This is a genomic window from Leifsonia sp. 22587, assembly GCF_052044215.1.
GTDB lineage: Bacteria > Actinomycetota > Actinomycetes > Actinomycetales > Microbacteriaceae > Leifsonia > Leifsonia shinshuensis_C.
The window spans coordinates 163,476-268,704 of record NZ_JBQENB010000002.1; the positions used below are offsets into that span (position 1 = coordinate 163,476).

Annotated in this window: 87 protein-coding genes and 1 pseudogene; 40 read left to right on the forward strand and 48 right to left on the reverse strand. The window is 70.9% G+C overall.

The window, feature by feature from the left end:
* Positions 1-35 precede the first annotated feature (35 nt).
* On the reverse strand, positions 36-1,475 hold the full coding sequence (locus ACTJI1_RS08800) for a GuaB1 family IMP dehydrogenase-related protein (RefSeq protein WP_440742330.1): 1,440 nt from the start codon (positions 1,473-1,475) through the stop codon (positions 36-38).
* A gap of 135 nt (positions 1,476-1,610) precedes the next feature.
* Between ACTJI1_RS08800 and ACTJI1_RS08805 the strand changes: the two genes are divergently transcribed.
* Positions 1,611-5,477: a multifunctional oxoglutarate decarboxylase/oxoglutarate dehydrogenase thiamine pyrophosphate-binding subunit/dihydrolipoyllysine-residue succinyltransferase subunit gene (locus ACTJI1_RS08805; RefSeq protein WP_440742331.1), complete on the forward strand. Its 3,867-nt coding sequence runs from the start codon at positions 1,611-1,613 to the stop codon at positions 5,475-5,477.
* Positions 5,478-5,566: 89 nt separating this feature from the next.
* Positions 5,567-6,349, forward strand: a complete 783-nt coding sequence (locus ACTJI1_RS08810) for a VOC family protein (RefSeq protein WP_440742332.1) — start codon at positions 5,567-5,569, stop codon at positions 6,347-6,349.
* Between the two features lie 25 nt (positions 6,350-6,374).
* Here the strand turns inward: ACTJI1_RS08810 and ACTJI1_RS08815 are convergent, their stop codons facing one another.
* Together ACTJI1_RS08815 and ACTJI1_RS08820 are read right to left on the reverse strand one after the other, a co-directional pair.
* The gene (locus tag ACTJI1_RS08815) at positions 6,375-6,620 is read right to left on the reverse strand and encodes a zf-HC2 domain-containing protein (protein WP_175336723.1); all 246 of its coding nucleotides are present in this window, start codon (positions 6,618-6,620) and stop codon (positions 6,375-6,377) included.
* Positions 6,617-7,336, reverse strand: a complete 720-nt coding sequence (locus ACTJI1_RS08820; RefSeq protein WP_396427100.1) for a sigma-70 family RNA polymerase sigma factor — start codon at positions 7,334-7,336, stop codon at positions 6,617-6,619. Before ACTJI1_RS08820 ends, ACTJI1_RS08815 begins: the two co-directional genes overlap by 4 nt.
* A gap of 47 nt (positions 7,337-7,383) precedes the next feature.
* Here ACTJI1_RS08820 and aroA point away from each other — a divergent pair, with 47 nt between their 5' ends.
* The 3 genes from aroA to bcp are packed head-to-tail and all read left to right on the forward strand — an operon-like array spanning position 7,384 to position 10,316.
* Positions 7,384-8,754 (forward strand): 3-phosphoshikimate 1-carboxyvinyltransferase, encoded by a 1,371-nt coding sequence (gene aroA, locus ACTJI1_RS08825; RefSeq protein WP_440742333.1) that lies wholly within the window; start codon positions 7,384-7,386, stop codon positions 8,752-8,754.
* Positions 8,747-9,811 (forward strand): ribosome small subunit-dependent GTPase A, encoded by a 1,065-nt coding sequence (gene rsgA / locus ACTJI1_RS08830; RefSeq protein WP_440742334.1) that lies wholly within the window; start codon positions 8,747-8,749, stop codon positions 9,809-9,811. The genes aroA and rsgA overlap by 8 nt, the downstream gene beginning before the upstream one ends.
* 28 nt (positions 9,812-9,839) lie before the next feature.
* The gene (gene bcp / locus ACTJI1_RS08835) at positions 9,840-10,316 is read left to right on the forward strand and encodes a thioredoxin-dependent thiol peroxidase (protein ID WP_440742335.1); all 477 of its coding nucleotides are present in this window, start codon (positions 9,840-9,842) and stop codon (positions 10,314-10,316) included.
* Positions 10,317-10,369: 53 nt separating this feature from the next.
* On the opposite strand, the gene ACTJI1_RS08840 is transcribed toward bcp, so the two are convergent.
* The 7 genes from ACTJI1_RS08840 to ACTJI1_RS08870 all read right to left on the reverse strand — a co-directional run bounded on the left by ACTJI1_RS08840 (position 10,370) and on the right by ACTJI1_RS08870 (position 16,708).
* Positions 10,370-11,134: an ABC transporter ATP-binding protein gene (locus tag ACTJI1_RS08840; protein ID WP_440742336.1), complete on the reverse strand. Its 765-nt coding sequence runs from the start codon at positions 11,132-11,134 to the stop codon at positions 10,370-10,372.
* Positions 11,131-11,967, reverse strand: coding sequence for an ATP-binding cassette domain-containing protein (locus ACTJI1_RS08845; protein WP_440742337.1), 837 nt, complete (start codon positions 11,965-11,967; stop codon positions 11,131-11,133). The genes ACTJI1_RS08840 and ACTJI1_RS08845 overlap by 4 nt, the downstream gene beginning before the upstream one ends.
* Positions 11,964-12,845 (reverse strand): ABC transporter permease, encoded by an 882-nt coding sequence (locus ACTJI1_RS08850; protein ID WP_310134772.1) that lies wholly within the window; start codon positions 12,843-12,845, stop codon positions 11,964-11,966. Before ACTJI1_RS08850 ends, ACTJI1_RS08845 begins: the two co-directional genes overlap by 4 nt.
* Positions 12,842-13,804 (reverse strand): ABC transporter permease, encoded by a 963-nt coding sequence (locus tag ACTJI1_RS08855; protein WP_440742338.1) that lies wholly within the window; start codon positions 13,802-13,804, stop codon positions 12,842-12,844. The genes ACTJI1_RS08850 and ACTJI1_RS08855 overlap by 4 nt, the downstream gene beginning before the upstream one ends.
* Before the next feature lie 86 nt (positions 13,805-13,890).
* A complete protein-coding gene (locus ACTJI1_RS08860; RefSeq protein ID WP_440742339.1) occupies positions 13,891-15,390 on the reverse strand; it encodes an ABC transporter substrate-binding protein in 1,500 nt (499 codons plus the stop codon).
* A 68-nt stretch (positions 15,391-15,458) separates the two neighbouring features.
* Positions 15,459-16,229, reverse strand: a complete 771-nt coding sequence (locus tag ACTJI1_RS08865; protein ID WP_440742340.1) for a DUF1684 domain-containing protein — start codon at positions 16,227-16,229, stop codon at positions 15,459-15,461.
* Between the two features lie 35 nt (positions 16,230-16,264).
* Entirely contained in the window at positions 16,265-16,708 is a 444-nt protein-coding gene (locus ACTJI1_RS08870) for a hypothetical protein (protein WP_440742341.1), read from the reverse strand.
* Positions 16,709-16,933: 225 nt separating this feature from the next.
* Between ACTJI1_RS08870 and ACTJI1_RS08875 the strand changes: the two genes are divergently transcribed.
* Entirely contained in the window at positions 16,934-17,182 is a 249-nt protein-coding gene (locus ACTJI1_RS08875) for a WhiB family transcriptional regulator (protein ID WP_018190103.1), read from the forward strand.
* Between the two features lie 113 nt (positions 17,183-17,295).
* Here the strand turns inward: ACTJI1_RS08875 and ACTJI1_RS08880 are convergent.
* Positions 17,296-18,794, reverse strand: a pseudogene (locus ACTJI1_RS08880) (sensor histidine kinase).
* A gap of 157 nt (positions 18,795-18,951) precedes the next feature.
* Here ACTJI1_RS08880 and ACTJI1_RS08885 point away from each other — a divergent pair.
* Entirely contained in the window at positions 18,952-19,503 is a 552-nt protein-coding gene (locus tag ACTJI1_RS08885; RefSeq protein ID WP_440742342.1) for an Rv3235 family protein, read from the forward strand.
* 123 nt (positions 19,504-19,626) lie between these two features.
* Here ACTJI1_RS08885 and secA read toward each other — a convergent pair whose 3' ends face one another.
* Positions 19,627-22,434 (reverse strand): preprotein translocase subunit SecA, encoded by a 2,808-nt coding sequence (gene secA, locus ACTJI1_RS08890; RefSeq protein ID WP_310134759.1) that lies wholly within the window; start codon positions 22,432-22,434, stop codon positions 19,627-19,629.
* Positions 22,435-22,670: 236 nt separating this feature from the next.
* Here secA and bla point away from each other — a divergent pair, with 236 nt between their 5' ends.
* The gene (bla, locus tag ACTJI1_RS08895; protein WP_440742343.1) at positions 22,671-23,600 is read left to right on the forward strand and encodes a class A beta-lactamase; all 930 of its coding nucleotides are present in this window, start codon (positions 22,671-22,673) and stop codon (positions 23,598-23,600) included.
* A gap of 112 nt (positions 23,601-23,712) precedes the next feature.
* Here bla and hpf read toward each other — a convergent pair whose 3' ends face one another.
* The 5 genes from hpf to mtrA form a co-directional block, all read right to left on the reverse strand.
* Positions 23,713-24,414 carry a ribosome hibernation-promoting factor, HPF/YfiA family gene (gene hpf, locus ACTJI1_RS08900; protein WP_440742344.1) on the reverse strand — a complete coding sequence of 234 codons (702 nt, stop codon included), beginning with the start codon at positions 24,412-24,414 and terminating at the stop codon, positions 23,713-23,715.
* 40 nt (positions 24,415-24,454) lie between these two features.
* Positions 24,455-25,237, reverse strand: coding sequence for a ComF family protein (locus ACTJI1_RS08905; RefSeq protein WP_440742345.1), 783 nt, complete (start codon positions 25,235-25,237; stop codon positions 24,455-24,457).
* A gap of 87 nt (positions 25,238-25,324) precedes the next feature.
* Positions 25,325-27,031 carry an LpqB family beta-propeller domain-containing protein gene (locus ACTJI1_RS08910; protein ID WP_440742346.1) on the reverse strand — a complete coding sequence of 569 codons (1,707 nt, stop codon included), beginning with the start codon at positions 27,029-27,031 and terminating at the stop codon, positions 25,325-25,327.
* Complete coding sequence (mtrB, locus tag ACTJI1_RS08915) at positions 27,028-28,659, reverse strand: MtrAB system histidine kinase MtrB (RefSeq protein WP_440742347.1); 1,632 nt, start codon at positions 28,657-28,659, stop codon at positions 27,028-27,030. The genes ACTJI1_RS08910 and mtrB overlap by 4 nt, the downstream gene beginning before the upstream one ends.
* A 14-nt stretch (positions 28,660-28,673) precedes the next feature.
* A complete protein-coding gene (mtrA, locus tag ACTJI1_RS08920) occupies positions 28,674-29,357 on the reverse strand; it encodes an MtrAB system response regulator MtrA (RefSeq protein WP_310134744.1) in 684 nt (227 codons plus the stop codon).
* A gap of 184 nt (positions 29,358-29,541) precedes the next feature.
* Here mtrA and ACTJI1_RS08925 point away from each other — a divergent pair, with 184 nt between their 5' ends.
* The 5 genes from ACTJI1_RS08925 to ACTJI1_RS08945 are packed head-to-tail and all read left to right on the forward strand — an operon-like array spanning position 29,542 to position 35,176.
* Positions 29,542-30,885: a hypothetical protein gene (locus ACTJI1_RS08925; RefSeq protein WP_440742348.1), complete on the forward strand. Its 1,344-nt coding sequence runs from the start codon at positions 29,542-29,544 to the stop codon at positions 30,883-30,885.
* A 2-nt stretch (positions 30,886-30,887) separates the two neighbouring features.
* Positions 30,888-31,529, forward strand: coding sequence for a DUF4129 domain-containing protein (locus ACTJI1_RS08930; protein WP_310134735.1), 642 nt, complete (start codon positions 30,888-30,890; stop codon positions 31,527-31,529).
* The gene (locus ACTJI1_RS08935) at positions 31,526-32,827 is read left to right on the forward strand and encodes a DUF4350 domain-containing protein (RefSeq protein WP_440742349.1); all 1,302 of its coding nucleotides are present in this window, start codon (positions 31,526-31,528) and stop codon (positions 32,825-32,827) included. The genes ACTJI1_RS08930 and ACTJI1_RS08935 overlap by 4 nt, the downstream gene beginning before the upstream one ends.
* A complete protein-coding gene (locus ACTJI1_RS08940; RefSeq protein WP_440742350.1) occupies positions 32,828-33,835 on the forward strand; it encodes an AAA family ATPase in 1,008 nt (335 codons plus the stop codon).
* Positions 33,836-33,844: 9 nt separating this feature from the next.
* Positions 33,845-35,176 carry a DUF58 domain-containing protein gene (locus tag ACTJI1_RS08945; RefSeq protein WP_440742351.1) on the forward strand — a complete coding sequence of 444 codons (1,332 nt, stop codon included), beginning with the start codon at positions 33,845-33,847 and terminating at the stop codon, positions 35,174-35,176.
* 35 nt (positions 35,177-35,211) lie between these two features.
* Here ACTJI1_RS08945 and ACTJI1_RS08950 read toward each other — a convergent pair whose 3' ends face one another.
* On the reverse strand, positions 35,212-36,207 hold the full coding sequence (locus ACTJI1_RS08950) for a stage II sporulation protein M (RefSeq protein ID WP_310134723.1): 996 nt from the start codon (positions 36,205-36,207) through the stop codon (positions 35,212-35,214).
* Between the two features lie 17 nt (positions 36,208-36,224).
* On the opposite strand from ACTJI1_RS08950, the gene ACTJI1_RS08955 reads away from it, so the two are divergent.
* Entirely contained in the window at positions 36,225-37,064 is an 840-nt protein-coding gene (locus ACTJI1_RS08955; RefSeq protein ID WP_440742352.1) for an RDD family protein, read from the forward strand.
* Between the two features lie 13 nt (positions 37,065-37,077).
* The gene (locus ACTJI1_RS08960; protein WP_440742353.1) at positions 37,078-37,740 is read left to right on the forward strand and encodes a cyclase family protein; all 663 of its coding nucleotides are present in this window, start codon (positions 37,078-37,080) and stop codon (positions 37,738-37,740) included.
* 28 nt (positions 37,741-37,768) lie between these two features.
* Here ACTJI1_RS08960 and ACTJI1_RS08965 read toward each other — a convergent pair whose 3' ends face one another.
* Genes ACTJI1_RS08965 through ACTJI1_RS08980 form a run of 4 tightly spaced genes read right to left on the reverse strand, consistent with a single transcriptional unit; the run spans position 37,769 to position 41,493 of the window.
* On the reverse strand, positions 37,769-38,320 hold the full coding sequence (locus tag ACTJI1_RS08965; protein ID WP_310134716.1) for a GNAT family N-acetyltransferase: 552 nt from the start codon (positions 38,318-38,320) through the stop codon (positions 37,769-37,771).
* Positions 38,320-39,798, reverse strand: a complete 1,479-nt coding sequence (gene ahcY / locus ACTJI1_RS08970; RefSeq protein WP_310134712.1) for an adenosylhomocysteinase — start codon at positions 39,796-39,798, stop codon at positions 38,320-38,322. Before ahcY ends, ACTJI1_RS08965 begins: the two co-directional genes overlap by 1 nt.
* Positions 39,799-39,832: 34 nt before the next feature.
* Positions 39,833-41,257, reverse strand: a complete 1,425-nt coding sequence (locus ACTJI1_RS08975) for a phosphomannomutase/phosphoglucomutase (RefSeq protein WP_310134711.1) — start codon at positions 41,255-41,257, stop codon at positions 39,833-39,835.
* Positions 41,258-41,283: 26 nt separating this feature from the next.
* Positions 41,284-41,493, reverse strand: a complete 210-nt coding sequence (locus ACTJI1_RS08980) for a DUF3499 family protein (protein ID WP_310134710.1) — start codon at positions 41,491-41,493, stop codon at positions 41,284-41,286.
* Positions 41,494-41,535: 42 nt separating this feature from the next.
* On the opposite strand from ACTJI1_RS08980, the gene ACTJI1_RS08985 reads away from it, so the two are divergent.
* Complete coding sequence (locus ACTJI1_RS08985) at positions 41,536-41,979, forward strand: metallopeptidase family protein (protein ID WP_310134708.1); 444 nt, start codon at positions 41,536-41,538, stop codon at positions 41,977-41,979.
* 55 nt (positions 41,980-42,034) lie between these two features.
* Here ACTJI1_RS08985 and ACTJI1_RS08990 read toward each other — a convergent pair whose 3' ends face one another.
* The 5 genes from ACTJI1_RS08990 to ACTJI1_RS09010 all read right to left on the reverse strand — a co-directional run bounded on the left by ACTJI1_RS08990 (position 42,035) and on the right by ACTJI1_RS09010 (position 49,600).
* On the reverse strand, positions 42,035-43,471 hold the full coding sequence (locus tag ACTJI1_RS08990) for a DUF5719 family protein (RefSeq protein ID WP_440742354.1): 1,437 nt from the start codon (positions 43,469-43,471) through the stop codon (positions 42,035-42,037).
* Positions 43,464-46,775, reverse strand: a complete 3,312-nt coding sequence (locus ACTJI1_RS08995; protein ID WP_440742355.1) for a glycosyltransferase — start codon at positions 46,773-46,775, stop codon at positions 43,464-43,466. The genes ACTJI1_RS08990 and ACTJI1_RS08995 overlap by 8 nt, the downstream gene beginning before the upstream one ends.
* A gap of 82 nt (positions 46,776-46,857) precedes the next feature.
* The gene (locus tag ACTJI1_RS09000; RefSeq protein ID WP_310134702.1) at positions 46,858-47,181 is read right to left on the reverse strand and encodes a WhiB family transcriptional regulator; all 324 of its coding nucleotides are present in this window, start codon (positions 47,179-47,181) and stop codon (positions 46,858-46,860) included.
* Positions 47,182-47,368: 187 nt separating this feature from the next.
* Positions 47,369-48,331 (reverse strand): UDP-glucose 4-epimerase GalE, encoded by a 963-nt coding sequence (galE, locus tag ACTJI1_RS09005; RefSeq protein ID WP_440742356.1) that lies wholly within the window; start codon positions 48,329-48,331, stop codon positions 47,369-47,371.
* A 90-nt stretch (positions 48,332-48,421) separates the two neighbouring features.
* Positions 48,422-49,600, reverse strand: coding sequence for an acyl-CoA dehydrogenase family protein (locus tag ACTJI1_RS09010; RefSeq protein WP_440742357.1), 1,179 nt, complete (start codon positions 49,598-49,600; stop codon positions 48,422-48,424).
* Between the two features lie 114 nt (positions 49,601-49,714).
* Here ACTJI1_RS09010 and manA point away from each other — a divergent pair, with 114 nt between their 5' ends.
* The 4 genes from manA (at position 49,715) to ACTJI1_RS09030 (ending at position 54,849) form a co-directional block, all read left to right on the forward strand.
* Complete coding sequence (gene manA / locus ACTJI1_RS09015) at positions 49,715-50,881, forward strand: mannose-6-phosphate isomerase, class I (protein ID WP_440742358.1); 1,167 nt, start codon at positions 49,715-49,717, stop codon at positions 50,879-50,881.
* Positions 50,882-50,895: 14 nt separating this feature from the next.
* The gene (locus ACTJI1_RS09020; RefSeq protein ID WP_440742359.1) at positions 50,896-52,221 is read left to right on the forward strand and encodes an O-antigen ligase family protein; all 1,326 of its coding nucleotides are present in this window, start codon (positions 50,896-50,898) and stop codon (positions 52,219-52,221) included.
* A gap of 84 nt (positions 52,222-52,305) precedes the next feature.
* Entirely contained in the window at positions 52,306-53,514 is a 1,209-nt protein-coding gene (locus tag ACTJI1_RS09025; RefSeq protein WP_440742360.1) for an SGNH/GDSL hydrolase family protein, read from the forward strand.
* A 33-nt stretch (positions 53,515-53,547) separates the two neighbouring features.
* Positions 53,548-54,849, forward strand: coding sequence for an O-antigen ligase family protein (locus tag ACTJI1_RS09030; RefSeq protein WP_440742361.1), 1,302 nt, complete (start codon positions 53,548-53,550; stop codon positions 54,847-54,849).
* Here ACTJI1_RS09030 and ACTJI1_RS09035 read toward each other — a convergent pair.
* Positions 54,846-55,499 (reverse strand): acyl-ACP--UDP-N- acetylglucosamine O-acyltransferase, encoded by a 654-nt coding sequence (locus tag ACTJI1_RS09035; protein ID WP_440742362.1) that lies wholly within the window; start codon positions 55,497-55,499, stop codon positions 54,846-54,848. The two genes, ACTJI1_RS09030 and ACTJI1_RS09035, sit on opposite strands and share 4 nt — an antisense overlap.
* Before the next feature lie 159 nt (positions 55,500-55,658).
* Here ACTJI1_RS09035 and ACTJI1_RS09040 point away from each other — a divergent pair, with 159 nt between their 5' ends.
* The 4 genes from ACTJI1_RS09040 to ACTJI1_RS09055 are packed head-to-tail and all read left to right on the forward strand — an operon-like array spanning position 55,659 to position 59,142.
* The gene (locus ACTJI1_RS09040) at positions 55,659-56,747 is read left to right on the forward strand and encodes a DegT/DnrJ/EryC1/StrS family aminotransferase (protein WP_440742363.1); all 1,089 of its coding nucleotides are present in this window, start codon (positions 55,659-55,661) and stop codon (positions 56,745-56,747) included.
* Positions 56,744-57,712, forward strand: a complete 969-nt coding sequence (locus ACTJI1_RS09045) for a Gfo/Idh/MocA family protein (protein ID WP_440742364.1) — start codon at positions 56,744-56,746, stop codon at positions 57,710-57,712. The genes ACTJI1_RS09040 and ACTJI1_RS09045 overlap by 4 nt, the downstream gene beginning before the upstream one ends.
* Positions 57,709-58,164 (forward strand): GtrA family protein, encoded by a 456-nt coding sequence (locus ACTJI1_RS09050; RefSeq protein ID WP_440742365.1) that lies wholly within the window; start codon positions 57,709-57,711, stop codon positions 58,162-58,164. Before ACTJI1_RS09045 ends, ACTJI1_RS09050 begins: the two co-directional genes overlap by 4 nt.
* Positions 58,165-58,167: 3 nt before the next feature.
* The gene (locus tag ACTJI1_RS09055) at positions 58,168-59,142 is read left to right on the forward strand and encodes a glycosyltransferase family 2 protein (protein ID WP_440742366.1); all 975 of its coding nucleotides are present in this window, start codon (positions 58,168-58,170) and stop codon (positions 59,140-59,142) included.
* Positions 59,143-59,172: 30 nt separating this feature from the next.
* On the opposite strand, the gene ACTJI1_RS09060 is transcribed toward ACTJI1_RS09055, so the two are convergent.
* The 6 genes from ACTJI1_RS09060 to ACTJI1_RS09085 all read right to left on the reverse strand — a co-directional run bounded on the left by ACTJI1_RS09060 (position 59,173) and on the right by ACTJI1_RS09085 (position 67,420).
* Positions 59,173-61,287 carry a DUF7657 domain-containing protein gene (locus ACTJI1_RS09060; protein WP_440742367.1) on the reverse strand — a complete coding sequence of 705 codons (2,115 nt, stop codon included), beginning with the start codon at positions 61,285-61,287 and terminating at the stop codon, positions 59,173-59,175.
* A gap of 79 nt (positions 61,288-61,366) precedes the next feature.
* The gene (locus ACTJI1_RS09065) at positions 61,367-62,338 is read right to left on the reverse strand and encodes a glycosyltransferase family 2 protein (protein ID WP_440742368.1); all 972 of its coding nucleotides are present in this window, start codon (positions 62,336-62,338) and stop codon (positions 61,367-61,369) included.
* On the reverse strand, positions 62,335-64,011 hold the full coding sequence (locus tag ACTJI1_RS09070) for a hypothetical protein (protein ID WP_440742369.1): 1,677 nt from the start codon (positions 64,009-64,011) through the stop codon (positions 62,335-62,337). The genes ACTJI1_RS09065 and ACTJI1_RS09070 overlap by 4 nt, the downstream gene beginning before the upstream one ends.
* A gap of 26 nt (positions 64,012-64,037) precedes the next feature.
* Positions 64,038-65,279 carry an ABC transporter ATP-binding protein gene (locus ACTJI1_RS09075; protein ID WP_440742370.1) on the reverse strand — a complete coding sequence of 414 codons (1,242 nt, stop codon included), beginning with the start codon at positions 65,277-65,279 and terminating at the stop codon, positions 64,038-64,040.
* A 22-nt stretch (positions 65,280-65,301) separates the two neighbouring features.
* Complete coding sequence (locus tag ACTJI1_RS09080; RefSeq protein ID WP_440742371.1) at positions 65,302-66,228, reverse strand: ABC transporter permease; 927 nt, start codon at positions 66,226-66,228, stop codon at positions 65,302-65,304.
* A gap of 64 nt (positions 66,229-66,292) precedes the next feature.
* Positions 66,293-67,420 (reverse strand): glycosyltransferase family 2 protein, encoded by a 1,128-nt coding sequence (locus ACTJI1_RS09085; protein ID WP_440742372.1) that lies wholly within the window; start codon positions 67,418-67,420, stop codon positions 66,293-66,295.
* Between the two features lie 133 nt (positions 67,421-67,553).
* Here ACTJI1_RS09085 and ACTJI1_RS09090 point away from each other — a divergent pair, with 133 nt between their 5' ends.
* Entirely contained in the window at positions 67,554-70,043 is a 2,490-nt protein-coding gene (locus tag ACTJI1_RS09090) for a glycosyltransferase (protein ID WP_440742373.1), read from the forward strand.
* 10 nt (positions 70,044-70,053) lie between these two features.
* Complete coding sequence (locus ACTJI1_RS09095; protein ID WP_440742374.1) at positions 70,054-70,902, forward strand: glycosyltransferase family 2 protein; 849 nt, start codon at positions 70,054-70,056, stop codon at positions 70,900-70,902.
* Between the two features lie 12 nt (positions 70,903-70,914).
* On the opposite strand, the gene ACTJI1_RS09100 is transcribed toward ACTJI1_RS09095, so the two are convergent.
* From ACTJI1_RS09100 to ACTJI1_RS09115, 4 genes are all read right to left on the reverse strand, one after another.
* Positions 70,915-72,969: a cell wall-binding repeat-containing protein gene (locus ACTJI1_RS09100; protein WP_440742375.1), complete on the reverse strand. Its 2,055-nt coding sequence runs from the start codon at positions 72,967-72,969 to the stop codon at positions 70,915-70,917.
* 147 nt (positions 72,970-73,116) lie between these two features.
* A complete protein-coding gene (gene rfbA / locus ACTJI1_RS09105) occupies positions 73,117-73,980 on the reverse strand; it encodes a glucose-1-phosphate thymidylyltransferase RfbA (protein ID WP_440742376.1) in 864 nt (287 codons plus the stop codon).
* 1 nt (position 73,981) lies between these two features.
* Entirely contained in the window at positions 73,982-74,620 is a 639-nt protein-coding gene (locus tag ACTJI1_RS09110) for a dTDP-4-dehydrorhamnose 3,5-epimerase family protein (protein ID WP_440742377.1), read from the reverse strand.
* A 9-nt stretch (positions 74,621-74,629) separates the two neighbouring features.
* Positions 74,630-76,519, reverse strand: a complete 1,890-nt coding sequence (locus ACTJI1_RS09115) for a cell wall-binding repeat-containing protein (protein WP_440742378.1) — start codon at positions 76,517-76,519, stop codon at positions 74,630-74,632.
* A 109-nt stretch (positions 76,520-76,628) separates the two neighbouring features.
* On the opposite strand from ACTJI1_RS09115, the gene rfbB reads away from it, so the two are divergent.
* The 5 genes from rfbB to ACTJI1_RS09140 all read left to right on the forward strand — a co-directional run bounded on the left by rfbB (position 76,629) and on the right by ACTJI1_RS09140 (position 82,864).
* Positions 76,629-77,618 (forward strand): dTDP-glucose 4,6-dehydratase, encoded by a 990-nt coding sequence (rfbB, locus tag ACTJI1_RS09120; protein ID WP_115696033.1) that lies wholly within the window; start codon positions 76,629-76,631, stop codon positions 77,616-77,618.
* The gene (rfbD, locus tag ACTJI1_RS09125; RefSeq protein WP_310134628.1) at positions 77,618-78,466 is read left to right on the forward strand and encodes a dTDP-4-dehydrorhamnose reductase; all 849 of its coding nucleotides are present in this window, start codon (positions 77,618-77,620) and stop codon (positions 78,464-78,466) included. The genes rfbB and rfbD overlap by 1 nt, the downstream gene beginning before the upstream one ends.
* Positions 78,467-78,603: 137 nt before the next feature.
* Positions 78,604-81,012, forward strand: a complete 2,409-nt coding sequence (locus ACTJI1_RS09130; protein ID WP_440742379.1) for a cell wall-binding repeat-containing protein — start codon at positions 78,604-78,606, stop codon at positions 81,010-81,012.
* 87 nt (positions 81,013-81,099) lie between these two features.
* A complete protein-coding gene (locus ACTJI1_RS09135; RefSeq protein ID WP_440742380.1) occupies positions 81,100-82,245 on the forward strand; it encodes a glycosyltransferase family 4 protein in 1,146 nt (381 codons plus the stop codon).
* 355 nt (positions 82,246-82,600) lie between these two features.
* A complete protein-coding gene (locus tag ACTJI1_RS09140) occupies positions 82,601-82,864 on the forward strand; it encodes a hypothetical protein (RefSeq protein ID WP_440742381.1) in 264 nt (87 codons plus the stop codon).
* Here ACTJI1_RS09140 and ACTJI1_RS09145 read toward each other — a convergent pair.
* Positions 82,841-84,121: an acyltransferase family protein gene (locus ACTJI1_RS09145; protein ID WP_440742382.1), complete on the reverse strand. Its 1,281-nt coding sequence runs from the start codon at positions 84,119-84,121 to the stop codon at positions 82,841-82,843. The genes ACTJI1_RS09140 and ACTJI1_RS09145 overlap by 24 nt on opposite strands.
* Before the next feature lie 117 nt (positions 84,122-84,238).
* Here ACTJI1_RS09145 and purE point away from each other — a divergent pair, with 117 nt between their 5' ends.
* Positions 84,239-84,742 carry a 5-(carboxyamino)imidazole ribonucleotide mutase gene (purE, locus tag ACTJI1_RS09150; RefSeq protein WP_310134615.1) on the forward strand — a complete coding sequence of 168 codons (504 nt, stop codon included), beginning with the start codon at positions 84,239-84,241 and terminating at the stop codon, positions 84,740-84,742.
* Between the two features lie 10 nt (positions 84,743-84,752).
* Positions 84,753-86,111, forward strand: a complete 1,359-nt coding sequence (locus tag ACTJI1_RS09155; RefSeq protein ID WP_440742383.1) for an LCP family protein — start codon at positions 84,753-84,755, stop codon at positions 86,109-86,111.
* 27 nt (positions 86,112-86,138) lie between these two features.
* Here ACTJI1_RS09155 and ACTJI1_RS09160 read toward each other — a convergent pair whose 3' ends face one another.
* Positions 86,139-87,278: a 5-(carboxyamino)imidazole ribonucleotide synthase gene (locus ACTJI1_RS09160; RefSeq protein ID WP_440742384.1), complete on the reverse strand. Its 1,140-nt coding sequence runs from the start codon at positions 87,276-87,278 to the stop codon at positions 86,139-86,141.
* A 119-nt stretch (positions 87,279-87,397) separates the two neighbouring features.
* Between ACTJI1_RS09160 and ACTJI1_RS09165 the strand changes: the two genes are divergently transcribed.
* Positions 87,398-87,937: a GtrA family protein gene (locus ACTJI1_RS09165; protein WP_310134611.1), complete on the forward strand. Its 540-nt coding sequence runs from the start codon at positions 87,398-87,400 to the stop codon at positions 87,935-87,937.
* Here ACTJI1_RS09165 and ACTJI1_RS09170 read toward each other — a convergent pair.
* Entirely contained in the window at positions 87,899-88,456 is a 558-nt protein-coding gene (locus ACTJI1_RS09170; RefSeq protein WP_310134610.1) for a PH domain-containing protein, read from the reverse strand. The two genes, ACTJI1_RS09165 and ACTJI1_RS09170, sit on opposite strands and share 39 nt — an antisense overlap.
* Positions 88,457-88,462: 6 nt before the next feature.
* Positions 88,463-89,224, reverse strand: coding sequence for a biotin--[acetyl-CoA-carboxylase] ligase (locus tag ACTJI1_RS09175; RefSeq protein ID WP_440742385.1), 762 nt, complete (start codon positions 89,222-89,224; stop codon positions 88,463-88,465).
* A gap of 70 nt (positions 89,225-89,294) precedes the next feature.
* Between ACTJI1_RS09175 and ACTJI1_RS09180 the strand changes: the two genes are divergently transcribed.
* Together ACTJI1_RS09180 and ACTJI1_RS09185 are read left to right on the forward strand one after the other, a co-directional pair.
* A complete protein-coding gene (locus ACTJI1_RS09180) occupies positions 89,295-90,941 on the forward strand; it encodes an acyl-CoA carboxylase subunit beta (RefSeq protein ID WP_440742386.1) in 1,647 nt (548 codons plus the stop codon).
* A complete protein-coding gene (locus ACTJI1_RS09185) occupies positions 90,938-91,192 on the forward strand; it encodes an acyl-CoA carboxylase epsilon subunit (protein ID WP_440742387.1) in 255 nt (84 codons plus the stop codon). Before ACTJI1_RS09180 ends, ACTJI1_RS09185 begins: the two co-directional genes overlap by 4 nt.
* Positions 91,193-91,765: 573 nt before the next feature.
* On the opposite strand, the gene ACTJI1_RS09190 is transcribed toward ACTJI1_RS09185, so the two are convergent.
* Genes ACTJI1_RS09190 through ACTJI1_RS09205 form a run of 4 tightly spaced genes read right to left on the reverse strand, consistent with a single transcriptional unit; the run spans position 91,766 to position 96,137 of the window.
* Positions 91,766-92,788, reverse strand: coding sequence for a hypothetical protein (locus ACTJI1_RS09190; protein WP_310134601.1), 1,023 nt, complete (start codon positions 92,786-92,788; stop codon positions 91,766-91,768).
* Positions 92,785-94,092 carry a sensor histidine kinase gene (locus ACTJI1_RS09195; protein ID WP_440742388.1) on the reverse strand — a complete coding sequence of 436 codons (1,308 nt, stop codon included), beginning with the start codon at positions 94,090-94,092 and terminating at the stop codon, positions 92,785-92,787. Before ACTJI1_RS09195 ends, ACTJI1_RS09190 begins: the two co-directional genes overlap by 4 nt.
* Positions 94,079-94,738 carry a response regulator transcription factor gene (locus tag ACTJI1_RS09200; protein ID WP_310134597.1) on the reverse strand — a complete coding sequence of 220 codons (660 nt, stop codon included), beginning with the start codon at positions 94,736-94,738 and terminating at the stop codon, positions 94,079-94,081. Before ACTJI1_RS09200 ends, ACTJI1_RS09195 begins: the two co-directional genes overlap by 14 nt.
* 43 nt (positions 94,739-94,781) lie before the next feature.
* Positions 94,782-96,137 carry a class I SAM-dependent RNA methyltransferase gene (locus ACTJI1_RS09205; RefSeq protein WP_440742389.1) on the reverse strand — a complete coding sequence of 452 codons (1,356 nt, stop codon included), beginning with the start codon at positions 96,135-96,137 and terminating at the stop codon, positions 94,782-94,784.
* Between the two features lie 24 nt (positions 96,138-96,161).
* Between ACTJI1_RS09205 and ACTJI1_RS09210 the strand changes: the two genes are divergently transcribed.
* Both ACTJI1_RS09210 and ACTJI1_RS09215 read left to right on the forward strand, forming a co-directional pair.
* Positions 96,162-96,800, forward strand: coding sequence for a Maf family protein (locus ACTJI1_RS09210; protein WP_440742837.1), 639 nt, complete (start codon positions 96,162-96,164; stop codon positions 96,798-96,800).
* Positions 96,801-96,904: 104 nt separating this feature from the next.
* Positions 96,905-98,671 carry an acetyl/propionyl/methylcrotonyl-CoA carboxylase subunit alpha gene (locus ACTJI1_RS09215; RefSeq protein WP_440742390.1) on the forward strand — a complete coding sequence of 589 codons (1,767 nt, stop codon included), beginning with the start codon at positions 96,905-96,907 and terminating at the stop codon, positions 98,669-98,671.
* A gap of 502 nt (positions 98,672-99,173) precedes the next feature.
* On the opposite strand, the gene ACTJI1_RS09220 is transcribed toward ACTJI1_RS09215, so the two are convergent.
* Positions 99,174-101,111: a cation:proton antiporter gene (locus ACTJI1_RS09220; RefSeq protein ID WP_440742391.1), complete on the reverse strand. Its 1,938-nt coding sequence runs from the start codon at positions 101,109-101,111 to the stop codon at positions 99,174-99,176.
* A 16-nt stretch (positions 101,112-101,127) separates the two neighbouring features.
* Positions 101,128-102,564: an NAD(P)H-quinone dehydrogenase gene (locus tag ACTJI1_RS09225; protein WP_440742392.1), complete on the reverse strand. Its 1,437-nt coding sequence runs from the start codon at positions 102,562-102,564 to the stop codon at positions 101,128-101,130.
* An 85-nt stretch (positions 102,565-102,649) separates the two neighbouring features.
* Here ACTJI1_RS09225 and ACTJI1_RS09230 point away from each other — a divergent pair, with 85 nt between their 5' ends.
* Positions 102,650-103,483, forward strand: a complete 834-nt coding sequence (locus tag ACTJI1_RS09230; RefSeq protein WP_440742393.1) for a purine-nucleoside phosphorylase — start codon at positions 102,650-102,652, stop codon at positions 103,481-103,483.
* Positions 103,480-105,201 (forward strand): phospho-sugar mutase, encoded by a 1,722-nt coding sequence (locus ACTJI1_RS09235; RefSeq protein ID WP_440742394.1) that lies wholly within the window; start codon positions 103,480-103,482, stop codon positions 105,199-105,201. The genes ACTJI1_RS09230 and ACTJI1_RS09235 overlap by 4 nt, the downstream gene beginning before the upstream one ends.
* Positions 105,202-105,229 lie beyond the last annotated feature (28 nt).

Here is a 105,229-nt window from a genome sequence, read left to right on the forward strand (position 1 = left end):
CCGCAGTCGCGCGCATGGGGACGGGGCGGGCGGGGCTACCAGCTGACGGGGAGCGCCTTGCCCTCCTCGTACCCGGCCGCCGACTGGATGCCGACGAGCGCGCGCTCGTGGAACTCGGCCAGCAACCGTGCGCCCGCGTAGGTGAAGGAGCTGCGGACGCCCGTGGTGATCATGTCGAGCAGGTCCTCGACCGACGGACGCAGCGGGTCCAGGTAGATGCGCGAGCTGGAGATGCCCTCGGCGAAGAGCTCCTTGCGGGCGAGCTCGTAGGCGTCGAGCCGCTCGAACCGGCCCTTGACCGCCTTGGTGGACGCCATGCCCCAGCTCTCCTTGTACAGCGCCCCCTTCGCATCCCGGTCGAGCTGCCCGGGGGCCTCGATCGTGCCGGCGAACCAGGACCCGATCATCACGGAGGCGCCGCCCGCGGCGAGCGCCAGCGCGACGTCGCGCGGGTAGCGCACCCCGCCGTCGGCCCAGACGTGGGCGCCGAGCTCGCGTGCCGCGGCGCTGGTCTCGAGCACCGCGGAGAACTGCGGACGCCCGACCGCGGTCATCATGCGCGTGGTGCACATGGCGCCGGGACCGACACCGACCTTGAGGATGTCCGCGCCCGCCGCGACGAGGTCGCGCACCGCCTGCTCGGTCACGACGTTGCCCGCGACGATCGGCAGGCCGAGGCCGAGCTCCTTGACGATGCGGATGGCGCGGATCATGCCGTCCTGGTCGCCATGCGCCGTGTCGATGACGAGCACGTCGACGCCCGCGGCCGCGAGCGCCTTCGCCTTGCCCGCGACATCGCCGTTGATGCCGACCGCGGCGGCGACGCGCAGGCGGCCGTGGGAGTCGAGGGCGGGCGTGTAGATGGTGGAGCGCAGCGCACTGCGCTTCGACAGCGTCCCGACCACGCGGCCGTGGTCGAGCACCGGGGCGAACTCGAGCCCCGCCGCATCCATCACCTGGAAGGCAGCCCGGCCGTCGGTGAGGTCCTCCGCGTCGAGGGAGGTGAGCGCCCCGTGCAGCAGGTCTCCGATGCGGGCGTCCGGCAGGGCCGAGCCGAGCTGCACGGCCGCGAGGCAGCCGAGGTACGCGCCCGTCGAGTCGCTCACCACGATGCCGTGGCCCTCCACCGGCGGGATGCGGCGCAGCACGTCGGCCACGGACTCCTCCGGGCGGGCGTCGTACGGGGTGTCGAACGCGACCGGCTGGGCCTTCACCCAGCGGATCGCCTCGTCGAGGTCCTGCAGGTGCATGTCCTGCGGCAGCACTCCGAGACCGCCGCGGCGCGCGAGGGTGGCGGCGAGCCGCTTGCCGGTCACCGAGTTCATGTTCGCGGAGACGATCGGGATGGTCGCACCGGTGCCGTCGTTGGGGGCGAGGGACACGTCGAGACGGCTCGTGACGTCGGAGCGCGACGGCACGAGGAACACGTCGGAGTAGGTGAGGTCGTGGCGCGGCGATGTTCCATAGAACTGCATGGGAATAACGCTATCCCGCTCGGCTGAGCGCCTGCACCGGAGTATCGATGGGATTAGGCTTGAGGATCGGATGGAAGCGGGTGGTCGAACGCCGCCCGGACAGGACGAATCAACGAAGAGAGTGGGCGATCGGCTGTGTCGAGCCAGTTGACCGGAGTAGGGACCGAAGACGGCTCCTCGGGCGAATTCGGAGCCAACGAGTGGCTGGTGGACGAGCTGTACGAGCAGTTCGTCCAGGACAAGAACTCGGTCGACAAATCCTGGTGGCCGATCCTCGAGAACTACCACCCGGCCGTGCCGGACGACTCCACCCCGTCGCCGGATGAGACCCCCGCTCCGACGCCGTCGGAGCCCAGCGCCCCGACCCCCTCCGAGCCCACGGCTCCGAGCCCGGCCGAGCCGACCGTCCCGAGTCCGTCCGAGCCGACCACGCCGGCGTCGCCGACGACTCCGGTGTCGCCCGCGGGCGGCGCCCCCGAGCCCCACCCGAACGAGCCGAAGCCCGTCACCACGCCCATCCCGGTGATCGGCCAGCAGCCCGTCGCGCGCACCACGTCCGTCGCTCCGAAGCCCCAGCCCGTTCCGGCCGACGCCCCGGTCACCGCGCCCAACGCGACCCTCGAGGCGGCGGAAGAGGACAAGATCACGCCGCTGCGCGGCATGTCCAAGACGCTCGCCACCAACATGGATGCGTCGCTCACCGTCCCGACGGCGACCAGCGTCCGCACCATCCCGGCGAAGCTGATGATCGACAACCGCATCGTCATCAACAACCACCTGAAGCGCGCCCGCGGCGGCAAGGTCTCCTTCACCCACCTCATCGGCTGGGCGCTCATCCAGGCGCTCAAGGAGTTCCCGAGCCAGAACGTCTACTACGAGGAGGTCGACGGCAAGCCGTCCGTCGTCGCCCCGGCGCACATCAACCTCGGCATCGCGATCGACCTGCCGAAGCCCGACGGGACGCGCGCCCTCCTCGTGCCGAGCATCAAGCGCGCCGACACCATGCGCTTCGGCGACTACCTCGCCGCGTACGAGGAGCTGGTGAGCAAGGCCCGCAACAACAAGCTGGCCGCGGGCGACTTCGCCGGCACCACGATCTCGCTCACCAACCCGGGCGGTATCGGCACCGTGCACTCGGTCCCGCGTCTCATGAAGGGCCAGGGCTGCATCATCGGCGCCGGCGCCCTCGAGTACCCGGCCGAGTTCCAGGGCTCCAGCGAGAAGACGCTCGCCGGCCTCGCGATCGGCAAGACGATCACGCTGACGAGCACCTACGACCACCGCGTCATCCAGGGCGCCGGTTCGGGCGAGTTCCTCAAGATCGTGCACGAGATGCTGATCGGCAAGCGCAACTTCTACGAGGACATCTTCGCCGAGCTGCGCATCCCGTACATGCCGATCCACTGGAACCCGGACATCAGCGTCGACCTGGCCAGCGCCGTCGACAAGACCGCCCGCGTCCAGGAGCTCATCAACTCGTTCCGCGTGCGCGGCCACCTGATGGCCGACATCGACCCGCTCGAGTACAAGCAGCGCTCGCACCCCGACCTCGAGATCGAGAACCACGGCCTCACGTTCTGGGACCTCGACCGCGAGTTCGTCACCGGCCAGTTCGGCGGCGACAAGCGCAAGATGAAGCTGCGCGACATCCTCGGCGTGCTCCGCGACTCCTACTGCCGCACGGTCGGCATCGAGTACATGCACATCCAGGACCCGGCCCAGCGCAAGTGGTTCCAGGACAAGCTGGAGCGCCCGTACGAGAAGCCAACCCACGACGAGCAGCTGCGCATCCTCGGCAAGCTGAACGAGGCGGAGGCATTCGAGACCTTCCTGCAGACCAAGTACGTCGGCCAGAAGCGGTTCAGCCTGGAGGGCGGCGAGTCCACCATCGCCCTGCTCGACGCGATCCTGCAGGGCGCGGCCGAGGCCGGCATGGACGAGGTCGCCATCGGCATGGCGCACCGCGGCCGCCTCAACGTGCTGACGAACATCGCCGGCAAGACGTACGGCCAGATCTTCCGCGAGTTCGAGGGGACGCAGGACCCGCGCACCGTGCAGGGCTCCGGCGACGTCAAGTACCACCTGGGCACCGAGGGCACCTTCAAGGGCGCCGGCGGCGAGGAGATCCCCGTCTACCTCGCGGCGAACCCGTCGCACCTGGAGGCCGTCGACGGCGTCCTGGAGGGCATCGTCCGCGCCAAGCAGGACCGCCGCCCGGCGGGCACCTTCCTGACGCTGCCGATCCTCATCCACGGCGACGCGGCGATGGCCGGCCAGGGCATCGTGGTCGAGCAGATGCAGATGTCGCAGCTGCGCGCCTACAAGACCGGCGGCACCATCCACGTCAACATCAACAACCAGGTCGGCTTCACCACGCCCCCCGGCGAGGGCCGCAGCTCGGTCTACTCGACCGACGTGGCGAAGACCATCCAGGCGCCGATCTTCCACGTGAACGGCGACGACCCCGAGGCCGTCGTGCGGGTCGCGGAGATCGCCTTCGCGTACCGCCAGGAGTTCAAGCGCGACGTGGTCATCGACCTCGTCTGCTACCGCCGTCGCGGGCACAACGAGGGCGACGACCCGTCGATGACCCAGCCGCTGATGTACAGCCTCATCGAGGCCAAGCGCTCGGTCCGCCGCCTCTACACCGAGGCCCTGGTCGGCCGCGGCGACATCACCGAGGAGGAGTACGAGCAGGCGCACCGCGACTTCCAGGACCGCCTGGAGCGCGCCTTCATGGAGACGCACGCGGCGCAGACCAACTCGACGCCCGTGATCGACGCCGACAGCTCCGCCGACCTCGAGAAGCCGGTGCAGTCGGACGTCAACGACAACGTCGGCGAGCCGGAGACGACCGCGGTCAGCGAGCAGGTCATCCACATGATCGGCGACGCGTTCAACAACCCGCCCGCCGGCTTCACGGTGCACCCGAAGCTGCAGCAGCTGCTCAACAAGCGCAGCGAGATGAGCCGCAACGGTGGCGTCGACTGGGGCTTCGGCGAGCTGCTCGCCCTCGGTTCGCTGCTGGTCGAGGGCACCCCGGTGCGCCTCGCCGGCCAGGACGCTCGCCGTGGCACGTTCGTGCAGCGCCACGCCGTGCTGCACGACCGGGTCAACGGCCAGGAGTGGCTGCCGCTCGCGAACCTCAGCGACAACCAGGCCAAGTTCTGGATCTACGACTCGCTGCTGAGCGAGTACGCGGCGATGGGCTTCGAGTACGGCTACTCGGTGGAGCGGGCCGATGCGCTGGTGCTGTGGGAGGCCCAGTTCGGCGACTTCGCCAACGGCGCCCAGATCATCATCGACGAGTTCATCTCCTCGGCCGAGCAGAAGTGGGGCCAGCGCTCGTCGCTGGTGCTGCTCCTCCCCCACGGCTACGAGGGCCAGGGGCCGGACCACTCGAGCGCCCGCATCGAGCGGTACCTGCAGCTGTGCGCCGAGAACAACATGACCGTCGCCCGTCCGTCGACCCCCGCGTCGTACTTCCACCTGCTGCGCCGCCAGGCGTACGCGCGTCCGCGCCGGCCGCTGGTCGTCTTCACCCCTAAGGCGATGCTGCGTCTGCGCGGAGCGTCCAGCAACGTCGAGGACTTCACGAGCGGCCGCTTCGAGCCGGTGATCGACGACCAGCGGATCAGCGACAAGGGCGCCGTGAAGCGCGTCCTGCTGCTCGCCGGGAAGCTCTACTACGACCTCCTCAACGAGCTGGAGAAGAATCCGAACCCGGAGATCGCCCTGGTGCGGGTCGAGCAGTACTACCCGCTGCCCGGCGCCGAGCTGAAGGCGGTCGTCGACTCCTACCCCAACGCCGAACTGGTGTGGGTGCAGGACGAGCCCGAGAACCAGGGCGCCTGGCCGTTCATGATCCTGGAGACCTCCAAGCTCGGCCCGCGCCCGCTCGGCGTCGTCTCGCGTCCGCCGTCGGCGTCGCCGGCCGCCGGCTCGGCGAAGCGCCACGCGCAGGAGCAGTCGGTGCTCATCCAGCGCGCGCTGACGCTGTAGGCGGCGCTCCCGCAACGACGAGAGCCCCCGGTCCGATCGGACCGGGGGCTCTCTCGCGTGTCACGTGCCGTACGGCGTAGTTTGAGCCCATGACCGTCGTGACGAACCACCGCCTCGGAGAGCCCTGCTGGGTCGACTACTCGAGCACCGATGTGCCCCGCGCGCGCGACTTCTACAGCGCGCTCTTCGGCTGGACGGCCGACACCGCGGGCGAGGAGTACGGCGGCTACGTCACGTTCCGGCGCGACGGCCGCGCGGTGGCCGGGCTCGGCCCCGTGATGGGCGACGGAGCGGGCGACAACTGGCTGACGTACCTCCTGGTGGAGGACGCCGCGCAGACGGAGCACGCTGCGCTGCGCGCGGGCGCGCAGGTGATCGCTCCGACCATGCTCGTCGGCGAGCAGGGGCGGATGGCCGTCATCGCCGATCCCGGAGGCGCGGTGGTCGGCCTGTGGGATCCCGAGCAGCACCGGGGCTTCGACCTCGTCGCCGAGGTGGGAGCGCCGGCCTGGCACGAGCTGTATGCGCGCGACTTCCGGGCGCAGGTCGACTTCTACACGAAGGTCTTCGGCTGGACGACGCAGGTGCTCGGCGACACCGCCGACTTCCGCTATTCGACCTTCGGCGACCCGGACTCCCCGAGCGGCGGCGTCTTCGACGCGAACGGGATGCTGCCGGAGGGCGTCCCCTCCCACTGGGTCGTCTACTTCGGCGTGACCGACGCGGCAGCGGCCGCGCGGCGGGTCGTCGAACTCGGCGGGACCGTCATCCGCGATCCGTGGGACAGCGAGTTCGGCCGCTTCGCGCAGGCCACCGACCCGCTCGGAGGGCTCTTCTTCCTCCACGAAGTCGGGTCGGGCTCCGCGGCTTAGCGTGCCCCGCGCCAGGCGAACGGGCCTAGTGGACGGTCGCCTGGAAGGAGCGGATGCGCAGCAGCACCTCGGTGCGCAGCGTCTCGGGCGCCGTCTCCTTGCACGCCCGCTGCACCACCTCGGTCAGCACCACGTTGAGGTGCGCCTCGTCGGAGCATCCGGCGCAGTTCGCCAGGTGCTCGCGCACGTCGGCAGCATCCTCGCTGCACAGTTCGTTGCGCAGGTACTCCTCGAGTTCGGCCTTCGCCTTCTCGCAGCCGCAGTCCGTCATTTTTTGCTCCTGGTGGTCTGCACGGCCCGGTCTCCCTGAACGGCGGAGAGCCCGCGCTCGTGCGCGTAGTCGGTCAGAAGCTCCCGCAGCATGCGACGGCCGCGGTGCAGGCGGCTCATCACGGTGCCGATCGGGGTCTTCATGATGTCGGCGATCTCCTGGTAGGAGAACCCTTCGACATCGGCGAGGTACACGGCCAGCCGGAAGTCCTCCGGGATGGCCTGCAGCGCGTCCTTGACGGCGCTGTCCGGCAGGTGGTCGATCGCCTCGGCCTCGGCCGAGCGGCTCGACGACGACGACATCGACTCGGCTCCGCCGAGCTGCCAGTCCTCGAGCTCGTCGATCGTCCCCTGGTAGGGCTCGCGCTGCTTCTTGCGGTACGTGTTGATGAACGTGTTGGTGAGGATGCGGTACAGCCAGGCCTTCAGGTTGGTGCCCTGCTGGAACTGGTTGAAGGCCGCGTACGCCTTCACGAACGTCTCCTGTACGAGGTCCTGCGCGTCGGACGGGTTCCGCGTCATCCGCAGGGCAGCCGCGTACAGCTGATCCATGAAGGGCAGGGCCTGCTCCTCGAAGAGGCTGCCCGTATCCTCGGTCTCGGTGCTCATCACCGGCCAGTCTAGTTCGGACGCCCGCAGAGCGCCCCAGCGGTCGTCCAGGTCGCGCTCGTCGTCTGCGAGGACGCTCGGAGCGTCGAGCAGAGCGGTGGCGGCCATGGATGATTCCCTTCCGGCTGGTGCGATCACGGATAATCTTGACAACAATGCTGATCTCGAAATATTCCGCTCCGGACTTCGACCCGTACGGCGACAACCGCGCCGACGAGCCGAACACGCTGTGGCCCGCTCCGGTTGCGGCCGGTCCCGTGACGGCGACGGTCTCGCTCCCCGGCTCCAAGTCGCTGACGGCGAGGGAGCTGGTGCTGTCGGCCCTCGCCGACGGTCCCTCCCTGCTGCGGGCGCCCCTGCACTCCCGGGACAGCGCCAACATGATCGACGCGCTCCGCGCGCTGGGCGTCGGCGTGGAGGAGCGGCCGGGGTCCGGCGCGTTCGGCGCCGACCTGCTGGTCACCCCGGCCGAGGAGCTGCTCGGCAGCACCACGATCGAGTGCGGCCAGGCGGGCACGGTGATGCGCTTCGTCCCGCCGATCGCCGGGCTGGCCCTCGGCCCGACGATGTTCGACGCCGACGACTCCGCCCGCGGCCGCCCGATGGGCGCCATCATCGCCGCCCTCCGCGCCCTCGGCGTCGACGTGAACGACGACGGCCGCGGATCCCTCCCCTTCACCGTCCATGGCACCGGGACGGTCGCCGGCGGAGCGATCGAGGTGGATGCGTCCAGCTCCAGCCAGTTCGTGAGCGCTCTGCTGTTGTCGGCCAGCCGCTTCGAGAACGGCCTCGACCTCACACATTCGGGCGAGCGGCTGCCCAGCCTCCCGCACATCGAGATGACCGTCGAGACGCTGGCGGCCCGCGGGGTCGCCGTCGAATCGCCGTCGACCGGACGCTGGGTCGTCGCGCCGGGCACGATCGCCGCGCGCGACGTGGACATCGAGCCCGACCTATCGAACGCCGCCCCGTTCCTCGCGGCCGCGGTCGTCACGGGCGGAACGGTGACGTTCGCCGGCTGGCCGGCCGCGACCACGCAGGTGGGAGCCGACCTCGCCGACCTCCTCCCGCTGTTCGGGGCGACGGTCACCCGCGACGGCGACCGCCTCACGGTCACCGGCCCGGAGCGCCCGAACGGCGTGACGCTCGACCTCACCACCGGCGGCGAACTCGCGCCCGCTCTTGTGGCGATCGCCGCCCTCGCCGACGGGCCGAGCGAGATCACCGGGATCGGGCACATCCGTCACCACGAGACGGACCGTCTCGCGGCGCTGGCCGCGGAGATCAACGGTCTCGGCGGCGCGGTGACCGAGCTCGAGGACGGTCTGCGCATCGAGCCGCGCCCGCTGCACGGCGGCGTCTGGCGCAGCTACGAGGACCACCGGATGGCGACCGCGGGTGCGATCGTCGGCCTTCGCGTGCCCGGCGTCGAGATCGAGAACGTCGCCACCACCGCCAAGACCCTCCCCCAGTTCACCGAGCTGTGGACCCGGATGCTGAACCCGGGCACGGAGCCGCGTGACTGACGGCACCGGGCCCTGGTGGTCGGACGGCGAGGACGAGGACGACGAGTTCGACCTCTACGACGAGTCGAGCATCCGCTCGCGTCCGAACCCGAAGGGGAACCGTCCGCGCACGAAGACGCGCCCCGACCACGCGGATGCGCAGATCGCGCGCGTGCTGGGCGTCGACCGCGGCCGCTACACCGTGATGCTCGACGAGGACACGCCCGATGAGCGGCAGATCACCGCGGCCCGGGCGAGCGAGCTGCGCCGCAACCCGATCGTGAACGGCGACCGGGTCGCCGTCGTGGGTGACACCTCCGGCGAGGAGGGGTCGCTCGCGCGGATCGTCCGCATCGAGCCGCGCACCACCTTGCTGCGCCGCAGCGCCGACGACACCGACGAGGTCGAGCGCGTGATCGTCGCCAACGCCGACCAGATGCTCATCGTGGTCGCGGCGGCGAATCCGGAGCCGCGCACGCGCCTCGTCGACCGCTACCTCGTGGCGGCGTACGACGCGGGCATCGCGCCGATGCTGTGCGTCACCAAGACCGACCTCGCGGACCCGGAGCCGTTCCTCGAGAACTTCGCCGGGCTGGACCTGCCCGTCTTCACGAGCCGCGAGGACAGCATCCCGGTGCACGACATCCGTGCGGCGCTGGTCGGGCACGACACGGTCGTGGTGGGGCACTCCGGCGTCGGCAAGTCGACGCTCGTGAACGCGCTGGTGCCCGGCGCGCACCGGGCCACCGGTCACGTCAACGTGGTGACGGGTCGCGGCCGGCACACGTCGTCGTCCACGGTGTCCCTCCGGGTGGAGGACGAGGCGGGCCGCCACGGCTGGGTGATCGACACCCCGGGCGTCCGCTCGTTCGGGCTCGGGCACGTCAACACGGACAGCATCCTCAAGGCGTTCACCGACCTCGCGGAGCTGGCCGAGGACTGCCCGCGCGGCTGCACCCACCTGCCGGACGCGCCCGACTGCGCCATCATCGAGGCGGTCGAGGCCGGCAAGCTCGGCGAGGCGGGGCGTGCGAGGCTGGACTCGCTCCAGCGGCTGCTGCTGACCTTCGCCCGCTGACGCCTCCGTTCGCTGACAGAATGGAGCCATGACGGATGTGCGACTCGAAGCGGGCGAGCAGGCCCCCGCGTTCAGCCTGACCGACCAGGACGGCTCCACGGTGTCGCTCGGCGACTTCGCCGGCGAGAACGTGATCGTGTACTTCTATCCCGCGGCGATGACCCCGGGCTGCACCACGGAGGCGTGCGACTTCCGCGACAACCTCAACTCGCTGAAGTCGGCGGGTTACCAGGTGATCGGCATCTCCAAGGATGCGCCGGCGCGCAACAAGGAGTTCCAGGAGCAGGAGGGCCTCAACTTCCCGCTGCTCTCCGACGAGGACCTCGCGGTGCACAAGACGTACGGCGCCTACGGGGAGAAGAAGCTCTACGGCAAGACCGTCGAGGGCGTCATCCGCTCGACGTTCGTGGTGGATCCGGACGGCTCGCTGCGCCTGCCGCTGTACAACGTGAAGGCGACCGGCCACGTCGCGTCGCTGCGCAAGAAGCTGGGTATCGACGCGTAGCGGCGGCGGCGGCGGGCACGACGCGTAGCGGCGGCGGCGGGCACGACGCGTAATCAGGCCGGCAGCCGCGGCACCGACGCGAGCAGCCGGCGCGTGTACGGGTCGCGCGGTGCACCGAGCACCTCCGCCGTGCGCCCCTGCTCGACCACCCGGCCGCCCTGCAGCACGACGGTCTCCGCGCACAGCGACGCCACGACGCCGAGGTCGTGCGAGACCATGACGACGGTCATCCCCTCGGCGGTGGCGAGCTCCGCGAGCAGGTCGATGATCTGGATGCGCGTCGTGACATCGAGCGCGCTGACCGGCTCGTCCGCCAGCAGCACCCGCGGGCGCGAAACGATCGCGCGGGCGATCGCGATGCGCTGGCGCTGACCGCCGGAGAACTCGTGCGGGTACCGTCCCGCGGCGTCGGCGGGCAGGGCGACCGCTTCGAGTGCCCGGGCGACCCGGTCGCGGGCGTCCGTGCCGGACGCGACCCGCAGCGAGGCCAGCGGCTCCCCGACGATGCGGCCGACGCTCTGGCGCGGGTCGAGCGACGAGTACGGGTCCTGGAAGACCGGCTGGACGCTGCGGCGGAAGCGGCGCAGCTGTTCGCGGTCGCGCAGGTCGAGCGGCCGGCCGTCGAACAGCACCGCGCCGGACGTGGGCGCGGCGAGCCCGAGGAGAAGCGAGAGGGCGGTCGTCTTGCCCGCTCCCGACTCGCCGACCAGGCCGACGCTCCGTCCGGGTTCGACCGAGAACGAGACGGCGTCGAGCGCGGGCGTGGCGGCGCGACGGTAGCGGAAGCCTGCGTCGCGGAGCTCCAGGACGGCGGTCATCGCACCTCCAGTGCCGCGTCGAGTTCGCGGGCGCTCCGGACGAGCTCCGCCGTGTACGGCTCCCGAGGCTCGCTCAGCAGCCGGGCGATCGGGCCCTCCTCGACCACACGGCCCGCGCGCAGCACCAGCGCGCGCTGCGCCATCCGCGACACCACCGCGAGGTCGTGGCTGACGAAGAGCAGCGACATGCCGCGGTCCGCCACCAGCCGTTCGAGCAGGGACAGCACGTCGGCCTGCACGGTCACATCCAGCGCCGTGGTCGGCTCGTCGGCGATCAGCAGCCGCGGACGGCACGCGAGCGCCGCAGCGATGGCGACGCGCTGGCGCTGCCCGCCGGAGATCTCCCACGAGTACGCGCGCGCGATGCGCTCGGGCTCCGGCAGCCCGACCTCGGCCAGGGCGTCGAGCACGGCGCGGCGGAGGGCGTCGCCGCGGAGCCCGAGGTGGCGGCGCAACGGCTCCGCGACCTGACGTCCCAGGCGCATGAGCGGGTCGAGAGCGGTCAGCGGCTCCTGGAAGACGGTCGACGCCACGCGCCCGCGCAGCGGCACCAGGTCGCGCTCGCGCGCCCCGATCACCTGCACGCCGTCGAGCAGGATGCTGCCCGATGCCACCAGCCCCTCCGGCAGCAGACCGGTCAGCGCGAACGAAGTCAGCGACTTGCCCGAGCCGGACTCCCCGATCAGGCTCAACCGCTCCCCCGGCGCGAGTTCGAACGACACGTCGTGCACGAGCGGCACGCCGTCGCGCGTCGCCACGGACAGACCGCGGACCTCGAGCACGGGCGCCTGGGCCGACGCCACGGCGGCATCCTGCGAACGATCGCCGCTCATCGCGACCTCCTCCGGGTCGGGTCCGCCACGTCGCGCAGGCCGTCGGCCACCAGGTTGACGCCGATGACCAGCACCACCAGCGCGACGCCCGGTGCGATGGCGCCGGCCGGGGCCGTCGACACCGTGCCCTGCGCCTCCTGCAGCAGCCGCCCCCACGAGGCGTTCGGCGGCGGGGCGCCGAGGCCCAGGTACGACAGGCTGGCCTCCGCCAGCACGGCGACGCCGAACTGCAGGGCGAGGTTGACGCTGAGCGTCGGCCAGATGTTCGGCAGGATGTGGCGCGCCACGATCCCCGCCCAGGAGGTCCCGGACGTTCGTGCCGCCGTGACGTACTGCTGGGCGAGCACCCGTTTCGCGAGCACGCGGGTCAGCCGGGCGACGACCGCGGACATCGCGAGTCCGATCGCGACGATGGCCGTGCCCAGCGACGCCCCCTGCGCGGCGACGATCAGCATCGCGAGCAGCAGGGTCGGGAACGCGATCAGGATGTCGAGCACGGCCGAGAGGGTGTCGTCCAGCCACTTCGTGGCGAAGGCGGCGAGCAGGCCGAGCGTGATGCCGACGACGGCGCCGATGGCGACGGATCCGAGGCCGACGGCGAGCGCGATGCGCGCTCCGATCATCAGCTGCGTCAGGAGGTCGCGTCCGAATCGGTCGGTGCCGAGCCAGTGCGACGCGCTCGGCTGCTCCAGCCGGGTGCCCGACGTGTCGGACTGGGCGTAGGGAAGCCAGAAGAACGAGACGACCGCCACCACGACGACGATGCCGACGAGCGTGAGTCCGATGCCGAGCGACACCGAGCGCCGCGCACGGGTGCGGGTGCCCTTCGCCGGCTCGGGCGCGACCGTGTCGGCCGCCTGCTCCACGATCGCGCTCATGCGTTGCCCGAGATGCTGCGGCGCAGCCGCGGGTCGACGAGGCGCTGCGCGATGTCGGCGAGGAACCCGACGATGAGCACGAGCAGCGTGGAGACGAAGAGGATGCCCTGGATGTTCGGGTAATCGTGCTGCTCGATCGCCTTGAGCAGCATGCTGCCGAGGCCCGGCAGGGTGAACACGCTCTCGACCACGACCGCTCCGAGGAACGTCGTCGCCAGCTCGATGCCGAGCACCGAGATGACCGGGACGGCGCCGTTGCGCAGGCCGTGGCGCCACATCGACCGCGCGAAGCCGGAACCCAGCGCACGGGCGTTGCGCAGGTAGTCGCTGCCGATCACATCCAGCGTCGCGCTCCGCACGTATCGCGAGATGGATGCGCTCATCACGATCGCGATGGTCACGACCGGCAGGGCGAGCGACGTGAGCGCGGCCGTGGGATCGGACCAGTCGTCCCGCGGGAAGCCCCCGGAGGGGAACCACCCGAGCGTGATGGCGAACACGTCGACCAGCAGGATGCCGACCCAGAACACCGGCACCGCGATGCCGAGCTGCGAGAACGCGGACAGGGCCACTCCGTACCAGCGGTCGGCCTTCCAGGCAGCGACGAAGCCGATGGGCAGCGCCAGCACGAGCGCGAGCCCGAACGAGAGCAGCGTCAACGGCACCGTCACCGAGAGCCGGGCCGCGATCTCGGGACCGACGGGCAGGGAACTGATGAACGACTGGCCGAGGTCGAGCGTCAGCAGGCTGCCGAACCACGTGACGAACTGCTGCAGCAGCGGCTGGTCGCTGCCCACCTGCCGCTGCGCCGCCGCGATCTGCTCCTTGGTCGCGCCGACCGAGAGGAGGGCGTTGGACGGGTCTCCCGGGAGCACCCGCAGCAGGAAGAACAGCACCACCATGGCGAGCAGCAGCGACACCACGAGGAACGCGGTGCGGCGGAGCAGGTAGGAAGCCATGGTCGTTTCAGCGTAGATGCTCGGGGAGCCGGTCGGCTCCCCGAGCATCAGGGTGTGGAATACGGAGCGGGGTGTGGAGGAATCGGCTACTTCTTGACGATGTCGTAGGCGTAGAACTGCGAGTTCAGCCCGTTGACCGGGTAGCCGGTGACGTTGCTGTCGGCCACGACGATCTGCGGGTAGAGGTACAGCCAGGCGCTGGCCGCATCCTTCGCGATCTGCTCGTTGACCTGCTTCAGCTTCGCGGTCTGCTCGGCCGTCGTGGTCGACTGCTCGGCCTCGTCGACCCACTTGGTGACCTGCGGGTTGTCGTAGCCCCAGTAGAAGTCGGGGTTTCCGTACCAGACGACGTCACGGTCGTTGACGTGCTCCTGCAGCGTCGCGGTGAAGTCGTGGTTCTTGAACACCTTGGTGTACCACTCGTCCGCCGAGATCGAGTTGATCGTCACGGTGATGCCCACCTTGGCCAGCTCGCTCTTCAGGAACTCGGCCACCGCCGGGTGCGGGTCGTAGGTCGGGGTGTCCAGCGTGAAGCTGAAGCCGTTCGCGAAACCGGCCTCGGCCAGCTCCTTCTTGGCGAGGTTGACGTCGTACGGGTTGACCTTCGTGAGGTCCTCGTACCAGGGGTCGCTCGGCGGGACCATCGAGCCGATCAGCGTGCCGTAGTCGCCCCAGATGGAGTTGAGGAGCTTCTTGGTGTCGATGGCGGAGTAGACCGCCTTGCGCACCTCGACGTTGTCGAACGGCGCGACCTTGTCGTTGAAGGCCAGCAGCTCCTTCGTCGTGGACTTGCCGTCCGAGATCGTGTAGTCCTTGTTGCCCTTGAACGTGCTCAGCGCATCCGGGCTCTGGATGCTCGTGACGATATCGACCTGCTTGGTCTGCAGCGCGTTGGAGAGGGCGGACGCGTCGGTGAAGTAGTCGAACTCCACCTCCTTGTTCGTCGCCTGGTCGCCCCAGTAGCCGCTCCAGCGCTCCAGGCTCAGCGAGCTGCCGCGCTTCCAGGTGCCCAGCTTGTAGGGGCCGGTGCCGTCCTCGGCGGTCTTGTAGTTCGACGTGCCCGGGCCGTAGATCCAGACGTAGCTGAGGTTGTACGGCAGGGAGATCGAGCGGGAGGACAGCGTGATGGTCACGGTCTTGTCGTCGGGCGTCTCGATGCCCTTGATGACGGCGAGCTGCGACTTGCGCGCGGACTGCGAGTCGTCGGAGGTCACGCGCTCGATGCTGCGCTTCACGTCGGCGCTGGTCAGAGCCTTGCCGGAGTGGAACTTCACGCCGTCGCGCAGGGTGAACGTGTACGTCAGGCCGTCGGCGCTGGTCGTGTACTTCGTGGCGAGCAGCGGCTCCACCTTGCCGTCGTCGGTGAGCTTGAACAGGCCCTCGTAGACGTTGCCGTTGAGCGCCTCGGTGACGCCCTGGCCGCCGCCCGCGGTGTTGTCGAGGTTGACGGGCTCGTAGAGCGAGCCGATGGCGATCGAGGCGTCGCTGCCGCCTGCGGAGGACGACGACGCGCCCGCGCAGCCCGCCAGGGCGAGGGCCGAGGCCAGGCCGACGGCGAGCGTCGCGAACAGGGAAGACTTTCTCACGGGTTCTCCAGTGCTGTGGGGGGTGCTGTGGGGTGCTGTGGTGACGGGGGATGCGCTCTCGCGCGGGTTCAGTGGCCGGCGGCTGCGCGGTCTGCCGAGTCGCGGAAGACGACGCGCTTCTCGCCCGCAGTGACCGGTACGGGGAACCGGTTGTTGCGCGGCGGCAGCGGACAGTTGTACTGGTCCGAGAATCCGCAGGGCGGGACGAAGGCGCGGTTGAAGTCGAGGACGACGTGATCGTCGGCGTGCTCGACGAACAGGAACCGGCCGGAGGCGTACGTGCCGTCCTCGCCGTCGGCCCCGTTGCTCGGGTCGCCGAAGACCAGCAGCAGGGTGCCGTCGTCGTCGAAGGCGCTCAGCGTGTAGGAGACGCCGTCGCGCTCGAAGGTGATGTCGCCCGGGACGACGAGGTCGCGGGTGAGGCCGTTGTCACGGATGTGCTCGAACGGGATGGTGCGGTCGTCGGAGACCGGGGTGAACGTGGCCTCGATCACCCAGCTCTCGTCGAACGGGAAGACGTCGATCGTCTCGAAGTCGCGGATGGCGGGCGACGCGGCGTCCCAGAGGCGGATCCCGCGCTCGACCTCGCCGGTCTCCAGGCTCCGCCGGGAGAGCTCGGTCGCCGTGACCGATTCCGGACGGCCCGCGAGCGCGTCCTCGGGGGTCGTGGTGTCGCCAGCGGCGAGCCAGCGGGTCTCGATGAGCGCCAGGTTGCCCGTCGGCGCGGCCACGGACCGCAGGCGGTCGGCGCGCCAGGCGTCCCAGCGCTCGCGGGCGCGCTCGATGGTGGACGGGGAGGCTGAGAGCTGTGTGGAGAGATCAGTCACGATGTCGGACATAACCATCCGAGTCTCGCGCTTGTTCCCGTGTTCGCCTATTCGTGTTGCTCCGTGTTGCGTGCGGTCGCCCGCACGACGGACGGCGTCAGGGCGAGCACGCCGGCGACCACCGCGGGGACGAGGAGCGCCCAGCCGAGGTCAGGACGGGCGTAGAGGCCCTGGAAGCAGCCGACGGCGACCGCCAGCTGCAGGATCTGGATGGTGACGGTGGAGGCACGCGCCCAGCTCTGGCGCCGGAGCAGGCCGACGGTGGTCGCGACGGCCCAGGCGGCCGCCAGGAACGCGAGCACCGTGATCGCGACAGCGGTCGGGTAGGACGTGGGTCGCACGGTGAGCAGGTCCACGAGCAGCCAGACGGCCAGGACCAGGACCAGGACCGCCTCCAGCGCGACGATGACGGTGAGCAGGACCAGCAACCCCGGACGGGCGGGGCGTGCCGCCTGGGGCACGCCGGTGGGGGCGTTCTGAGGGTCGGGCACTATAGCATCCTGACGTTTCCGGCTCGTGTTCCCAGCGTTATCCCATACAAAACTATTGATTCGGGATAAGCGCTATGGGACCATATTCAACGGTCGAGTTAACGCTCACAGGGTCGTGGGCAGGTCTGATTCCCCACGGATCTAAGCACCCTGCAACCCGACTGCTTACCTGCATTCTATGGCCCCCTCGGCCTGGAACCCCCAGTAAACAAGGAGCACATCTACATGGATTGGCGCGACAAAGCCGCCTGCCTCACCGCGGACCCTGAGCTGTTCTTCCCGGTGGGCAACACCGGACCCGCGGTCGACCAGATCGACAAGGCCAAGGCGGTCTGCGCGCGCTGCACCGTGACGGAGATCTGCCTGCAGTACGCCCTCGAGACCGGCCAGGACTCGGGCGTCTGGGGCGGCCTCTCCGAAGACGAGCGTCGCGCGCTCAAGCGCCGCGCCGCTCGCGCCCGCCGCGCCTCCTGAGGCCGGCCCGCTCCATCCGCACCACCGGTCGCCCGGCTTCCGCCGCGCGTCCGAACCCGCCGAGGCGGCGCTCACACACCTAGCACCGAGCGCCTCCTCGGCTTTTTCGTTGCTCAGATCTTGGTGAGGTAGCGCAGCGGCACCTCGATGGTGACCTCGGTTCCCTGCCCCATCATGGTGTGCCAGTCGATCGCCCCGCCGAGCTCGCCCTGGATGAGTGTGCGCACGATCTGCGTACCCAGCCCGCTGCCGACCTTGCCCTCGGGGAGGCCGGACCCGTTGTCCACGACCTTGACGGTCAGGGACTCCTCCGACCGGTCCGCCACGATCTCGACCTGACCCTCGCGGCCGGCGAGCCCGTGCTCCACCGCGTTCGTGACGAGCTCCGTCAGCGCGAGCGCGAGCGGAGTCGCGTACTCGGAGGGCAGCGAGCCGAACCGGCCCGTCTTCTTCGGATGCACGGTGGTCGTGTGGCTCGCGGCGACCTCCGCGACGAGCAGCAGCACGCGGTCGAAGACGTCGTCGAAGTCGACGATCTGAGCGAGGCCCGTGGACAGCGTGTCATGGACCACCGCGATGGCCGCAACGCGCCGCATCGCCTGGCTCAGGGCCTCACGCGCCTCCTCCGAGTGCGTGCGCCGTGCCTGGATGCGCAGCAGCGAGGCGACCGTCTGGAGGTTGTTCTTGACGCGGTGGTGGATCTCGCGGATGGTCGCATCCTTCGTGATCAGCTCGCGTTCCTGGTGCCGCTGCTCGGAGACGTCGCGGCAGAGCACGATCGCGCCCACCCGCTCGCCGCGGTTGCGGATCGGAATGGCGCGGAGGGACACGGTGACGCCGCGCGCCTCGATGTCGGTGCGCCAGGGAGCACGGCCGGTGACGACCAGCGGCAGCGACTCGTCCACCGTGATCGTCCCGGCGAGGAGGCCGGTGGTCACGGTGGCGAGGGACTCCCCCTCGAGCTCGCCCGTGAAGCCCATCCGGTTGAAGGCGCTCAGCGCGTTCGGGCTGGCGAAGGTCGTGGTGCCGTCCACATCCAGCCGGATCAGTCCGTCGGCCGCGCGCGGGGCACCCCGGCGCGGCGCCNCGCCGCGGGGGCGCCCAGGTCCGGGAAGTCGCCGGTGGCGATCATGGCGAAGAGGTCGTTGGCGCACTCGTTGAACGTCAGCTCCTGACGGCTCGGCGTGCGCGCCTCGCTGAGGTTGGTGTGGCGCGTGATCACCGCGACCGGCTCGTCCGCGGTGTCGGGCGAGTGGATGGACAGCCGGCGGATGACCGGGACGGCACGGACCCGCGTGGGCGTCTCCTCGTACCAGTCGGGCGCGGACGTGTCGATGATCTGCTTCGAGCTGAAGGCGTCGATCACCTGCTGACGCCACTCGGGCTTGATCCGCTGACCGACGAAGTCGCGGTAGAACAGCGTCGCCGCCGAGGACGGCCGGGCGTGCGCGACCGCGACGAAGTCGTCGTCCGTCGTCGGCACCCAGAGCACGATGTCCGCGAAGGCGAGATCGGCCAGCAGCTGCCAGTCGCCGACGAGCCCGTGCAGCCATTCCACGTCTTCTTCCGAGGAGCGGCCGTGGGCATGGACGAGATCACTGAGCGTCGACACCACCCCATCCTAAACGGCGCGGTTCGAGCGGGCGTCGAGTTATCCACAGGGCACCAATGCCCTGGCCCGACTCGATACCCCCTGCTTGAGTAAGGCATCGTAAATATCACGGGTCCATCTCATCACGGACCACCGACACACCTCACCAGGAGAACCATTGCACCACCCGGCACTCGCCCCCGCACCCGTCCGCCCGCTCGTTCCGGCGACCCGGCCGACGACGCGGTTGCGCCCCTCCCCCGTCCGCGACCTCCGCGAGGTGCGGGAGCTCCGCGAGGCACGCGAGCTCCGCGGCCCTACTGCGCCGCGCACGGCCCGCACAGCCGATGCGCCCGCACTCGATGCGCTCGCCCCGATCGCGGACGCCGCCAACCCGGAGCCCGCGACGCTGTGCGCGAATCTGGCGCGCTGCGCGGTCGAGATCCTCGCCGGCGCCCGGCCGCTCGACCAGATCGGCCGGTGGGTCAGCGACGCCGTCTACGTCCACCTGCTGCGGCGGACGATGATCGCGGCCCGCGCTCGCGCCGTCGCGCCGGAGGGCGCGCTCCGGCCGCGCATGCGGATCGGCGAGCCGCGGCTCGCACGCCCATCGGAGGGGGTGGTGGAGGCGGTCGTGCTGGTGCACCAGCCGGGTCGCTCACGCGCCGTCGCCATCCGGCTGGAGCGCCATCGGGAACGGTGGCGGGCGAGCGCGATCAACGTGCTCTGAGGCTTCTCAGGCACCTGCTCTGACCGCATTGCGACCGTGAGCAGACGACGGAACGGCGGCCCCGAGGGGCCGCCGTTCGTCATCTCGTGCGCGCGTCCGGTGCTTGTGCCGGGACTCTGCGGATCAGCGCTTCTTGGCCTGCGCCCGGCGCTCGGCCCGGTTGACCGGCGCCTGGTCGTCGCCCTCCTGGACGCGCTGGCCGAAGGCGCCGCGCTGCGTTGCACCCTGCGCGGGCGGGGCCGCGGGGGCCGCATCCTGCTGCTGGGCGCGCTGCGCGCGGGCCGTGGCGGCCTTCTCGAGCTGCCCGCGCTGGTCGCGGACCTCGACGCCGCCCTGCTCGGCCGGAGCCGAGTAGCTGAGCTTCGTGTCGCCCTCGCCGCGGGCCAGGCCCTTCGCCGCGACGGCGGGCGACTCGACCTCTCCGGGCGCCTGGTTGACCTCGACCTCCAGGTTGAACAGGAAGCCGATGGTCTCCTCGCGGATCGCGCCCATCATCTGCTGGAACATGGCGAAGCCCTCGCGCTGGTACTCGACCAGCGGGTCGCGCTGGGCCATCGCGCGGAGGCCGATGCCGTCCTTCAGATAGTCCATCTCGTAGAGGTGGTCGCGCCAGCGGCGGTCGATCACCGAGAGCACGACACGGCGCTCGAGCTCGCGCATCGCCGGCGCTCCGAGCGACTCCTCGCGGCGCTGGTAGGCGATGCGGGCGTCGGAGAGGATCTCGCGGCGCATGAAGTCGCGGTTGATCCGGCCCTTGTTGCCCGCCTCCGAGATCACCTCGTCGATGCTCACGCCGACCGGGTACAGGGTCTTCAGCTCGGCCCAGAGGGCGTCGAAGTCCCAGTCGTCGCCGCTGCCCTCGCCCGTGTGCTGGTCGAGGATGTCGTCGATCACGTCCGTCAGGAACTGCTGCACGCGCTCGTGCAGGTCGTCGCCCTCGAGGATGTGACGGCGGTCGCTGTAGATCGCCTCGCGCTGCCGGTTCAGGACGTCGTCGTACTTGAGGACGTTCTTGCGGATCTCGGCGTTGCGGGCCTCGACCTGCGACTGAGCGCTGCGGATCGCCCGGCTGACGACCTTGGACTCGATCGCCATGTCGTCCGGGACGCTGCTGCGGCCCATCAGGCTCTCGGCGGCTCCGGAGTTGAACAGCCGCATGAGGTCGTCGGTCAGCGAGAGGTAGAACCGGCTCTCGCCGGGGTCGCCCTGGCGGCCGGACCGTCCGCGCAGCTGGTTGTCGATGCGGCGGGACTCGTGGCGCTCCGTGCCGAGCACGTACAGGCCGCCGGCCGCGATGACCTTCTCGGCCTCTTCCGCGACCTGCGCCTTGACGTTGCCGAAGACCTCTTCCCAGGCCTCCTCGTACTCGTCGGGCGTCTCGACCGGCGACAGCCCGCGGGCGTTCATCTCGGCGACCGCGATGAACTCGGAGTTGCCGCCGAGCATGATGTCGGTTCCACGGCCGGCCATGTTGGTGGCGACGGTCACAGCGCCGAGGCGTCCGGCCTGGGCGACGATCGCGGCCTCGCGCGCGTGGTTCTTCGCGTTCAGCACCTCGTGGCGCACGCCCTTCTTGGCGAGCAGGCGCGAGAGGTACTCGCTCTTCTCGACCGAGGTGGTGCCGACGAGGACGGGCTGGCCCTTCTCGTGCCGCTTGACGATGTCCTCCACGACCTGGTCGAACTTCGCCTTCTCGTTCTTGTAGACGAGGTCGGGCTGGTCGATGCGCTGCATCGGCTTGTTCGTGGGGATGGGGACGACGCCGAGCTTGTAGGTGCTCATGAACTCGGCGGCCTCGGTCTCGGCGGTACCGGTCATGCCGGAGAGCTTCTTGTAGAGGCGGAAGTAGTTCTGCAGGGTCACAGTGGCGAGGGTCTGGTTCTCGGCCTTGACCTCGACACCCTCCTTCGCCTCGATCGCCTGGTGGATGCCCTCGTTGTAGCGGCGGCCGACCAGGATGCGGCCGGTGTGCTCGTCGACGATCAGCACCTCGCCGTTCATGACGACGTAGTCCTTGTCGCGCTTGAACAGGGCGTTGGCCTTGATCGCGTTGTTGAGGAACGAGATGAGCGGGGTGTTCGCCGACTCGTACAGGTTGTCGATGCCGAGGTAGTCCTCGACCTTCTCGATGCCGGGCTCGAGGACGCCGACCGTGCGCTTCTTCTCGTCGACCTCGTAGTCGACGTCGGGCGTGAGCCGCTTCGCGAGGTTCGCGAACTCGTTGAACCAGCGGTTCGCCTCGCCGGACGACGGGCCCGAGATGATGAGCGGCGTGCGCGCCTCGTCGATGAGGATCGAGTCGACCTCGTCGACGATGGCGAAGAAGTGGCCGCGCTGGACCATGTCGCTCGCCTGCCACGCCATGTTGTCGCGCAGGTAGTCGAAGCCGAACTCGTTGTTCGTGCCGTAGGTGATGTCGGCCGCGTACTGCTCGCGGCGCTCCTCGGGCGTCTGGCCGGCGAGGATCACGCCGGTCGTCATCCCGAGCGCGCGGTACACGCGGCCCATCAGCTCGGACTGGTAGCTGGCCAGGTAGTCGTTGACCGTGATGACGTGCACGCCGCGGCTGGCGATCGCGTTGAGGTAGGCGGCGGTCGTCGCGACGAGGGTCTTGCCCTCACCGGTCTTCATCTCGGCGATGTTGCCGAGGTGGAGGGCCGCGCCTCCCATGATCTGCACGTCGAAGTGACGCATGCCCAGCGTGCGCTTCGACGCCTCGCGGACCGCGGCGAACGCCTCGGGCAGCAGGTCGTCGAGCGACTCGCCGTTGCCGTACCGCTCGCGCAGCTCGACGGTCTCGTGCGCGAGTTCCTCATCGGTGAGTTCGCTGAAGTCGTCTTCGAGGGCGTTGACCGCCCGCGCGTACGCCTCCAGCCGACGGAGGGTCCGGCCCTCGCCAACACGGAGGACCTTTTCAAGAACTGAGGCCACTGATGCACTCCACTTACGCTCGGTTCGGGCCGATGGCCCGGCGCCCCGACGGACGCGCGCGGACGGCAGACTCCGCCGACGCTAGACACATGCTACTTGTTCAGCCCTGACGTTCGGCCTGCCGAGCCTGAAAGGACTCTGGGCGAAAGCGGTCAGTCCCGGAAGGCGGGCGGATGCGGGCGGCGACAATGGCTCTGCGCCCCGTGGGGACCGCCTCCCTCCGAAAGGACCTCGTCATGCTCCGTGGCCGGATCCGCTCCGTCGCCGTCCTCAGCATCGCGGCCGCCGCCGTGCTCACCGGCTGCTCGGCGCAGGATGCGGCACCGGCGTCGCCGTCGGCCGCGCCCCACCCGGCGCGGACGACCGAAGAGCTGCGCTCACGGGCGGCCCAACGGGCGCTGGCCGACCTCGAGTCGCAGTACCGGGCGACGCTCGGCGCCTACGCACTGGACACCGGGACCGGACGTTCCATCAGGTACCGGGCCGATGAGCGCTTCGCCTACGCGTCCACGTCCAAAGCGCTGCTCGCCGGCGCTGTGCTCGCACGGACCAGCGATGAGCAGCTGGATGCGACGGTGCGCTTCTCGAGCGACGATCTCGTCCCGCACTCCCCGGTGACGGAGACGGCGGTGGCGAGCGGGATGGCCGTGCGGGCGGTCGTCGAGGCCGCGCTCCGGCAGAGCGACAACACCGCCGCCAACCTGCTGTTCCGGCAGCTGGGCGGACCCGCCGAGCTCGAGAAGGCGCTGCGGGAGCTGGGCGATGAGACGACCGCGGTCGACCGCACCGAGCCCGACCTCAACGAGGCGGCGCCGGGCGACGTGCGGGACACCAGCACGCCGCGCGCCCTGGCGGCGGACCTGCGGGCGTACGCCCTGGGAGACGCGCTGCCTCCGGGGAAGCGGGAGCTCCTGGTCGACGACCTGACCGGGAACGCGACCGGCGATCCGCTCATCCGTGCCGGAGCGCCGACCGGATGGACCGTCTCCGACAAGTCGGGCGCCGCCTCCTTCGGGACGCGCAACGACGTCGCCGTACTCACCGCACCGGGCCGCTCCCCAGTGGTGATGGTGGTGCTCTCCCGGAAGGCGTCGAAGGACGCCGCCTATGACGACGCCCTCATCGCCGACGCCGCGAGAGTGCTCTCGGCAGCGCTCGGACTCTGAGGGCGCGCGGACTCTGAGGGCGCGCCTCCCCGGACGGCCCGATGGCGACCGCCGCCCGGGCGGTCGCCATCGGCGTCCGTGCGCCGGCCGCGTGGCGGCCGGGTGGGACCGGTCAGCCGAGCTTGCGCGCGGCGGTCGCCACCTCCTGCAGCTCGTCGGCGGAGTCGTCGAGGGAGATCACGCCGTAGTCCCAGCCTTTGCGGCGGTACACGACGCTGGGACGCTGGGTCTCCTGGTCGACGAACAGGTAGAAGTCGTGACCGACGAGCTCCATGTAGTAGAGCGCGTCATCCACGGTCATCGGAATTGAGGCGAAGACCTTCTTCCGGATCACGACGGGGCTGTACGCCTCCTCCGCCTCCGGAGTCTCCTCCGTCTCATCGGACACCACCGGCGTCGAGCCGGTGCGGACCTGGTCGAGCACGGCGACCGGGGCGGCCGAGAGGCCGACCGCGCTGAAGCCGTCGGTACTCGCCTCGCGCAACGAGGTCGGTCTGTGCTGGCCGCGATGCACCTTGCGGCGGTCCTTCGCCCTGCGCACCCGCTCCAGGAGCTTGCCGAGGGCGATATCGAAGGCGGCGTACTTGTCCTGCCCCGTCGCCTCGGATCTCACCGTGGCCTTCGGCCCCACGAGGGTCAGCTCGACACGGTCGTCGCCGTTCGAGCTTCCCAGCTTCTCGTTGTGGCGGCTGACCTTAATCTCGAACGAGATGGCCCGTTCGGCCAGGTGTGCGACCTTCTCCGATTTCTCGGTGGCGTACTCCCGGAAGCGATCAGTGATGCCCAGGTTGCGTCCGATGATGTTGATGTCCATGGAGACCTCCCTGATCCGGCGCGATGACCGCCCGGCGGAGTCAGGGCGGATCGCTCGCACCTTTTGGACCACCGTAGTGCGCATCCCCCCGATGCGAAACCGGAAAACATGCGGCATTCCCGGTGCGTCCGCTGAGTGCTCCCTGAGCCTGTCCCGGATTGCGGAGCGGCGTGCGGGCGATCGCCACAGCGGCCGACACACGACCGCCCGCGGCGCGGATCGCGCGGGCGGCCTCGGCGATGGTCGCGCCGGAGGTGACGATGTCGTCCACGATCAGGCAGTCCCGGCCCGAGAGCCGCGGCGACGCGACGAAGCTGCCCGCGCGGTTCGCCGCGCGCTCCCCCGCCGTGAGCTCGGCCTGGTCGGCCGTCTGCCGGGAAAGCCGCAGGGCTCCCCACAGCGGAGGGACGAGGACGTGCGCCCGGGCGAGCACGGCACGGGTCGGGTGATACCCGCGTCGTCGCCAGGCCGCACGTGTCGAGGGGATGAGGACGGGGAGCAGCGCGGCGTCGCCATTGCCCGGCTCGGCGTCGCGCTGAGCGGCGGCGATCGCGCAGCGCAGCGCCCCCGCCAGTGCGCGGGCGGCGTCCGTCCGGCCGCCGTCCTTGTAGGCGAGGAGGATGCGGCGCGCGACGCCGTCGTAGCGCAGGGCCGACCAGACGCGGATGCCGTCCACGAGCTGGACGTGCGCCGCCGGGCGAAGCGCCTCCTCGCACTCGTCGCAGAGCGTGCGGTCGGGTCTGCCGCACCCCGCGCAGCGCACCGGCAGCAGGATCGCTGCGGCGTCGAGGAGGGACTCACGGACCAGGGTGTGTGCTGTCATGCTTCGAGCTTCGCGGCGCAGGCCCGCCGCCGGGGCGCGTCGAGCGGATCTGTGCAGAACTGCTCGCGGCCGCGGGGTGTGGAGGGCTCAGGGCTGCCCCTGTTGCACCGCCAGTGCGCCGACCTTGTCGAGCTGCGCCTGCCATCCGTTCCCGGTCGGCGCCAGCAGGGTGCCGTCGGCGCTCAGCACGACGTAGGGCGCGAGGCCGGCGGCGCCGACGATGGTGCGCCCGCTCGCGGGACCGGAGGTCGTCGTCTGCTCGCCGCCGACCGTCTGCTGCGCGATACTCGTCGCCTGCCCCGTCGTGGTGCTGAGGACGGCGATCGTCAGATCGCTCGTCCACGCCGCGGACTGCACGCCGTCCACGAACGCCGCCAGCTCCACCGGCACGGTCAGCGAGGCCGGCGACCCGCCGTTCCCCCGGAGGATGCCGGCCGCCATCAGCGAGTACCCGGTGGGCGTGCGGACCAGTGCGGCGATCCGCGTCCCGTCGCGGGAGACCGCGAGCGACAGGATGGACGAGGCATTGGGCCAGCTCGCGGCCACGGCGTGGGCGTCCCCGCCGTTGGGGGCCGCCGCCTGGATGGCGTTGGGCGACGACCCGGGAACGGACCAGACCCAGCCGTCCGTGTCGAGCGACGGGCCGATCAGGCCGGGCCGCGCATCCACCCGGACCGGGTCGCCGGTCTTGCGCACCGAGAACACGCCGGTCGCCGAGAGCACCGCCGCCTGGTCGTGTGACGCGCTGAGGGTGACCGCGGTGGGACGAAGGGCCGCGACCTTCTCGCTCAGGCCGCTGAGGCCCGTCACCGTGTCGCCGTTGAGCGGACCGAACGCGTCGCCGTGCACCACGTAGGCGTGCGCGTCGACCGAGGGGTTCCGGACCGGCGCGGCCGCCGCGCTCAGCGAGGGGACCTGCTGCACGTTGCCCTCGATCGAGAGCTGGACGCTCTGCGCGAGGGTGCCGAGCGACTGCTCGAGCTGGTACTGCATCCGCTGCAGCTGGGCCGGGTCCGCCTGTCCCGCCTCGGAGCTGAGGTCGACCCGCGCCACACCGCCGACCGTGGTCACCGACGGCACCGCGAGCTGCGTCCCCTTGGGGAACGAGGTCGAGACCGCGCCGCTCAGCCAGGGTGCGGGCCCGGCGAGCAGCGAGCTGGCGACACGCGTCGCCGCGGAGGCCACGCGCGCCGGGAACCAGCGCGCATCCGGCACGAGATAGGTGTAACCCGAACTGTAGAAGTAGAGCGTCTGCTGCGCGTACACGGCACGGAAGGTCGGCTCGTCGATCACCACGCCGTCCGGGGCGACGGAGATGCGCCACTCCCCGTTCTCCTTGAGCAGCTGATAGTTGAGGCCGACGGGCGCGCTGCTGGCGACCGGGTGGTAGGTGCCGATGGCGTCCACGTTGGCGACCGGCGTGACCTCCACCCGCCACAGCGACCCCTGATCCTCGTAGCTGCGGTTCCGGCCGTCGTCGACGGTGACGGACTCGTCCGGATTCCAGCTGGCCGCCATCGAGTGGGTGAGGTACTCCCGCGCGATCTGGAAGTTGTTCTTCGGGCTGGAGGCGGCGTCGATGAAGCCCTGCACGATCCGCTGCGGGCTCGCCCCCGTCTCCGGTGGCGACGGGTTGAAGTCGAGGTCGAGCGGGTCGTTGACCTGGGCGACCGGGCCGCCCTGCCGCACGGGCCCGGAGTCCGGGATGCTCGCGCACGCGGCGAGCGCGACCAGCACCAGCGCCCCGAGCGCTGCGACGAGCGAGCGGCCGCCGCGCATCCCTCTCCTGCTCATGCGTGCGCCTCGCTTCCGGTCCCGGCCGCCTGCGGCATCGTCGCGCCGGCGTCGATCGGCGGCAGGGGAAGCGGGGAGCCGGTGATCTCCCGTCCCGGGACCCGCGGAAGGGTCAGGCGGAAGCAGGACCCGGCGCCGGGCGCCGACCACACCTGCAGCCAGCCGGAGTGCAGGGTTGCATCCTCGAGCGAGATGGCGAGACCGAGGCCCGTGCCGCCGAGGGTGCGCTTGCGGGACGGGTCCGCGCGCCAGAAGCGGTCGAAGACGTGCGCCATGTCCTCCGCGCTCATGCCGATCCCGTAGTCGCGCACGGTCAGCGCCACAGCGCTCTCGTTGCTGTCGACCGTCACGACGACCGGACGTCCCTCACCGTGCTCGATCGCGTTCCCGATCAGGTTGCGGACGACCCGGCGGATGCGCCTCGGGTCCATGGGCACGTCGAAGTAGCCGCCGGGCGCATCCAGAGTCAGCTCGGAGCCGTTCTGCTCCGAGAGGGTGCGCAGCTCGTCGACGCAGTCCTCGGCCAGGCGCACGAGGTTCGTGGGCTCGGCGTCGAGCACGACGGACCCGGCGTCGTACCGGCTGATCTCGAGGAGGTCGGAGAGGAGGCGGTCGAACCGCTCGATCTGGGTGTGGAGCAGCTCCGCGGTGCGCGCCGTCGCGGGGGCGAAGCCCTCCCGCTGGTCGTAGATGACGTCGCCGGCGAGCCGGATCGTGGTGAGCGGAGTGCGGAGCTCGTGCGACACATCCGACACGAACCGCTGCTGCAACTGCGACAGCGTGCCGAGCTGGTTGATCTGGCTCTGCAGGCTGTCGGCCATCCCGTTGAACGAGCGCGCCAGCGTCGCGAACACGTCCTCGCCGCGTTCCGGGATGCGCACCGCGAGATCGCCGGCGGCCAGCCGCTCGCTGGTGCGCGCGGCGACCCGGATGGGCTCGACCACGAACCGCACGATGACCCAGGTGATGGCCCCGATCAGCAGGATGAGCGCGAGCCCGGCGAGCAGGAGCGTGTTCTGAACGAAGAGCAGCGTGTTCTCGGAGTCGCGCAGGTTGTAGCCGATGTAGAGCTCGTACTTCCCGTACGACGGGAGGGTCAGCTGCGAGCCGACCACGATCCCCGGATCGGTGTCGCCGGTCCCGGCCGGGAGGGCGACCGACTGGTAGTACTGCTTGGTCCCCCCGTTCTGCACCTTCGCGCGGAGCTCCGGCGAGATCACCGAGTTCATGGCCGGGCTCCCCCGGTCGGGCGGAGCGAGCACGCCGGTGTCCTGCCCGGGCACCCGGTAGGCGGCCACCAGCCGGCTCGACGTCGACGCCTGCACGCTCTGCAGCACGGTGTTGAGCAGGTTCTTGCCGCCGTCGCCGGAGGACACGTCGGACGCGTTCAGGGTCGACTGCGCCGTGGTCGTCGCACGGCTGGAGTCGCGGAGCGCCTGGTCGAGCCGCGACTGGTAGAGGTCGTTGCTGATGCTGAGGGCCATGTAGATGCCCGTGACGAGGATGGCCGCGCCGGTGAGCAGCAGCGTGATCGTCACGGTGCGCAGCTGCAGGGAACCGCGCCACAGGCGCACGAGACGGGACGGCGCCTGCCGCCACACGTCTCGCGTGGGCCACCGGAAGCGCATCCGACCCTCCGCAGCTAGGCGGCCGCGCCGGCGCGGTAGCCGACCCCGCGCACGGTCATGACGATCTTCGGGTTGTCCGGGTCCTGCTCCACCTTGGCGCGCAGCCGCTGGACGTGGACGTTCACCAGCCGGGTGTCCGCCTTGTAGTGGTAGCCCCAGACCTGCTCGAGCAGCATCTCGCGGGTGAACACCTGCTGCGGCTTGGATGCGAGGGCGAGCAGGAGGTCGAACTCCAGCGGGGTGAGCGCGATCCGCTCGTCGCCGCGGCGCACTTCGTGACCCGAGACGTCGACGACCAGGTCGCCGACGGTCAGCTCGTCCGCGGGCGGTGCGGCGGGCGCGGGGCGCAGCCGGGTGCGGATGCGGGCGACGAGCTCCTTGGGGTTGAACGGCTTGACCATGTAGTCGTCGGCGCCCGACTCGAGACCCTTCACCACGTCCGCCGTGTCGGACTTGGCGGTGAGCATGATGATCGGGGTGCCCGACTCGGCGCGGATGCGGCCGCACACCTCGATTCCGTCGAGGCCGGGGAGCATGAGGTCGAGCAGCACGAGGTCCGGCTTCGCGGTGCGGAACGTGTCGAGGGCCAGCGCGCCGTCTTCGCAGAAGACGGGGTCGAAACCCTCCGTGCGCAGCACGATGCCGATCATCTCCGCAAGCGCGGTGTCGTCGTCGACAACCAGGATGCGACTAGTCATGTCGGATGTTCCCCGAACCCTCCTCGAGCGGCCACGGCCGCGGACAACATGACCAGCGTAATGGAGCAGGCTGCTACCGGCTTGTATGAAAGCATCACGTGCCCTGTGGACGGGACATCGCGCGGCGGGCCGATGTGCCAGCATGGGACCACAGCTTCGACGCGGGGGAACGGAAGGGCACGGCGTGACCGACGAACAGGACTGGCAGGCGCCGGGGTCGCAGGGCGGCGGGACGCCGGGGGCGGACGGCGCGCAGGGCGCACAGCCCCCGCAGTACGGTCAGCAGCCGCCCCAGTACGGTCAGCAGCCGCCCCGGTACGGTCAGCAGCCTCCGCAGTACGGGCAGCAGGCTCCCCAGTACGGGCAGCAGCCCCCGCAGTACGGCTGGCAGCAGCCGCCGTACGGCCAGCAGTACGCACCGGCAGGGGGCCAGCCCGGCTGGACGCCTCCGCCCAAGCCCGGTCTCATCCCGCTGCGTCCGCTGACGCTCGGACCGCTGCTGGCCGCCCCGTTCCAGGCGTTGCGGCGCAACCCGCGCATCACGGTCGGCGCCGCGCTGATCCTCCAGGGCATCCCCGCCATCCTGGTCAGCGTCCTCATCGCCGGCGGCATCGCGCTGCTCGTCAGCCGCGCCCTCTCCGCCGACGCGCAGGACAAGCCGGCGCTCCAGGCCGGCCTGATCGGCGGGACCATCGTGCTGGGCGTGCTGTCGCTGGTCATCACCACCGTCTTCGGCGCACTCCTCCAGGGCGTGATCGTGGCCGAGGTCGCCCGCGAGACGCTCGGCGAGAAGCTCACGTTCGGAGCCCTCTGGCGTCTGGTGCGCGGCCGGTTCGGCGCCCTCATCGGCTTCACGCTGCTGTTCGCGCTCGCCTGGATCGTGGTGATCGCCCTCGTCATCGCGATCGTGGTCGCGCTGGCGAGCATCGGCGGCGTGGCCGGGACGATCGGCGCCGTCGCGGTCGGTCTCATCGGCGGGCTCGGCCTCATCCCGCTGGCCGTCTGGATCAACACGAAGCTCGCCATGGTGCCGAGCGCGATCGTGCTGGAGCGGCTGCCGATGCGTTCCGCGGTCGCCCGCTCGTGGGGGCTGACGAACGGCTACTTCTGGCGCACGTTCGGCATCATCGCGCTGGTCTGGCTGATCGTCTACGCCATCACGCAGACGATCAGCATCCCGTTCGGCCTGCTCGGCGGCCTGATCGGCGGCGTCTTCGCCCCCACCGCCGCCTCGGCGGGCGACTCGGCGAGCTCGATGACCCAACTGATCGTCACGCAGCTCGGCGTCAACGTCCTCGCGAGCATCGTGACCGCCGTCGTCGGCGCGATCGGCAGCGTCATCCAGACCGCGGCGGTCTCGCTCTTGTACCTCGATCTCCGCATGCGGAAGGAAGGGCTCGATCTCGAGCTCGTCCGCTTCGTGGAGGGCCGGCAGACCGGCCAGGACCTCCCCGATCCGTATCTTCCGCCGGCGGAGCGGGCCCAGCCGCCGCAGCCGCCGGCCGCGGCCGGGTGGCCTGCCGGCTGACCGTGATCCACGTCGACGTCCCGGTTGACCCGAGCTCGCCGGAAGCGCAGGAATGGCTGCGCGACGAACTGGCGCGCCCGGAGTACCAGGCTGCGAAGCCGACGTGGTTCGACCTGGCGTCCAAAGCGGTCCAGGATTGGCTGGCCTCCCTCTTCCAGGGCCCCGGCGGCGACGCCGGTCCGGTGCTGCTGCTGGTCGTCGTGCTCATCGTGGCCGGCCTCATCGTGACCGCATTCCTGGTGTTCGGGCGTCCGCGCATCAACCGGCGGTCGTCCCTCGAGCGACGCGCGCTGTTCGGTTCGGACGCGATCCGCAGCGCGGCCGAGCTGCGCGCCTCCGCGGAGCGTGCCGCCCGCTCCGGGGACTGGGTGACCGCTGTCGAGGAGCAGTTCCGAGCGATCGCGGCGGGGCTCGACGAGCGGACGCTCGTCCTCGTGTCGCCGGGGACGACGGCCACCGAGTTCTCGCAGCGCGCCGCCGACGCCGTGCCCGCGGAGCGCGACGCGCTGCGCCAGGCGGCGCGTTCGTTCGACGAGGTACGGTACCTCGATCGACCGGGGACGGAGTCCGCGTACCAGCAGCTCGTCGCCCTCGATCAGCGCCTGCAGGGGGCGCGCGTCGCGCTTCCGGCGGTGACCGCATGAGCGCCCCGGCTCCCGAGCGCGAACGGGCCGCGGCCCCGGGCGCGCCGGACGCGTCCGCGACCCCGGGCGCGGTCCCGGCCGAGGCGCGCGCCGTCTCCCCCACGGTGCGGACGACGGCACGCCGCGCCGTCCCGTGGATCGTGCTCGCGGTCATCGCGGTGCTCATCGCCGTGTTCGGGCTGCTGCTCAGCGGTGGACGCGCGGGTGCGGGCACGCCCCTCGACGCGTCGAACCCTGCTCCGGCAGGGGCGAAGGCGGTGGCCCAGGTGCTGCGCGGCCAGGGGGTGACCGTCCGGGCGGTGAGTTCTCTGAGCGAGGCGCGCGAGGCCGCCGGCGACGACGCGACGGTGCTCGTGTCCGATCCCAACGGCTACCTCGCGGCCGCCGGGTACCGCGGGCTGGCCGGCGACGGGCGGACGCTCGTGGTGGTCGAACCCGGCTTCCAGGCCCTGCAGACGCTCGCGCCCGGTGTGAGCGCCGGCGGCGAGCCGCGGGCTCCGGTGTCGGCGGGCTGCGGGGTCCGCGCCGCGGAGCGCGCCGGGCGGATCGACCCGCGCCCGACCCCGAACACCGAGGACGCCGGATTCCCGGGCACCTTCCGGGTGACGGGCGACGGGGTCGCCTGCTTCACCGACGGGAACGGCCGGGCCTCGCTCGTCCGCACCACGTTCGACGACTCCACGGTGTACCTGCTGGGCTCGTCCGCGGTGCTGACGAACGAAGGCGTCGACCGGCTGGGCAACGCCGCCCTCGCCCTCAACCTGCTGGGCTCCCACCGCACGCTGGTCTGGTACCTGCCGACGATCGACGACCGGCCGGTCACCGGGCCGCCCGACATCGCGGCGCTCACCCCGGGCTGGGTGACCCCGGTGGTCCTCCTGCTGGTCGCCGTCTTCCTCGCGGCCGCCGTCTGGCGCGGCCGCCGGTTCGGGCCGCTGGTGGTCGAGAACCTCCCGGTCGTCGTGCGGGCCGGCGAGACGCGCGAGGGCCGCGCCCGGCTCTACCAGCGCTCCTCGGCACGCCTGCGTGCCGCCGACGCGCTGCGCATCGGCACACTGGGCCGACTATCGGCGCTAGTCGGCCTGCCGTCGACCGCGACGACGCAGGAGGTGGTGGATGCGGTGGCCGCCGTCCTCCGCTCCGACCGCGGGCGCGTGTCCGAGGTGCTGCTCGACCGCATCCCCGCCACCGACCGCGACCTGCTCTCCCTCTCCGACGACCTGGCCGAACTCGAACGCGCCACCGCCGCCGCCGTCACGCCGCAGCCCTCAGCGGGGCCCGACCGGAAGAATGGATGAATGACCGACGTCACGACCGGAACCACCACCCCGCCCACGCCCGGCGCAGCCGCCGACGCGTCGCGCCTCCGTGCCGCCCTCGCGGGCGTCCGCACCGAGGTGGGCAAAGCCGTCGTGGGCCAGGAGGGCGCCGTGACGGGGCTGATCATCGCGCTGCTCGCCCGTGGCCACGTGCTGCTGGAGGGCGTGCCCGGCGTCGCCAAGACGCTTCTGGTCCGCTCGCTGAGCCAGGCGCTGAGCCTCGACACCAAGCGCGTCCAGTTCACCCCGGACCTCATGCCCGGCGACGTGACCGGCTCCCTCGTCTACGACGCCCAGACGGGCGGGTTCGTGTTCCGCGAGGGCCCGGTGTTCACCAACATCCTGCTGGCGGACGAGATCAACCGCACGCCCCCGAAGACGCAGTCCGCCCTGCTGGAGGCGATGGAGGAGCGTCAGGTCAGCGTCGACGGCGTCAGCCGCAAGCTGCCGGACCCGTTCATCGTGGCCGCGACGCAGAACCCCATCGAGTACGAGGGGACCTACGCGCTGCCGGAGGCGCAGCTGGACCGGTTCCTGCTCAAGCTCACGCTGGACGTGCCCGAGCGCGACACCGAGGTGGAGGTGCTGCGCCGCCATGCAGCGGGCTTCAACCCGCGCGATCTGACGGCGGCCGGCGTGACGCCGGTCCTCGGCGCCGCGGAGCTCGCCGCGGCCCGGGAGTCGGCAGCGGCGGTGGGGGCGAACGCCGACGTGCTCGCCTACATCGTCGACCTTGCGCGGGCGACCCGGCGGAGCCCGTCGGTGCGCCTGGGGGTCAGCCCCCGCGGAACGACGGCGCTGCTGGCGGCCGCGAAGGCGTGGGCCTGGCTCTCGGGGTACGACTCGATCACGCCCGACCACGTGCAGGCGATGCTCGTCCCGGTGTGGCGCCACCGCCTGCAGCTGCGCCCGGAGGCGGAGCTGGAGGGCGTGGGCGCCGACGCGATCCTGCGGTCGATCGTGCAGCAGGTCCAGGTCCCGATCTAGGCGCCCCTCGTGACCGTATCCGGACGTTTCGTCGCCCTGCTCGCGCTCGGCGTCATCCCCGTCGTGCTGCTCGGCGGGCGTGACGGCGTCGCGTACGCGGTGCTCGGCGGCTGGCTCGTCCTGTGCCTCGTGCTGGGCGTTCTCGACCTGATTCTGGCCGCATCCCCCCGCCGGGTGGTCCTCGAACGCAGCCTCCCGGCGCGGGTCCGGCTCGGCGCCGAGGCGACGTCCGAGCTCTACGTGACGAACACCGGCCGGCGCACGTTGCGGGGTGTGGTCCGCGACGCCTGGGAGCCCTCCGCGGGGGCCCAGACCACCCGGACGCGGGTGTCCCTCCCCGCCGGGGAGCGCCGCCGCCTGACCGCCACCCTGCGCCCGTGGCGCCGCGGCGAGCGCCGCGTGCGCACGGCGACCATCCGCTCGTGGGGACCGCTGCGGCTGTGGGCCCGCCAGGCGACGCTGGAGGCGCCGGGACGCATCCGCGTGCTGCCGCCCTTCACCGCACGGAAGCACCTGCCCTCGCGCCTGGCACGGCTGCGGGAGCTCGAGGGCAGCACCACGGTCCTCCTCCGCGGTCAGGGCACCGAGTTCGACTCGCTGCGCGAGTACGTGCGCGGGGACGACGTCCGCTCGATCGACTGGCGTGCCACCGCTCGCCGGCACGATCCGGCGGGCGGACGCGGCGCGCGGGTGATGGTCCGGACGTGGCGGCCGGAGCGCGACCGCCGGGTCGTGATCGTGATCGACACCGCTCGCACGTCCGCCGCGCGCGTCGCCGACGAGCCCCGCATCGACACGGCCTTCGAGTCGGCCCTGCTGCTCGCGGCGCTCGCGACCCGGGCGGGCGACCGCGTCGACCTCGTCGCCTTCGACCGCATCGTTCGCGGACGCGTGCAGGGCGCGAGCGGACCTGAGCTGCTGTCCCGCATGGTGGATGTCATGGCCGGCATCGACCCGGCCCTCATCGAGATGGACTGGTCGGCCGTCCCCGCCCAGGTCTCCGCCATGACCACGCAGCGATCGCTGGTGGTCCTGCTCACGTCGATCGAGTCGCCGGGCGGGTCGCGGGGGCTGCTGTCGGTGCTCCCCCAACTCACGGCCAAGCACATCGTCGTCGTCGCGAGCGTGACCGACCCGGACACGGTGGAGGCCACGCGCTCCCGGGGCGACCGCGAGGCCGTCTACCGCGCCGCGGCGGCCGAGCGGTCCCTGCTCGACCTCAGCCGCGTGTCCGCCGCGGTCCGCCGCCAGGGCGGTGACGTGGTGACGGGCTCACCCGCCGACCTGCCCCCGGCGCTCGCTGACCGCTATCTGGCCCTGAAGGCCGCCGGGCGGCTCTGAGCGAAGCGGCGAGGCGCTGCCGGGACGGCAGGGTTTCAGGCGCCCACGATGCGCCGGGCCCCGGCCTCGTACTCGGTGAGGTCTCCCGTCTCACCGGCGCGGACCGCGCGGCGGCCGAGCACCAGCATGTAGGCGAGGAAGGCGGCGAGCGCGAGCGCGCCGATCCCGATCTTCGCCCAGACCGGCAGCGCGGAGGGGGTCACGAAGCCCTCGATCAGCCCGGAGACGAAGAGCGAGATGGCGCAGCCGACCGCGACGGTGAACAGGGCGCGCCCGTCCTCGGCGAGCGCCTGGCCGCGGGTGCGCGCGCCGGGCGCGATCCAGGCCCAGAAGATCCGCAGGCCCGCTGCCGCGGCGACGAAGACGCTGGTGAGCTCGAGGAGGCCGTGCGGCACGATGTACGAGAAGAGGACATCGCCGCGGCCATACGCGAACATGACGCCCGCCGCCGTTCCGACGCCGATGGCGTTCTGCAGGAGCACGTAGGGCACGTAGACGCCGGTGATCCCGAAGGCGATGCACTGCGCGGCGATCCAGGCGTTGTTGGTCCACACCTGGCCGGCGAACGACGACGCCGGGTTGCTGGAGTAGTAGTCGATGAAGTCGTGCTCGACGTACCGGCGGAGGTCCGCGTCGTCGCCCAGGTTGCGGAGCACGTCCGGATTGCCCGTGATCCACACCGCGTACAGCGTCGCGACGACCACCGTGGCGACGGCGACCGCCAGCACGATCCAGCGCAGGCGGTAGAGGGCTGCGGGGAGCTGCAGCACGAAGAACCGAGGCAGCTGCGAGAAGAGGTTGGCGCCCGCACCGGTGAAGCGCAGGCGGGCCGACGACAGGGCGAGCGAGAGACGGTCGCCGACCGCGGTGGAGCCGGCACTGGTCTGGATTGCGGACAGATCGGCGGCGCCGGACTGGTAGAGGTCGATCATCCGGTCGGCTTCCGGCCCGTCGAGGCGTCGCTTCGCGGCCAGCCGGGAGAGCTCCTCCCAGTCGGCACTGTGCGCTGCGGCGTAGGCGTCGAGGTCCATCTGCTTAGATGCTATCTATGACGCAGGCCCTGGCGGGGAGCGAGTCGCAGGACGACCGCGAACTGGTCACCGGCGAGGCCGTGACCCTCGACGTGAGACCGGCCAGCTACATCCTGCGCGCCGCCGGCACCATCATCGACTGGCTGTTCTCTCTGCTGGTCATGTTCGGGTGCATCATGCTGCTGGTCGCCACCGGAGCCGGCCTGGACGAGGCGCTCGCCCGGGCGCTGATCGTCCTGATCCTGGTGTTCGGGATGGTCATCCTGCCGACCACGGTCGAACTCGCGTCGCGCGGGCGGTCGCTGGGCAAGCTCGCCGTGGGCGCGCGGATCGTCCGCGACGACGGCGGCGCCATCGGATTCCGGCACGCGTTCATCCGTGCCCTCGTCGGCGTGCTCGAGATCTTCATGACCGTCGGCGCCATCGCGGCCCTCACCGGACTCCTGAACACCCGGTCGAAGCGTCTCGGCGACCTGCTGGCGGGCACCTACAGCCAGCTCGTGCGGGTGCCGAAACCGCAGCCGCTCCCCCTCTACCTGGCTCCGCACCTGGCCGGCTGGGCGACCACGGCCGACGTGGCCCGGCTGCCCGACCGGCTCTCCCGCCGGATCGCGCAGTTCGTGCGCCAGGCGCCCGACCTGACCCTCGCCGCCCGGTACGGCCTCAGCACCGAACTCGCCCGCGAGGCCGCACCCTACGTCTCCCCGCTCCCGCCGGTCGACGCGGAGACCTTCCTGGTCGCCGTCGCCGCGCTGCGCCGCGAGCGCGACGCCCGGGGGCTGGCGCTCGAGCGGCAGCGGCTGGAGCGCCTCGACCCCGTGCTGAGCGCCCTGCCGCACGGCTTCCCCGACCGCTGACCCGAGGAGTCCCGTGAGCCAGATCGTCGACCTCAGCCACCGCATCCGCGCGGGCCTGGTCACCTACCCCGGCCTCCCCGCTCCGGTCATCACCCCTCACCTGACGCGTGAGGACTCCCGGGCGGTCTACGCGCCGGGGACCGAGTTCGCCATGGACGTCATCACGATGATCGGCAACACCGGCACGTACCTCGACAGCCCGTACCACCGCTATCCCGACGGTCCTGACCTGGCCGGCCTCGACCTGACGACACTGGTCGGCCTGCCGGCCGAGGTGGTGCACGTGCCCGCGGGCGGTCCGCGCGGCATCACGGCGGCGGGCCTGCGCGACGTGGGCACCGCGGGTGCCGCGGTGCTGCTGCACACCGGATGGGATGCGCACTTCGGGACGCCCGCCTATGCCGGCGGCGCGCCGTTCCTCACCGAGGACGGGGCGCGCCACCTGGCCGACGCGGGTGTCGCCCTGGTGGGCATCGACTCGCTCAACATCGACGACACCGAGTCGGGCGGCACCCGGCCGGCGCACAGCATCCTGCTCGCCGCGGGCGTCCACGTGGTGGAGCACCTGACGGGCCTCGAGAAGCTGCCGGAGCGCGGCGCGCGCTTCACCGCAGCACCGCCGGCGATCGAAGGGTTCGGGACGTTCCCGGTGCGGGCGTTCGCCGAACTGCCCTGAGCCTGCCCGCGCGCCCGCGCTCCTGCGCTCAGTCGTGCAGGATGCGCTGGAACAGCACGTGGTCCTGCCAGCGCCCCGCGATCTGCAGGTACTTCGGCGCGACGCCGATGCGCTCGAAGCCCGCGCGTGTCAGCACGGACTGCGAGGCGTGGTTCGCCAGCAGTGTCGCCGCCTGGATGCGGTGCAGCCCGTACTGGTCGCGCGACGCCTCGATGACGGCGGCCAGTGCCGCGGAGGCGAGCCCGCGTCCCGTGTGGTTGCGGTCGAGCCAGTAGCCGACCGTCGCCGACTGGAACGCCCCGCGCACGATGCCGCTCAGCGTCATCCCGCCGGCGATCTCCTCACCGTCGACCAGCACCAGCGGCAGACCCGCGTCCATCGAACGCAGGGCGAGCAGCTCGCGGGTCTGCTGCAGCTGGCCGTCCTCGGTGAAGAAGTCCTCGGTGCGCGTCGGGTCCCACGGTGCCAGGTGACCGCGGTTGCGCTGGTAGGCGGCCGCGAGGGCCGGGGCGTCGCGTTCGCTGCGCACCCGCAGGATCAGGCCGCCGGGGAGCTCCCGGTCGGCGAACTCGAGCGCCATCAGTAGCGGTAGTGGTCGACTTTGTACGGCCCGTCGACCGGCACGCCGATGTAGGCGGCCTGTTCGTCCGTCAGCGTGGTGAGCTCGACGCCCAGGGCGTCGAGGTGCAGGCGCGCGACCTTCTCGTCCAGGTGCTTGGGCAGCACGTAGACGCCGACCGGGTACTGCTCGGTGGAGACGTACAGCTCCAGCTGGGCGAGCACCTGGTTGGTGAACGAGTTGCTCATGACGAAGCTCGGGTGGCCGGTGGCGTTGCCGAGGTTCATCAGCCGGCCCTCCGACAGCACCAGGATGCTGCGGCCGGTGGGGAGGCGCCACTCGTGCACCTGCGGCTTGATCTCGACCTTCTCCGCGCCCGGCAGCGCCTCGAGCGACGCCATGTCGATCTCGTTGTCGAAGTGGCCGACGTTGGCGACGATCGCGAGGTGCTTGAGACCCAGCAGGTGGTCGAGGGTGACCACGTTGAGGTTGCCGGTGCCGGTGATCAGGATGTCGACCTGGTCGATCACGGACTCGAGCCGGGCCACCTGGTAGCCGTCCATCGCGGCCTGCAGCGCGTTGATCGGGTCGACCTCGCTGACGATGACGCGCGCGCCCTGACCGCGCAGCGCCTCCGCCGCGCCCTTCCCGACGTCGCCGTACCCGGCGACGAATGCGACCTTGCCGCCGATCAGCACGTCGGTGGCGCGGTTGAGGCCGTCCGGGAGGGAGTGGCGGATGCCGTACTTGTTGTCGAACTTGCTCTTGGTGACCGAGTCGTTGACGTTGATGGCCGGGAACAGGAGCTCGCCCGCCTTCGCCAGCTCGTACAGGCGGTGGACGCCGGTCGTGGTCTCCTCCGTCACGCCGAGGATGTCGGCGGCGATCCGGGTCCAGCGGTCCTTCGAGCCCGCGAGGGATGCGCGCAGCGCGGCGAGGATGACGCGGTACTCGTGGCTGTCGCCCTCCGCGTCGTCCGGGACGGCGCCGGCCAGCTCGAACTCGCGGCCCTTGTGCACCAGCAGCGTGGCGTCGCCGCCGTCGTCGAGGATGAGGTTCGGGCCCAGGTAGTCGGCGCCGTCGGCGGCCGCCTCGGCGGACCAGTCGAAGATCTGCTGGGTGCACCACCAGTACTCTTCGAGCGTCTCGCCCTTCCAGGCGAACACCGGGACGCCGGCCGGGGCCTCCGGGGTGCCGTGCGGGCCGACGGCGATCGCCGCGGCGGCCTCGTCCTGGGTGGAGAAGATGTTGCAGCTGGCCCAGCGCACGCGTGCGCCGAGCGCGACCAGCGTCTCGATCAGCACGGCGGTCTGCACGGTCATGTGCAGCGAGCCGGCGATGCGGGCGCCCGCGAGGGGCTGGGCGTCGCCGAACTCGGCGCGCAGGGCCATCAGCCCGGGCATCTCGTTCTCGGCGAGGCGGATCTGGTGGCGTCCCGCTTCGGCGAGGGACAGGTCGGCGACCTTGAAGGGAAGGGCGGTCGAGGTGCTAGCTGGCATGCGCCTATTCTCGCATCCATGTCGCCCGGCCGGGTCACCCCCGGATCAGCGCGAGCACTTCGTCGCGGATGCGCGCCATGGTCGCCTGGTCCCCCGCCTCCACGTTGAGCCGCAGCAGCGGCTCCGTGTTCGAGGGGCGGACGGAGAACCACCAGAACGTCTCGTCCTGTCCGACGCGCCCGGTGACGGTGAGCCCGTCGAGCTCGTCGAAGTCGGCGCGGCTGCGGAACGCCTCCACGACCCGGGTGAAGGCGGCGGGCACGTCGTCCACGGTCGAGTTGATCTCGCCGGACATGGCGTAGGGCGTGTACTCGGCCGCGAGGGCGGAGAGCGGGCGGTCCTGCGCGCCGAACTCGGCGAGGAGGTGCATCGCCGCGAGCATGCCGTTGTCGGCGCTCCAGAAGTCGCGGAAGTAGTAGTGCGCCGAGTGCTCGCCACCGAACACCGCGCCCGAGCGCCGCATCGCGTCCTTGATCAGCGTGTGGCCGACCCGCGTGCGCAGCGGCACCGCCCCCGCGGCCTCGATGGTCTCGGGGACGATGTTGGAGGTGATCAGGTTGTGGATGACCGTGATCTCCGCGTCCGGGTCCTCCCTCCGGGCGCGCGCGATCTCGCGGACCGCGACGATGGCGGCCACCGCCGACGGCGTGACCGCCGAGCCGCGCTCGTCGACCACGAAGCAGCGGTCGGCGTCGCCGTCGAAGGCGAGCCCGAGGTCGGCGCCGTGCTCGACGACGGCGCGCTGCAGGTCGACCAGGTTCTTCGGCTCCAGCGGGTTGGCCTCGTGGTTGGGGAACGTGCCGTCGAGCTCGAAGTAGAGCGGGATGATCGTGATGGGCAGTGCGGGCAGCCCCGCGGCCTCGCCGAGCACCGCGGGGACGGTGAGCCCGCCCATCCCGTTGCCGGCGTCCACGACGACCGTGATCGGGCGGATGCCGCTGAGGTCCACGAGTGACCGCAGGTAGGCCGCATAGCGGTCGAGCACGTCCTCTTCACGGAACGAACCGGGCTGGTCGACGCTCGGGATGCCGTCGCGCAGGTAGACGTCGGCGCGGTCGCGGACCGCCCCGAGCCCGGTGTCCATGCTGAGGCCCTGGGCGCCCGCGCGGGAGAGCTTGATGCCGTTGTACGTCGGCGGGTTGTGGCTCGCGGTGAACATCGCGGCAGGCGCCTGGAGCGAGCCGGACGCGAAGTACGACTCGTCGGTCGAGCACAGGCCGATCGACACCACGTTCCCGCCGCGGGCCTGCGCGCCGCGCGCGAAGGCGGCGGCGAACGCGGGCGAGGAGTCGCGCATGTCGTGGCCGACGATCACATCGGTCCCGGCAGCCTCGACCTCGTCGACGAAGGCGGCGGCGATGGCCTCCACCAGGTCCTCGGTGAGGTCCTTGCCGACCAGTCCCCGGATGTCGTAGGTCTTGACGACGGACTGGAGACGGGGATCCCGGGGCGCGCTCATGGCCCTAACCTACCGCGAGCGCCCCGTCAGGCGTCGGTCACGCCGACGTGGCGGACGATCTGCCAGCCCTGCGGCGCGGACAGCCGCTCGGCGTGGATCGCGCACAGGTCGTAGGAGTGCGGTTCGTGCGACAGGCTCAGCGGCCCGATGACGGCCATCGAGTCGGCGTACACGTACGTGAGCGTCTGCACGGCGTCGCGCGGGCAGGCGATACGGGAACACGGACGGCTCAACATCGGGCTCAGACTACCCGAGCGCCGCGGACGTAGGATGGCGACATGCCCCGCAATCGCCGCACCAGCAGCCAGCCGCCGGCGACGAGCCGGTGGCGCAGCCGCCACGGACGGGGCGCGCGCGGGCCGGTGACCGGTCCGCACCTGCCCATGCTGCAGAACCGCATCGACTTCTTCGACATGACGGTCGCATCCACCGCCGACTACCTCAAGGGCATCTGGCCGGAAGAGCTCTCCAACGTGCACTTCGAGGTCGCGGCGACGCCGATCGGCAACTCCGGCGCCGACGGCGTGGACCGCTGGCGCGTCGACGCCGGCCGGCGGCGGATCGTGCTCTACCGCATCCCGATCCAGCGGCTGACGAAGCTGCACCGCGACGACGAGCTCCACCGCCGCATGTACATCGAGGGATGCGTCTTCCGCGCCGTGGCCGAGCTGCTCGGCAAGGACCCGTGGGACCTCGCGCCCGATCGGTACCGCCACTTCTGACGCGGGACCGCCGGGGCAGCCGGGGCAGCCCGCAGCGGCTCAGCCGGAGCGGCGGCTAGTTCGGGTAGACCGTGATGGGTGCGGCGAGCGGGCCGGGCGGGGCGAGCGCGAAGCTCGAGGTTCGGCCGTCGGCCGCGTAGCTGATGCTCGCCGTCAGGCCGTCCGCACCCGTGACGACGTACGTCCCGGGCTTCAGGTTCGCGCCCGCGCCGCCCTCGGCGGGCACGGTCAGGGTGAACGCCTTGCTCCCTGCCGCGACGCTCTGCACCGTGACGGTGCGGTCGGCCTCGCCCGGGTTCGCGACGTGGAGGGTCGGCGTGTACCCGCCCGGGACACTGGTCAGGGCCTGCTTCAGCAGGGGCTGGGCCGACGAGAACCAGGCGAAGTCGCGCGTCTTGGAGCCGATCACGGACGTCCGGGCCGAGGCGACCACGGGCACGCTGGAGTTCACCGTGACGGTGTAGCTGCCGTCCTTCAGGTCGTTGAGCGGCACCTCGGCCACCGTTCCGGCCTTCACCGTGGTGGCGTAGGAGTTGCCCGCCGCGGTGCCGGTCTCCCCGACCGCGCCGACGGTCACCTGGGCGTCCTTGTCGCCGGGCACGAGGATGCGGACGACCGGGAAGTCGACGCCGACGCCCTCCGCGGACTGCGCGCCCTGCACGGCGCTCATGGATGCGATGGTCACGCCGGGGATGATCTGCTGACGCCCGGGAGCGCCGGTGGCGCCGGCCATCTCGGCGCCGCGGGGCTGGATGCCCTGCTCGTAGCTCTGCTGGAGCGACGCGACCACTTCGCCGCCCGAGGTCGTCACGTGCACGACGGGCGCGGCGGCGGACGGCGCGAGGCCGGCCAGGGGGACCACCTTCTGCGCTCCGGCGGGGACGACGATCCCCGTCGCTCCGGGAGCGCTCACGGGGCCGGACTCGCTGAAGATCGCGAGATCGACCGTCGCGTCGACCGCGCTGGGGTTCGCGAGCAGCACCAGGCTGGTCTGCCCGAGGGCGGTGGAGCCGGCGGCGAGCCAGGTGTCGGCGCTCGGTTCGGCGCACGACGCGGCGGCGAGGCCGGCGAGGTCCTGCGCGGCGGCGTTCTGCAGCTGAGCGCCCGCGATCAGCGGTGCGGCGCTCGCGCCCGGCGGGGTCGAGACGGTGGCCAGGAGCGGCGCCTCGTCGGCGGACTCGGAGTCGGTGTCGGCCTTCAGCGTGTGCGTGCGCACCTCGGCGCCGGTGGAGCCCGTCGTGGTGGTGGGCGCGCCGACCGAGCTCGGCCGGGTGGCCGCGCCGGCGTCGGCCGCGAGCTGGAGGAGCGGGCCGGGGCAGACGCGCTGCTGGTCGGCCGGCACCGGGGTGACCGTCTGCGAGGGCGCGCCGATCGCGAAGTCCGGCAGCGGCAGCAGCGTGGCGCCGCCGATGGCGACGACCGCGACCGCGACTCCGACCAGGCCGCCGGCGGCGCGGATGCCGATGCGGGCGAGTCCCTTGCGGTCAGGCACGGTCGCCTCCTTCGAAGCTGCGTCGGGGTCGGATGATGGTCTCCTCGAGGCCGTCCTCGAGCGTCGTGGGACCGGGCGGTGTCGTCACGCGCTCGTGCTCGCGGTCGTCGAAGCGGTCGCCGTCGGTCTCCTCGGCGGGGAGCTCGGGCTCGCGCGTGAGCTCGGGCTCGGGCTCGGGGGCCGGCTCAGGCTCCGGCTCGCGCGCTGCCTCCGGCTCGCGCACCGCCTCCTGCTCGCGCGGCGCCTCCGGTTCGGTCGTCGGCTCCGGCTCGGCCTCGTCCGTCTCCTCCGCCTCCGGGACGGGCTCCTCCGCGGTCTCCCGCAGCTCGTCCTCCTCGGCGGACTCCACGACCGCCTCGTCGGCGGGTTCGGCCTCGTACTCGTCCAGGCTCTCGTCGGCGACGCCGTCGCCCGCGCCCTCGGGCGTCTCGGGCGCATCGTCCGGCTCGACGGCGCGCTCGTCGCCGCGCCCGCGGGGGCGCCGCGCCGACAGCTCGGAGACGCGATCTGCCGAGCGCGTCGTGGGGATGGCCATGAGCAGCGTCACGCCGATCACCAGGCCCTGCAGCACCAGCACGAGCACGCGCCACGGGTCGCCCGCGTCGGCGGGGACGCGCGCGGCAGGCGGGACGTCGGCCGTCGCGCGGTCGAACGCCCACAGCCGTCCGGTGCCCGTCGCACCGACCGGTGCCAGCAGCGGGTTCGCATCCATCGCGACCTCCGCCCGCGAGCGTGTGGCGTCGGCCGCCGACGTGTCGGTCGACCCGAGAGCGGTCGCGGACGGCGTGAGGAGGACGAAGTCGATGCCGAGCTGCTTGAGCTGCGCGGACGCATCGTAGCCGCTCCGCGACGACAGGTTGCCGGCGAGCTCGGCGAGGTCGCGCTGGCCCGGGGTGAGCGCCCGGGAGGTGTCCGCGAGCGTCGACTGCTGGTCGAGCGTCTCTCCGCTGCCGCGCAGGACGTCGGCGCGGATGCCGCCGCCGGGCTCCGGGATGATGCGCAGCGTGCCGGTGCGCGGCTGCGTCGCCGCCTTGGCGGTCACCACGGCCGGCAGGGTGCGTCCGTCGCTCTCCGCGACCGCGGCGTGCCCGTTCAGCGTGGCGATCCCCACCGGGACGGCCGCGATGGCCAGCGTCACGATGGCCGCCCAGGCCGGGTACACGGCGGCGCGCCCGATCGCCGAGAGCGCCAGCACGGCGGCGCCGATCAGCCCCAGCCAGTACAGGCTCACCGCGCTCCCCGGCCAGATCGGAACGACCGTGCCGCCGGAGACGGCGAGCTGGAGGTGCAGCGCGAGCACGGCGGTGGTGAAGCCGGCGAGTGCGACGAGCAGAGCGACGATGGCGCGGACCGTGCCGCGCAGGAACAGCGCGAGGATGGCCAGAACGCCCAGCGGCGCGAGCAGGATGGGGACGAGGATGTTCGCCGAGGCCGTCGGCAGCGAGAGCGCCGTGGCGAGCTGATGCCAGCCGCCGAGGGTGCCGTCGGGGAAGCCCAGCGCGAGCTGCCAGGCCGGGGTCTGCCGCGCATCCAGCGGCACCCCGGGGTCCGCCAGGATGGACAGCCACGCGCCGCGCGCCGCCTGCTGCCACACCAGAGGCGCGAACAGTACGACCGCGGGCAGCGGCAGGAACACGATGCGCGCGGCACGGCGGCCGGCGAACGCGATCGCCGCGATCCAGACGACGACGAGCGCGGGGATCAGGATGGGCGCGCAGGCGACGGTCGCCGCCGCGAGCAGGGCCGTGGTGGCGCTGGCCGCCCACGACCGGCGCGCCGCGAGGCCGGCGAAGAACAGCCACGGCAGCAGGATGTGCGCCAGCACGGCGGCCGGACGCCCGCCCTGCAGCGCGACCAGGATGGTCGGCGCGAGCGCGTACGCCAGGGCGCCGAAGGCGCGCAGCGTCCCGCGTGCCGTCAGCCGCGCGGCCGCCAGCCAGGCGCCGAGTGCGGCGAGCGGGAGCGCCAGCACCCAGAGCAGCACCAGGGACAGCGACGGCTGCCAGAAGGTCAGCGTGCCGAGCACGGCCAGCACGGCCGAGAACGGGTCGGCGGCTCCGGTGAAGCCGAGGTTCACATCCCGCCAGCCGTAGCCGAGGTTCGCCCACAGCTGGCCGACCGACGAGTCGAGCGGAAGCAGACCGCCGCCGCTAAGAGCGCCGGAACCGATCAGCGGGAAGAACAGCGCCAGCCCGACCAGCAGGGCGGCGAGAACCGCCCACCCGCCCCCGGTGCCGAAGAAGTCGAGGTCCTGGCGCTCGCCCTGCTGGCGCACCACGGCCGCCTCGCGTTTCAGCGCGCGGGCGCGCCGCACCTCGGCGAAGGGGATGCGCAGCGGCGCGACCGCCGCCCAGCCGACCTCGCGGGCCGATGCCAGCCGGCGCCGGGCGTTGCCCACCGCCATGCCGGAGAACGCGACGCGGAAGGCCGCGCCCAGCTCTCCCCCGATCGATCCGGGCTCCTTGCGCAGCAGCCGCACGAGCCCGCGCAGGATGGCGAGCGGCACCAGAGTCAGCCAGTGCAGCGGCACCGCCCAGCCCGGCGCGTAGACCATGCGGCGATGCAGCTGCGCGCGGCGACGCTCCCCCGACAGACGCCGGCGGACCGTCCACTTCGGGGACAGGTTGGGCCCGGCGAGGCCGTCGCCGCCGAGGGCGACGCGCGCCTGCGCCACGAGCGTGACGCGGAAGCCCGCGAGACGGGCCCGGGTGCAGAAGTCGAGGCCGTCGTCGATGGTCGGGAGGGCCGGGTCGAAGCCGTCGAGCCGCTCCCACAGCGCCTGGCGCACGAGCATGCCGGCGCTGGACACCGCGAGCACGTCGCTGAGGCCGTCGTGCTGCGCCTGGTCGAGCTCGTTCTCGACCAGTGGGAGGGAGGCGCCGAACGGCGTCATCGCCTCGCCGAACTCGCGGATGAACGCGGGGTCGTCCCAGTCGACGAGCTTCGGACCGACGACCGCGACGGACGGCGACACCTCGAGGGCGGCCAGCAGCGCCTCCAGGGCCTGAGGCTCGGGAGCGGTGTCCTGGGCGAGCAGCCACAGCAGCTCGTCGGGACCGGAGGTGGGGGGAAGGACGCGGACGGCCGCGGCGACGGAGGCACCGAAGGCCAGCTTCTCGGGGAGGGAGAGCAGCTGGGTGGGGTGGGACTCGGACAGCAGCCGGGCGGCGTCGTCGGAGGACGCACAGTCGACGGCGATCACGGCGTCCGGTCGACGGGTCTGCTCCGCGAGGGCGTCGAGAGTGCGCTGCAGGCGGGGGCCGCCGCTCTGGGCGACGACGATGGCGGTGACTCTCGGATACATCGCCAGTCAGCCTAGGTCGGGGTCGCGCCGATCCCTTCTTTGGGCCGGGCGCGGCGCGGATTCGCCGAGGGCGTGGCGGCGGTCAGCCGGCGCGCTTGCGGAGCTTGCGGCGCTCGCGCTCGGAGAGGCCGCCCCAGATCCCGAACCGCTCGTCATTGGCGAGCGCGTACTCGAGGCACTGGGACCGCACCTCGCACGAGGTGCAGATGCGCTTCGCGTCGCGGGTCGATCCGCCCTTCTCCGGGAAGAAGGCCTCCGGGTCGGTCTGGGCGCAGAGGGCGTCGGTCTGCCAGGCGAGCGGGTTGTCGTCCTCGACCTCCGCCGACCGGACACCCGGGACGCCGAGCCGGACCGGATCGATGAACCAGTCGTCGGGTACCCCGGAACGATATTCGGGAACTGGCATATCGGTCTCCCCACCCATGGACTGCTGAAACACGAGATTCCCGTGTGCCACTAATTACACCGTTGTCATTCGCTTCCGTCAAGTCGCGAATCGTAAAGCCTTGACCGCTGGTCGAGAGTTCGCGACGCGCCGGTGAACGACAACAATCGCGACACGCCCGGTGGGGCCGACCCGACGGACCGGTGTCTCAGGACGCCGCCTGGCGTGCTTCCCAGGCGCTGCGCACCATCTCGTCGAGCGTGTGCCGCATCTTCCAGTCGAGATCGCGCGCTGCGAGCTCTCCCGAAGCCACGATCCTCGCCGGATCGCCCGGGCGTCGAGGCCCCACTTCTGGGGTGAAGGGGATTCCGGTCACCTCGGCGACCGTCGACATGATCTGGCCGACGGAGACGCCGTCGCCGCTGCCGAGGTTGTAGACGGGCTCGATCGGCTCCCCGGCGTCCAGGCGCTTGGCCGCGGCGACGTGCGAGACGGCGAGGTCGGCGACGTGGATGTAGTCGCGGACGCACGTGCCGTCCGGGGTCGGGTAGTCGTCCCCGTTGATCCGGGGCGTGCGCCCTTCGGCGAGCGCGTCGAAGACGAGCGGGAAGAGGTTGTGCGGGCTGGTGTCGCGCAGGCTCGGGTCGCCGGAGCCCACCACGTTGAAGTACCGGAGCGACGTGTGACGGAGTCCTGCCGCGACGCCCTGGTCGCGCAGCAGCCACTCGCCGATCAGCTTGGACTCGCCGTACGGCGACTCGGGGTTCTTCGGGGTCGACTCGGTGACGATGTCGACGTCGGGCGTGCCGTAGACCGCGGCCGAGGAGCTGAAGACCACCGCATCCACACCGGCCTCCTGCATCGCCGCCAGCAGCACGGCGGTCGCCGTGACGTTCTGCTCGTAGGTGTGCAGCGGCCGCTGAACGGACACTCCGGCGTACTTGAAGCCGGCGACGTGGACGACCCCGGTGACCCGGTTCTCGGCGAAGATGCGCTCCAGCAGCTCGCCGTCGAGGATGGTGCCGCGGTAGAACGGCACGTCGGCCGGCACGAACTCCTCGTGACCGCTCGACAGGTCGTCGACGACGACCACGTCGATGCCCTCCTGGCGGAACGCCCGCACGACGTGCGCTCCGATGTAGCCTGCGCCTCCGGTCACCAACCACGCCACGGGCGGTCCTCCTGCTCGTTCGACATCACGGTCAGGGCAACCCTACCGGGACCGCGCGAACCGCCTCCGATCGTCGTCAGGCATGAGGCCTCAGACGAACGCCGCCTGGCCGGTGATCGCGCGGCCGACGATGAGGGTGTTCATCTCGCGCGTGCCCTCGTAGGAGTACAGGGCCTCGGCGTCGGCGAAGAACCGGGCGACGTCGTAGTCGAGCACGATGCCGTTGCCACCCAGGGCCTCGCGGCACCACGCGACCGTCTCGCGCATCCGCGCCGTCGCGAACGCCTTCGCGAGGGCCGAGTGCTCGTCGCGCTGCTCGCCGTCGTCCAGCATCTGCGAGACGCGGGTGCAGAGCCCGATGGAGGCCGTGATGTTGCCGATCGACTTGACCAGGAGGTCCTGGATCAGCTGGTGCGCCGCGATCGGCTTGCCGAACTGCACGCGCTCCTTCGTGTAGCGCAGAGCCGCCTCGTACGCACCCACCGCGACGCCGACCGCCGCCCAGGCGACCTCCGCGCGGGTGAGCCGGAGGACGCGCGCCGTGTCCTTGAAGCTGTTCGCGTTCTGGAGGCGCAGCGACTCGGGCACCACGACGTCCTCGAGGGTGATGTCGGCGTTCTGCACGATCCGGAGCGACTGCTTGCCCTCGATCTTGGTCGCCGTGTAGCCCGGGGTGGAGGTCGGGACGATGAAGCCCTTCACCTGGCCGTCCTCGGCGCTCTTGGCCCAGATGACGGTGATGTCGCTGAAGGTGGCGTTGCCGATCCAGCGCTTCGAGCCGTTCAGGACCCAGTTGTCGCCGTCGCGCGTCGCCACCGTCTTGAGGCCCTGCGCGGAGTCGGAGCCGGAGGTGGGCTCGGTGAGGCCGAAGGCGCCGAGCACCTCGCCGCTCGCCAGCTTCGGCAGCCACTCGGCACGCTGCTCGTCGGAGCCGCACACCCCGATCGCGCCGAGCGCGAGGCCGTTCTGCACGCCGACGTAGGTGCTGACGGATGCGTCCACGCGCGCCAGCTCCAGCGCCACCCAGCCGCGGAACACGGCCGAGTTCTCGAACGGGGCGGTCTCCGGGAAGCCCAGCCCGATCGCGCCGTTGCGGTGCAGCACGTCGATGATCTGGTGCGGGAACTCCGCCTTCTCCCAGTACTCGTTGACGATCGGCTTGACCTCCGACTCGAGCTGCGCGCGGAGGTTCGCGATGAACTCCTTCTCGCGGTCGGTCAGCAGGTTCTCGAAGCCGTAGAAGTCTCCGGCGATGGTCTCGAAGGGCATGTTCGCTCCAGTGCGTCCGCGGGATGGTCGGGCCGCCGTCAGCCTAGAGACCCGGACGGGGGCGGACAAAGCGATTGGTAGTTTGGTCCAACGCGACGAAAGGGATGAGGACGCATGTTTGTGCGCATCGGCAACACTCCGCGGGACTACGCCTGGGGCTCCGAGACGGCGATCGCCGGCCTGCTCGGCACCGAGCCGAGCGGCGGTCCGGAGGCGGAGCTGTGGCTGGGCGCGCATCCCGGCTCCCCCGCCCGCGTGCTCGACCCGGCGCTGACCGGCGGCGCGGAGGACCTGGCCGCGTGGGAGCGCACCGCGGAACTCCCCTACCTGCTGAAGGTGCTCGCAGCGGACGGGCCGCTGTCGTTGCAGGCGCATCCCTCGCCCGAGCAGGCGCGCGCGGGGTTCGAGCGCGAGAACGCCCTCGGGCTGGCGCCGGACTCGCCCGACCGCAACTACAAGGACCCGTTCCACAAGCCCGAACTGATCTACGCGCTGAGCGACCCGTTCGAGGCGCTGTGCGGCTTCCGCGACCCGGCCGAGAGCCGGGCGGCGTTCGAGCGGCTCGCCTCCGCGAGCCGCGGCGGCGCGGTGCTGGCCGGCTTCGCCCGCACCCTGGACGGCGAGCCGGGGGCCGTGCTCCGCCGTGCGACCGAGTGGCTGCTCGGCGGCGACACCGACGTCGACCTCCTGGTGGCCGAAGTGGTCGCCGCGGCGCGCGAGCTGCCCGACGACCGGGACGCCGACACCGTGCGGATGCTCGACGAGGCCTTCCCGGGCGACCCCGGCATCGTGCTGGCCCTGCTGCTCAACCGCGCGACCCTGCGCCCCGGCGAGGTGCTGTACCTGCCCGCCGGCAACATCCACGCCTACCTGCGGGGTCTCGGCATCGAACTGATGGCCGCCTCCGACAACGTGCTGCGCGGCGGCCTCACGCGCAAGCGGATCGACGTACCGGAGCTGGTCTCGGTGCTGGACTTCTCCCCGATCCGCGCGACGCCGCTGGCGGCGGGTCACCCGGCCGCCGGGGTCGCGGAGTTCCGCCCGGACGTGCCGGACTTCCGCCTCGACGTGGTGCGCCTCGACGCCGCCGTCACCTCTGCCGAGGTAGCCCTCACCGGCACCGCCATCGCCCTGTGCACCGAGGGCGACCTCGAACTCGCCGGCGAGACCGGAGCGCTGCGCCTCGCCCGCGGCGAAGCGGCCCTGATCACCGGGGACGAGCGGACGCTCTCGGTCGGCTCGGGTCAGGGGACCCTCTTCGTCGCCATGCCGAACGCGTGAGCTATTCTGCGGGAGTGACGAGGCCCTCCGCGCTGGACGAGCGCATCCGCACCGCCCGTTCGGCGAGCGGGACCGGCGAAGCGGTGCTCGCGGCGGTGGTGCTGTTCACGCTGTTCGCGGGCGAGTTCTGGCGCGACCTGATCAGCTGGCCCGGGTACTTCGCACTGGCCGGTGTTCTGGCCGTGGTGGTCGCCGTCGTGCTGGTGCGCGCGCGTCCGCGGTTCCGCTGGCGGACGACGCCGAAGACACTGCTGGTCTTCCTCGCCCTGGCGATCGTGTCGATCGCGTGGTCGGCCTACCCGGGAGCGAGCGCGCTCGGCGTCGTCGCCCAGCTCGCGACCACGATCGCCGGGCTGTTCCTGGGGCTTCGCCTCGGGATGCGGGGGCTGCTGAGCGCCCTCGGCAACGCCTTCCGGTGGATCCTCGGCCTCTCGCTGCTGTTCGAGCTCGTCGTCGCCGTCTTCGTCCGGCAGCCGGTGCTGCCGCTGACACCCGTGCAGCCCGCGCCGCCGGGGAAGGTGCCGCAGGCGTTCTTCTGGAGCCGTGACCTGCTGTTCCACGGCGGTCCGATCCAGGGGATCGTCGGCAACTCCAACCTGCTCGCGATGATCGCGCTCCTGGCGATCGTCGTGTTCGGCATCCAGCTCGCGGACAGGGCGGTGCGCCGCGGATCGGCGGCCAGCTGGCTGGTCGTCGCGGTGCTGACGCTGGCGCTCACGCGCTCCGCGACCGTGATCGCGGCCACGCTGGCGGTCGCCGTGGTGCTCGCCTTCGCCCTGTGGGCGCGGCGTGTGGGGCCCGCGCGCCGGACGCCGGTGTACGTCACGGCCTTCGCCCTGTTGATCGCGGGGGTCGTGCTCATCTCCGTGTTCGCCTCGCGCATCCCCGCCCTGTTCGGAAAGAGCGAGGACCTGACCGGCCGGCTGGACATCTGGCACGCCGTGATCGGGCTCGCCCAGCAGCGCCCGGTGTTCGGCTGGGGCTGGGTCAGCTACTGGGCGCCGTGGGTGAAGCCCTTCGAGGGCCTCGCGACCCGCAACGGCGTCGAATACCTGCAGGCGCACAACGCCTGGCTGGACGTCTGGCTGCAGCTCGGCATCGTCGGCCTGGTGGTCTTCATCCTCCTGGTGCTCACGACGTTCGGGCGCTCCTGGTTCCTGGCGGTCGACCGCCCGCGCACCGGGATCGCGGACGACGCGCCGTACACCGCGACGGCCCTGCTGCCCCTGCTGCTGCTCGCGGCCCTGATCGCGCAGAGCTTCGCCGAGAGCCGCATCCTGATCGAGGGCGGATGGGCGCTGCTCGTCGCGCTGGCGGTGTCGACGAAGCGCGGGGGCTGACGCGCGTCACGATCCGCTGGACATCCTCGTCTACCCCTGTGAAGGCCGCCGTCGGCGGCACCGGAGGGAGACGAGACGATGTCGATGCGATGGGGACGGGCGGCCGCGGCCGCCGCTGCTGCGATCGCGGGTGCGCTGGTCGCGCTCACCGCGACCGGACCGGCGGCGAGCGCCGCGACGACCGCCGAGCAGCTGGCGGGTGCACGCTACGTCGCGCTCGGGGACTCGTTCGTCTCCGGGTACGGGCTTCCGCCGTACGCCGCCTCGCCGGCCCCGGGCTGCCTTCAGTCGTCCGACAGCATCGCGCACCGGGTGGCGAGCACCTACGGGCTCTCACTGACCGACGTCAGCTGCACCGGGGCGACGATCGCGAATGTCACCTCGACGCCGCAGACGGTGCCGGGCGCCACGGTGCGGGCCCAGCTGGATGCGGTCACCGCCGATACGGCGCTCGTCACGGTGTCCATCGGGGGCAATGACGCGGGCTTCTCGACGGTGCTTGCCTCGTGTGCGGCGCTGGGCCCGTCCGGTCCGCTCCTGCAAGATCCGGCGTCGCCCAGCTGCGCCGTGAAACTCGGGTCGCAGCTCGCCGCCGCGGTCGACGGGCTCGCCCCTGGGCTGGATGCGATGCTCGCGGCCATCCACCGGAAGGCGCCGAACGCGAAGGTGATCGTCCTCGGCTACCCCGCCCTCGCGCCGACCGACGCCGCCACTCCGGCCGGCGGGTGCTTCAGCTCGGCGCTCGGCACCGGTCAGCCGCCGCTTCCGCGGAACGCCTTCCCGTTCACGGATGCGGACCGGACCCTCATCGCCTCGCTGAGCGCACGGCTCGACGCGGCGCAGCGCGCCTCCGCCGACCGCAACGGCGCGACCTTCGTCTCGGTTCTCGCCGACTCCGACGCGCACACGCCCTGCGCGGGGTCGACCGATCCGTACCTGAACGGCATCAGCCTGACGTCCCTCCAGCCTCCGGCACTCGCCGAGGGGGCGATGCACCCGAACGCCGCAGGCGCGGCCTTCCTCGCCGCCCGGCTGCAGCAGGCGGTCGGCGAGGCGTTTCCGGCGACCGGCGTCCAGCCGGGCGGGGCAGGGACGTCCGATGCCCCGGCCCCATCCCCGACCGTCCAGCCGGCGGCCGTCGACGGGCCGACGACCCGGCTGGCGGAGAGCGGATCCGAGATCCCGACGCTCCTGATCACCGGAGCCGCACTGGCAGGGATCGGGGCGGTCCTGCTACTGACCAGGCGTACGCGTCCGCTCGGCCGCCGGAGCGCCGCACCCGCCCCGAAGTGAGAGCCGCGGGGTCGGCCCCGTAGGATTCCTGGTATGGCAACGCCCCCTCGGACCCTGGTGCCGCCCGCGGTCACCGAGTTCCTGGGCTCCGCCCGCTTCACCTCGACGCTCGCGCTCCTCGCGGTGATCACGGGGTTCTCGACGCACGCGATCCGGGGCATGATCGGCTGGCCGGGGCTGATCGGGGCGCTCGGCGTCCTCGTCGCCCTGGCGGCCCTGTCGTTCGCTGCGCAGTGGCGGCTCATCGAATGGCACGGACTCCTGCCCATCTCCGCCCTGCTGTTCGTCGGCTGGTGCGCGCTGTCGCTGCTGTGGAGCCAATACCAGTGGGCGACGTTCGGCGCGGTGATCTACCAGCTGATCTTCGCCTTCCTCGCCGTCTACATCGCGCTGGTGCGGGACGCCATCCAGATCGTCCGGGTCGTCGGCGACGCGTTGCGGTTCCTGCTCACCCTCTCGCTGTCCCTGGAGGTGCTGAGCGGCCTGCTGCTCGACGCCCCGATGAAGTTCCTCGGCATCCAGGGCAACATCGCACTCGGCGGACCGATCCAGGGACTGTTCGGCTCGCGCAACCAGCTCAGCATCGTCGCGCTCATCGCGTTCGTCACCTTCCTGGTCGAGCTGCGCACCCGGTCCGTCCGTCCACCCGTGGCGGCGTTCTCCATCACGCTCGCCGGGCTGTGCATCCTGCTCGCGCACTCCCCCGTCATCGCCGCCGTGTCGGTCGTCGTCGGGCTCGCCACCCTGGCGCTGTACCTGATGCGCAAGGTCCGTCCCCACCAGCGGCCCTACTTCCAGTGGGGGCTCGCCATCCTCACGGTCGCGGCACTGGTCGCCGCCTACATCTACCGCACCCGTGTCATCGACCTGCTCAACGCGCGCGCCGACTTCCAGGTGCGCTACCAGCTGTGGATCCAGATCTGGCAGCTCATCCCGGTGCAGCAGACCGTGGGCTGGGGATGGGTCGGCTCCTGGCCCACCGACCTCTACCCGTTCACGGCCATCCAGGCGGCGACCGGCGTGTACCACGCGGACGGTCTGAACGCCTACCTCGACGTCTACCTGCAGGTCGGCATCATCGGCCTGCTGCTCTTCGTGGCGCTGATCGCCCTGGCCTTCGGCCGCTCGTGGCTGCTCGCCTCCAACCGCCGCAGCGTCGTCTACGCCTGGGCGCCGCTCGTCCTGGTCGCGCTGCTCGTCACCAGCGTGTTCGAGAGCTCGATCCTGGTCGAGTCCGGGTGGATGCTGCTGGTGATCTGCACCGTCAAGGCGTCGCAGGGCATGAGCTGGCGCCTGCGCCTGCCGCACCACGAAGCGTCCCGAGGGGCGGGCTAGGAAGCGGTGGCGCTCCGCCATTGTTCGACAAGGACCGCCAGTTCGTCGGAGGTGTCATCGGCCAGCCGCGCCGGGTCGAAACCATCGGAGTAGATCGGGACGAGCGCGCTCACGACCTCTCCCGGCAGACCGGCCCGTTTCATGCCCACCACGTTCGCGCCTCTCACCTTCGCGGGGTTGCCGAACACCTTCGCCCAGGGCGGTACGTCGCGCGTGACGACGGACCCCATGCCGACCATGGCCCCGCCGCCCACGAACCGGCGCTGATGCACGGAGGTCCCGAGCCCGAGGTTGGCGCCGTCGCCGATGCGAACGTGGCCCGCGAGCAGGACGCTCGAGGCCAGCGTCACGCCGTCGCCGAGCGTGCAGTCGTGAGCGACGTAGACCTGGTTCATGATGAAAGCGTCGTCGCCGATCGTGGTCCGCGCGTGCCAGCCCTGGTGGATCTGGGCGTATTCGCGCACCACGTTCCGGTCCCCGATCCGGATGCCGTTACCGCTCGAAAGGGCCGAAGTGTCGCGGGGATGATCCCAGGAGCGCACTTCGGGGGGCGCCCCGATGACCACCCCCGCGCCGATCCAGTTGTCGTCGCCGATCTGGACCGGGCCGGTGATGACGGCGAACGGACCGACCGTGTTGCCGGCGCCCATCCGGACGTCGCCGCTGATCACGGCCGTGGGATGGATGGAATTCGACTGACCGCTCATGCACACCGATCGAGGGGAAATGACAATGTAAAGTGAGATCGCACGTTTCCGTATCCCTCCCCTGCACTATACCCGCGAGGCTCAATGATTCCCATAACGACGGTGAAGTTCGGTCCTGATGAGGAGCGTGAAGTCCTCGAAGTCCTCCGCTCCGGCTCCATCGCCCAGGGGCCGAAGGTGGCACAACTCGAAGAGCATTTCGCGCAGATGCACGGAGCTCGTCACGCCATCGCCGTGAACAATGGGACGACCGCACTGGTCGCGGCCCTCCAGGCGCTGGGACTAGGGCCCGGCGACGAGGTCGTCACCTCACCGTTCACCTTCGTCGCCACCCTCAACGCGATCCTCGAGACCGGTGCAACGGCCACCTTCGCAGACATCCGCACCGACGACTTCAACGTCGATCCGGAGTCGGTCGCCGGTGCGATCACCGACAAGACAAAGGTCCTCCTGCCCGTCCACCTGTACGGCCAGATGGCCGACATGGAGCCCATCGCCGCCCTGGCGGATCAGCACGGGCTGCGCATCCTCGAGGATGCCGCCCAATCGCATGGCGCCACCTACCAAGGCCGCGCGGCCGGCAGCTACGGGCTCGGCTCGTTCTCGCTCTACGCGACCAAGAACATCACCACGGGTGAGGGCGGCCTTATCACGACCGACGACGACGAGATCGCCGACACGCTTCGCGTCCTCCGCAACCAGGGGATGCGCGCCCGTTACGTGTACGAGCTCGCCGGGCACAACTACCGCCTCACCGACCTGCAGGCGGCGCTCGGCATCCCGCAACTCGCGCGCTACGAGTCGATCGTGGCCGCGCGCAAGCGCAACGCCGCCCGTCTGATCGAGGGACTGTCCGTAGTGCCGGGCATCGAAGTCCCCCGCGAGCTCCCCGGCCGCTCGCACGTCTGGCACCAGTTCACCATCCGCATCACGGACGACGCGGCCGTGGGCCGCGACGAGTTCGTCTCGCGACTCGGCGAGGAGGGCGTCTCGGCGGGCGTCTACTACCCGCGCCTGCTGTGGGACTACGACGCCTACCGCGACCACCCGCGCGTGATCAAGCGCGACGCGCCGGTCGCCGAGATGGTGGCGCGCCAGGTCGTGTCGCTCCCCGTGCACAACTCGCTCAGCGACGACGACCTCCAGACCATCGTCGACGCGGTCGCGAAGGTCGCCGGAGGACAGCGATGAGCGCCCGCAAGCGGGTCGCCCTCGTCGGCGCCGGGACGATGGGCGGCCACCACGCCCGTGTCATCGCCCAGTCGCCGGATGCCGAACTCGCGCTGCTTATCGACCCGCGCGAAGCGGTAGGCGCGGCCATGGCGGAGCGCTTCGGCGCCACCTGGCGGCCCGAGCTGCCGGAGCTGTCAGGCATCGACGCCGTCGTCGTCGCGGCGGCGACCGAGGCGCATTACGACATCGCCACGACTGTCCTCCGCCAGGATGTCGCCCTTCTCGTCGAGAAGCCGGTCGCCGACAGTCTCGGCCGGACCGAGGAGATCATCTCCCTAGCCGACGAGCGGGACCTCCCGTTCATGTGCGGCCTGCTCGAGCGCTACAACCCCGCGATCATGACCGCGCGCGACATCATGACGGACCCGCTGCACATCACAGCAGCCCGGCACTCCCCGTACGCGCCGCGGATCCGCACCGGCGTCGCCTGGGACCTCCTCGTCCACGATGTCGACCTCGCGATCGGCCTGGTCGGCGCTCCTCCGCTGGGCGCCGAAGCGCGCCTCGGGCACTTCCACCCGGAGTCGCTCGCCGACGCCGAGGACGTGGCCGAGACCATCCTCGAGTTCCCGGGCGGTGCCCTCGCCCACATCTCCGCCAGCCGGATCGGTCAGCGGAAGATTCGCCAGCTGTCCATCTACGAGCGGGAGCGCCTGATCGAGGTGGACCTCCTCCGTCGCGACGTCACGGTGTACCACCACGTCTCGGAAAACTCCGTCGACGAGGGCCTGGGCTACCGCCAGCAGACGGTGATCGAGATCCCGGAGTTGGTGAGCTCGCAGGAGCCGCTGACCACCCAGTTCGCGCGTTTCCTCGACGTCATCGACGGCAGAGTCGACGCGGCGAGGGAGCGTGCCAGCTTCCTCCCGGCGCATCGAGTAATCGATCAGGTGATCGCCCGTCGGCCGAGTCCGGTGGCATGAGCGCACGGACCGAAGGACGTTCTTCCTCCGGCCGGGCGGAGATCTTCCGTAAGCCGCTCGTCCGCTACCTCATCGCGGGCGGCCTGGCCTTCCTGGTGGACTTCGGCCTGCTCGCCCTGTTCCACGAGGTCTTCGACTGGCCCACCTGGCTGGCGGCCGGGACGGCCTTCGTCGTGAGCTTCGTCTTCACTTACACGATCCAGCGGATGTATTCGTTCGGTTCGACCGTCCCTCACGGGAAGGCGCTGATCAAGTACACTCTGTTGGTCGCGTTCAACACCGTGGCGACGGCCGTGATCGTCGCGCTCGTGGACACGTCCGCCCTCAGCTGGGCCGGCGGCAAGGTGATCGCGACGGCGGTGACGACGGTGTGGAACTTCTTCGCGTACAAGTACTGGGTTTTCGCGGAGCCGCGCCGAGTCGGTGCGCGGCCCCAGCCCGGAGAGGACTGAACTATGTACAACGGCGCACGAATCGCCGCTGTGGTGCCCGCCTACAAAGAAGAGAAGATGATCTCGCGGGTCATCGACACCATGCCGTCGTTCGTCGACCACATCGTGATCGTGGATGACCACAGCCCCGACGCGACCAGCGCCGTGGTGCAGCAGAACTCCGATGACCGCGTGCTGCTCATCCGGCATGAGGTGAACCAGGGCGTCGGCGGCGCGATCATCACCGGCCACCGCGCGGCGATGGAGCTCGGCGCCGATGTGAATGTCGTCATGGCCGGCGACGCGCAGATGGACCCGGACTACCTGCCCGCGCTCCTCGACCATGTGACGACAGAGGGCTATGGGTTCGCCAAGGCGAACCGCTTCTTCGCGCCCGAGTCGTTCAGCGGCATGCCACGCTATCGCATCTTCGGAAACATCATGCTGTCCTTCCTGACCAAGCTTGCGTCGGGCTACTGGCACCTGTTCGACCCGCAGAACGGCTACACCGCCATCCGGACCGAGGTCCTCCGTCGCGTGCCGCTCGACAACGTCGCGCGGCGCTACAGCTTCGAGAACGACCTCCTCATCCATCTCAACATCCTGCAGGTGCCGGCGGTCGACGTGCCGATCCCGGCGGTCTACGGCGAGGAGGTGTCGAGCATCAAGCTCGGCCGCGTCGTGCCGGAGCTGCTCAGCCTGCTGACGCGCGGCTTCTGGCGCCGCATCTGGTATCGCTATGTGCTCTGGTCCTTCTCGCCCATCGCCCTGCTGCTGATGCTGGGTCTGGTGCTGTTCGCGTTCGGCCTCGCCGTCGCCATCTGGGTGTGCTTCCAGGTCGCCGCCTCGGTGGTAGCGACCGCGGCGACGGTGATGCTGGCGGCGCTCCCACTGATGCTCGGGACGCAGATGCTCATCAGTTCGTTGCAGCTGGATATCCAGGCGAGTCCCGCGACACCCACGTACGTGCCCTTCGAGAGGCAGAACGAGAAGTCCTAGACGCGGGCATCCGCGCGAGGCGGCCTCGACTTACCGAGTCGGGGCCGCCTCGTTCTTCTCCACGGAGTACAGGTAGAAGGTCGTCGGCCCCTGGACGATGCGGCTCTGCTCGTCCAGGCAGCTCTGATCGAGCGGGGCATCGGAGACGACGTGGCGCACGTGCCGCTGAGCGAAGGTGTTGCACGAGTCGAATGTCATGAGGATGGCGTCCGCCGCGGGGTTTCGCGGGTCCGGGGCGCCCTGCCCGGCCACCCAGCTGAGGTTCGCCAGGCGGTTCCACTGCTCCTCGTGCCGCTTGCCCGGATCGATCTGCTTCCACATCTCGGCCGGCGGCGCGCCCTGGAAGCCGTTGTAGCCCGGGAGGCCGGACTGGACGAGCACCGCGCTGGGGAGCCGGGAGTCGCCCACTCCGACCCAGTTGCCGGGGTCCGCGGCCTGGATGGAGTGCATGCGCTTGGCGACGGCCGTGTCGTTCAGGTCGTAGACACCACGATAGAGGGGGTTCACGCTCATCGAGCCCGCCAGGGACATCACCAGGAACGAGACCGCGCCGACGAGCGCCCACCCCGAGGAGAAGGCGACCACGGAAAGCACGAACAGCACAGCCACGACGGCCCAGGACCACGACTGCACGACCAGCGGCGACTGCACGTGCAGGAGGTGAATCACGACGACGCCGACGCATCCCGCGGCGAGGGCCCCTGCCAGCACCGTTGCGAGGACGGGCATCCTGCTGCCTTCTGCGCGCACCGCGTCGGCCCGCTGTGCGATCACCACGGCGAAGATCAGGGAGAGGAGGCCGTAGCCCATCCGCAGCCTGCCGTCCGTGGTGCGGTCCAGGAGGATCAGGTGGGCGATCGCATCCCAGCCGGGGACGAGCAGGAACGTCGTGAACAGCACGGTGAGCGCGAGCAGGGCGACGAGCAGCCAGTCGGCGCCGCGACGCGCCCGGCGGTCGCGCACGATCAGCCAGATCGCGGGCACGGCGAGGAAGAGCCCCATTAGGAAGAAGGTGGACGCCTCGGACGCGTTGCCGCCCAGCGGCTGACCGCCGGTGACTCCGAGATTACGGGTGACGGGGGCCGCGAACAGGGCGATCAGGCCATCCTTGGTGGTCTGCCCGGTGTGTTCAAAGCGCTGCCCGGGGTAGACCGTGTCCAGGAACTTCTGGATGGTCCCCCAGCGGGTGGCGACCCAGAAGACAAGGACGGCGACACCGGCGGCGCCTCCGCCCAGGATCGGCAGGAGCGCCACGGCTCGGGTGCGGACGGTCGCCGCCGTCGCAGCGCCCGTCCCGGCGCCGGGCCCCGGTTGGAGGGGACGTCTCCCGAGCAGCATCCCGATGCCGGCGAACAGCACCACAAAGACAGCGGGGACGATGAAGGGAACGTACACGCCCATCCCCATGGTCACGGTCAGATACCCCACCACGGCGACCCAGGTCCATCGCTGCCATGTGCTGCGGGATCTCAGCAGCCAGACGAAGGCTGCGAGAGCAGCGAAGGCCCAGGCGGCCGGCCACAGCGTGACCGGCAGATACCACCACTGGAAGAACGGGGCGAAGAAGAATCCGACCGCGATGGCCGCGGCCGTGAAAGGGCGCCGGGGCAGGAACGTCACGGTTGCCAGGTAGGCGAACGCCATCAGCGCGAAGCCGGGTAGCCACCACTTCAAGGCCATCGCGTTGTCGAGGGGGAGGAACCAGAAGCCGACGAGGTGCGGCCGGAAGGCCATCGACCAGTCCCAGCTTGGCAGATCCGACTGCACCGTCGTGTCGATGCCGCCGGGGAAGGTGCGGTTCACCACGGGGAGCCCCTGCTCGACCTGGGAGATCGTCCACGCCGTCTGGACCGACCATTCGTCGCTGCGGATCGCCTCCGGTTCCCCCGAGAGCAGGTTCGAGTCACTCCCGGTGGCGAAGAACTGGTGCAGGTACCCGGTGGACGACCCGGTGATCCCCAGCCCGACCAGAACGATCAGGAGCACGATCAGAACGGCCGGGAACGCGACGACCACGCGCCAATTGGGCAGGCCGGTGGGGGCGGGGCGCACCGCAGCGCGCCAGCGATCCGAGAGGGTCCAGTGCTGCTGGCGGGTGTCCGGTTCTGCGTTGACGGGCTTTTCCGCGACGTCGCCAGAGTTCACGTGTTCTTTCCTCGAATGTCGGTGAGCAGCCATGAGCCTATCCGACGCTTGCTGGTGAGCCGCTGATTCGCGGCGCGCTTCACGCAGGCTGCGCCAGGTCGCGCACCACGTCCATCGCCCCGCGGCTGGCGTAGCGCACGTAGCCGCCGGTCAGGGCGAGCAGCAGCACGGGAACGGCGCGGAGCAGCCGGTTGCGCGGCATCCTGGCTCGGCGCGCTTCGAATCTCGCTTTGCTCCGCGCGGAGCGCACAACGTCGTCCGATGCCCCCTCCGCCACCAGACGTCCGACCAGCACCGCACCGCGACGCGCCAGCCCCGCGTTCCGGTCGGCCCGGGGCTCGAGTACCCGGCGGATCCGGTTTCCCAGGCTCGGCTCGGCAACCCCGATGGTGTTGGAGGCGTGGATGCGGTAGCGCGTCAGCGGAGCCGTCTCCACCGCGATGTGCCCGGCGGAGGCGGCGATGATCGCCAGCCACTCGTCATGGATCCACTCGGCGGGGAACGGCAGCGCCCGCTCGACGAGGGAGCGCCGGAACACCATGGTGGCTCCGGTGGCGAGGTTGCGTCGCAGGAGCGCGTCGAACGCCCGGCCGTCGCGGACAGCGTTCAGCTCGCGCGCGCCCACTTGCAGCCGGCCGAACAGCGTGGCGCCCACCTCCGTGCCGGTGTCGTCCACGATGGTGGCATCCGAGAACACGCACAGCAGCTGCGGATCCTTCTCGAAGTGCGCTGCGAGCACCCTCAGCCGATCAGGTTCCCATACATCGTCCTGATCGCAGAGGGCCACGAGGTCGCCGTCCGTGGCGCTCACGGCCTGCTCGAAGTTGCCGACGACGCCCAGCGGAACGCTGTTGCGGAGGACCGTGAGCCGAGGAGCGCCGACACCTGCTTCGCCGATCAGGGACGACACGACGGCGACGGTGCCGTCGCGGGAGGCGTCGTCGGAGAGCACGATCTCGTCGACCGGCAGGGTCTGCCGGAGGATACTGCCCACCTGTTCATGGATGAACGCCGCGCCGTTGTGCGTGCACAGCGCGACCGATATCCTCACGCGTCCGCCCCGTGGAGGTACGCGTAGAACTCGTCCTTGCGGTCCCAGAGGCCGTGGTACTGGTTACCCGTCTCCTCCTCCATGACCTGCCGAATGTCGACGGCGGACTTGCGCACGGTCCAGCCGAGCGCGAGGGCGCGCGCGGTCATCCACTGGTCCTCCATCATCAGGAACCGGGGCGGGATTTCGAAGAAGCGCGGGTCGGACACCAGCTCGAGGTCGGCGATGGTGCCGCCGGTGCCGGCGTAGTCGAGTGTGCCTCCCGGCTGCACCTCGGACCGCTGCCAGTGACTGCCGTGATTCGCGAACCCCCACCACGCCGAGATGCTGTGCGGAACGAATTCGGCGAGAAGGGTCGTCGCAAAATCGGCGCCAACCTGCTGGTCGTCGTCGAGCATGATGTACGGGCCGCGCGCACCCCGGTCCCACAGCCATCGGGCGATGACGAAACGAGCGACTCCGCCGATGTTGCCAGGCGACTCGTAGAGTTCGACGCCCGACAGGCTCCCCAGGTCCGCGTGCCCGAGCACCGAGCGGTAGTAGGAGGTATGGGCTGCGTCGTTGTTCCAGAGCACCAGACGGATGGGGCGCTCCGACTCCTGGGCAGCGAGCATCCTCAGGATGTCGGGGAGCCGGGAGGGTCTGGCGTAGAGGCACATCACGATCGGCAGATCGCCGATCGCAGGAGCGCCGCGGACGGCGGCGGGCGCGATCGGGTTCTCCAGCAGCCGCTGCATCGTCCGGGCGCGCGCCTCCTCGCCGCGGAAGACCCGCCGGGCCGCCCGCTGCTCGGCGGCCGAATGAAGCGTCCGTGCGGCACGGCCGCGCAGCGCCCTCAACAGGGACGTCGCCCGGTCGGTGCTGCGGACGACGCGGCGCGACCGGAGGGCGGCGAGTTCTGCTTCGACGGCCTTCAGCCGCTGTCCGGCGTCCGCCGCCTCGGATCTGCGCGCCAAGGATTCGGACACCGCGCGTCGCAGGGCGTCGCGCTCCAGCGCCGCCTCCGAAGACAGTGGCTCGTCGGCGACGCCGGGCAGCCCCTCGAGCCGCCGGTCGACGGTGAAGCGGCCGCTCGCCAGCTCCTCCCCCGTCGGCGTGCCCGCGAGATAGAGCGCAGCAGAGAGCTGCCCGTCGCCTTCCGCCGCGACCCGCTGCTCGAGCGAGCGCGACCCCACCCGGAGGACTTCGACGCGGGTCTGCGCGGTCGACACGTCCGGCCCGGGGCGACGAGCGGTCCGGGTGGTGGGGTCGACGGTCACGCCCTCGGCGCGCTGAACTGCGGCATCCGCCCCGTCCCGGAACACCAGGCGTGCGAATCCGCTGCCGCGGCGGCCGGCAGGACCGGTCAGACGCACCACGGGAGCGTCGATGCGGGAAACCGAACGGGGAAGCGACCCGAGGGCGTCTGCCAGGCGCTCAGCGGGGTCGGTGGCCACCCAGAACTCGCCGGCGGACGCGTCGAGGATCCAGCCGTCCCCCTCGGGACGCCAGTCGGCGACGAGCTGCACCGCCCCGTCGCGCATCAGGTCGCTCAGCGCATCCCTGACGGCGTCGCCCCCGCTGTCGTCGATGACGACGACCCGGTCGACTCCCTGAGCGCGATGATGCGTCACTGTCGCCGCGACGACATCCGCATCCGCCCGGGACACCCGGACCGCAAGCGTGATCCCCATCTACCTTCCCTGCCCGATGACGGCGTTTAGGCCGGTCCGCTGCTGCTCTCGCCCAGGTCCTCCGCGACCGGCTCGGAGTGCACCATGCCCACAGCGTACGGGTAGTAGGGGACGTCGAACGACGACACCTGAGGCAGGTCGTGGATGTGCCGGCCGGCGTCGTCCATCAGAGAGGCGTTGACGAAGTACTTGCCGGTCCCGAACCGGACGTCTTTGAAGGTGAACCGCACCGTGCGCAGCCCCCGAAGCGTCGGCAGCGTGAGTCCGACCCGCTTCGTCGTGGTCCCGTAGACCGCCTGACCGAGCGTGTTGTCGATCTGCACCGCACCCATCCACCCGTCGAGCCCGTCGAAGTGCTCGACGTCCATCTCGATCACGAGGTCGGACCCCGGGTCGACGTCATCGCCCGGTGCACCGCCGTGCGGGAAGACGCGGACGTCGCGGATCACTCCGCGGCCCATGATCTCGTCCGGGACGCCACCCTCGGCCTGCCTGCGCTCCTCGAGGTTCTCGCGGAGAAGCGCGACACCCTCGTTGGGCTCGCCCTCGTAGATCACCTCACCCTTGTCGAGCAGGATGACCCAGTCGCACAGCTCGGTGACCTGCCCGAGCGAATGGGTCACCAGGATGATGGTACGGCCCTGCTCCTGGAAGGATCGGATCTTGTCGAGGCACTTACGCTGGAAGGCCTCGTCGCCGACCGCCAGGATCTCGTCGACGAGGAGGATGTCCGGGTCGGTGTGCACGGCGACGGCGAAAGCAAGCCGCACGTACATGCCGGACGAGTAGAACTTGACCTGCGTGTCGATGAAGTCGGCGATGCCGGAGAACGCGACGATGTCGTCGAAGCGCTCGTCGGTCTCTTTGCGGGTCAGTCCGAGGATGGACGCATTGAGATACACGTTCTCGCGGCCCGTGAGGTCCGGGTGGAATCCGGCGCCCAGCTCGAGGAGCGCCGCGATCCTGCCGCGATGGCTGACCGAGCCCGACGTCGGGTCGAGGATGCCGCCGATCACCTTGAGGAGCGTGCTCTTGCCCGAGCCGTTGTGGCCGATGAGGCCGACCGTCGTGCCGGCCGCGATGTGGGCCGTCACACCCTTCAGCGCCCAGAAGTCCTCGCGGTGCTTGCGCCCGCGGCCGAAGCCGACGAGCCGCTCCTTCAGCGAGTTGTCCTTGCGGACGACGAACCGCTTCGTGACCTCGTCGATGACGATGATCTCCGGCGCCGCCTCGGTCGCCGCGGCGAGCTGGGCATTGATCGTTGACATGCTCGTAGTCATTGCCTTCTGGTCACAGTTCCTGGGCGAAGTTGCCCTGCAGGCGGGCGAAAACCCGCTGGAAGCCGACGAGCATCACCAGACCGATGGCAATCGCGATTAGCATCCGCGGCAGGAGCCATTCGGGCGACGGCTCTGAGTCTCCGCTGATCCACATCGCCTTCTGGAAGCCGAGGACCGCCAGAGTGATCGGGTTGTCCGTGTAGATGTCGAGCAGGATGCCGTTGCCGAGGGCGGACTGCACGGTGCTCCACGGGTAGACGATCGGTGAGGCCCACATAAGGATCATCAGCCCCACCTCGACCAGGTACTGGATGTCGCGCAGATAGACGTTCGCCGCCGAGAGAAGGATGGCCAAGGACGTGGCGTACACCAGAATCAGCAGGAACGCGGGGATGAGGTACAGGAGCCCGGCATGCCACGGGAACTTTCCCACGACCAGCGTCGCGATGACGAGGATGCCGAACTGGATGAGGAAGTTAAACAGAGCCGACCCAACGCTCGCGAGCGGGAAGATCTCCCTGGGCAGATAGATCTTCTTGATCAGCCCGGAATTGCCCACGATGGACGAGGTGCCGCCCGCGACGATTTCGCTGAACAGCGTGTACGCCGTCAGACCGGTGAAGACGTAGATGGCGAAATCGGGCGTCCCGCGGGCCGCGCCCAGGAAGCGGCCGATGACTACGTAGTAGATGACGAGCTGGGTCAGCGGACGCACCAGCGACCAGAGGAAGCCGAGAGTGCTGTCCTTGTACCGCGCCTTGAGGTCGCGGCGGACGAGGAGCCCCAGCATCTCCCGCTGGCCGAGGATCTCCTTGAGGGCCGCCCAGCTTCCGCCGAGCGCACCCGACTTGGGACCTGTTCGCACGAAGGTCGCGTCGGAGAGCGCCGCGAACCGGGCGCTCCGCATTTCACGATCGGAAAGTCTGTTGTTGGTCATGAGCAGGTGCAAGCATAGCCGCCCGGATGTGAGCGGGCCCTGAACGCAGGCATCGACGACGGAGTCAGCGTCCGGGCCGGAGACGGCCGACCGCGTCGGCCCAGCGCACGACCTTGCGGGAACGGAGGAGGGACAGCTCCTCGCGCACGCGCTGCTCCCGGGCGTCCGCCGCCTTCAGATCGTCGATCAAGCCGTCGATGCGATGCTTCGCGTCGTCCAGGTACTGGAGGACCTCGCCCAGGCGGGCATCGGCCTTCCCTTGCTGCGCGCGCGCATACTCCTCCTGGAGGGCGATCGCCGGAGCCCAGGTGCGCGCCGCGGCGAGCCTGTCGTCGGGCACGGGCACGTCCGCAACCGGTGCGGAGAAGGCGTCGGCGACCCTCCGGTCCTCGACGAGCGTTCCATCGGCGAGGCCGGCGGTGCGCTCCTCCTCCGTGGGATGCCGGAGCACGTAGAACGCGAAGAGCGTGCCCTGGAGATACCGGCGGTACTCGCGCATGCCGTGGTGGTTGGGGCTCGGCTGCAACTCCGGATTGGCCTCGTACGCCCGGCCGGACTTCTCCACCTTGCCCTCGAACTGCTCCCAGGAACGCCACGGGAAGTGGAGGACGTCGACCTCGAGACCCGGCGGGACCTCGCCTTTCTGCTGGAGGTTGACGAAGTGGTTGCCCTGTGAGACCTCGATCTCGGGCGTGCCGACGTGCACGGCATCAGATGTGGCATGGGCATGGAGGCCTAGCTCGTTCATCCGCCGGAGGGGTCTCCGGTCCTGAAGGGTCAGTCGCTGCAGTCCGCTTCCGCGCAGTGCGGGGTCGCCGATCATGTCGATGACCTCGACCGGGAACGTACGGAGCGATTTCGGGAGCTCGGAGAAGACGTCGTGCAGCGTGCGGCCCGCGACGCGGGGCAGCCAGAACTCGTCCGCATCCGCATTGATCACCCAATCCGCGCCGTGCACGGTGTGGGCGTCCCTCGCCATGCCGGTGACCACGCGGAACTGCTGCTTCCGCTGCACCGGATCGTGGCGGAGGTCGATCCGGTCGCCGTACGACTCTAGGATCTCGGTCGTACCGTCGACGGATCCGTTGTCGGTGACGATGATGGCGTCCGCGCCCTGATCGATCAGATTGTCGATCACGGGCCGCACGATGTCCGCTTCGTCGCGGACCATGAGCGTGACGGCGAGTCTCACAGGGAACGGTCTCATTCTCTTCGGGAACTTGCATAATACCGCCGCCAGTACCGGTACGGGGTCTGCGTGCGCCGAGGGCGACCTTGTAGACTCTGCTGCGTTCGTCAGCCGAGTGTCGAGGAGTCCGAAGCCTATGAAGAAGCGACGCACCGGGGTCGTCTCCGTCGTCCTGGTCAACTTTCGAGGGGCGGATGACACCATTGAGTGCGTCAGGGGCCTCCGCGAGCTCAACTGGCCGGCGGAGCGCCTGGAGATTGTCGTCGTGGAGAACGGCTCGGGCGACGACAGTCTCGAGAAGCTGCGCACCCTGGGCGACGACATCGTCCTGATCGACTCGGGCGCCAACCTTGGCTTCACCGGCGGGTGCAATCTCGGTGTCGAGCGGTCGACCGGAGAGTTCGTCGCATTCCTCAACAACGACGCTAAGCCGCATCCCGACTGGATCGCCGAAGCGATGGCGACCTTCGACGGCGGGCTGGAGATCGGCGCGGTCGCGAGCAAGGTGCTCGACTGGGACGGCGTCGATGTCGACTTCGTGGACGGCTCGGTCACCTGGTACGGGATGGGCTACAAGCCGCACGCTGGCGAGCAGGACCGCGGCAGCTGGGACACTGAGAAGGATGTGTTGTTCGGCACGGGCGCCGCCATGTTCATCCGCGCCGACGTGTTCGAGAAGCTCGGCGGGTTCGACGACAACTACTTCATGTTCTACGACGACGTGGACCTGGGCTGGCGGCTCAACCTGCTCGGCTACCGGTTCCGGTTCCAGCCGAAGTCGCTCGCATACCACAAGCACCACGCGTCGATGAACAAGTTCGGCAACTTCCGCGAGGAGTACCTGCTGGAGCGCAACGCGCTCTACACGCTCTACAAGAACCTCGAGGACGAATCGCTCCGTGAGGTGTTCGCGGGCGCGCTCCTGCTGGCCGTCCGCCGGGCCGTCGCCCGCGGCAAGCTCGACTCCACCTCCCTCGACCTCCGCAACCCGGGGGACGACTCGCAGCGCGACGCCGTCGTCGACAAGTCGACGCTCGCCGGAATCTACGCCATCGACCAGTTCGTCGAGCACCTGCCGGAGGCGACGGCCGCGCGCGAAGCGGTGCAGAGCACGCGGGCGCGCTCGGACCGCGAACTCCTGCGCCTGTTCGGCAAGATGGACGAGCCCGCCTACCCCATCGAGTCCTATCTGGCCGGGTACGAGAAGATCGTCACCCAGCTCGACGTGCTGAAGGCGACGTCGCGCCGGCGCATCCTCGTCGTGACCGGCGACCCGATCGGCGGCAAGATGGCGGGGCCGGCGATCCGGTCCTGGCACATCGCGAAGGAGCTCTCCGGTGAGCACGACGTCCGGCTCGTCAGCTACACGCGGGTCGAGCCGATGCCCGGGATCCCGTTCGAGACCGCGGTCATATCGCACCACCATCCGTCGTCGGTCGCCGAGCACGAGGCGTGGGCGGATGTCATCATCGTCCAGGGCAACGGGGTTGCTCTCTTCCCGATCATCGCGCAGACCACCAAGGTGCTCGTCGTCGACGTCTACGATCCGATGCACCTCGAGCAGCTCGAGCAGGGCCGTGGCCAGGCCATCAAGACCTGGAACAAGCAGATCGCCGATGCCACGTCGACCCTCAACCACCAGCTCGAGCTCGGCGACTTCTTCTTGTGCGCCAGCGACCGCCAGCGGCATTTCTGGCTGGGTCAGCTCGCTGCGCTCGGCCGGGTCAACGCCTACACGTACTCGCGCGACTCGGAACTCGACTCGCTCATCGCCGTCGCGCCGTTCGGCATCTCCGCCGATGACCCGGTGCAGTCCTACCACGCGATCCGCGGCCAGGTGCCGGGCATCGGGCCGGACGACAAGGTGATCGTCTGGGGCGGAGGCATCTACAACTGGTTCGACCCCGAGACCCTGATCCGCGCGGTCGCCGAGCTGGCCGAGCGCCACGACGACGTGCGTCTTTTCTTCATGGGGGTCAAGCACCCGAATCCGGACGTCCCCGAGATGGAGATCGTGGCGACGTCCCGGGCGCTGGCGGAGCAGCTCGGCGTGCTCGGCAAGAACGTCTTTTTCAACGAGAGCTGGGTGACGTTCGACGAGCGCCAGAACTTTCTCCTGGACGCCGACCTGGGCGTCTCCACGCACTTCCAGCACGTCGAGACGACGTTCTCGTTCCGCACCCGCATCCTCGACTATCTGTGGGCGGGGCTACCGATCGTGACCACCGAGGGCGATTCGTTCGGCGATCTGGTCGCGGCCGAGCGCCTGGGCGCGTCGGTTCCGGAACGCGACCAAGCGGCGCTCGTGACCGCGCTCGAGACCTACCTGTATGACCCGGCACAGTTGAGCGAGGCCCGGGCCAATGTCGCTCGCGTCCGCGAGGACTTCCGCTGGTCCCGCACACTCGCCCCTCTTGTCAAGTTCTGTGCCGACCCGGTCCACGCTGCCGACAAGAAGGCGCCGTCGGGGAAGCGCGACCGGCAGCAGAAACAGAGCGTGAAGCGGATCCCGAGCACGGGCCTGCGCCGCGACATCGAGCGCACCATGTACTACCTCCGCGAGGGCGGGCCCACCGCCGTCGTCGAGCGGTTCCGCGCGCGGGCGGCCCGCCGGCGCGACGCCTAGAGCGGGATCGATGTCGCCGCGCGTCCTCGTCCTCACCGTCACCTACGCCTCCACCGAAGCGCTCCCCGCGTTCCTCGACTCGCTGACGACCGCCGGCGGCTCCGTCGCCGCCGTCGTCGTCGTCGAGAACGCGTCGCCGGACGCCGTGGAGACGCGCAGCCTGGCGGAAGCGGCCGGCGCCCGGTTCGTCGACGCCGGTGCGAATCGCGGGTACGGCGGCGGCGTGGCCGCCGGCCTGGCAACGGTGGGCGACGAGATCGACTACGACTACCTGCTCGTCGTCAACCCGGATGTCACGTTCACGCCCGGCTCCCTTGACCGGCTCGTTGCGGCAGCGGGGGAGACACCGGAGGGGGGCTCATTTGGGCCCCGGATCCTGACCGCGGAGGGCGACGTCTACCCCTCGGCGCGCAAGCTCCCGTCGCTGCGCACCGGGGTGGCGCACGGACTGTTCGGCCGGATCTGGCCCTCCAACCCGTGGACCGTGTCCTACCGAGCGGAAGGACAGACCGACCGCCGTCGTTCTGCCGGGTGGCTGTCCGGCGCGTGCGTGCTGATCCGCCGGACCGCGTACGAGCAGATCGGGGGCTTCGACCTCGGCTACTTCATGTACTTCGAGGACGTCGATCTGGGCGACCGGCTCGGTCGCGCAGGATGGAGCAACGTGTACGTTCCGGACGCCGTCATCACCCACACCGGAGCCCACTCCGCGTCCCGGGACGTCAAGCGGATGGAGCGCGCACACCACGACAGCGCTTACCGCTACCTCTCGCGGCGCTATTCGGCGTGGTACTTCGCCCCGCTCCGGCTCGCACTCCGGCTGGGGCTGTGGGGCCGTCTGTGGTGGATCTCGCGCTGATCGCGGTCGGGCTCAACAGGGGATCAGCGACGCCGTCCCCGCACTGAGCACCGTCTGCCCTCCCAGCAGCACGACCTTCTTAATCCCCATGGAGACGATGCTGTCGCCGATGCTGCGCGGCACGCACGACCCCGGCACCACGAACAGCGGCGCGGACTGAGCACCGGCCGCGGCCGCTCCGGCCAACGCGTCGGGGAAGCTCCAACCGGTGGCGATGTACGCCGTCTGCGCGCTCCGGTACGCCGCGGCGTTTACCTGCTGGCTCGTCTGGAAACGGTCCGCCGCTCCGAGCCGTGCAGTCGTCTTGCCGAGGGAGGCCACATCCGCCTGGACGCTGTCGGGGATGGCGGAGGCCCCGCCGATGAGCGTGACCGAGGAGATCGGCCTGCTGGTCAAATAGGCCCGCGTCGAACCGTCGAGCACCGGCTCCCGGCCGTCGACCAGGATGACGGGCCGCTTGGCGGAGCCCGCAGCCGAACTGGCGGACAGGGCGTCCGGGAAGCTGAGCCCCGAGGCCAGGTAGGCGTTCGTCGACGCTCCGAACACCGCGTCCGCCACCTTCCGCGACGTCTCGAACCTGTCCGCTCCGAAGATGCGGGTCACCGCGGGCTGGATCGCGACGATCTGCGCGACCACGGAATCGCTCACCGCGGAGGGACCGCCGACCACGACCACGCGTTGCGGTGCGAGCCGGCGGAGTTCCGTCTGGACGGCCGCGGGGAGCTCCGTCGTGCCGACCAGCAAGAGCGGCGCGTGCTGCGCGGCCGCTGCGGGAGCAGCGGAGATGGCATCGGGGAAGTTCGTCCCGGATGCGATGTAGACGGTTCCGACCCCCGACGCCGGATAGGTCGCCTGGGAGACGGCCACCGAGGTGGCGAACCGATCCGCGCCCTGGAGCCGGGAGCTGGGCGGCAATCCGTTGACGGCCGGCGAGTAGAAGGCGCTCAGGCACCCGAGCGGTGTGTTGCCTGCGCCATTGCCGGGCGTGGCGAGTGCCGTCGCGCAGGCGTAGAACTGACCGTTGCCGCTCCGCGGGATACTGATCGAGAAGCCGTGTGCGTCGCCTGCGCCCGGATACGCCGCACCCACGTCGGGCCGGGACGTGTTGGCGACGACGGTCCGGCTGGTGAGGCCGGCCGGCGTGTTGTAGGTCACCAGCACCTGCGTCGGTGTCTGCGGCAGGGACTTGTCCAGCGACCAGCCGCGGACATCGAAGGTCGACGTCGACAGGCTCGCCTGGTCGAAGCTGCCGATCGGCGGGATGCCCCCGGTCGACGGTCCGAACCAGTCGTTGTACAGGCGCCAGAAGTTGCGGTTCCCGTAGGAGGAGCAGGCGTCGCCCATGCCGTAGAGGTTCGCCATGGCCGCTTCGTTCGGCTGATACGGCGTGTAGTAGTACAGGGCGGCCGTCGCCGCATTCTTGATCAGGACGTTGCGGGATCCGCAGGAGGCCGTCGTGTGCAGGCGGATGGCGCTGACCGCCCCGATCGGGAACCACGTGAAGCTATTGCTCGTTCCGGGAGGATTTCCGTACCGCTTATACTGCCACGCGGCCATGTAGACCTGGTTGTAGAAGCCGTAGTACTTGGTGTTGCAGGCGGACGTGTCGGGGCATGCGTATCCGGTGGCCTTCATATATTGCCCCTGGGTGGGCCACGTGTCCGTGACCAGGCTCTGCTCCTTCTCGAGCAGGATGAGCAGCACCCTCTGACTGATGCCGCAGGCGACCCCGACGCGATAGATGATCGTCGCGGCCGACTCGCCCGCGGCCCCGGCGTACGGGGCGCACATCGGGTCGCCCGCACGACTCGTCGTGTTCTCGCGGTAGTCCTTGAGGCACGTGTAGCCGGAACGGCAGGTGGGCACGCGGCTTTGCAGGAAGGACTGCACAGCGGCGGCACTCAGCGCCTGTCCGTTGTAGAAGTTGTAGTCGCTGATGATGTAGCCGGGATCGAAGGCGGAGCCCGACACGGCCTGTGCCGGCGCGGGGACCGCGATCGCGCCCGTCAGCAGGGCGACTACGGCAGCGACGACCAGGACGGGACGCAACGTGCGCCGTGCTCTCATCGCTCGCTCCGTGGGGCCCTCATCGGCGTCGTGCGTGCGGTGGGCATGCGAAGGTCCTTTCCCGACAGAGTTTCAGACTATCGGGAGGCTCCTGCGCTTGTCCCCCGCCGCGATGGTCCCCAATCGGGGGCCAGTCGCCGGGCTGACTCACCCCTCGAGCAGCGAGTTGAGATAGCGCCCGTAGCCGCTTTTGACCAGCGGGCCGGCTAGTGCGGCCAGGCCGTCGTCGTCGATCCATCCGGCGCGCCAGGCGACCTCCTCGATGCAGCCGACCTTGAAGCCCTGGCGGTCCTCGATGACCCGCACGTACTCCGACGCCTGCATCATCGACTCGAAAGTCCCGGTGTCAAGCCACGCGGTCCCGCGGTCGAGGACCTGGACCTGGAGCCGGCCGGCGGCGAGGTACCGCTCGTTCACGGTGGAGATCTCCAGTTCGCCACGTGGGCTCGGCGCGATGGTCTTGGCGATCTGGACGACCTCGTTGTCGTAGAAGTAAAGGCCGGGCACGGCGTACTTCGACTTCGGGCTGGCCGGCTTCTCCTCGATCGACAGCGCGCGGAACTCGTCGTCGAACTCCACGACCCCGTACGCGGTCGGGTCGCTTACCTGATAGGCGAAGATCAGTGCGCCGTCGATGGTCGTGTGCGTCTGCAGCGACGAGCCGAGACCGCTCCCGTGGAAGATGTTGTCGCCGAGGACGAGCGCGACGGAATCGTCGCCGATGAAGTCCTCGCCGATGATGAACGCCTGGGCCAGGCCGTCCGGCGACGGCTGCACCGCGTACTCCAGCCGGAGGCCGAGCTGCGATCCGTCACCCAGAAGCGCCCGGAACTGCTCGTTGTACTCGGGAGTGGTGATGATGAGGATCTCGTTGATCCCGGCCATCATCAGAGTCGACAGCGGGTAGTAGATCATCGGCTTGTCGTAGATAGGCATGAGCTGCTTGGAGATGCCCTTGGTGATCGGCCACAGCCGCGTGCCGGAGCCTCCGGCCAGGATGATGCCGCGCATGTCAGTTCTCTCCTCTGTCGTCGCGTGCCCTGTCGCGGGAGGCGTCGAGCGCTGCGTAGAACGCCCGCGCCTCGTCCCAGCTCGGGAGGAGGCCGAGCTTCTCGGCCTCGGCGAGCGACGGAGCCTCAGTGTCCTTGGGCGAGAGCAGCAGTTCACCCGCCTCCTCCGGGAAGCGCAGGGCGATCTGCTCGTCCAGCGGGTTGATGCCGTGCTCGCGCCCCGGGTTGTAGACGTCGGTGACCAGGTAGCTCACGGTCGCGTCGTCGGTGAGCGCCACGAAGCAGTGACCGAGACCCTCGGCGACGTAGATCGCGCGACGGTCGACCTCGTCCAGGAGCACTGTGTCCCACTGCCCGAAGGTCGGGGACCCCACACGGATGTCGATCGCGAAGTCGAGCACCGCACCATGCGTCGCGGTCACGTACTTCGCCTGGCTCGGCGGGATATCGGCGAAGTGGATGCCGCGCACGGACCCGCGCTTCGACACCGACGTGTTGCCCTGCCGGAGGTCGAGACGGTGCCCGACCGCCTCCTCCAGACGGTCGAACCGGTACCACTCCAGAAAGAGGCCTCGGTCGTCGTGGTGCTGACGGGGCGTGATCTCATAGGCGTCGGGGACGGCCAATTCGCGAATCTGCACCCAGGGAGTCTACTGGCAGATGCTGAGGCCCTTGACGGCGTCCCCCAGCGCATTTGCCCCGCCGAGAAGCCTGATCGTCGTGGAGCGCAGTGACAGTTCCGCCGCACCGGGGATCACGCAGGTGGCCGGTGTGACGAGGAGCGGGCTGCCGGTCCTGCCGGCGTACGCCGCTCCTGCGAGAGCATCCGGGAAAGTCACCGCGGAGGCGAAGATGGACTGCGCCGTGGCGCCCGGGAAGGCGTCCACGTTGACGGCGAGACTGGTGCGGAACCGGTCGGCACCGCTCACTCGCGTCACGGTGAACTCCCCCGCGAGCGCCGAAGCGTAGGAATCGGGGATGACGGACGTTCCGCCGACGAGCTTGATCTGCGAGACGCCGAGGTCGCGGAGCTCCTGCACGAGTGCGTCGTCGGGCTCGGCTCCTCCGATGAGGATGACCGGGACATGCTGCGCGCCGGCCGCTGCGCCCGCGGATAGGGCGTCCGGAAAGTTCAGGCCGGATGCCAGATACGCCGTCGACACGGGGTGGGTAAAGGCCGCGCTCGCGATGTTCCTCGACGTCGCGAAGCGATCGGCGCCCGCCACCCGCACGACCGCATGCCCGGCGTTCACCGTTCCGAGCTGGGCCACGACCGCGTCGGAGACGGAGACGGGACCGCCCGCGACGTAGATCGTCTGCGGCTTGAGCCGCTGCAGCTCGGTGATCACCACGGCCGGCAACGCGTCCTGGCCGACCAGCAGCAGCGGGCCGCCGAGCGCCACGGCCGCCGGCGCCGCCGCCAGGGCATCCGGGAAGGTGTAGCCGCTGGCGATGTACGCCGCGGGCACACCGCCGCTCGGCACCACCGGGAACGCCGCCTGCGAGATCGCGACGGACGTGGCGAACCGGTCGTCGCCGGAGGTGCGGACCGTGGCCGGCACGGACCCTGCCGTCGACGGGCCGTACCAGGCGTTGAAGAGCATCCAGAAGTTGCGGATGCCGTAGGCCGAGCAGTCGTCGCCCTCACCCGGGTAGCTGTCGAGGGACGCCTGGTCCGGGGTGTACGGCGTGTAGTAGTACAGCGCGGCGGTCGCCTTGTTCTGGATGGCGACCTGCTTGCTGCCGCATCCGGCGTCGAGGTTGTACCGAACCGGGCTGACCTTGCCGACCGGGAACCAGTCGAAGTCCGTGCCGACCCCGTAGCGCTTGAACTGCCAGGCCGCTCCGTACACCTGGTTGAAGAAACCGGTGGTGTCGGCGTCGTTCGTGCTGCAGCCGAGATCGGTGTCCGGGCAGTTCCAGCCGGTGGCGAAGTCGTACGCGTCCTGCGTCGGCGCGGTGGACGTCACCAGGCCCTGCTCCTTCTGGAGCAGCACGATCAGAACGACCGGGTTGATGCCGCAACTGGTCGCCACCGTCACGATGATGTGCGCGGCGTTCTGCGAGGCCGCCGCGGCGTAGCCGTTGCACTCGGCGTCGGCGGCCTTCGCCACGGTCGCCGTGGTGTAGGACTTCAGGCACGTCGGATTCGTACCGGCGCAGGTCGCGACCTTGGAGTTCAGGAACGTCTGGATCTGCGTCTCGTTCCACGCCGTCCCGTTGAAGAAGACGGCGTCGCTCGACAGATCGCCGTCGATGAACTTCGACGGGTCGGCGTCCGCCGCCGCGAACGGCTGCAGGCCTCCCCGTGCGGTGACGCCGCCGCCGAGAGCCGCCGCCACGTTGGCGTTCTCCTGCTCCGGCGTCGCCGCGCGGCCCGCCGAAGCTTTCGCGACCGCCGCGTAATACGCGTCCGCCTGTGCTCCGTCGTCGGCCGCAGCCGGCGTCCCCGTCGCTGTGAGCGCCAGCGCGGCGAGCGTCGGAGCGAGCACAGCGGTGACCAGTGCGCGGGTCCGTGCCCGCATTCCCCCCAAGACCATGAGCGGCAGCCTAGCGGTGCCCGCTTGTGCGAGCGCAAGAGCTTCCGCGCCCCACCCGGTAGAATCTCTCCGGTATTCCACGACTCCGTGAGGCAGGTCACCCACCCCCATGAAGATTCTCGTCACCGGCGGCGCCGGTTTCATCGGCTCCAACTTCGTCCGCCGTACCCTGCAGGACGCCTACCCCGGCCTCGAGGGCGCCGAGGTCGTCGTGCTCGACGCGCTGACGTACTCCGGCAACCTGGCCAACCTGGCGCCCGTGGCGGACTCGCCGCGCTACACGTTCGTGAAGGGCGACATCCGTGACGGCGGCCTGCTCGACGAGCTCTTCCCCACAGTGGATGCGGTGGTGCACTTCGCCGCGGAGTCGCACGTCGACCGCTCGGTGCGCGACGCCTCGATCTTCGTCGAGACCAACGTGCTCGGCACGCAGCAGCTGCTCGACGCGGCGCTGCGCAACAACCTGAAGCGCTTCGTCCACGTCTCCACCGACGAGGTCTACGGCTCGATCGCCGAGGGCTCCTGGGCCGAGGACCGCCCGCTCGAGCCGAACTCGCCCTACTCCGCGTCGAAGGCCGGAAGCGACCTGCTCGCCCGCAGCTACTTCCGCACGCACGGCCTCAACCTCTCGATCACGCGCTGCTCGAACAACTACGGGCCGTACCACTTCCCCGAGAAGGTCATCCCGCTGTTCGTCACGAACCTGATCGACGACAAGCACGTTCCGCTCTACGGCGAGGGCAACAACGTCCGCGACTGGCTGCACGTCGACGACCACACCCGCGGCATCGCGATGGTGCTGGTGAACGGCCGCGCCGGCGAGATCTACAACATCGGCGGCGGAACCGAGCTCACCAACAAGGAGCTGACCCAGCTGCTGCTCGACGCGACCGGCAAGGACTGGTCGTACGTCGACCGCGTCGCCGACCGCCTCGGTCACGACCTCCGCTACTCGGTCGACATCTCGAAGATCCGCTCCGAGCTCGGGTACGAGCCGCTCGTCCCGTTCCAGCAGGGTCTGGCCGACGTGGTGCAGTGGTACCGCGACAACCGCGCCTGGTGGGAGCCGCTGAAGGCCCGCGCGGCGCTCGACAACTGATGACGCGCTACCTGATCGCCGGCGCGGCCGGCATGCTCGGCCGGGACCTGCAGAAGGCCCTCGCCGGGCACGACGTCACCGCGCTCGCCCGCGCGGACCTCGACGTGACCGACCGCGATGCCGTCCTTGCCGCCGTCGAGGGCCACGACGTCGTCCTCAACGCCTCCGCCTACACGAAGGTGGACGACGCCGAGACGCACGAGGACGAGGCCTACGCGATCAACGCGCTCGGCACCGAGAACCTCGCGATCGCGGCCGCCCGCAACGGCGCCCGGTTCGTGACCGTCTCCACCGACTACGTGTTCGACGGTCACGCGACCTCCCCCTACGCCGAGGACACCCCGCGCGACCCCATCAACGCCTACGGCCGCACGAAGGCCGCCGGCGAGGAGCTGGCGCTCGCGGCGCATCCCTCCGGCGCCTTCGTGGTCCGCACGGCATGGCTGTACGGCGCGGACGGCCCGAACTTCGCCAAGACGATGGTGAAGCTCGCGGGCAGCCACGAGACCGTCAGCGTGGTGGACGACCAGCTCGGCCAGCCGACCTGGACCGGCGACCTCGCCGCCCGGATCGTCGAGCTGGTCGGGTCGGACGCCCCGGCCGGGATCTATCACGGCACGAATTCCGGCCAGGCGACCTGGTTCGAATTCGCGCGGGCGGTCTTCGCCGAGGCCGGTCTCGACCCCGAGCGCGTGACGCCCACGGACAGCTCCACGTTCGTGCGCCCCGCGGCGCGTCCGTCGTACTCGGTGCTCGGCCACGACGCCTGGGCCGCGGCCGGGCTCGCGCCGCTGCGCCCCTGGCGGGAGGCCCTCTCCGACGCCACGCGCGCGGGCCTGTTCGCTTAACTCCCCCCCGTGCGGCCGCACCCTGATCGGGGGATTTGTGGCTCCTCTCGCCGCGGCATTAGGTTGACTCGCAGCACCGACAATGCGGGGGATCGAAGGGCACCGGTCCGACCTCGCCGGCTGACGAGGGACCTTCCGTGAATCGAGCACTCACTTTCGCCGTGGCGGCCGCTGCGGCGTTGGCCGTCATCGCGCCGGCGCCGGCGTTCGCCGCGACGGCCGGGTCCGAGCGCCGAGCGACGGTCGCCGCGGTCACCGCGCCGGCTCCGGCGACGGCCGATCCGGGCAGCGCCTCGCCCTCGGACGCCACGCCGCCCGCTCTGCCGCAGCTGCACCGCCGCTCGGCCGGAGCGTTCGCGGGAGCCGCGGCGAAGCTGGCCCCGGAGGTGGCGAAGGCCGTCCAGCGCGACCTGGACATCTCCCCGGCCGAGTACCTGGCACGCGCAGCAGCGGCCCAGGACGGCGACGCCCTGGTCGATGCCCTGCGCGCGCGGACCGGCGCCCGCGTCGCCGCCACCCTCGATGGCACCGCTCTGACCGTCTACGCCTCCGACGCGCGAACCGCCGACCTCGCGCGACAGGCCGGGGCGACCGCGGTGGTCGGGTCGGCTCCGCAGCATCCGGTGGCCCCGCTGACGCTGCACCCCCTCGCGGGTGAGGTGTACGGCGGGGAGCCGTACCTGATCCCGGCGACAGCCGGCAGCTACCGCTGCTCGGCCGGATTCCCCGGCTTCGGCCTGGCGACCGGAGCGCCGCAACTGCTGTCCGCGGGCCACTGCGCGATGGCGGGCTCCAGCGCCACCTACGAGCTCTCCATGCCGGGCGGTCCGTACGTGACGACCGGCTCCGACGGCACGGCCGTCGGACCGCTGGGGGCCTGGATCCCGGGCGCCGTCCAGTTCGGGAACAACGGCGACTCGTCCCTCATGTCGCTCACGGCCGGCCACTCCTCGCAGCCGTCCGCCCTCACCTGGGGCGGCGGAGCCGGGGCTCCGACCGCGACAGCGCCCATGACGGTCACGAGCGTGGCGGCGGCCGTGGTCGGCGCTCCGCTCTGCAAGAGCGGCTCGACCACGGGATGGACATGCGGCACGGTCCTCGACACCGACACCACGGTCTACGTTCAGGACGAGCAGGGCACGCACACCGTGAACTCGATCATCGCGTCGACCTGCGCGGACCACGGCGACAGCGGCGGCGCTGCCCTCATCGGGAACGCGGCCGTGGGTGTCGTCTCCGCCGGACCGGACGTGGCCTGCTCCGACCCCGACTACTACACCGCGTTCTACCCGATGGCGTCGTCCACGGGCGGCTCGAGCGTGACCTCGCGCTACGCCTCCACCTGGGAGCCCGCGGTCTCCGTGTCCGCGACCGTCGCCGTCACCTCGCTGCCCGCGACGAACCGCGTGTCGCAGGGCGGCGTGATCTCGGGGACGATCAGCGGCGCGACCCCCGGGACCACGGTCCGTCTCCAGCTCGCGAACGAGGCCACCGCCCGCGTCGCGACGGTCGTGAACGGCGCCTGGTCCGTCTCCCTGGTCGGCGCCCCGACCGGCGGGACGACGTACACCGCGCGCGCCGCGTACGGCACCTACTCGCTCGGCGCCGCCGTCTCGGGCCCGCTGTCGATCGTGCCGATCCCGACCCAGCGGGTGGCCGGCCCCGACCGCTTCACGACGAGCGTGCAGATCGCCCAGCAGGCCTACCCCACCACCGCCGACGTCGTCTACGTCGCGACCGGCCTCAACTACCCGGACGCGCTGAGCGCCGGTCCCGCCGCTGCGAAGCAGGGCGGACCGCTGCTGCTCGTCGGGTACACGCTCTCGGACGCCGTCCGCAGCGAGATCCTGTCGCTCCAGCCGAAGAGGATCGTCATCGTCGGCGGCGTCAACGCCGTACCGCCCGCGGTCGAGGATTCGCTCCAGCAGGTGGGACAGCAGCTCGGCGCCACCGTGTCGCGCGTCGCCGGCGTCGACCGCTTCGACACCTCCCAGCAGCTGGCCACCCTCGCGTTCGGTGACTCGATCCCCTCCGCGTACGTCGCGACCGGCACCAACTTCCCCGACGCCCTCGCGGCGGGTGCGGCCGCGGGTGCGCACGGCGCACCGGTCCTCCTCGTGAACGGCGGCGCCGGAGGGATCGACGCCGGCACCACCGCCTTCCTCAACGCGAAGGGCACCACGGCGGTCACGGTCGTCGGAGGTCCGACGGTCGTCACACCGGGCGTGGCCTCGGGCCTCGCGGCCAACGGCCGCACGGTCACGCGCTACTACGGCGGAGACCGCTTCGAGACGGCGGAGGCGGTCGGGCGCGGCGCCTTCCCCACCTTCACGACGGCCTACCTCGCCAGCGGCTTCGGGTTCCCCGACGCGCTGGCGGGCTCCGCGCTGGCGGCGAGCAGGGGCGCACCGCTGTTCACGACCAACGGCAGCTGCGTGCCACGCTCGGTCCTCGGCGATCTGGCCGCGCAGAACACCGGAATGGTCTACCTCCTGGGCGGGACGTCCGTGCTGAGCCCGGGCCTGCAATCCCTCCCCGCCTGCTGATCTGCGAAGCCGGCGCCCAGGGTCTTCCTGGGCGGCTCGTGGTTTCATAGGAACCTGGACGAGCCGGCGCGTGGAGACGGGAGCAGGATGACCACCCTCAGAGTGATCGTCGACGACCTCGTCGGTGACGAGCCACGAGGGACCCGCCGCTACACGGAGGAGCTCACCCGGCAGCTCATCGCCACGGCCCCCGCCGGGTGCGATGTCGAGGCCATCGTCTCCGCCGTGACCGAGGAGCAGCTCGCCCGCGTGAACGACCGGCTCCCCGGCGTCGCCACGGTCACCCGGCTCTCGGTGGGCCGTCGAGAGCTCGCGCTCGCCTGGCAGTCCGGCCTCTCCGTCGGCGGACCGCTCGGGATGCTGCACGCGCCGACCCTGCTCGCGCCGCTGCGCCGCCACGAGCGCGGCGACACCACCCAGCAGCTCGCCGTGACCATCCACGACACCCTCGCCTGGACGCATCCGGCGGCACTCGGCCAGACCGCCACCGCCTGGACCAAGGCCATGACGCGCCGGGCCCGCCGCTTCGCGGACGCCGTCGTCGTGCCGACCCACGCCGTCGCCGACCGGCTCTCCGAGCGCTTCGACTTCGGCGACCGCATCCGGGTGATCGGCGGTGCGCCCGCCACCACCCTCCGCCTGCCGGAGGACGCCGACGAGCGCGCGGAGCGCCTCGGCCTCCCCGAGCGCTACGCGCTGACGCTCGGCACCATCGAGCCGCGCAAGGGCGTCGCCGACCTGATCCGGGCCGTCGCGCGGCCCGAGGCGCACGACATCCCGCTCCTCATCGTGGGGCCGGACCGCCTCGGCGAGACGTCCGCCTCCGGCGTCGCCGCCGCCGCGGGGCTGCCGGAGGACCGGGTGCGAGCGCTCGGCCGGCTCGACGACCCCGACTTCGCCGTAGTGCTCGACCGCGCCACCCTCTTCGTCTTCCCCAGCCTCGCCGAGGGCTTCGGCCTCCCGGTCGTCGAGGCGTTCAAGTTCGGCCTGCCGGTCATCCACTCGGACGACCCCGCCCTGGTCGAGGTCGCCGGAGGCGCGGGCCTCGCGGTCGAGCGTCCCACCGCGGACGGCGACACCGGCTATCCGGAGCGGCTCGCGGCCGCGATCGCGCGGGTGCTCGACGATGCCGAACTGAGCGCCCGCCTGCGCGTGCTAGCCTCGGACCGCGCCCGAGCGTTCAGCTGGCGGGACTCCGCCGAGCGCGTCTGGCAGCTCCACGCGGACCTCTGACCCCCGGTCACCCTCACACTCATGTCACCTGCCACTCCGACCTCCGTCACCCCGTCGGCCTCCCGCCTCACCTCGCTGGACGGCCTGCGCGGCATCGCCGCGCTCATCGTGCTGGCCCACCACGCCTCGCTGCTCACCCCCGCCATCTCCGCCGCGTACATCGCGACGCCCGGGATGAGCGGACCGGTCGCGGGCAGCATCGGCTGGTGGTTCACGTACACGCCCCTGAAGATCTTCACCGCGGGTCCGGAGGCAGGCGCTCCAGCCGGTCGCCGCCCTCGGCCTCCTGGTCTGCTGCCTCGAGTGGCGGCTGCTGGCCCGGGTGCTGTCGCACCAGCCCTTCCGCTGGCTCGGCATGATCTCGTTCAGCCTCTACCTCGTCCACGTGCCGATCATCGTCACGTTCAGCTACCTCTTCGGCAGCTGGGGCCCCACGCGCGTGGCCGCGCTCGCCATCCCGACGGCTCTCGTCGCGGGGTCGCTGTTCTACCTCGCGGTGGAGAAGCCCGCGCACCGGTTCTCGAAGCGGGTGGGCAGCACGGTGGGACGCGCCTTCGCGGCGCGTGCCGAGCCCGCCGGGGCGCCCGAGCCGGAGTTAGCGCCGAGCGTCCGCGACTGAGCCGGCCTCGCGGCCGGCCGCGGGCTCTTCCGTGGTACCGGACTTCGCCTCCGGGGTGGCGGCCTCGTCGCGGCCGAACCAGGTGCTGTAGCGCTTCGAGGCCCAGACTCCGGCCGCCTTCGCCCAGCCGTGGCTGCGCTTCTCGATCAGCCAGGTGAAGCCGACCGCAACCACAACGGCGACGGGGATGCCGAAGATCAGGGCGACGTACCACGGCTGGTCGGCGAACAGGTAGGTGCTGAAGATCAGGATCGGCACGTGCACCAGGTACAGGCTGAACGAGATCGTTCCGGAGAACTGCACCGGCCGCGTCTCGAGCGTCGCACGCAGCGGGCGCCATCCGAGGGAGACGACCACGAGCCCCGCCGCGGCGAGCGGCACGAGCCCCTTCAGCACGGCGTCCAGGTCCGGCATGTCGGCGATACTCGGGCCGACGAGCCACGGGGCGATCAGGAGCAGGAGGCTGGCCACCGCGAGCGCCGCCCAGAGCGGGTGGCGGTACCAGTGCGTGTTGATCCGGTCCGCGACGTTGCGCACAGCGTCCAGACGGACCGCGATGACCGCGCCGACGAAGAACGCGGGAAGATACTGCAGCTCGCCGGAGTCGGCGTGCACGCCGAGGTACGTGAGGGCGCACGCGGCCGCGAGACCGCCGATCCACCACTTCCGCACCGCGAGCGCGAGGACGGCGAAGATGGGCAGCGCCAGCGAGAAGACCAGCTCCCAGCGCAGGGACCACAGGGGGTTGTTGATCTGCCCGTCGCCGCCGAGCAGGTCCCAGCCCTTGACGATGTACTCCCAGCCGAAGTTCGGGGTGGAGGAGTCGCTGAGCCACGTGCCGTCGGGCTGCGTGGACTTCTGCGGAATGGCCATGACCCACACGGCGGCGAGCAGGACAGACGCCATCACCGGCACGAGGAGGCGGACCGCACGGCGCGGGAAGTATGCGATCCAGTCGAACCCGCGCTTGCGGATCACCGGGAGCGTGACGACGAGTCCCGAGAGCACGAAGAAGACGATCACCGACTCGACGCCGGCGGTGAAGAGCTTCAGCGGCGTGTAGCTGATCCACCACATGGCCGAGCCCACCGGCGCCGATCCGCTGCCGGGTGCTCCGGGGAAGTCGGGGTTCGTGTACATCGCGTGGTGCAGCAGCACGACCACTGCCGCGAGACCGCGCAGACCGTCGAGTGCGGCCAGCCGGCCGCCCGTCGCCTGTTTCGTCTTCTCTTCCACCTTCACACCTGTACCCGTCATAGGCGGGAGACGCTACGGGGTTGCTCTGGGCAGTTCCTGTGACCTGTTCAGGGGTCAGCTGGGTGCGCTCCGCGTGGCGCGCGGGCCGCGCGCGGAGCGCCACCTACCATGATCGCTATGCCTGCATCCCCCTCTCCGCTGGTCTCCGTCGTCATGGGGTCCGACTCCGATTGGTCGGTCATGCAGGAGGCGTCCCGCGTCCTGAGCGAATTCGACGTCGCCCACGAGGTGGAGGTCGTCTCGGCCCACCGGACGCCGGAGAAGATGATCGCGTTCGGCAAGGCCGCCGCGTCGCGCGGTGTGAAGGTCATCGTCGCGGGAGCCGGCGGAGCGGCGCATCTGCCCGGGATGCTCGCCGCCGTCACCACCCTGCCCGTCGTAGGCGTCCCGGTGCCGCTCGCCCGGCTCGACGGCCTGGATTCGCTCCTCTCGATCGTGCAGATGCCCGCCGGGGTCCCGGTCGCGACCGTTTCCATCGGCGGCGCGCGCAACGCCGGCCTGCTGGCGGTGAAGATCCTCGCCACCTCGGACAGCGCGCTCGAGCAGCGCCTCGCGGACTTCGCCGCCGACCTCGAGGCGAGCGTCGAGCAGAAGAACCAGGCCCTCAAATCCCAGCTGTGAGCCCGACGTCATGACCATCGCCACGCCCCTGCGCCACCCCGACGCCTCCTCGTCGCACACCATGACGAAGCGCGGCTGGTGGCTGGTGACCATGAACGTGCTCCTTCCGGGTTCCGCCCAGCTCGTCGCCGGCAACCGCACGCTCGGCCGCGTCGGCGTCCTGTCCACGCTGCTGCTGTGGGCGCTCGGGATCGTCACCCTCGTCACCTACCTGATCGCTCCGCAGGCCGTCTACACGCTCTTCACGCAGGCCGGCAGCCTGACGCTCGTGCAGTCGCTGCTGATCGCGTACGCGGTGCTGTGGGTCGTGCTGACCCTCGACACGCTGCGGCTCGTCCGGCTGGTGCGCACCGCTCCGCGCTCGCGCGGCTGGATCGCGGCGTTCTCCGTGCTGGTGCTCGTCGGCGTCACCGGCACGGCGGGGTACGCCTCGATGGTGGCGGGGTCCGCCCGCGGCGCGCTCGGCGACATCTTCTCGGCCGGCCCGTCGCAGCCCCCGGTCGACGGTCGCTACAACATCATGCTGCTCGGCGGCGACGCCGGCCCCGACCGCGACGGGCTGCGCCCGGACAGCATGTCGATCGTGAGCGTGGACGCGAGCACCGGCCAGGCCGTGACCATCGGCCTCCCCCGCGACCTCGACCCCGTGCCGTTCCCGAAGAAGTCGCCGCTGCACGCCCTCTACCCCGACGGCTACGGGTACAAGGACCGCTGCGACGTCGACGTCTGCCAGCTGAACTCGATCTACACCGAGGTGGAGCTCTACAAGCCCAAGCTGTACCCGGACGCGGCCAAGAACAACAGCGAGCCCGGCATCGAGGCGATGCGCGACGCGCTGGAGGGCGCGACAGGCCTCACCATCCAGTACTACGTGCTCATCGACATGCAGGGCTTCGCCGACCTGGTGGATGCGGTGGGCGGCGTCGACGTGACCGTGAAGGACCGCATCCCGATCGGCGGGGACGAGAACCTGAACGGCGTCGTCGAGTGGATCGAGCCGGGCAACCGTCACCTCGACGGCTACCACGCGCAGTGGTACGCCCGGGCGCGGCACGGTTCGAGCGACTACGACCGGATGGCGCGTCAGCGCGAACTGCAGGACGCCATCCTGAAGCAGGTGAACCCCGTGAACGTCGTGTCGAAGTTCCAGGACATCGCCAAGGCCGGCGCCCAGGTGATGAAGACGGACATCCCCCAGTCGATGCTCGGCTACTTCGTCGACCTGGGGCTCAAGACCCGCAAGCTGCCGGTGCAGCAGCTGGAGCTCGTCCCGCCGACGATCGACCCGACGGACCCGGACTACACGCAGATCCGCCAGCTCGTGCAGCAGTCGCTGCACCCGGCCACGGCGAAGCCCGCCGGCAGCTGACGCCGCCGACGCCGCCGGCCGAGGCGCTCAGCCCTCGAAGAAGGCCGCCGCTGCCCGCGCCCGGTACACCACGTCGTCGAGGTCCTCGCCGCTCACGGTGACGTGCCCGACCTTCCGGCCCGGCCGGGGCGCCTTGCCGTAGCCGTGGAACTTGGCTTCGGGATGCGCGGCGAGCGCGGCCGGGTAGCGGTCCTGCAGTGTCCCTTCGGACGGCCCGCCGAGGATGTTCACCATCACCGACCAGTCGGCACGCGGCTCCGTGGAGCCGAGCGGCAGGTCGAGCACGGCGCGCAGGTGCTGTTCGAACTGCCCGGTCACCGCGCCCTCGATCGACCAGTGGCCGCTGTTGTGCGGGCGCATGGCCAGCTCGTTGACGAGGACGCGCCCGTCCGTCGTCTCGAACAGCTCCACCGCCAGCACACCGGTGACGCCGAGACCCTCGGCCACGCGGCGCGCGATCTCCTCCGCGGCCTCCGCGACGCGGCCGGTCGCACCGGGGGCGGGCGCCAGCACCTCGGCGCAGACGCCGTCGCGCTGGACCGTCTCGACGACCGGCCACGCGGCGATCTCGCCGGAGGGCCGCCGTGCGACCAGCTGCGCGAGTTCGCGGCGGAACAGCACCAGCTCCTCCACGAGGAGGGCGCCGCCGCGGCCGTCCTCGGCGAGCGCCAGGAACCAGTCGTCCGCGCCGGGCGCGTCCGAGACGACCCGCACGCCCTTGCCGTCGTATCCTCCGCGGGCCGTCTTGACGACGGCCCGTCCGCCGTGGTCCGCGAGGAAGGCGCCGAGCTCGTCGGCCGACTCCACCGCGGCCCAGTCGGGGACCGGCAGCCCCAGCTCGCTGAGCTTCGCGCGCATCTGCAGCTTGTCCTGGGCGTAGAGGAGCGCATCCGGACCGGGATGCACGGGGATGCCGCGCGACTGCAGCTCGCGCAGGATCGCCGGGGGCACATGCTCGTGGTCGAAGGTGATCACGTCGACGGTCCCGGCGAACGCGAGCACCGTGTCGAGGTCGCGGTAGTCGCCGACGCCGGTCGCGGCGAGGTCCGCGCTCATGCCCTCGGCCTCCTCCAGCACGCGCAACTCGATGCCGAGTTCGACCGCCGGGGGGATCATCATCCTGGCCAGCTGACCGCCGCCGATCACGCCGATGATGCGATTGGGCATGGGCTCTCCGCTCCTCTGATACTTTTCATCCTGGGCCGGGGGATTCACAGGAACGCGAAACCTGTCCCGCGTACTGTGACGACAACACAGACCATCTTCCCGCATCTCCAGGCAGGGGCATGACGACCGAAACCGCGACACCGGCGCACAAGGCGCGTCTCCTCCCGCAGCTGATCAAGTTCGGCGCGGTCGGCGCCGTCGGCTTCGTGGTGAACCTGGTCGTGTTCAACGTCCTGATGGTCGTCGTTCTGGTGAACGTGCCGCACAAGACGCTCTACGCCACGGCCATCGCGACGCTCGTCGCCATCGGCGCCAACTGGCTGGGCAACCGCTACTGGGCGTTCTCGAGCAACCGGAGCGACAACGCGACGCGCGAGGGCGTCGAGTTCTTCGTCGTCAGCCTCGCCGGCATGGCGATCCCGCTGTTGTGCGTGTGGGTGTCGCACTACCTGCTCGGGTTCCAGAGCCTGCTGGCGGACAACATCGCCAACAACGTCGTGGGGCTCGCTCTCGGCACCGTGTTCCGGTTCGCCTTCTACCGCTGGTGGGTGTTCTCCCCCGACCGCGCCGCGTCGAGGGCGAAGCGCGCGGGCCGTCGCCGCCCGATCACCGGGTCGACGCTAGCGGCTGCCCCAGACCGTGGTCTCGTCGGAGACTGACTCCGACTGCTGACGGCGGACGGCGACCACCGTCTGCGAGTGGTCCATCAGCTCCGACAGCGCGCGCTGCACCTGGTCGGCCTTCGGCACGTCCTTGAGCACCACCGGATGCTCCAGCCCCGAGTTGATTAGCACGTCGCCGGAGCGGAACAGGCTCTGCAACCAGGTGCGCCGCACCGACACGTCGTAGCCGCGGCTGTGCAGCAGCTCCTGCCGCACGCGGACGAAGAAGCCGTGGCGGAGGATCAGGCGCCGCGTCGTGATCGTGTACCGGCGGCTCAGCCACGCGGCCAGCGGCAGCAGGAACAGCAGCAGCACGACGGCGGCCGCGGCCGACCACAGCAGCACGATCTCCCACACCTCGCCGACCCGTCCGGCGAGGTAGCCGACGGCCCCGGCCGCCACGATCAGCACCAGGCTCGGCCAGAACAGGCGCCGGGCGTTCGACCGCAGCCGGGCGATGACACGCTCGGGTGGCTGGGCGGGCTGCGCGGCGGTCCCGTCCGGGGTGCTGGTCATGCTCAATTAATACCGCAGGTGCGTCACGTCGCCCGCTGCCACCGCGGTGCGGCCCGCATCCGACTCGACGATCAGCCGGCCGTCCTCGTCGATGCCCACCGCCGTGCCGAGCAGATCGTCGCCGGAGGGCAGCTGCACCCGCACCGGCCGGCCGATCGTGTGGCAGGCCTCGACGACCTCGTCGCGCAGCGCGCTCCGCAGCGGGTCGCCGCTCGCGGACAGGAAGTCGCGGTAGAGGGTCGTGAGCTGGATGAGGTACGCCGACAGCACGCGGTCCGCGTCCGCGTCCTCGGCGCCCGCCAGCCGGAGCGAGGTGGAGGTGTCGGTGGGCAGCTGCTCGCGCGTCTGGGCGAGGTTGACGCCGGCGCCGATGACGAGCCCGGACATCCCGGGCAGCAGCTCGGCGAGGATGCCGCACACCTTGTCCCCGTCGATCAGGACGTCATTGGGCCACTTCACCTGCACGCCGCCCGGGACCAGCGGACCGAGCGCGCGGCTCATGGCCAGCCCGGCCAGCAGCGGGAACCAGCCGTACGCGGTCGGCGGGAGCCCGGCCGGCTTGAGCAGCACCGAGATCGCAAGAGCCGTGCCCGGCGGCGTGACCCACACCCGGCCCAGGCGCCCGCGGCCGCCCGTCTGGTTGTCCGTCACGAGCACCGCGAGGTCCGGCAGGTCGCCGGCGCGCGCGCTCAGGACGTCGTTGGTCGAGCCCGCCTCGGGCAGCACCTCGAGGACCGGGACGATGGATCGGCTGCGTCGGAACTCCACGCGCCCAGTCTCTCGCACTGGGACTCTCCGCCAGCGCAGGCGGGCGGATTTGTAGGGTTTCGTCAACGGCATGGCCGTTCGGCTGGCCGGTAGAGTGAACGACGTGACCGACACCGAACCCCGTCAGACCGAACAGCTCCCCGACCTGACCACCACCGCCGGCAAGCTCGCCGACCTGAAGGAACGGTTCCACGAGGCCGTGACCGCCAGCGGCCAGGCGGCCATCGAGAAGCAGCACGCGAAGGGCAAGCTGACCGCGCGCGAGCGCATCGAGCTGCTGCTCGACCAGGGCTCCTTCGTCGAGCTCGACGAGTTCGTCCGCCACCGCACGCACGCCTTCGGCATGGAGGCGAAGCGCCCCTACGGCGACGCCGTCGTCACCGGTGTCGGCACCATCCACGGCCGCAACGTCGCGGTGTTCAGCCAGGACTTCACCATCTTCGGCGGCTCCCTCGGCGAGGTCGCCGGCGAGAAGATCATCAAGGTGATGGACCACGCGCTCAAGACGGGCGTCCCGATGATCGGCATCCTCGACTCGGGCGGCGCGCGCATCCAGGAGGGTGTCGTCGCGCTGGGCAAGTACGGCGAGATCTTCCGCCGCAACACGGCGGCCTCCGGCGTCATCCCGCAGATCTCGATCGTGATGGGCCCGGCGGCCGGCGGCGCGGTGTACTCCCCCGCCCTCACGGACTTCGTCATCATGGTCGACAAGTCGAGCCACATGTTCGTCACCGGCCCGGACGTCATCAAGACCGTCACGGGCGAGGACGTCGGCTTCGAGGAGCTCGGCGGCGCGCTCACCCACAACAAGGTGTCGGGCGTCTCGCACTACCTGGCGAGCGACGAGGAGGACGCGCTCGACTACGCGCGGACCCTGCTCAGCTACCTGCCGCAGAACAACCTCGCCGAGCTCCCCGCCTTCCAGTCGGAGCCGGAACTGGAGATCACGGACGCCGACCGCCGCCTCAACACGGTCATCCCCGACTCCCCCAACCAGCCCTACGACGTGAAGACGATCATCGAGGGCATCGTCGACGACGGCGAGTTCCTCGAGGTCCAGCCGCTGTTCGCGCCGAACATCGTGATCGGCTTCGCCCGCGTCGAGGGCCGCTCGGTCGGCATCGTCGCGAACCAGCCCAGCTCGATGGCCGGCACGCTGAACATCGACGCGGGTGAGAAGGCGTCGCGCTTCGTGCGGTTCTGCGACGCGTTCAGCATCCCGATCCTGACCCTCGTGGACGTGCCCGGCTACCTGCCCGGCACGGACCAGGAGTGGACGGGCGTCATCCGCCGCGGCGCGAAGCTCCTCTACGCGTACGCCGAGGCGACCGTGCCGCTGGTCACGATCATCACGCGCAAGGCCTACGGCGGCGCGTACATCGTGATGGGCTCCAAGCAGCTCGGCGCCGACATCAACCTCGCCTGGCCGACCGCGGAGATCGCCGTGATGGGCGGCCAGGGCGCCGTCAACATCCTGTACCGCGGCGAGATCAAGCGTGCGGAGGAGGCCGGCGAGGATGTGGCCGCTGTGCGCACGAAGCTCGCCAACGAGTACACCTACAACGTCGCCAGCCCGTTCCTCGCCGCCGAGCGCGGCGAGCTGGACGGCGTGATCGAGCCGGCGGCGACGCGCGTGTCGGTCATCAAGGCCCTGCGGGCGCTGCGCACCAAGCGGGCCTCGCTGCCGCCGAAGAAGCACGGGAACATCCCGCTGTGAGCGGCGCGCACGCGGCCGAACCTCGCGGCTCGGCGCTCGACCCGTCCCAGCTCCGCTTCCTCACCCGCGGCGTGACCGCCGAGGAGGTGGCGGCCGTGACCGCCGTCCTCGCGGCCGCTGCCGCGGAGCAGGCCGCCGCCGCCAAAGAGGCGCAGGCCGAGCACGGTCCTGACGCGTGGGCGCGGACCCAGCGCGCGCTGCGCGGCGAGCTGCGTCCGGGCGCCGGAGCCTGGCGCTCGTTCTCGGGCTGAGGGGCGTTTGTACCCCTCTTGGGGCATCTCCCGAGTACGGGTCATACGGAAAGCTCGGGATGCGCCTCGAACGGGGGTCGTGAAATGTCCCCCAAGTGTCCTCCAAAATGACGACTATGTATTTATTGGGAGCGCAGCCACTATAGATATTGCTAGGTGTCTCTCCTCGTGAGTCACACCGCCAATCACTCGCCGACTAGGGTAAGCGGGCGAGTGCTTTGGGGGCGAGTCAGGGCGATATTCGGGTTGTCGCCCTGACTCGGGGTTTGAAAAGGGGCCGACAATTCGGGTGTCGGCCCCTTTCTCCGTTAACGCCCACCGAGTGGTGACTTCATGTCGCAATTCGCGCCGCATTCGCGCATTCACTCACCGTTCACCGTTCGCCGGCCTCGATCGCCGAAGTGCACGTTGTTGTGCACCCGCGCCGCGCGCCGGGCGCAACAACGTGCACCTCAGCGGGCGGCGGTCGCCTCCGCCGAGTCGTGAGTGGATGTCGCAAAGTGCGGCGTTTTGGCGCGACTACTCACCGTTCGCGGGCACCGGCGGGCGCAGCTGCGCGGCAGCGCGCGGCGGTCAGCCGACGGGGCGGGGGATCTCCAGCCACAGGTCGACCTCGTCGTCCTCCGACTCCGCGCCCAGCGCGTTCGCGGCGCCGTCGTCGGACATGCGGAGGCCCACCACGGTCACGGCCGTCTTCGACGAGCGCGGCACCGTGCGCACGATCAGCTTGTCGGTGGTCGTGCCGCGGATCGCCTCGGCGAGACGGTGGAGGACGCCCTCCAGGCCGCGCTGGTCCAGGTCGTCGATGCCGCCCTCGTCGAGGAGGCTCACCACGACGCCGCGGCGGCGCGCATCCATCACTTCGCGGCGCACGTCGTCGTTGAGGAGGCGGCGTCCGCGGATCTCGTCGCGGATCGCGCCCTCCAGGTAGCGGCACTCGCGCCGTTCGGCCTCGGTCAGATCGCCCCCGCGGCGCACGATCTCCGCGAGCATGGGGGCCGCGACCCGGTACGTCTGCCGCAACCGCAGCTGCCGCTCCATGACGTGGGCCTCCTGCGCCGCCTGCCACTCCGTCGCCTCGCGCTCGGCGCGGGCGAACTGCAGGGCGTCGCGGCCCGCCTTGGCGAGCGAGCCGGCGATCACGACGGCGACGCCCACCCAGACCACCGAGCCGATGACGCCGAGCCCGGCGAGTGCGCCCAGACCGGCCCAGACGACGGTCTGCACGGCCAGGAACGCGACACCGGCCCACGCCACGATCTGCTGGCGGCGGACGGCGCAGATCGTCATCAGCGTGCCCACCGCGGCCACGTACCAGGTCGCGTATCCGTTGTCCTTCGCCGGATCCAGCTGGCTCGTCACCAGGATCGGGATGACGACGCAGACGGCGAGGTCGAACGCGGCGAGCCAGAGCGGCATCTTGGTCGGGCTCGTCGGCCACAGGCTGAGAACGGTGGCGATCCCGTAGAGCACCATCGCGACGATGGCCGGGCCTGCCGTCCGCGGCGTGCTGAGCGACGAGAGCGCCAGGAAGAGGTGGTACGCCGAGAACAGCGCACCGAGGCTGAGGAAGAGGACGCGGTTGAGCGTGATCACTCGGCCGCCTCCTGCCCGCCCGCGGCCACCGGCTCGTGCATCCCGGTACCGACCGAGGAGGAACCGAGGACGGATTGGTCGGCTGACGGCCAGAGGATGGTCACCGTGGTCCCCGCGCCAGGCTCCGACTCGATGCGGGCACGTCCGCCGATCTTCGCGAGGCGGTCGCGGATGCTGATGCGCAGGCCCAGGCGCTCGGCCGGGACCTCCGACTCGGTGAAGCCGCGGCCGTCGTCGCGGACGACGACCTCGACCGTCGCGGCGGGGCCTCCGCCGCGGATGGACACGCTGCGGTGCACCTCCGGGCCGCCGGCGTGCTGCATGCTGTTCACCATCGCCTGGACCGTGGCGGAGTAGACCGCCTCCGCGACGTTCACCGGCAGGGTGTGCACCTCGACGTCGTGCACGTCCACGTCGAACGGCGACGAGAACGCGTTCGCGGCGGTCACCAGCCTCTCGGTGAGGCGGTCGAGCCCGACGGCGGACTGGTCCTCCGGCGTCGCCGCCTCCGCGGCGTGCAGGTGCCCGATGGCGTCGGCCGCCATCGCGGCCGCCAGCTCCTTCTGCTCCGGCGACCGGGCGGAGGCCGCCGACAGCAGGGTGGTGAGGACGCTGTCGTGCACGATCGCATCCACCTGCACCCGTTCCACCTCGGTGGCGTGCTGGCGGACCGCGTTCGCGTACCGCGCGAGCGCCTGGCTCTGCGCCGCGTCCACGGCGCTGGACGCCTGGCGCATCATCGCGATGATGGCGAGGATGACGCCGCCCAGGATGGTGGCGTAGATCGCGTCGAGCGCGGCCAGCTCGAGCCCGGCGCCGCCGCCGGCGGGGAGCGCACGCACGATGCCGTAGGCCAGCGGCGCGGCGAACGTGTAGATGATGGCGAGCCACAGCGGGTACGCCACCGCGGCGAACGCGGTGAACACGGAGCAGAGGAACCAGACCCACGGCTTGTCCGTGCCGAAGGCGACCGGGTCCGCGACCAGGAAGGGCCAGGTGACGATCGCGCCGAGGTAGACGATCGACAGCACGCCCATCGCGATCTTCACGCCGCGCTGGATGACGGCGAGGATCACGGTCAGGGCGAGGCCGCCGAAGACGGCGATCATCCACACGCCGCCCCACGGCTCGCGCAGGTCGCTGAGCTGGCCCAGCGCAGTGGGCAGCGTCTGCAGCCCGAAGACGAGGCCGAACGCCGACACCGTGCGGTCGGAGATGCGCTCGATCCGAGCGCGGCTGAGGGGGTTCCTGGGCTTCGCCGCCTCCAGCGGCAGCCCGGGGCGGACCCCGCTAGGGGCGCTCATTGCCGGTCTCGGGATCGAGTCCCGGAAGGATGCCGTCCTCCACCGCGCGCCGCAGCAGGTCCACCTTGGTGGGCGCCGGGCGCCCCACCTCGACGTACTTCACGCGGATGCGGTCGAGGTACTCGCGTGCGGTGGAGTTCGCGATGCCGAGCTGCGCGGCCACCGCCTTCAGCGGGAGACCCGAGGCGTACAGGTGCAGCACATCCCGCTCGCGCCGGCCGAGCTGCGCCTTCGCGAAGTCGCTGTCCGCGTCGATCGCGGTCGCCCACTCGAGGTTGTTGAGCACATCCCCGCGGGCCACGGTCGCGATCGCGCTGATGACGGTGGTCGTCGGGGACGACTTGGGGATGACGCCGGCGGCGCCCGCGGCGAGCGCCTCCCGGACGCTGGCGACACGGTCGGCGATGCTGTGCACGAGCACAGCGGCGCCGGTCGCCTGCGCACGCTTGACGTTGTCGGTGACCTTCGAGCCGTCGCCGAGCGACAGGTCGAGAACCACGACGTCGCACTCCTGCGAGCCCAGCTGGGCGACGAAGTCGTCGACCGTGGCTGCCGTCAGGACGACCTCGTAGCCGGCGTCCTGACAGGCCGCCTTCAGCCCCAGACGCACAGATTCGTGATCGTCGACGATTGCCACCCGCACCATGCTGACCATCGTAGGGGGTGAATGCATTTGATCGGTCAGCGCGTCAGCGCGTCAGCGTGGCGACGGCCTCCACATGGTGCGTGTTCGGGAAGAGATCGAAGGCCCGCATCCCCCGCATCCCGTAGCGGTGGCCGTCGAAGAACGCGAGGTCGCGGGCGAGCGCGACGGGGTCGCAGGCCACGTACACGATCTGTGCCGGATCGAGGGAGGCGATCGCGTCGACGACCTCGCGGCCGGCTCCGGAGCGCGGAGGGTCGAGGACGACGGTCGCCGCCCGCAGCCGGGCCCGCTCGGAGGCCGAGGCGTCGGCGGCGAGGCGGGTGACGTAACGCTCCACGCGGTCGGTCAGCGCCTGCGCGCCGACCCACTCGGCCAGGTTCTCGGCCGCGTCGTCGGTCGCCGCCTCGTCGCTCTCGACGGAGGTGATGCGCAGCGTGGACCCGAACCGGTCTCCGAGGGCCGCGGCCAGCAGGCCGACGCCACCATAGAGGTCGAGGTTGGCCGCGCGCGGGTCGAAGAGCGCCTCGTCGACGGCCGACTGCACGGCCTCCGTCAGCGTCCGGGCGGCCTCGCGGTGCACCTGCCAGAACCCCCGGGCGTCCAGGCGGAACTCGCGGTCGCCGACCCGCTCGCGGATGGGGACCGGCCGGCGGCGCGGACGGGGCTGCCGCTTCTGCGGCTGCCCGGCGCGTCCGCGGGAGCGCTGTCCGCGCCCGCCGGCGCGCGGCGCCGCCTCGTTGACGAGCACATGCGACGTTCCGAGACCGGTGGCCACCACATCCACCGACTCGGCGCCCGGGAAGAGCTGACCGAACGGCGTCGCCTCCTGCACGAGCGCGGTGGCGAGCGGCAGGTCCTCCACGGGGACGACGGTGTGCGAGCGCGGCGCGAACGGGCCGATGCGCCCGCTGCCGTCGACCTGCAGGCGCACGCGGGTGCGCCATCCGGTGCCGTCCGCCGTCTCAGCGGTGACGGGCTCGACGCGGAGGGGACGGCCGTCCGGGCCGACCGACGCGATGGCCTCGGGCGAGAGCTTCGCCTGCCGCTGCAGCGCATCCTCGATCACCCGGCGCTTGAGCTCGCGCTGGTGCTCCAGCCGGATGTGGCCGAACTCCGCGCCACCCGCGCGCTGGGCGGCCGGCCGGTCGGCTGCGGCGGCGGGCCAGACGTGCGGCCGGCGCTCGGGCGACGCCTCCAGCACCTCCACGAGCTCACCGCGCCAGAACCGGTCGTGGCTGGTGTCGCCGACGCGGGCGCGGATGCGCTCCCCCGGCATCGTGTCGGGCACGAAGACGACCCGGCCCTCGTGGCGCGCGACGAACACGCCGCCGTGGGCGACGTTGGTAATGTCGAGCTCGACCTCGTTCGTCGCGCGGTTTCCGTCGTCTTCTTCAGGCATCCTTCGAGCATCCCATAGGTGACCATGCGCCTCTACCTCGCCTCCACCTCCCCCGCCCGTCTCGCGCTGCTTCGGGCGGCCGGCATCGAGCCGGTCGTGGTGCCGTCGCACGTCGACGAGCCCGCCGCGGTCGCGGCCGCGGAGGCGGAGCACGGGCCCCTGAGTGCCGACGCGATGGTGCAGCTGCTCGCGCGGCTGAAGGCGGAGGCGGTGCGCGGCACGCTCGACGGCGAGCCCATCGACGGCCTCATCCTCGGCGGCGACTCGGCCTTCGCCATCGACGGCGCTATCCACGGCAAACCGCACCTGCCGGAGGTCGCGCGCGAGCGCTGGCGGCAGCAGCGCGGCCGCACCGGCGTGCTGCACTCCGGGCACTGGCTGATCGACCACCGCGACGGCCGGGAGAACGCGGCCGCCGGAGCGGTGGCGCGCGCCTCGGTGACGTTCGCCGACGTGACCGACGCCGAGATCGAAGCGTACGTCGCGAGCGGCGAGCCGCTCGAGGTGGCCGGCGCTTTCACCATCGACAGCCTGGGCGGTCCGTTCATCACGAGCGTCGAAGGCGACCCGAGCACCGTGGTCGGGCTGTCGCTGTCCACCCTGCGCGAGCTGGTCATCCGCCTCGGAGCGGAGTGGACCTCGCTCTGGACGCCCGCCCGCTGAGCAGCTCGACCGAGCCGCGTTGTAGGCTGTCGGAGTTTGCGGTCGGCTATTTTTGTGGGGATCGACCAAATCCCGTTCGATATCGAGCAATAGGCTAGGGAACTGTGCCCCGTATCACCAAGGTTCTGATCGCCAACCGCGGCGAGATCGCCGTCCGCGTCATCCGTGCAGCGAAGGACAGCGGCATCGCCTCCGTCGCCGTCTACGCCGACCAGGACCGGGATGCGCTCCACGTCCGGCTCGCGGACGAGGCGTATGCGCTCGACGGCTCGACCAGCGCGGAGACGTACCTGGTCATCGACAAGATCCTGTCGGTCGCGCGCCGTTCCGGCGCCGATGCGGTCCACCCCGGCTACGGCTTCCTGGCCGAGAACGCCGACTTCGCCCGCGCCGTGATCGCGGCGGGTCTCACCTGGATCGGCCCGTCCCCCGAGGCGATCGAGCGCCTGGGCGACAAGGTCTCCGCGCGCCACGTCGCCGAGAAGGTCGGTGCTCCGCTCGCCCCCGGCACCCTCAACCCGGTGGCGGACGCCGCCGAGGTGCTCGACTTCGTCGACGTCTACGGTCTGCCCGTCGCCATCAAGGCGGCCTTCGGCGGCGGCGGACGTGGCCTCAAGGTGGCCAGAACCCGCGAGGAGGTCGGCGAGCTGTTCGAGTCGGCCACCCGCGAGGCGATCGCGGCCTTCGGTCGCGGCGAGTGCTTCGTGGAGAAGTACCTCGATGAGCCGCGTCACGTGGAGACGCAGTGCCTCGCGGACGCCTACGGCAACGTCGTCGTGGTGTCCACGCGCGACTGCTCGCTGCAGCGCCGCCACCAGAAGCTCGTCGAGGAGGCGCCCGCGCCGTTCCTCACGCCCGAGCAGACCGAGAAGCTCTACTCGTCGTCCAAGGCCATCCTCAAGGAGGTCGGCTACCAGGGCGCCGGAACCTGCGAGTTCCTCATCGGCAAGGACGGCACGGTGTCGTTCCTGGAGGTCAACACGCGCCTCCAGGTCGAGCACTGCGTCTCCGAGGAGGTCACCGGCATCGACCTGGTGCGCGAGCAGTTCCGGCTCGCCGAGGGCGGCGAGCTCGACTACGACGACCCCGCCCCGCGAGGCCACTCGTTCGAGTTCCGCATCAACGGCGAGGACGCCGGCCGCGGGTTCATTCCGTCGCCCGGCCCGGTGCACGTCTTCAAGGCGCCCGCGGGCCCCGGTGTCCGCGTCGACAGCGGCATCCAGGCCGGCGACGTCATCAGCGGCGCGTTCGACTCGATGCTCGCCAAGCTGATCGTGACCGGCGCCAGCCGCGAGGAGGCGCTCGAGCGCTCCCGCCGCGCCCTCGACGAGTTCGAGGTCGCCGGGCTCCCCACCGTGCTCCCCTTCCACCGCGCCATAGTCCGCGACCCCGCCTTCGCGCCGCAGGACGGCGAGCCGTTCTCGGTGTACACGCGGTGGATCGAGACCGAGTGGAACAACACGATCGAGCCGTGGTCCGGCGAACTGGGCGACCAGCCCGCCGCCGAGCACCGCAGCAACGTGGTCGTCGAGGTCGAGGGCAAGCGCATCGAGGTCTCCCTGCCCGCCAAGCTGCTCAGCGGCGGCGGCGCCGGTGAGCCGGCCGCGGCCCCCGCTCCCCGCCGTCGCGGCGGCGCGCACGCCGTCGAGACCGCGACCGGCGACTCCGTCACCGCGCCCATGCAGGCGACCGTGGTCAAGGTCGCGGTGGCCGACGGCGACCCGGTGGTGAAGGGCGACCTCGTGCTGGTCCTCGAGGCGATGAAGATGGAGCAGCCGCTCACCGCCCACAAGGACGGCACGGTCTCCGGCATCAACGCGTCGGTCGGCGAGACGGTCTCGTCCGGTCACCTGCTGCTCAACATCGTCTGACGCCGCCGTCGCGTTCGGCGCGGCAGTCGCACGATTTGTGCCAAATCGTCGTTATGCGCGGCGCATTGCCACGATTTGTGCCAAATCGTCGTTATGCGCGGCGCATGACCGCGATTCGTGCCGAATGAAGGCTTTGTGCGCGGCATCCCCTCGATTCGTGCCGAATGTGCGTCTGCCGCTCGAGCGCGATTCGTGCCGAATGAACCCTCTGCGGCGCGCGTTCTGGTCATTCGTGCCGAATGTGCTTTTGCCGCTCGATCACGATTCGTGCCGAATGAAGGCTTCGCGCGCGGCATACCGGTCATTCGTGCCGAGTGTGCTTTTGCCGCTCGAGCGGGATTCGTGCCGAATGGAGGCTTTGCGCGCGGCATCCCGGTCATTCGTGCCGAATATGCATTTCGTTCTGGCCGCGATTTGTGCCAAATCGTCGTTATGGGCGGCGCATTGCCGCGATTTGTGCCAAATCGTGAGCAGACGGGTGCGTGCGGGGCGGGGCGGGGCGTCAGCCCGTGGGGTCGCCGGGGTCGCCCTTGAGGTCGATGCTGATCTCGTCGGCGTCGAGGTTGACGAGTGCGCCCTCCAGCACGTCCGCGCTGAACGTGCCGTCGTCGCGCGCGTCCAGCAGCGCGTCGCGCTGAGCGCGTAGCTGGGCCAGCCGCGCGGCCTTGTACTCGGCGAAGACCTCCGGGGTGCGCTCGGTGGTTGCGGGCAGCGGCACCGTCTTGACCGCCTCGAACAGCAGCTCCATCAGGCGCCGGCGCTCGTCGCGTTCCGCCTGCGGGTCGATGCCTGCGGGCTTCACGAGCCGGAGCACGAGGCTGAGCGTTCCGCCCTGCAGCAGGAGCGAGCCCGCCGCGACGAGGAACGCGATGAGCACGAGCACTGAGCGTCCGGGCGTCTCCGTCGGCAGCGACTGGGCGGCCGCGACAGTGACCGCGCCGCGCATCCCGGCCCACACCACGATCGCGCCCTCCCGCCAGCCGAGCGGCGCGCCGGTGAAGTAGTCGATGTCCGCGAGCACCCGGCGCAGGCGCGTTCCGAAGCGGGTCAGGTTCTCCACGGTGGGGATGCCGCGGCGGGCCAGGCGACGCCGGCGACGTTCCGCCCGCTGGGGTGAGATCGCCCGCTGACCCTCTGCGCGCGGGTAGGCGAACACCTGATCCGCGACGGCAGCGTCCGCAACGGCGGCGTCCGCAACGGCGGCGTCCGCCACGGCAGCGTCCGTCCCGGCAGCATCCGCCGCCGCAGCATCCACCCCGCCGGCATCCACCCCGTCGCCCGAGCCGTCCGCATCCACCGCCGGCCCATCCGCCTCCCCCGGCCCCGCCGTGAGCGCCGCCGGCCCCGCCGGCGCCACGCGCTGCGCGATCCCGCGCTGCAGCGCCTCCGGGTCGGACAGGTGCTCCTGCAGCTGCTGCAGCCGCGGGCGCATCCGCTCGCCCCGCCGGTGCCGCCGGGCGAGCAGGGCAAGCAGCGGCGCGACGAAACCGGCGCGCACCAGGATGGTCAGCACCAGTGCCCCGGCCGCCACCCCGATCGCCGGCAGCACGCCGGCGTGGTCGTCCTGCACCTTCTGCAGGATGCCGAACAGCTCCAGCCCCATGGTGAGGAAGATCAGGCCCTCGAGGATGAGCTCCACCGTCCGCCAGTTCTGCGCGTCCGAGAGGCGGTGCTCCGGCGAGAGCAGGCGCGGCGCCCGGCTGCCCGTCACGAGTCCGGCGACGACGGCCGCCACGAGGCCGGATGCGCCGAGCGCCTCCGCGGGCAGCGAGGCGAGGAACGGGACAGTGAACGAGATGACCGTGTTGACCGTCGCATCCTTCACCCGCTGGCGCACCTTCAGGTTGAGCCAGCCGACGAGCACTCCGAAGGCCACGGCGACGGCGACCGAGTAGAAGAACGACAGGGTAACGCTGCCCAGGGTGAAGGAGGCCGCGGCGGCCGCGACCGCCGAGCGCAGCAGCACCAGCGCCGTCGCGTCGTTGAGCAGGCTCTCGCCCTCGAGGATCGCGACGACGCGCGGAGAGATGCCGGCGCGCTTCACGATGCTCGTGGCGACGGCGTCGGTCGGGCTCACGATGGCGCCGAGCGCGATGCCCCAGGCGAGCCCGAGGCCGGGGATCACCCACGCGAAGAACAGCCCGAGCAGCACCGAGCTGACGATGACCAGCAGCACCGAGAGCCCGCCGATGGCGCCGAACTCGCGCCGGAAGTTCATGGCGGGCATGGAGACCGACGCGGAGTAGAGCAGCGGTGGGAGGACGCCCGCGATGATCCACTCGGGCTTCAGCTCCAGCGCGGGCACGAACGGCAACAGGCTGACCAGGATGCCGGCGACCACCAGGATCAGCGGCGACGCCACCCCGAACTTCGGCCCGATCGTGCTGGCCGCCGCGATCGCCAGGACGGCGAGGACGCCGACGGTCAGCGCGAGCTCCATCCCCCGGGCCTCCCGATCAGAGCACGATGTGCATCGCGCGTGCCGCGTCGGTGATGGAGCCGGAGAGCGACGGGTACACCGTGAACGCCCGGGCCACCTCGTCGACGGTCAGCCGCTGCTCGACGGCGAGCGCGAGCGGGAAGATCAGCTCGGAGGCGCGCGGCGCGACGATGACACCGCCGATGACCGTGCCAGAGCCGGTGCGCGCGAACAGCTTCACGAAGCCGTCGCGGATGCCCAGCATCTTGGCGCGCGGGTTTGATTTGAGCGGCAGCTTGTAGATGTCGCCCTGCGCGATGCCCTCCTCGATCTGCTTCTGGCTCCAGCCGACCGTGGCGATCTCCGGCTGCGTGAAGATGTTCGAGGTCACGTTGCGGAGCTCGATCGGGTTGACCGCGTCGCCCATCGCGTGGAAGACCGCGGTGCGGCCCTGCATGCTGGCGACGGAGGCGAGCGGCAGCGAGTCGGAGCAGTCGCCCGCGGCGTAGATATTCGGGATGGACGTGCGCGCCACGCGGTTGACCCGGATGTGGCCGGACTTCGTGATCTGGACCCCGGCCTCCTCGAGCCCGATCCCGGATGTGTTGGGCACGGAGCCGACGGCCATGAGGCAGTGGGACCCTTCGACGGTGCGTCCGTCGGTGAGGGTGGCGATCACGCCGTTCTCGGTGCGCACCACCGACTCGGCGCGGGACTTCGACAGCACCTGCATGCCGTTGCGCTTGAAGACGTTCTCGATCACGGCCGCTGCGTCCGCATCCTCGCCGGGCAGCACCTGGTCGCGGGAGGAGATGAGGGTGACCTTCGAGCCGAGCGCCGTGTACGCCGAGGCGAACTCCGCGCCGGTGACACCCGACCCGACCACGATGAGGTGCGACGGCACCGACTGCAGGTCGTAGAGCTGGGTCCAGGTGAGGATGCGCTCCCCGTCCGGGACGGCGGACGGCAGGATGCGCGGGCTCGCGCCGACGGCGATGACGATCGTGTCGCCCTCGACCCGGTCGAAGTCGGTGCCGGAGTCGCCCTTCGCTGTGGAGACGATGATCGCGCCGTCGCCGTCGAGGCGGCCCTCCCCGTTCACGATGCGCACGCCCGAGCGGACGAGTTCCGCCCGCATGTCCTCCGACTGCTGCCGGGCGAGCCCGACCAGCCGCTTGTTGACCGCCGACAGGTTGACCGCGATCTCGGGACGGACCGGCTTGCCGGTCTCTCCCCGGGAGAAGAACTGGACGCCGAGGTCGGTGGCCTCACCGATCGAGTTGGTCGCCTCCGCGGTCGCGATCAGGCTCTTGGACGGCACCACGTCGGTGATGACCGCGGACCCGCCCACGCCGGAGCGCTCCACCAGGGTCACGTCGGCGCCGAGCTGCGCGCCCGCCAAGGCCGCCTCGTAGCCGCCCGGGCCGCCGCCGAGAACCGCGATGCGCTGCTTCCGCTCGAATTCATACGCCATGCCGACCATTCTTCCGTATGGGGGTGCACCGATGCGCATCCTGCCGCCGCCCTGTGGAAAGCCGGCGCCTCAGTAGAGTTGGTCCATGCTGGATTCCACCACCAACCCGCTCGACGACCCCGCCGCCGACCCGTTCGACGTGGCCCGCCAGGCCGCCGCCCAGCTGGCCGAGAAGACCGGGGTGGAGCGCCACGACATCGCTCTCACCCTCGGCAGCGGCTGGGGCAGGGCCGCGGACCTCATCGGGGAGACGGTCGCGACCGTCCCCGCCACGGAGATCGTCGGCTTCAGCAAGCCTGCACTCGAAGGCCACGTCGGCACCCTGCGCTCGATCCGTCTGCCGAACGGCAAGCACGCCCTGGTCATCGGCGCCCGCACGCACTACTACGAGGGTCACGGCGTCCGCCGCGTCGTCCACAGCGTCCGCACCGCCGCGGCCGCAGGCGCGACCACCATGGTGCTCACGAACGGGGCGGGCGGCATCAAGGACCACTGGAAGCCCGGCACACCCGTGCTGATCAGCGATCACATCAACCTGACGGCGGACTCGCCGCTCGAGGGCGCGACGTTCATCGACCTGACGGACCTCTACTCGCACCGCCTGCGCGAGCTGGCGCGCACGATCGACCCGTCGCTCGACGAGGGCGTGTACACGCAGTTCCGCGGCCCGCACTACGAGACGCCCGCCGAGGTGCAGATGGCGAAGGCGATGGGCGGCCACATCGTGGGCATGTCCACCGCGCTCGAAGCCATCGCGGCCCGGCAGGCCGGCATGGAGATCCTCGGGATGTCGCTGATCACGAATCTGGCCGCCGGCATCCAGAAGACCCCGCTCAGCCACCAGGAGGTCATCGACGCCGGCCGTGCCGCCGAGCCGGTGATCAGCGCCCTCCTCGCCCAGATCGTGGAGGCCCTGTGACCACCGAGCACACCGTGAGCACGAAGGACACCCCGCAGCTGCTCGAGGAGGCCCGCGCCTGGCTGGCACAGGACCCGGACCCGGAGACCCGCGCGGAGCTCGACTCCCTCATCGTGGCCGCCGAGGCGGGGTCCGCCGAGGCCGTCGCCGACCTCCACTCCCGCTTCGACGAGCGCCTCGCGTTCGGCACGGCCGGACTGCGCGGGGAGATCGCCGCAGGCCCCAACCGGATGAACCGGGTGCTCGTCGCCCAGGCCGCCGCGGGCTTCGCGCGCTGGCTGCTGGAGCACGCCGAGGGCGGGACGCCGTCGGTCGTGATCGGCTACGACGGCCGCAAGAACTCCGACGTGTTCGCCCGCGACACCGCCGAGCTCATGGCCGGGGCGGGCATCCGCGCCGTGCTGCTCCCGCGCCTCCTTCCCACGCCGGTGCTCGCCTTCGCGGTGCGGCACCTGGAGGCGAGCGCGGGCGTCATGGTGACGGCGAGCCACAACCCCCCGAACGACAACGGCTACAAGGTGTACCTCGGCGGCGAGGACCACGGCTCGCAGATCGTGCCGCCGGTGGATGCGGAGATCGCCGCGCACATCCTCGACGTCGCCACGGGAAGCGTCGCCGATCTCCCCCGGTCCGACCGCTACGAGGTGGCTCCCGACGACTTCGAGCAGGCGTACATCGACGCGACCGTCGCCGTCGCCTCCTCGCCGGCCCCGCGCGACGCCGTCCCGTTCGTCTACACGGCGATGCACGGCGTCGGCTGGCGCACCGCCCGCGAGGTCTTCGCGCGGGCCGGCTTCGCCGCCCCCACGCCCGTCGCCGCCCAGATCGACCCGGACCCGGCCTTCCCCACGGTGGCGTTCCCGAACCCGGAGGAGCCGGGGGCGATGGACCTCTCCTTCGCCACGGCCCGCGACAGCGGGGCCGACCTGATCATCGCCAACGACCCGGACGCGGACCGCCTCGCCGTCGCCATCCCTGACCGGGCCAGCGCCGACGGCTACCGCCGGCTCTCCGGCAACGAGGTGGGCGCCCTCCTCGGCTGGCGCGCCGCCGAGCTCGCCACCGCGTCCGCCGACGAGCGGGGCGCCTTCGGCACCCTGGCCTGCTCGATCGTGTCGTCCCCCGCCCTCGCCGCCGTGGCCCGCGCGTACCGGCTCGACTTCGCGGACACCCTGACCGGCTTCAAGTGGGTCTCCCGGGCCCCGGGCCTCGTCTACGGCTACGAGGAGGCCCTCGGCTACCTCGTGAACCCCGGCACCGTCCGCGACAAGGACGGCATCTCCGCGGCCGTCGCGTTCCTCGACCTGGCCAACGCGCTCGCGGCCGACGGCGTCACGATCGCGCAGCAGCTGGACGCCTTCGCGGAGCGGTTCGGATTCTTCGCAAGCGACCAGATCTCGCTCCGGGTGACCGAGCTGTCGCGCATCGGCGAGATCATGGCGGCCCTGCGGTCGGCGCCCCCGAGCCACCTGGGCGACGTCCGCGTGACGCAGATCGACGACCTGCGTGACGGCTTCGGCGGCCTCCCGCCCAGCGACGTGCTGCGTATCCTCCTGGAGGACGGCTCCCGCGTCATGGTGCGGCCGAGCGGCACCGAGCCGAAGCTCAAGATCTACATCGACGCGTCGAGCGACGAGGGAACGGTCGAGGAGCGTCGCGCGACGGCGACGGCGCGGGTCACGGCCCTCGCCGAGGCGATGCGGCTGCTGACGGCCTGAGCGTGCGCCGCAGCGGGCCGCGCCGACC

Excerpts from the sequence above, each read along its gene's own strand:
- ACTJI1_RS08905 (WP_440742345.1), bottom strand. The coding sequence starts at position 25,237 with ATGACAGCACACACCCTGGTCCGTGAGTCCCTCCTCGACGCCGCAGCG.
- ACTJI1_RS08975 (WP_310134711.1), bottom strand. The coding sequence starts at position 41,257 with ATGAGCGCGCCCCGGGATCCCCGTCTCCAGTCCGTCGTCAAGACCTAC.
- ACTJI1_RS09210 (WP_440742837.1), top strand. The coding sequence starts at position 96,162 with ATGCGCCTCTACCTCGCCTCCACCTCCCCCGCCCGTCTCGCGCTGCTT.
- ACTJI1_RS08935 (WP_440742349.1), top strand. The coding sequence starts at position 31,526 with ATGAGCGCCCCGGCTCCCGAGCGCGAACGGGCCGCGGCCCCGGGCGCG.
- ACTJI1_RS09045 (WP_440742364.1), top strand. The coding sequence starts at position 56,744 with ATGAGCGCCCGCAAGCGGGTCGCCCTCGTCGGCGCCGGGACGATGGGC.
- ACTJI1_RS09035 (WP_440742362.1), bottom strand. The coding sequence starts at position 55,499 with ATGGGCGCCGGCAACACGGTCGGTCCGTTCGCCGTCATCACCGGCCCG.
- ACTJI1_RS09145 (WP_440742382.1), bottom strand. The coding sequence starts at position 84,121 with ATGACGGGTACAGGTGTGAAGGTGGAAGAGAAGACGAAACAGGCGACG.
- ACTJI1_RS08940 (WP_440742350.1), top strand. The coding sequence starts at position 32,828 with ATGACCGACGTCACGACCGGAACCACCACCCCGCCCACGCCCGGCGCA.
- ACTJI1_RS09160 (WP_440742384.1), bottom strand. The coding sequence starts at position 87,278 with ATGCCCAATCGCATCATCGGCGTGATCGGCGGCGGTCAGCTGGCCAGG.
- ACTJI1_RS09170 (WP_310134610.1), bottom strand. The coding sequence starts at position 88,456 with ATGACCAGCACCCCGGACGGGACCGCCGCGCAGCCCGCCCAGCCACCC.
- ACTJI1_RS08865 (WP_440742340.1), bottom strand. The coding sequence starts at position 16,229 with ATGTCCGACATCGTGACTGATCTCTCCACACAGCTCTCAGCCTCCCCG.
- hpf (WP_440742344.1), bottom strand. The coding sequence starts at position 24,414 with ATGGACATCAACATCATCGGACGCAACCTGGGCATCACTGATCGCTTC.
- ACTJI1_RS09220 (WP_440742391.1), bottom strand. The coding sequence starts at position 101,111 with ATGGAGCTCGCGCTGACCGTCGGCGTCCTCGCCGTCCTGGCGATCGCG.
- ACTJI1_RS09115 (WP_440742378.1), bottom strand. The coding sequence starts at position 76,519 with ATGGTCTTGGGGGGAATGCGGGCACGGACCCGCGCACTGGTCACCGCT.
- ACTJI1_RS09140 (WP_440742381.1), top strand. The coding sequence starts at position 82,601 with ATGATCTCGTTCAGCCTCTACCTCGTCCACGTGCCGATCATCGTCACG.
- ACTJI1_RS08980 (WP_310134710.1), bottom strand. The coding sequence starts at position 41,493 with ATGTTGAGCCGTCCGTGTTCCCGTATCGCCTGCCCGCGCGACGCCGTG.
- ACTJI1_RS09155 (WP_440742383.1), top strand. The coding sequence starts at position 84,753 with ATGACCATCGCCACGCCCCTGCGCCACCCCGACGCCTCCTCGTCGCAC.
- ACTJI1_RS08800 (WP_440742330.1), bottom strand. The coding sequence starts at position 1,475 with ATGCAGTTCTATGGAACATCGCCGCGCCACGACCTCACCTACTCCGAC.
- ACTJI1_RS08985 (WP_310134708.1), top strand. The coding sequence starts at position 41,536 with ATGCCCCGCAATCGCCGCACCAGCAGCCAGCCGCCGGCGACGAGCCGG.
- purE (WP_310134615.1), top strand. The coding sequence starts at position 84,239 with ATGCCTGCATCCCCCTCTCCGCTGGTCTCCGTCGTCATGGGGTCCGAC.
- ACTJI1_RS08910 (WP_440742346.1), bottom strand. The coding sequence starts at position 27,031 with ATGAGCAGGAGAGGGATGCGCGGCGGCCGCTCGCTCGTCGCAGCGCTC.
- ACTJI1_RS08955 (WP_440742352.1), top strand. The coding sequence starts at position 36,225 with ATGACGCAGGCCCTGGCGGGGAGCGAGTCGCAGGACGACCGCGAACTG.
- ACTJI1_RS08850 (WP_310134772.1), bottom strand. The coding sequence starts at position 12,845 with ATGAGCGCGATCGTGGAGCAGGCGGCCGACACGGTCGCGCCCGAGCCG.
- ACTJI1_RS09025 (WP_440742360.1), top strand. The coding sequence starts at position 52,306 with ATGCGATGGGGACGGGCGGCCGCGGCCGCCGCTGCTGCGATCGCGGGT.
- ACTJI1_RS08840 (WP_440742336.1), bottom strand. The coding sequence starts at position 11,134 with ATGACCGCCGTCCTGGAGCTCCGCGACGCAGGCTTCCGCTACCGTCGC.
- bla (WP_440742343.1), top strand. The coding sequence starts at position 22,671 with ATGCTCCGTGGCCGGATCCGCTCCGTCGCCGTCCTCAGCATCGCGGCC.
- mtrB (WP_440742347.1), bottom strand. The coding sequence starts at position 28,659 with ATGCGCTTCCGGTGGCCCACGCGAGACGTGTGGCGGCAGGCGCCGTCC.
- ACTJI1_RS08845 (WP_440742337.1), bottom strand. The coding sequence starts at position 11,967 with ATGAGCGGCGATCGTTCGCAGGATGCCGCCGTGGCGTCGGCCCAGGCG.
- ACTJI1_RS09200 (WP_310134597.1), bottom strand. The coding sequence starts at position 94,738 with ATGGTGCGGGTGGCAATCGTCGACGATCACGAATCTGTGCGTCTGGGG.
- ACTJI1_RS09165 (WP_310134611.1), top strand. The coding sequence starts at position 87,398 with ATGACGACCGAAACCGCGACACCGGCGCACAAGGCGCGTCTCCTCCCG.
- ACTJI1_RS08820 (WP_396427100.1), bottom strand. The coding sequence starts at position 7,336 with ATGGCCGCCACCGCTCTGCTCGACGCTCCGAGCGTCCTCGCAGACGAC.
- aroA (WP_440742333.1), top strand. The coding sequence starts at position 7,384 with ATGCTGATCTCGAAATATTCCGCTCCGGACTTCGACCCGTACGGCGAC.
- ACTJI1_RS09095 (WP_440742374.1), top strand. The coding sequence starts at position 70,054 with ATGTCGCCGCGCGTCCTCGTCCTCACCGTCACCTACGCCTCCACCGAA.
- ACTJI1_RS09090 (WP_440742373.1), top strand. The coding sequence starts at position 67,554 with ATGAAGAAGCGACGCACCGGGGTCGTCTCCGTCGTCCTGGTCAACTTT.
- ACTJI1_RS08855 (WP_440742338.1), bottom strand. The coding sequence starts at position 13,804 with ATGGCTTCCTACCTGCTCCGCCGCACCGCGTTCCTCGTGGTGTCGCTG.
- ACTJI1_RS09050 (WP_440742365.1), top strand. The coding sequence starts at position 57,709 with ATGAGCGCACGGACCGAAGGACGTTCTTCCTCCGGCCGGGCGGAGATC.
- ACTJI1_RS09195 (WP_440742388.1), bottom strand. The coding sequence starts at position 94,092 with ATGAGCGCCCCTAGCGGGGTCCGCCCCGGGCTGCCGCTGGAGGCGGCG.
- ACTJI1_RS09030 (WP_440742361.1), top strand. The coding sequence starts at position 53,548 with ATGGCAACGCCCCCTCGGACCCTGGTGCCGCCCGCGGTCACCGAGTTC.
- ACTJI1_RS09180 (WP_440742386.1), top strand. The coding sequence starts at position 89,295 with ATGGCCGTTCGGCTGGCCGGTAGAGTGAACGACGTGACCGACACCGAA.
- rfbD (WP_310134628.1), top strand. The coding sequence starts at position 77,618 with ATGACGCGCTACCTGATCGCCGGCGCGGCCGGCATGCTCGGCCGGGAC.
- ACTJI1_RS08995 (WP_440742355.1), bottom strand. The coding sequence starts at position 46,775 with ATGTATCCGAGAGTCACCGCCATCGTCGTCGCCCAGAGCGGCGGCCCC.
- rfbB (WP_115696033.1), top strand. The coding sequence starts at position 76,629 with ATGAAGATTCTCGTCACCGGCGGCGCCGGTTTCATCGGCTCCAACTTC.
- ACTJI1_RS09075 (WP_440742370.1), bottom strand. The coding sequence starts at position 65,279 with ATGTCAACGATCAATGCCCAGCTCGCCGCGGCGACCGAGGCGGCGCCG.
- ACTJI1_RS09080 (WP_440742371.1), bottom strand. The coding sequence starts at position 66,228 with ATGACCAACAACAGACTTTCCGATCGTGAAATGCGGAGCGCCCGGTTC.
- ACTJI1_RS09000 (WP_310134702.1), bottom strand. The coding sequence starts at position 47,181 with ATGCCAGTTCCCGAATATCGTTCCGGGGTACCCGACGACTGGTTCATC.
- manA (WP_440742358.1), top strand. The coding sequence starts at position 49,715 with ATGTTTGTGCGCATCGGCAACACTCCGCGGGACTACGCCTGGGGCTCC.
- ACTJI1_RS09010 (WP_440742357.1), bottom strand. The coding sequence starts at position 49,600 with ATGCCCTTCGAGACCATCGCCGGAGACTTCTACGGCTTCGAGAACCTG.
- ACTJI1_RS09205 (WP_440742389.1), bottom strand. The coding sequence starts at position 96,137 with ATGCCTGAAGAAGACGACGGAAACCGCGCGACGAACGAGGTCGAGCTC.
- bcp (WP_440742335.1), top strand. The coding sequence starts at position 9,840 with ATGACGGATGTGCGACTCGAAGCGGGCGAGCAGGCCCCCGCGTTCAGC.
- ACTJI1_RS08815 (WP_175336723.1), bottom strand. The coding sequence starts at position 6,620 with ATGACGGACTGCGGCTGCGAGAAGGCGAAGGCCGAACTCGAGGAGTAC.
- ACTJI1_RS09055 (WP_440742366.1), top strand. The coding sequence starts at position 58,168 with ATGTACAACGGCGCACGAATCGCCGCTGTGGTGCCCGCCTACAAAGAA.
- ACTJI1_RS09135 (WP_440742380.1), top strand. The coding sequence starts at position 81,100 with ATGACCACCCTCAGAGTGATCGTCGACGACCTCGTCGGTGACGAGCCA.
- ACTJI1_RS09230 (WP_440742393.1), top strand. The coding sequence starts at position 102,650 with ATGCTGGATTCCACCACCAACCCGCTCGACGACCCCGCCGCCGACCCG.
- ACTJI1_RS09100 (WP_440742375.1), bottom strand. The coding sequence starts at position 72,969 with ATGAGAGCACGGCGCACGTTGCGTCCCGTCCTGGTCGTCGCTGCCGTA.
- mtrA (WP_310134744.1), bottom strand. The coding sequence starts at position 29,357 with ATGACTAGTCGCATCCTGGTTGTCGACGACGACACCGCGCTTGCGGAG.
- ACTJI1_RS09070 (WP_440742369.1), bottom strand. The coding sequence starts at position 64,011 with ATGGGGATCACGCTTGCGGTCCGGGTGTCCCGGGCGGATGCGGATGTC.
- ACTJI1_RS08965 (WP_310134716.1), bottom strand. The coding sequence starts at position 38,320 with ATGGCGCTCGAGTTCGCCGACCGGGAGCTCCCCGGCGGCCTGATCCTG.
- ahcY (WP_310134712.1), bottom strand. The coding sequence starts at position 39,798 with ATGCCAGCTAGCACCTCGACCGCCCTTCCCTTCAAGGTCGCCGACCTG.
- ACTJI1_RS08950 (WP_310134723.1), bottom strand. The coding sequence starts at position 36,207 with ATGGACCTCGACGCCTACGCCGCAGCGCACAGTGCCGACTGGGAGGAG.
- ACTJI1_RS09225 (WP_440742392.1), bottom strand. The coding sequence starts at position 102,564 with ATGGCGTATGAATTCGAGCGGAAGCAGCGCATCGCGGTTCTCGGCGGC.
- ACTJI1_RS08875 (WP_018190103.1), top strand. The coding sequence starts at position 16,934 with ATGGATTGGCGCGACAAAGCCGCCTGCCTCACCGCGGACCCTGAGCTG.
- ACTJI1_RS08810 (WP_440742332.1), top strand. The coding sequence starts at position 5,567 with ATGACCGTCGTGACGAACCACCGCCTCGGAGAGCCCTGCTGGGTCGAC.
- rfbA (WP_440742376.1), bottom strand. The coding sequence starts at position 73,980 with ATGCGCGGCATCATCCTGGCCGGAGGCTCCGGCACGCGGCTGTGGCCG.